The organism is Larkinella insperata (genome assembly GCF_026248825.1).
GTDB classification, from domain to species: Bacteria; Bacteroidota; Bacteroidia; order Cytophagales; family Spirosomataceae; genus Larkinella; species Larkinella insperata.
On sequence record NZ_CP110973.1, the window covers coordinates 5887060 to 6002402 of the forward strand.

Here is a 115343-nt window from a genome sequence, read left to right on the forward strand (position 1 = left end):
AGTTGCTGAACCGTCCGGCCATACCCATCATAAATAACCACCGGAAGATTCCGGGGCCTTTTGCCCGTTACCTTTAAGCGGAAAGATTCCGTGAAGGGGTTGGGAAAACTACGAATCTGCAACTCCTCAACCTTGGCAGTGCCCTCTGTACCCAGGCGGCTTTCGGGATGATAATTGACCACCTTGAGATTAATCGTCAAGGGTGTAGCAGCAACACCCTGGCCATCGGGTTCAGAATAAATGGTGCCGGTCAGCGTATAATTACCAACCTTGGGCAGCCAGGGATTGTAATTTCCTTCGGCATCCCCAAACAGCGCGTAGGGGGCCTGGTTTTCCGTCTGCCTCCGGTTTTGCGGTCCGCTCAGCTGCATGACGACCGACCCAACCGCAGATAGCCCCGTGTTGGCCCGGATGTTGAATTTCTGCTCGCCCACCCAATACAGGTTAAGCTCATCCGTGGACCGGAGTTGAATGATTTCCTCGTCGGTGTCGGCGTCAATCAGGCTGAAGCTCATCAGCGTCGGTTGATCAACGAATGAAAAGGCCAGCGTTAGCGGTTGTCCGGCACCACCGGTGGCTCCTGCCCCGCTGTAAGCCGTTGCCGTCAGGCTATAGCTGCCCACGGTAGGTGTCCAGGGTCGGTAGTTTCTATCGTCATCCCCAAACAGAGCATAGGGAGACTGATTCTCTGTCTGAGTACGGCTTTGGTCTCCGCTCAGCTTCAAAACCACCGACCCAACCACATAGGGCCAGGTATTGGCCCGTATATTGAGCTTATTAGTGGGCAAGGTCGCCAGATTGACCACCTCCCCCGCCTTAAGTAGCTTAATTTCCTGATTGGTTTCGGCATTCATTAAACTAAAGCTGACCACCGTCAGCGGAGTGGTTGGCACCACCACTTTACGAATGCGGTAATTGACCGGATCGGCAATGTAGACATTTCCCTGGGGATCGACGGCCAACCCTTCAGGCAGCGCCAGGCTAGCCTCCGTGGCCGGTCCGCCATCGCCCCCGTAGGCATAAACGCCGTTGCCCGCCAGTGTGCTGATGATCCCCTCTTTATCGACCCGGCGAATGCGGTTGGAATTGCCGTCGGCAATGTAGAGGTTACCCTGAGCATCGGTGGTGATGCCCTCCGGATTAGACAGGTTGGCATCAGTAGCCAGCATCCCATCGCCGTTATAGCCACCGCCCCCATTTCCAGCAATGGTATGAATGATGCCGTTGGGGTTACTTTCCGAATGCGGTTATTCTCCGCATCGGCAATCAAAAGATTTCCCTGCAAGTCCAACGTCACCCGGGTAGGCAGTGCAATTTGAGCCTGAATAGCCACGCCACCGTCACCACTGAAGCCCCGGCTGCCAGTACCCACAACGGTAGTGATAACGCCATCAGGGGTTACCTTTCGAATGCGGAAGTTATCCGTATCGGCAATAAAGATGTTGCCTTTCGAATCGACCGCATAAAAACAGGGAACTAGGGTGTTTTTTACCTTTATTTCACCCCACCTCCCTAAAAAGCAAATAACCCGCTCAGGTTGAGCGGGTTATGCTAGAGCCTTGCAGAGGGAGAGGGATTTACCCCGTATCGTTTAAGTTACTGAAATTGACCACATTAGCCGCTTGGGCTAATTGGGTGCCACCTACTTTACCATTTCGTGCCCAAAAAAATAGGGGCGTTAACCACCTATTTACATTGAACCAGTTCTGCCTCAATTGTCGGCATGAAGTATGGATAAAGCGGTCGAATGGCGCCACCCTCAAGCTTTCCCAGTAGACCTAGTAAAGCGTTAATCTGATTATCCTTTGCTTCCAGTTGTCGGTCTTTTGTTTCCAACTGCTTTTCCATCGTCATTTTAAATTGATGGAACTCAGAGACCAACCGAGAAATCACCCCTTCTCCAAAACTAGCCTCTTCAACAGTTCGGTTTTGCGCAACTAAATCCATACCACCACTAAACTCTTCTCCAAAATAGTTAGGTTCTACATTAAGAACCTGAGCTAATGCCAGCAATTGACTAGGCTTAACTTTATCACGCCTAACCATCTTATAAAAGCCCGTTTCCGTCATTCCTAGCGATTCCGCAACTGATTTTACTGTCTTTAACGGAGAGTCTATATCTCTTACCCTCCGCTTAACTTTTTCTAGTCTATCTTCCATAGAAAAAAAATAGTTATGTAAAACTTGACTGATACAACTCAATAGTTTAGTATTGCATTACGAAAATTCGTAATAGACATTACGAAATAACGTATCGACTAACGTAAAAGCAAGTTTTACTATGCCAACGGCAAAAAAAATTTCACATTCTAAAAATGCGCTCTGGGATATATATGCAGATGCAGACCCAGTCGTGCGCACCAGGATTCAACTGGATTTGAAGGAAGTCGCGCTGTTCCGCCACTGGTACGAGACAGCATCTAAGGGAGGCTACGACTTAACGAAAGCGAAGGCCCCGCTCCGGGATATCTTCCTAAAACACATGCCTGAAACGGCCAAAATATTCGGCATTACCCTCTCACCTCAAGCTGCATGAATTATGGCTATTCAAGTAAAAATGGTCGCCGAATACGCGAAACAACAGCTAGAGGTAGATGGCATTATGATGGTCACCATCGAGCGCGAGATCGACGTAATCTGTTTCGGCGGTTGCGACATCGGAGTTAACCTGCAAACCAAAATTGCAGCAGTTCACAAACTAATGCTGGAAACCAATGAAGAATGCCAGCAGTTGGGCCTGCCCGAACCGTGGCCGGGTATTTCCAAAATTGTCCATCCAATCAAAACTTTCCCTTCAACCTCTCAATCCGATGAATCAATCGAAACCCATTCATAGCTGGGACTGGCTAAACATCCGCGTCTGGTCCGGAGTGTTGCTCTCTGCCGCCGGTACCGCCTGGCTTCTTTATTCACTTTTCACCTTTTTATTCTTCAACTAACATGGTTTCACCAAACCTCGAATCGCGCAAATCGGAGATTACCTTCTTAATGAAGAAGTATCAGGAAGTACTGGTCAGACTTATCAAGTTGCGGGACTACGTCGCCCAGTATGATAATAAACTAGCCACCATCGCTATTATGCCTCACGGACGGCCGGACGATACGGTTAAAATGCTGGCGTTTTTTATGTCAGCGAAACCAAGCCTGCCTGCTTTCGATCCAAACACACCCTCTTTTCTTCATATACTGACGGATGATCTGCTGCCGCACCTAGTGGATGAAATGATTGATCATTACGAAAGGCTAATCGAGAGTCAGCAAGACGTTCTAAGGGAGGTGCTGGCGATGCAGGACAGTCCTGAACCGGTTTTTGACTGGCAAACCTCTACCACCTCCGCAGAAAACGCCCCACCGGTCGTCAATTTTCTAATCAATGAACTCAAAGCGCTGCCAACGGCGACGGTCTACGTAAGAGTAAAGCGCCAGTCAGGATTTGAGAACTGGGAAGTGAAAATGGACGCTCATACGAACATCACCATTCACCCCAAAAGGTATCCGGCTTTCTCTTACAGCAGGAGACCCTCGACAGCGGAACGCAGAGCTGAACACGTTTTCACCTATTCCTGTCCAATTGCATGACGTTCGAAATCTGGGGACAAATCATCGTCGTCCTCTGTACCATCTCTCTGTTCATCTTGAATTACCGCAACAACAAGCGTGATAAACAATGAGCTATAACCAGCTCCTGCTTTGCTACTTCCAGCAGCAACCGTTCGTCTCGCTGATCTCCAGCGACGATTTCAAGAGCCAGGCTGAGGGCCTGATGAATTTCCAAGTATTCTTGATGGCTTTCATCCTGGATCTACGCCAGTGCATCGATGGCCCGCTTCTAGGGGATGATATTCTGCGCAACCAGCTCGGCTTTCAGATGTCCCAGGCCCAGACGATTCTGATAATGATTAAAACCGAGTTTAACGAGCTAACTGCAATACCAAAATGAATGTCACAGAAATTCTTGAAGAATACGCCGACAACGCCCTGGCTGGCTGGACACTAGGCGAATTGATGGGGGGCGATGTGGTCCTGAGAGAACGCCACGAAGAACTGCAGGCGAAAGTCCCCAAAACCGACCTCGAGTATGAGGAAATGTCCCAGATCACGACTGTCCTGGATCATATGGCCACCATTTATGAAGACCTAAGTCCCTGGATGCAGGAAGAATCTACTTACTAGTTAATTAATTCATTTTCACCCTTTTATTTATTCTACAATGAATGTAAATGTAATCTTTCGCAGCCTGGCATTGACGCCAGCTCGTAAAAATCGCAACCAGTACCGTCAACTTGCCGTAACTTTTGATAATTCGGCGGATCTCGACTGTCTCAATCGGTTACTCAATCACCAGGTAATTGGCACTTTCGCCGGCGATCCACCGCCGGCGGGATTTAGCCGCACCGAGATTATTGCCCTATCGGTTTTTGTTCCCGATCAGCCGGCTAACCTGGTGAGCACGATTGATCCGCTTAGCGACCTGGCTCGCTACATCCGGCTCCAGCTCCAGCAGCAACGCAATACAGAATGCCGGCTCCATCCGGACATTGAACCACGCCAGCTCATTGATGCGCTGGGTCGTCTGCTGCTGACAATGGGTGAGCCATCCAAAATTGTATTTAAACTCGGCAATTAGCCGGGATGACCATTTAACCGGCCGTCCCGACCCCGGGGCGGCCACAACGAACAAGAAGGCATGACCCCAACAAATAAAGATACCCTGGCAAGTAGAAAAGCCGCCTTCGCCAATAGCAGTGGCCTGGTTTATGAGTGGGCAAAAACAGAAGATAACGCAGAAACGGTCAAGCTCGTCGCCCAGGCCATCGATGATGCCATCGACCTGATCAGCGCCCTGGAAGTTAAAGCCGATACCCCACGCCACCAGCACCAGCACGGTCCCACAAACAACCACTACGATCGAAAGGAAATCCAGTCAAACGTATACGTGGCTAATCAGACTTCGTATAACGTCAACGGTCACGCCCTGGAAAACAGCGTGCACGTGGAGGTGGGGCGTGACCTGTTTTACAAACTCAGCAAGGATCTGATCATTAGTAGTTCGGGGCACATGGTGATCCGGCCCGAATCAAAAAAACTTCTTACTGCGGTCGGAGAAATCGACCTGAGCGATACGGAGCTGTCGCGCCTGCAGTCATTCCTTAAAACTGACTTCGGCGTATGAGAGTGTATCAACCTTTTGGTGAGCGAGATCCAAAACCTAACCCGGTTAACCCCAGCGCCTACGCGTCGGTACTGGCTGAAGATGATCTGGAAACAGAAGCCATTAAACGGCGCAAAGGCCACGTTTTCCCCCTCGATGTCTTTCCCGAACACATCAAACCCTTAATCGCCGTCCTGGTCGATAAAATGCAGGGTGAGCGGGCCTTTATCGGCATGTCGCTGTTGCAGGCTGCCAGCACCGCGATTGGCTCGGCCCTTCGTGCCCGGATGGGTGACTGGGAGGTTTGTCTTTCGATGTGGGGTTGCTCGGTGGGGATCAGCTCCTCGGGAAAGTCGATGATCCAGGGCGTTTTACTTCGCCCCCTCAACAAGATCCAGGACGATTACAACGAGCAGTACTTCGACAAGCTCAAGGAACAGGAACGGGAATATGCCATCAAGGTGAAGTCTAAGAAAAATCCGCTTAAGGAAGACGAACCCGACGCTGTTGAAGAGACCTTTTTCTTTGGCAGTAATAGCGAGCCAGTCAAACAGAAAGTGGTCATGTTCGAGGATATCACCTTCGAGGCCCTGATTAAGGACGTGCTGCAGCACAATTACAAGGGCGTAACCCGCTACGCTGATGAGCTGCTGAAGTGGATCGATGACATGGACCGTTACAAAACCGGGAAATCGGAGGCCTCCTTTTGGACAGCAAGCTGGTCACCCTCCTCCTCTTTCACGATGCGCCGGGCCGGCGGGAAACTGACGTATATCCGTAAGCACCACCTGGTGGCCAGCGTAATGGGATCAACGCAGCCCGATGTAATCTACCGCTTTTACGAGCAGAACCGCCTGGCGACCGGCTACATTTTCAGGATGCTGTGGGCGTTTGCCGAAACCGATCGGGTAATTTCTCCGGACTTGTCCTATCGCATCCCGGAGGAGCTGCTGGAGGGCTATAACCGGATGATCCAACGGATGTACCACGAGCTGCCGATGAACTACGAGACCGACGAGCCGCACGTGTCCAAGGTCAGCCGACCGGGCATTCTACGGTTTCAGGAATGGCAGGACAAACACACGATGGCCATCAACCGGATGGATAACCTCACCGATAAGAACGTCAAAGCCGGGATCTTCGGGAAGATCAAAGAATACGGCCTGCGCATTGCCCTGATTCTGAAAGTGATGGATATGTGCCACAGCCACCCTAAACTAAAACCCGACACGATCGAGGACGAGTACATCTACCGGGCGCTGAAGGTTTGCGACTACTTTATGCACTCTGGTTATGAAGCCTACCAGACGGCCAAAAGCAAGGTCTTGATTCCGCCCAACGTGTTGGAGTTTGCCGCCCTGTTGAAGGGTTTCCAGTACAACCAGAAAGCTCTGGCCGATCACCTGGGCATTACCAAGCAGTCGGTTAACGAAAAGCTCAAGCGGTATATGGATAAGTATCCGGCCGCTTTCCAAGCTAAAAATTCATAGAACCCTGACTTCCTGACCGTTTTTAGTCCTATTTTTTTGCTAAGTGTCTGATAAATAGACAGATAAGTGGTCAGGGCCGGTCAGGATTTTAGTGTTTATAACTCACGTAAGTAATTGATAATCAAAGGTAGGATGTCAGGTATAGTGCCCTGACCGACCCTGACCGAAAGTAAGGACGGGTCAGGGTGTTCAACCTGACGACTCACTACTGATTATCAGCAAGTTAATCAAGTCAAAAACAGAAAAATCCTGACTTGCCCTGACCAAGAGCAGATTTGATTATCAGCGAGTTACGTTAAAAATAGGATTAAAAGCGGTCAGGAAGTCAGGACACCACTAAAACTCACTTTTAGCGATGCCAGTCAACTACAAAGACTACCATCCCATGTGGAAGCGGATCAGCCGGTTTGTCCGACTGATCAGGGCGAAAAACAAATGTGAGCAGTGCGGGGCACCGCACCTGGAGACCATCGCCAGGGCCAAAGACGGCACGTATATGAATATCGATGGTGAGGTATTTAACGAAGAAACCGGGGAGTATTTGGGCATGGCCCGGGGGAGCGAATACATGGAAGACCGTTTTGTCAAAATCGTGCTGACGGTAGCGCACCTGGATCACGATCCGAAGAACAACGACCTGGTGAATTTAAAAGCGCTCTGCCAGCGCTGCCACCTGGCGCACGACCGGAAGGATAATAACCTTCGCAGGAAGTACGGCAAGAATTACCGAGTCTGGAATCTATTCACGCAAAATTCTTAACGCTTTATAACCATGTTACGCAGAGTAGAGCACCATGAAAAAGTCCGCGTCCGAGCTGGCACCGGCATCGAGCATCTGGAGAAGCACCTGGTCACAACCTGGACGCTTTTCGGCCTTCCCGTTTACATCTATCACAAAGTTTTAACGACTAATTTTTAATGTATGACCTCTCAAGAAATTATTGACCGACTGGAAGCTGAAGGCATTTCTAATGCACAAATTATTGAAGACGGTTTCCCTGAATGGGTAGGCAAGGTTGTGGATAAGCGTTACGAGCATCGTAATGAAACAGAGGATGAATTCGAGAATGAGACGCAAGTTTATCACTTAGTAGACCACAACGTGTTCCTAATGATCGATGGGACAAAGGAGAATGGCCAATGGAACTATTGGGGCCTTAGAGAATGCCGACAAGTCAGCGTAATTGAGTACGTATAACTTCGTGATGTACCACTTCTAATTCTCTACCTAAAATGGCTATCACCAAAGCACAAATCATCCAAAATTTCGGCAAGCCGGTCAGTGTTGACTTGTCCGTAGGGACTGCCCTCGGCACCATCTACCGTCTTAACCAACAGTAGATCGAGGGCTACCTGAACAGTGAGCAGCAGCAGGCATACATCGTGCTTACCGGGGACGATCCGGAGAAGCCCACCCCTTTTCCCCTGGACGCTATCACCCTGCAATAACTCGCTGTTTTATGCCACTCTACATTCTAACTACCGACAGAAAATTTACAGATTCTCCCGAGGCTGGCGACCAATTTTGCCTGTGCAGTAGATGTGGTGATGTGATTGGGGAGAACACCCTGCCGATCCGGCTCTGGCCCAATAAGATCTCGGAATTCCGGTATCATCCCAGGTGCTTGGGATTAACCGAGGCGAAAGTTAATCCGGAAGATTTTTACGACGCGCCATTTATCCAATTACAGCCCGCGCTTTAGTTTTAACAGAAAGGTCCGGCGTTACAACGCCGGACCTTTTTTGTTATGATTCTTTAGGAAGATCTATGCCTTTCACTGCATAGGCTTCATCTCTAAGGGCTTTTACAGCAGAAAGCAAATCTAAAGCCTCGTCCAAAAGTGTCCTGCGATTTTCTAAAGTAACCTCGGAAGGTCTCACATTGAGGAGTCTCCGGTACACTTCCTCATACTTTTTATCCATATAACCTCTATTCACCAATGCGGTGAATAGATCCCCGGCATACTTCATGTCTGTATCTACAGTCCTTTCACCTTCATCATTAACCCACTTAATGATTCTGGGAACCTCCATTGCTCCCCTAATCTGACGATCAACAATTTCTTCTGCCTCTTGAATAATGTCCCTAATTTTATAGCTATAGTAGCCACATACCATGACCTTGTAGGATTCAAAAATTTCTTGGTAACTCATTGCAGAAAGATTTAATGGTGAACTGCCAAGATAGATAATATAGTGACAGATGAAATTTCAAACTTCGTAAGCGGCAAATATCAATTATGTGCTGCGTTCTCGACTACAGATTGCAGTCAGTTAAGTCCAGACTAAACCTATAAACAAAATCACCCGCTTGGATACCAGGCGGGTGATTTTATTATTCTACAATGAGATGTATATCTCTGCCGCAAAGCTACCGAAATCTAACATTTAACTAGCTAACAGGTCCATTTTTAGCAAAATCAAGCCTATGATCATCAATCAGCAATGTTTTGTCTGATAATTGTTACTAACTGAGCATATTTACCCCGTAAATGTACTTATCTTTATGGTGCTCAGTTCCTTGTCAATTTCTGGCCTTGATACTCATCTGGTCGCCTGATGTCCTGTTTTTCGCGGCAAACTGGGCTGAATTTTGCCAACGCAATAGACCGTAACTTGTATTAATTGTACATGCCGCCTTATGTAACGACCGACATCCGGGTTTTTCCGCTCGTGCGGAAATTCCTGTGCTTTCACTTCCCAACTGCTCCTTTCCTCATTGGTGCAGAAATCAATGGGACGTTCACCAACTCGTTCAGCGCCTATTTGTGGGCCTGTCTGGACCGCTACCCCCGCAAGGAAGAACCCAAAGCCTACATGCGTTTAACCGATACCATGACGGTGGGAACAAAGCGCTGGATGGCCGCACACGGCTTCGGCTCCAGTCTCTCTCCCGAGAAGGTAGTTTCCTTTAACCAGTTCGTTAAAAAGACTTTTCTGGAACAGATGGTCCACGAAACGGCCGTGCGCGAATCCTACGGCGGCTTCGTTTCGGAATCAATCGAAAATTTCCTCAAACGTTACGACCTGGATGAGTCGGAAATGTCGCTGGAAACCGCCATTCGCTACTACACCCGCAACCGGCCGGCCTGGCTGAAAACCGCCAAACCGGTACGCCAACGCCCGGGAGCAACCTCTAAAATTCTTTCGATGCCGGTAACGCCGGACATCGCACTGGTCGCCTGATGTCCTGTTTTTCGGGGGGCTTGTAGGCGACTTTTGTGCCTAATATGTCTCTAAACCGAACAGGAAAATGGAACCCCGGTGGAGGACGCTGGATCGAGATCGTCCCGGCTGTCGCCCTTGCTTCGTATACGATATCATCGGTAGCCAGCGCCCCCACCGTTGTTCTTTCTCCTTCCTGGAGCTTTACCCGGATCTACTGCACGCCAGGCACGCTCCAGTACCGTGAATCCAAAAAAAACACCGATAACGGCTTTCTCCATGATCTAGAAATCAAGGGCTTTTCGCCCGACGACTCCCCCGACAAACGCGCCCAGATTGAAAATCTCGCGCAGTATCAAACGTTTTTGGTTCGCTTCCAGGACACCGCCGGGCTGACCCGTTTAGCCGGCACGAAGATCGAACCCCTCCTCCTCGAATTTGAGCTATCGACCGATAGCGATGTCCCCGGCTCCCGGGGCTATAACCTTTCCTTCTCGGGCACTCTCACCGCCCCTGCCGCGTATGAATGACCGTTTTTCGATCGCGCTTTCTGAATTAACATCCGGCCCCTGGCTCATCGACGCCCAGGCTGGACAATTGGCGTTTCAGACGCTTCTGGAGCACGGTGCACCGGTTGACTCTGTGGCCCGGCCAGCCGACCGGAAAATGGGCTTTGTACCCCTGGAAGCAATCGAGCTGCCGGAGGAAATGATGGCCACGCTCAGTTTAAGCGAAACGCCCCAGGGTGCCGGCATTTTGGTACTGGAGTACGAAGGGCTGCTGTATAATCACACGTCCCGCTGGATCGAGGCTGAACTGAAATGGGCCGGCCGTATTCCTGAAATCCTGGCCGTCGTCTTAAAAGTAAACGGCCCCGGCGGCCTGGAGCACGCAGCCTACCGGGTGGGCGATGCGATTGACAACCTGGACAAACCGGTTGTCTTTTACTGCGACCATGGTGTGGCGGGTTCTGCCTGGTACCTGGTGGCGATCCACTGCGCCCAGATTATTGCTTCCCGGCCGACTGACGAAATCGGCTCCATTGGTGTTTACACCTCCTTCCGCGATAACAGCGCCCAACTGCAGGCGATGGGCATTAAGGAAGAGGACATTTACGCCGACCAATCCAAAGAGAAAAATTACGAATACCGCCAGGCCAAGAAGGGCAACTTCAAGCCGATGCAGGCCCTGATGACCCGCAAGGCTCAGCGGTTTATCGATGATGTTACTAGCCGCCGTCCTGGGGTGAAAGCCACGGACGCCGGCGACCCCACAGCCGGCGGTCTCTTCACCGCCGACATCGCTCTGGAAATGGGCCTGATCAATTCGATCGGCAACCTCAGCGACTTAATGGCCACTACGCTCACCCTGCTGGCCGATTCTTCTCCCTCAACCAATCCCCCCTCCGATTCCATGTTTGGATACCTGAAGCTGGCCGCCCTGATGGCGGTCAAGGGTGTAACTGCTGAACAGATTACGCCCGAACAAATCGACGCTATCAATGCCGAGCTGACGGCTGCTGGCTTTACTGGACTGGCCGTTGTCAGTCAGGCACAATTCGACGCTGCCGTCGCCTCCTCCAACCAACTCACGCCGGTTCAAACGCAGCTCACGGCCGCGACGAAAGAGCTGGCCACGTTGCGTAGCCAGGTCTCCACGCTGACGACCGAAAAAACGCAATTAGCGGCCAAAGTGGCCGAACTCGGTGAGCAGCCAGGCGAAACGCCCAGCAACCCCACCCGCACCACAACGGAAACCATTCCGAGCACCGAAGGCCAGCTCACGGCCGAACAAGTGGTTGCTGGCCTGGCTCACAACAAATCCCTGGACAACAACCCACTTTTCCCCTACTAATCCACCCGGGCTCAACCCTTCGCCTTTCCCACCTCCTAGTCCCCAGTAAACAACAAATCCAATGCAAATCGCTGACATTGTCACCGAGTACGGTGCGTATTACCAAAACCAAGGGCAGAACCTGAGCCGTCTCCACCAGGTTGCCCGCGTTCCTTTTGAGACAGAATCCGCCTTAACGCCGGTCATCACGGATGACACGGTCTGGACGGCCGCCAAATCCACGATTTCGCGCCTGGTACAACCGTTCCAGAAGAAGTTTACACCACTGGGCCAGGCTGAGTTCAAACCGGTAAAAATCGAGATGCAGCACATGAAAGCTGACTCGGAAGAGGCTCCGGATGACCTGGAGGCTACCTGGCTCGGCTTTTTGGCGAGTGGTAACTTAAAACGCTCTGAGTGGCCTTACATCCGCTATTACCTGGAGTCGTTGTTCTTTCCAAAAATCCAGGAGGATCTGGAATTGAACGAGATTTTTAAAGGCGTCCACGCTGCTCCTGCCGATGGCACCCCGGGTGCGATCTCCACGTCGATGGACGGTCTGAAGAAAATCTTCGCTGGCCACATCACCGCCGGCCGGATTACCCCGATCACAATGGGCGTTATTCCAACTGATCCGGAGGAGTTTGTTGATTACGTTGAAGACTTCGGCGATTTGATCGACAAACGCTACTGGAACGGAGCGATGCAGCTCAACATGGCCCAGGATCTGCAGCGCCGGTTCGAACGGGGCCAGCGGAAGAAGTACGGCAAAAACACGGTCGACAACGCCCAGGATCTGATCGTAAAATCGACTAACCTAACGGTGAAAGGTTTGCCAAGCCACAACGGATCAGGCCGCATCTGGTGTACGCCGAAGGGCAACGCCGTCCTGTTGAAAAAGAAAACCCAAAACCAGAAACTGGTCGATATCCAAACGGTGGATCGTCTGGTGAAATTCTTAACCGACTGGTGGATGGGTACGGGCTTCATCATCCCGGAAATCGTTTTCTGCAACGACCAGGCATAAGCAGCCCCTTTAAACTCCCCTTTGATACCTCAAACCCGCTGACTATAAGCTACGAAGCCGAATGGAACTCGCCATTCGGCTTGTGCTGAAAGCGCCCCACCAACATGGCAAAAGACCAAGAAAAAGAAGTGACCGTCGAGTCGCTTCAGGCCGAACTGGCCGAAAAAAAGGCCGAAATCCTGGAGGCCACTACCATCATCGAAGCCCAGGGCAAAACCATCACTGAGCTGGAAGCGAAAGTCGCCAGCCTTGAGAAAAGCCCGGCCCAATTTCCGGTGATTACCGTCGGCGGAAAACGCTACGAAGTCCAGGTCAAATCTTTCCAATTAGGAAAAGAAGTCATTACCGTTGACGAGCTGCTGGCTGACGAAGAGCTGCAGCACAAAGCGGTTGAGAAAGGCTTCGGATTCCTCGTCGAAATCGCTGAATAATCATGGCAGGAACCTACAATTCAATCAAATCAACTCCTGCCGTCAGCTTGCAGGGTGGTCTTAAGCAGAAGATTTATATTGCTGCTTATGACGACTTCGAAACGATCGAGATGCCGGACAAAGCTGCTGCCAACGTGGCCGATCGGTTTAAGATCAAAGAGCCACACACGTTCAAGGCAGGAAAGGGCTTTGTCGAAATTTACATTACCAAAAACACCGGTTTTGTAAAGTTCTCGCCGATCGGTGGCCCGGATCGTCACAGCTTCAACGCCGAGGGCGAATTCTACCACCCGGGCGAAGGTGATGAAATCGTCGCTTTTGGCAACCAGGCCATCCACGACCGGTTTATCATCCTGGCTCCCCTGCCAGGCAGCGATGAGCTGATCCAGATCGGTTCGGATGAATTCCAGGTGGAGCTGACGCCGTCTTACGACACCACCAAGAACGGTGACGATGGTCGGGGCTGGCCGTTTACCTTCAGCTCCTACATGCCGTATTTGATCAAATACACGGCATCGACGATTCCGCTGAAACCCGTCACCCCCTAACCCAATTATGAATAAATCAACGAAAAAGCCGGCCGCTCGTGAGCTGCCGGCTTTGCCTTATCAACTTGTTGGCGTGCCTGCCCACGTTACGCACGTGTTTGTTCCGGCCACTAACCGCAGCTATGTGTTAGCGGATCTCACCGCCGGCCAGTGTGAGCAGCTCGTCCGGGTGGGCTGGCCCCACATTGAACGCATCGAGCCTAAGCCGGTCGCCTGATGTCCTGTTTTTCGGGTCACCGTCAGACGACTTTTGTAACCAATCTTTTGGTTAAATCTTTTCAAAATCAGAATAGCGACTGGGTTTCCTAGTCGCTATTTTTTTTATGAACCTACCTGATCTGATTCGTGCCTGGCTAAAGAATCCCCAGGACTACGTCGCCGGCCTGCAGCTCCTGGAAGCCACCGGATCGCTTAGCAGCCTAAACCTCCGCATTCTATCCCGGGGCGCTGACTCCTTCACCCGGCCCCGGCTGTTCGAGCTGCTGCAGACCTGGCTGGCCGGCCAGGTACCGGCCCCGGCTCCGGTCTCAGCTCCCCCTCCGGCGAGCGTCGACGCGACCGGTTTGATTGCGCCCCTCCAGCAGCAGATCTACCGCCTGATGGATGAGCGCACCGAACTGAAAGCCCGGCTTCGCTACCGTATGTACGATGTCGAGGCTGAGGCTGAAGAGGACCGCCGGATCTGGGCACTGCGCATTCTGGCCATCATCCGGGAAGTTGACGAACTGTACAGCCGGATTGATTTTGCCCAGGAGAATGGCTACCTGCCCAGCGATAAAGATCCCGAGGAGACCAGGGACGACCGCCTGAGCCTGATGAACGTGCGCACGTATATCAGCCGGTACCGGAAGAAACTCAAACAGGCTACGAGTGATCAGGAGAAGGATTCGTGTATGCAACTGCTCCAGCATTACGAAGCCGAAAGGAAACGATTGGAGCAATTAATCTAACTCACCACCGTGTAATTGAACTGAGCAACATGATTTTAACACGCATGGGGAACAAACGGGCCATTGCGGCCAGGATTCAATCCTATTTCCCCGAACACGACCTATACCTCGAACCGTTTTTCGGTGCCGGCGGTATGTTTTTTTCCAAACCCAAGGTAAAGTACAATGTTGTCAACGACGCCGATGAGGAGGTTTATAACCTGTTTCACGTTGTGCAGCACCAACTGGCCGAGCTGGAGGCTTTCTGGCGCATGGCCCCCCAACACGACAAACTTTTCCAGCACTGGAAAACCCATTCGGAAACCGACCCCGTACTGAAAGCCGCCCGGTTTCTCTACCTCAGCAATTACGGCTTTATGGGTAGGCCCACCAGCATGAAGATGGGCATCGACAACACGAAATTCACGACGTACAACCGTTTACCAGCGTGCGCCCAGGCCCTGGAAGATGTCATCTTTGCCTCGACCGACTTCCGTAAATTCTTCAAACAATTTGCCCTCCCGGCCCGACTCACCCGGGCGTTTTGCTACGCTGATCCCCCGTATCTCGATACCGACAACACCTACGCCGGCGGTAAGCGCTCGACCTGGACCAAACAGGACCTGGTCGATCTGCTCGATGCCCTGGAGTCGCGCCAGATCCCGTTCGCCATGTCTGAATTTGATCACCCCTTTGTCTTGGCTGAAGCCAGCCGGCGGGGGCTATTTGTGCATGAAATCGGAGAACGGCGCAACCTCAGCAACCGCCGGATGGAAATCCTGCTAACCAACTATGAAAAGCGAGAATGAACGCTTTGAAGATGCGTTCGATGCCATTCTGAAATGGTACAAATCAGACGGCGAAACACCGCTGTCGGCTTCCCTGGAGGGGAGACGGCAGCGGTGGATTGCTGCCCGCGAGTGGATGGTGGCCATTCGGCCCCTCACCGATTCCGAAACGGTGAAATACCTGGTCTCAACCTACCAGGTATCTGAGCCGCAAGCCTGGCGTGACATTCGTGACACCAAACGGTTTTTTGCGACGATGGAGGCTACCAATAAGGAATTTGAAAAGGTGATGCTCATCGCCCAGATCAAAAGCCTCCGAACGACGGCGCTCTTTAACGGAGATCTGAAGACGGCCGCTAAATGTGACGACAACCTCATCAAGCTAAACCACTTCGATCAGCCCCAAGATACTGACCAGGCTCCCCGCCAGATCAAAGTATCGATCGACTTTAACCCGGCGCGAATTGGCGCCAAGCCAATCCCGAACCTGGAGGCTAAAGTGGCCGCCTACATCGGCGAGAAAGCAAAACGGGAGCTGATGATTGAAGACGTTGATTTTGAACCCGTAAACGAGAAGGACGATGACCAAAGCGCTCAGCAAGATCAACCCTAGCCTGGTGCACGTCAACCAATCCGATGACGTCGATGGCGTACTATCCGAACAGGAGATCCGGGAGCTGCACTTCAATTACCTGCAGCTCATTGCCCTGCTGATCCGGGCACAGTACACCACCTGCGTGGCCGGCCGGGGAACCGGGAAAAGTGAGGGCGTGCTGGCGCCCTACGTGCATGACCTGGTGAATGAAATGCCCCGGGGCAGCTTTGTTTGCGTGGGAACCACGTACATCCAGCTCCTGGACCGCACGTTGCCGGCGCTCTGGAACGGGCTGCAGCGCATGGGCTACCAGCGCGACGTGGACTACTGGGTCCGGCGTTTTCCCGATAAGAAGTTTAAACTCGATCTACCCCACAACTGCCCCCTCGACCCGCAGCACTCCATTTTCATCCGGAACGGCAATACTGTTTCGGTTTTGCGGCTCGTGGGCCAGGACCGCCCCGGGACCGCGAACGGTTTGAGCGTTAACGCCATTTTTGGGGATGAAGCCAAGTTCCTCAACAAAGAGAAACTAGACAGTGAGGTAATGGCCATTAACCGGGGTGAAAATGAGCGATTTGGGCACTCTGCGCTGCACCATTCCACGATGTTTACCACCGACATGCCGACCACGAAGTCGAGCCGGTGGATCTTGGACGCGGAGAAGGAGTGCAACAAACCCCACCACCAGGAGGCCATCAAACTGATCCTGGCGGTTCAACTGGAGATTTACAAGGAAAAGCAGAAATTGGCCAAGCGCCCGGGCAATGTTTCGGCCCAACTGCGTATCAAAAAATACGAGGGGATGCTCAGAGAGCTACGCGTCGGCCTGGTGCATTTTGCCGAGGCCAGTAGCTTCGCTAATATTCACGCCCTGGGCTTTCAGTATTTCAAAACCCTGTTCCGGACGCTTCGGCCGAGCTACTGGAAAGCCAACGTTTTGAACATTCGGGTGAAAGGCGTGCAAGACGGCTTTTACCCCCACCTGCGCGATGAGCTGCACTATTACGACTCGGTTGACTATGGCTTCGTTGACAATCATTTTGGCGAAAAAGGCTTCAATGATTGCCGCAAGGATGCCGATATCGACCACGACCAGCCGTTAACGATCGGAATGGACTACGGTTCAAGTTTTAACTGTATGGTGGTGGGTCAACGAGTAGGCCGGGAGGTACGCTATCTGAAGATCTTCTATGCACCTGGTGAGAAGAAGATCCAGAGCGTTGTGCAGGAGTTTTGCGACTACTACCGGTATTTCTACAAAAAGCGGGTTAAGTACGTGTTTAACCACACCGCCATTGGTACGGATGGTAAGTCGGATGTAACCTATGCTGATGAGGTCATCAAAGTGCTCAAAGACAATGGCTGGCACGTTACTGAAATCTATACGGGCCAAACTGAATCCCACATGGGGCGTTACCTGGCCTGGGGCGTGGCGCTGAGCGAAGAGGATGACCGTTTTCCCCGCCAGCGCTTCAACCGCGAAAACACCCACGTCATGGTCGATGCCATGCATGATGCCGGCACCAAGGATGGCGGTCGGGATGGTTTCAAAAAGGACAAGACCGATGAGGGCAAGAAAGAGATAGACCAGTCCACCACCACGCACTTAACCGATGCCTGCGATGAGGTATTCTGGCAGCTCACAGTTGAGGAGACGGGGCTAAAGGATATGCTACCAATGGCAACGAACTAAACTAATCATCCAATTGTCCGACCCATCTATCTATAGGTACGAATTTTATGTAGAAGAACATCGATTTTCTGCAGTAGTTGATCAACCTTACTTCGCCATACTATTCTATCCTTGTTGATTTGATCTACCTTTCCCATTTGAGTATCAACCTTCGCCTTCAGCAGAATGGCACGCTTAGTCGTATCTTTCATGTCCAACACTTTATCTACTAATGCTTCTTGGTAGGCTAATTCTATTTCTTTCAGGTGATGCCCTATTTGCTCGCCATCAAGAGCCTCCAGAGGCAATTTAATGCGACTGCCGTCAGAATCAACAAGTATGGCAGAATAAATGGGTCGACCATTAGCAATGAAATTAGAAATAATATCTAAACTTGACTCCAAAGAAGGTGTAAGAACTGTGAAGGTATTCAGATCTTTAAATTTGATTTGTGTCACCATAATAAAAGGCAAGAAGTTGAGCCTTCTTACAAAACAAGCAACGTGAATAATCTCATTATTTAGTTGTATCAAACAAGGCAACGGTCCCGTTTTTAGCCCGCAATACCCGGCGGGCTTTTTTTGTGCCCCATTCATATACTGCGGGCCTTTGAGACGGTGCAATTGCACCTCAGCTTAGTGCGTGGCGGGGTTCGCTTTCCCATAAAAAAGGCTTAAAATCAATTTTTCAAAAATTTAGCCTTGTTTTCAGGCACTTAACCCCAAAACGTTGATAATTCCGCTCAAATTCTGCCCTCTTTTTTTACTCCGAAAAGCGGGGTGCAATTCCGGTAACTATCAGCCACTTACGGGGCAGTACTCGGCCTGTCCAAAAATCCGGAATCACGGCGAAAAATCGACTAAAATTTCGGAATTGCACTTCCCTTTTCGCCCCCTGATTTTAAAATTCTGATTTCCGCCCGGGCCGGTGCCTGGTCGCCTGATGTCCTGTTTTTCGGGGCTGGATCGGTGCAATTTGCGCACCTTCTCTAACGCCAGTCCCATGCGGAATCAACCTCTGCGAATGCTGTCGTGGAAAGAATGTCTGGCCATTCTGGAAGCGACCGATGCGAGAGGGGTCCCCAAACCCTTCTCCATCTTTTTTTGTACGGCCGATCAGCAAAAGCAGACCGGCGGCCAGATCATCCACTACGAAAAAGCCGTCTGGCACGTCAAAAACGGCCGGATCAACAAAGGCCAGTCGGCCATTAAGGCTACCGTAAAACCCCGCCAGGGCGCTTCCAAGTGGACGCGCAACATTCGGGCCGTCGACTCCGACCAGATCCGCCGGCTGAACATCCACCTTATCCTCGAAATAAACGGCCAGCCCGTCAAATAATGAATCCAATTCATCTAAATGATACTGGATCGGTCGCCTACCTGCCCACCGTCCACGCCGTTGTGAACCTGCCCGGCGTGGGTACGGCCGGCCCCAACGGTCAGGCCCCGGTCGCCCTGGGGGCCAGCCCCACCGAACCGGTTCGGCGTCGGGAGCTGCAGCCCGGCGACGATCACATCGCCTACTGGGGCGATGGCAACGACTTTCCTCAGCAAATCATCAAGCTGGCCAGTAAAAACACCATCATCCCCACCACACTCAGCAAAAAAGCGGCCCTCTGGATCGGTGGCGGGGTGTACGCTTCGGCCGATGAGGAAGACGAAACCCCGGTAAAGGACCCGGAAATTCGGCGTTTTCTCAACGATATCACCACCAAACGGTATTTGCTGGAGACGGCCCTGGACATCAACTGGTTTGCCAACTCGTTTCCCGAGTTTATCCTGTCAAAAAACCGGGAGAAAGTGGTGCAATTGCACTCGAATGAAGCCGCTTATTGCCGCTTCGGCCGGATGAATGAGCAGACCGGGGAGATCGATAAGCTGTATCTAAACGCCAACTGGGAGGGGGCTTCGGCTGCTGATCCCCAGACGATCGTTATCCCGGCCATCAATCCCTACTCCTGGGACCGCGTCGAGAAGGTCCGCAAGGGAAAAGCCTACAAATACAGCTACCCGCTGAGCTTCCCCAGCCCGGGCCGTTCCTACTACCAATTAGCCAACTGGGACAGCGCCCGCTCCAGTGGATGGCTCGAAGTGCTCGACGCCATCCCTCAGTTCAAGAAGTTTTCCATGCAGAACCAGATGCAGATTAAATATCACATCGAGGTTCCATCGGATTACTGGCCCCAGGTGTACGGCGACCGGTGGGAACAGGGCAGTATTGAAGCCCGAACGGCCATCCGGGACGAGTTTTTGAAGGCGCTGATGGACAAACTTTCCAATGTTCAGAACGCCAACAAGGGTATTTTAACCGAGACCTGGATCGACCGGGGTTCCAAAAATGAAGTCGGGATTAAGATCAACGTCCTCGACGACAAGCACAAAGAAGGCAAATACAACGAAGATTATACCGAGGGGCTGGCCAACCTGTACTATGCCCTGGATTTTGACCCGACGCTGGGCGGTTTTGCCGGGATGGGTCCGAGAAGTGGCGGAAGTGATAAAAGGGAAGCCTTCTGGATCTTTATATCGGGCTGTAAGCCCTGGCGCGATCGGATACTCGAACCGCTCGAATTTACGGCCCAGTATAACGGCTGGAAGAAAAAGTATCCGGAGCTGACCTTCCGCTTCCGCGACACCTTCTTAACGACCTTGGATACAGGAAAATCCACGGCCACCTCCAACACGGCCACTACGGCCACCGGCGAGTCTAAACCCCCGAAAAAAACCGATGAAGCTGCTGATAAGTGATGCCCAAAGCCTTAAAAAAGTGGTGCCCGTCAATGCTGATCTGACCTTCAGCGAGATCGAGCCGTACATCCACAGCGCCCAGCTCTTTGTGGCCCGGTTCACCGGGGAGCTGCTGATTGCCAACCTGGCGGATGTGGTGGCGAATGGTAATGAATTGAACGCACAACAGCAGGCCCTGCTCGACCGGCTGGCCCGGCCGGTCGGCAACCTGGCTGGTTTAAAATACGCCAACGTCAAAACGGGCCAGCTCACCGATACGGGCGTGATGCGCACGGCCGGCGCGGGCCAGGCCGACGCCTTCGAGTGGCAAGTGGAGCGCATGGCCAGCCAGCTCAACGCCGAAGCCTGGGACGGTCTGGAAGATCTGCTTCGTTTTCTGGAAGATAAAAAGGAGGATTATCCGGACTACCTGGCGTCGGATCAGTACCAGTATCAGTCCGGCCTACTGATCAAAGATGCTCAGACCTTCTCAAAGCACTATTTTATTGCCGACAGCCGCTTAACGTACTGGTCCCTGCAGTCTTGCCTGGTTAAAGCCGAAGACCGCGTAAAACGGCTTTTAGGCAGTCGTTTCAATTACCTGTCCAGTGGAGGTGAACTTTCCACCAACCAAAAGGAGCAGCTCCGTCTGGCTCAGGACGCGATCGCTTATCTGACGATGGTCCGGGCGGTGCAGGAACGCATCGTTAACATCACCGATCAGGGCGTGCAGGTCAACTCCATTGCCAACTACATCCGCCAGCAGCGCCCGGCCTCGACCGAGCAGATCAAAATGATGCTGGAGTATTTAAACACCCAGGTTTCTGAAACCCTGGCCGACCTTTCCGAACTGCTCCCCCCGCCTACTGATCCGCCCAAATCCAACGGGGGCGTGCGCGGGGATGCCATTGTCTCCTTCTTCTGATGAAATTTCTCGAAAACGCATTGACCTGGCTGGCCAAACACACCACCGGGGAAGCCCTGCTGATCATCCTGATCTCTTTAATGGGCGGTTATAATGGGGCTACAAAAGACCCTACTATTAAGGGCTGGCAGCGCTGGGTCAACGTGATCGCTGGGGGGATCACCGCCATCCTCAGTGGTTTTGCTCTCTCTGAAGCGGGTCAACCAATTTGGATGACATCACTTTCCGCGTATCTGATCGGTAATATTGGCAATACAGTTGTCAACGGTTTGATCAACTGGATTCGCCAGTGGGAAGCTAACCCGACAAAATTTATCCGCCAGGTTATTGCCCTGGCTCGTCAACTCCTGCAGCTGCTGAAAGACTGGTTCTTAATCAACAACCAACCTCCGAAATGAAAAATAAAAGCCAGAGGTGTAAAAGAAGAATGGATGAGCCTGAAGTCCGTAAAGTAGATGCAAAAACATTTCTAGCTGCAGTAAAGCCAGTTGAGCCTATTCGCATTAAAGGATATATCTGCTTATTCTGATTCCGGCTTCAGAAACCTGGTCGCCTGATGTCCTGTTTTTGCCCCCCACGACGGTGGAATTTTGTGTCATCATTCACAAGATTCCACCGTCGCTTTTATGAAGTTTTTCCGATTCCTCTGCCGATGCGTTCAGATTGTAACGGCCCTTACCCTCTTTTTCTTCGCGTTTGTGGTACTCATTTCTATGGGGCTGTTTTACCTGCTGCAAAAGATCATTTATGGCCTAATAATCCTAAGAGGCAAGCATTACAGGGTTCTGAGGATAAAAGTTAAAAACAGAAAATTTCTTCTGGCCCTCGCAAATTTAATCCTCCACTTATACGCCAGGGACCATGTTAGCCATTGACCTGCTGAACGCCCTGCCCTCCCTGATCACGCTGTATCTGATCCTGGAATCCTGGTATCTGACGGTTAAATATGCCGTCCGCCATTTCTTCCGCCGGCTACGGGCCAGCCAGGCGGAAACCCCTTCACCACTGCCTAGGCAGTATTCACCTCAACCAAAAAGTAAACCCCGTAAAATGTCGTCGAAAGAAATGCGTCACGCCCGCAAGCTCCGCCAAACCCGTTTTTCTCACTCCGCCAAATTTCGCCGGTGGGCCAGCATGGACATGCGCTACCAGCAGATTAAGAAAAAGCACGGTTTAAACTTTACCCTGGCTGAAAAATGAAGTTTGCCGACTATCATCTGTTAGGGTTCCAGTTCTCCGAGGAGGAAACGAATTACGCTTACATCGGTTCGGGTGGTGGGTTCAAAGGCTCATTTACCCAGGGTATCCGGGATGTTTACCTGGAGAACGGTATCGTGCCGGCCGCTGAATTCGGGATCTCCGTCAACGCCCTGGATGGCGCCATGCAGGCCATGAACAAACGGGCGGTCAATCGCCAGCTCTGGAAAGCCATCGAAGAGTCTGGCCCGGCCAGCATCACCGTGCCCCTGCTGCTGAAAGCGGATATGAAGTCGCCAGACATGGGTGCGATCCGGGAAGCACTTTTGCCCGAGTCGCTGACCACCATTCTGTTCCGGCTAGCTACTCCAAAGGGTAAAAAGCGACTGGGCGAAGACATCAAAAAGCGCTTCGCTAAGATCAAATCCGTGGCCTCCAACAAACCACTTTTGGATCTGCTTGCTCAGCACGTGCGGATTAAAGATTTCGTCCGGCCATTTTACTGCGGGGCCGTCTCGTTAACGGACGGAAAATACTACCTGCTGGGTCCGGAAGATTTCGACGATGACTACGAGCTGGCCAAGTTTATCTGCGCCAGTGCGACAATGCCCATCGTCTGGGAACCGATCGCTTCCGTCCGCTTAAAAGACGGCCGCATCCTGACCAACCTGGTCGACGGTGGTCTGTGGGATAACTCTCCGTTGTCGGCTTACATTGATTTTGTGAACAGCCGGCCCAAGTCGGAAAAATGGCACGCCATCATCGCTAATTGCGGATGCGGCTTTACGGGCACCGTAGGCACCGATCTGAACATCGCCCAGATTGCCACCCGATCGCTGCTCGATGTTGCCCTAGCGGCCATTTTTGAGGGCGACGTGGCCCGATTCCTCCAGGTCAATCACCTGGTGAAACAATCCCCGGTCGAGCTGCTCTCTGAAAACGGTAAACCCTACCGGCATTTTGATTACACGCTGATTCAGCCAATGGCCGACGAGCTGGGCGACACGCTGGACACGTCGCCGGAAATCCTCCAAAAGCGGTACGCCTACGGCCGCGAATACGCCCTGGACGCCATCATCAAATGAGAACCATCACCCACATCGTCGTGCACTGCACGGCGACCAATCCCAATGCCACCGTCGCCTCGATCCTTCGGTACTGGAAAACCGTGCTGGGTTGGAAATATCCCGGTTACCATCACATCATTAAGGCGGACGGCACCGTCGAGCACCTGTTGTCCGAGGAACTGGTCTCAAATGGTGTGGCGGGTCACAATGCGCACTCTGTGCACCTTTCCTACGTGGGCGGCATCGACGCCCAGGGCAATCCCCACGACACGCGCACACTTGATCAGCAACTTGTGATGCTGAGCATGCTGAGGAAACTCAAAGCCAAATATCCCAAAGCGACCATCTGTGGCCACCGGGATTTTCCTGGCGTGAAAAAAGCCTGCCCCTCCTTCGACGTTCGGGCCTGGCTGAAAGAAGAAGCCCCCGAACTACTCTAAAAATGCACACCGTCAAATTCACCATCGATGGCCAGCCGGCTCAGCTCACTGGCCCCAATACCTGGGAAGAAGTAACGCCCAAACAGTGGCTGCAGTGGGTGCGCTGGCAGATGGGATTTGGCGGTGCTGACAGTGCTATTTTTTTACTGCTGCAGCTTTGGTACGGTTTTACGCCGGCCATGATCCGGCGGTTTTCGGAAGATCAGAAAGTGCAGCTGCTGGCCCTGTTGGACTGGTCCAACTCACGCCCATCGCGCTGGATGCTTCCGAATTTCAGAACGCGCTTGGGACGGCAGTACGTCGGCCCGGGTGATCAGCTCCAGCACCTCAGCTTCGGCGAGTTCATCTTTGCCGAAGCAGCCCGGAGCCGCTACTTAGACACCAACATCCGGGCTGATCTGGTCGAGTTGACGGCCGTTTTATACCGGGCCTCCGCCTGGCCCTGGCAGAAGAAAATTGATGGGGCCCGCACGGCGTTTGACCGCTCCACCCTCGACTCAGCCTGCAAAGCCCTGGACAAATTGCCCGACGCGATTCACCAGGCGACGCTGATCAACTACCTGGGCTGCGTCGACGTGCTGCCGACCCAGTTCCCGAACCTGTTTGAACCTCCCAAAAAAACCTCCACCGAATCCGGCGGCACCTGGCTGGATGTCGGTTTGAATCTAGCCCGGCAAAGCTCCGTTTTCGGCACTTATCACCAGTTAGAGAGCACCAACTTATACCTGGTGCTCTCGACGCTGGACACCATGCAACGCGAAGCCAAGGAGCTGGAGGCTAAAGCTCAACAATCCCAATGATCAATTTAGAAGAGTTTTACGAGGCATACGGAAAAAGCCTGGCCACGCGCCTGGCCGCGATCGGTTATACTGAAGCGAACGGCCGGTTTGTTTTCGTTGACGATGTCGAGAACCCGGCGGAGCTGGTGAGTAAAGCGGTTTCCAAATTCCCCCAGGGCGTTAACGTGCTGATCTGGGAAACCTTCGTCGAGCAGCTCGGGGATGGGGGCCGCGACAACTACAACACCCGCATTCAGGGCACCCTGGCGGTCGTCAGAAAGGACGGTACCGACAATGTATCCCGTAAATTGTCCATCCGGACGGCCCGGGCGACCGCCTTGAAAGTGATCGCTCTGATGCGCCAGGACGGCCTCGACGGGGAGCTGGAGAGCCAGGGTATTGTGCCCCAGTTTAATCACGACGGCGAGAAATTCATTATTTCCGGGGGCTGGGCCGGCTACGGGTTTACCTTCGACTGGCTGGTTCCCCTTAACATGCAGCTTTCCGACGACGACCTGGTCTAACCGCTATGGTCGTCTGATGTCCTGTTTTCCCGCGCCCGTTCGCCGGAATTTTGGCCTGTTATGGCCATTACTGTTCTCCAATCCCCCGATCCCATCGCGCTCACCAAAGGTGGTCGCCTGCAGTATATTTTCTCCGGAAATGGACGGCTGGTGAATACGGGCGTGCTGGCCGTGAATTTCATCTTTCTGGCGGGAGCGGTGGTTCCCGGCCAAACCTTTACCCTGTCCTGGAAGGGCAAAACCCTGAAAATGGTGGCCCGGGCCAACCCCGTCCACCCCTACGAATTTCCGGCTGGTGACGGCTCGAACGCCTACATCGCCAGTATCCTCCCGTATTTCCGCGATTATTTCCCGATTGAATCCGACTTTGTTGTCGAAGCGATGCTGGCCGAGGGTCTGTTTCATGGCCTGACGTTTACGGCTCGCAAGCCTGGCCCCGAATATAACTTTGCGGCCGTCGGTGGCGCTCCTGCCTTTTACGCCATCGCGAACGGAACCCCGGGCGTGGCCCCCACCTACCGCAACCGCTACAGCGTTTACGTGGAGGTGCACTGCCAGCGCGACGCTGATCCGGATTATGCCATGATCTATTCGGGGGCGCTGGAGCTAAACGAGCAGGGCCGCGCCGAGTTCGATCTTTCCACCACCCTTCATTCCCACCTTTCCCCCGATCTGCCCCACTGGCGCACGGCCGTTGCCAAGCCGGCGGAAAATTCCGCAGCGAGCTACTACATCCGCTACGCCGAAGCCTGGGGCGAACCCCTGGAGCCGGCCCGGATCACCAAACTGGAACCCCTGCGGGTTTACTGGGGCGGAATGCCCTACGAGCAGCAGGGCCGTTTGCAGCTCGACAAACTGGTCATGCCATCGGACGACGATGCGGCCCAGGACAAACTGCTCAGAAACGGCCCGGCCCTTCGTTACGTGCGGCCGGATGAGTGCCAGTATTTGACCTACCTGAATTTGCGCGAAGACCGCCTGCAGGTGGGTCTTTCCATTGCCGTGACCCTCGACAACGGCCAGAAAGCCTCGTACAACAACCGCGTGCCGGCCCTGGATATCGCCCAAAACGAAAAGGTAATTTTTCCGGCCGGTCTGCCCCAATTAAAACTGCCGATTGCGCAAGGCCGCCAGGTGCGGGAATACACCCTCCGGATCGTTCACGAGGGCGGCTTTCTGTCCCAGCCCTACCGGTTTGTGGTCAACCAGCAATACCAGCCGCACGTGCGGTATTTTGCGTTTATCAGCTCCCTGGGCGCTCCCGACACGATGAGCACCTTCGGGAAGGGCAGCTCGGAGCTGGCGCTGTTTCGGGAAGAAGCCGAGCGGGTTTTACCTCAGCATTACGAATTAAGCGACGGCCAGTTCGTCGAGTACAATACCGGCTACCAGCAGCAGTTTGAAGTAGCGACCGGCTGGCGGAGCCAGTCCGAGCTGCGCCAGTTGAACGACTTCTACCGGGCCGACCGGCGCTGGCTGCTGCTGGCGGATCGGGAGCTGCCCATTGGGGTTACCGCCAAATCCATCAAGCAGGCCAAGGACGGCGACACGGCTTTTGCCCATAAGTTTGATTACGTTTTTCTTTTTAAAGACGAGTTTTACTTCGATACCGAGGAGGGTGATCCCCTGCCTCCACTGAATTTCCGCCCCGCCGGCTCGGTGACGATCACCCCCGTTACCACCACCTCCAATTACGACCGCACGGTTCCCGATGTCGTCCGCAACATCAAACCCGACGATATCACCAACTGGAACGAAGCGGCCTCCCGCCCTGATCCCTCAGCCGCCGGCTATCTGACTCAGCAGAGTGCGGCTCCCCTGTTTTCCCCCCTCAAGCACACCCACACCTGGAACGAGATCCAGGGCAAGCCGGATCTGGAGGGGATGTTCGTGCCCCAGGACATCGAGGTCATCATGCCCAATCACCCAGTGGGCAGCGAGCTGGAGCTGGAGCTGGAAATGAACAACCGCCGGTTCTCGATCGGCGACGTGCTGCTGGGCCGCAATGTCATCTTCTCCCGCTTTCAGTAAACAACCACCTAATGAATAAAAAAGTAATTATCACCAAGCCGACCGGCAACTGGCTGTTTGGATTTCGGGCCGATGGCGCGGACCGCTCCTCCAGCAAGACCCGCACGGTCGACGGCGATGGGCTACCCTTCGAGGAATTCAAGGAGTACACCCTCTACCAATGGCGTCCGGACGATCCGGTGAGCCAGGTGTTTAACCAGCGCACGTTTACCTTCCGCAGCACTGACAACGGGAGCTGCTGCAAGTCGATGCCCTGCACCTCGCTGGAGGGCTACTACACTAGCCTGGGCTGGTATACCAAAAACATGCCGATCGCCAGCTCTCCGGAGGATTACACCCACCACGTCGTGGGCAAAATCCAGAACGGTGTGTTTATGCCGATGGCCCTGCCCAAGGAGCTGCTGCAGGGCAGTACCGGCGGAGGCCAGCTCCCGATTCCGCCGAGCATTGGCGTGCCCCCCCTGACCTTTACGGTCGGTGTGCCGTTTTCTTACACACTGCTGCCCTGGACGGGCGCTTCGGAGTACGAAGTCAAGGATCTGCCGGCGGGCTTTAGCTTCAACGCCAGCACCCGGGTCATTTCCGGTACCGGCACCACTTCGGGCCAGTACAACGTTGTGGTCGTGGGCATTTCCCCGGCCGGCCTGCGCAACTCCATCACCACCTCGATGACCGGCCAGGAAGCTCCGGTTTCGACGTATTTCGATGAGGTCTCCTTTACTCGGGATGGATCAAGCCTGGTCTGGACCTTCAAGGGCGAAGCCGGCCTGGAGGGCGCGAAGATCAAGATGGGCCTGCAGGGCTCCGGTTTTGACAATGCCGCCTACGTCGACCTGGTCAAAGTAGCCGAGAAGACTTACCAGTATACCTACCTGAACGTTTCGGACGGCGATTATTTCGCCCGCGTGCAGGTGGGTGAGGGGTTCCGCCAGGGCGGTTTTGTGCTGGATCAGCCGGGCCAGAAAGGCCGGATCTACCCGGGCCAGACCAACCTGTTAACCGAAGCCGGCACCACGATCGTGGCCAGCTCGGGCAGTGGCCTGGTCAGCATCAACGACCTGGTGCTCGACAACGAGTTCAGCATGCCGAGCAGCGCTCAGCCGGTGATCCGCGCTAACTTCACCCGGGCGCGGGTGAAAATGGCCTACATTTATACCAATTACCCAGCTGATTTTGCCAACGCCTGGGTAATTGTAGGCGACAACCTGGCAGCGGCCGGCGGGGATCTGCAAACCAACCTCAACCGCTCCGGTGTAAAGAAAGTGCAGATCGGGGCCAACCTCACCTCACCGATCGCCATCGACCTGGGCGATCACTTCGGGTCCTCGGCCGTCCTGCAGGCTCCCGACACCCGGGCGCTGCGCCTGTCCGAATGGCAATTGGTCGGCGACCGCCCGGCGGAAAATCACCCGCCCGTCATTGCCACCATTCCGGACATCGTGCGCACGGAGGGTCAGTCGCTGGATTATGTGCTGAAGAATTTTGTCTCCGACGTCGACGGCGATGCCTTCACCCTGAAGCTGACGATGGCCGGCGGAACGGGTCTGCCCGCCTGGCTAACATTTGACGGAACCAGCCTCAAAGCCACGGCCCTGCCCTGGGAGGGTGGTAGCCTGGTGACGCTCTACGAATACAACCTGGTCCTGACGGCCACCGATGAGCACGGATCGTCCACGTCCCTGGGCCTGAAGCTGAAGATCCAGCGCGTGGGCACGCTCTCCAGTCTGATCTCGTCCAGTGCGCAGTACGATTTTCTCAGCTCCGAAAAGCGCCTGGTCATCGGGGCCACCGTGAAGGATGCGGGTCCGATGCTCGTGGATCTGCAGGGTAACGGGTTTGTGTACGGCGGCTCGGGCAAAAAAGTGATGCCCAACGGCACCCGGGATGATTTTCCCGCCGGTACCAACAAGCTCCTGAACGCCAAATCGCCGGAAGGCTTCTCCAACGTACAGCCCGGGGAATACACGGTGATCTACCAGGAATTTGAAGGAGGACCGGAGATCCGCCGGGCGTTGACGGTTCCGGCCGAAAACATGGGGCCGAAGGAAATCTACAAAGCGGCCGATACGGGAACGCCCACCACGCCCACCAACCCGAATAACCCCACCCCGACGCCCCAACCGGCGATCGTTTCTATCTCGCACACGATTGACAGCAACGGCAAACCGGTGGTCAATACCGTCACGCAGAACGTCACGACGAGCGTGGAAGTGGCCCTGGTGCAGATCAACGGGGGCGGCTGGAACCAAACCGGCTTCGGAGCCGCTGCCGGCGTCAACGGCAGCAAAACCAATTACCAGCGGGCCTACACCCAGGCCGCGCCGGCCGGCTCCTACCGCTACGATGTCAAGATCACCGGTACCGACATCGTGCAGTCCGGAACATTTACGATTGGAGCCACCGCCACGGATTACTTCATGCAAATCGACTGGAGTAACGGCGGGGTGGGCTACCTCAACATTCGCGCCCAGGTGGTCACCCAGACCGGGGTCGAGCTGAAGTGGGCCAACGAAGAGAACTGGCGCACGCTCAACTATTTTGAGAATGCCAGCAAGCCCCTGCCGGGGGCCAAGGTGTACGTGCTGGGGGATTACATCCCCGTCGCCACCAGCGAGCGCACGCTGCAGTTCCGCAAAACGGGCACCACCCAGGTGATCAACGTGACCGTTCCGGCCGGAACGGCGACCGATGATGGCCAGTGGCATTCGATCTGGTCGCAGGCCAGCCTTTTGCAGCGCCTGGGCTACACCTACGATCCCAACAACGATTCGATGTATTTGTACGTCGAGCCGAAGGCGGGTAAAACGCTCCAGGTGCTGCTCGAAGCCGACAACCTGCACCTGATCCCTTCGGAAAACGGCGTCAACTACGGCGAGATCCTGCCCAACCGCGACTCGGGCATCTGGAAAACCGGGGTCTGGTACGATCTGATTGGCGACAGCAGCCAGGTGGGTTACAGCTTCCGCCGGCGGTTCGAGAGGGGGTCCGGCTCGGGTGTGGCCGAGGTGGCCCACAAATTAAAAGTCCGGGAGAAAAACACCGAGTCGCCGGTGCAGACGATCATCTTCACCCCCGAATCGTCCCAGGACAGCGTCAAGGTGCTGCCGATCGCCGGAAGCACGGAACAAGACGGCGGGACGACGACCCCCACGCCGGTCGTTGGGACCAAAATCATGGTGCTCGGCGATTCGATCACGACCGATTCGCGCTGGCGAATTGCCTTAAGCCAGGGCCTGACAGCCGCCGGCCAGGCCGTAACGTTCGTGGGCAGCCAGGGAGCGGGTAACGCGGCCGATCCGCGTCACGAAGGCCACCCGGGCTACAAAATCAGTCAGATTACGGACGGGGTGGCCGGCTGGATCAACGCGGCCAATCCGGACATGATCCTGCTGATGATCGGGACCAACAACGTCAACGATGGGGGCTACAACATGGCCAATGTGGCGCAGGATCTGGGAGCGCTGCTCGATAAGATTTACGCCACCAAGTCCAACGTGAAGTTATTGGTCTCCAACGTGCCGCCCCGGGACGAGTTTTTCGCCCAGCAGCGCGTCAACACGCTCAACGAGCAGATCCCGGCGGTCGTGGCTTCCCGGAAGGCCCACGGCCGGTACCTGGAGTATGTGGGTGCAGCCTCTTCGCTGACGACGGCCGACCTGTCGGATAAAACCCACCTGAACGATTCGGGCAACGCCAAGCTGGGAGCCGCCTGGTCGCAGGGTATCCAGGTGCTCAGCGCCGGAACCCCCACCACCAGCCCCAACGCCTCGGCCCGGCTGGCTCCGGTGCGGGACGTGTACGCGGTGTATCACTACGTGAGCTACGAGGGGGAAATGACCGAGCGCAAGCAGCAGCTCTCGATCGGTTTTGATGAGGGCCTGCTGACGGGGGTTAAGCTGACGCTCACCTACGCGACGTGGAAAAACCCGGCCAGCCGGGCGGCTTTCATCAACCTGTACACCTGGATTACGGTCGTCAAGCGCAAAAAATGCGCGATTCATTTCGACATGAAGTTCGAAAAGAATCACCCGATGCCGGCCAGCGTGGGCGAGTCCACTTCGGAGCTGTACACCAACGGCAACTCCACCGAGCAGTATTATTTCACGCCGTCGTTTAGTCAAAATGACGGATTTACCGCCTGGCGGCTTAACGGCGACACCACCAACTGGAACCCCAACACGCCCAAGCGCATCCTCTACGACGAGCTGGTGGTTCCCGCCATCCAGGTGCTGGAGGCCATTGCGCCGATCTGGTTTTTAGCCCAGGGCAGAACGCACACCGGCGAGGGCGGCTACAACAGCCGGGTAGATTCACTGTCGGATGCCAAATTCGGCGGCAACGAAGATTCGGAAAAAGCGGCCTTCAAAGCCTGGCTGTACGTTTTGGGCGGAGGAACCATCCAGGGCGTCCGCAACCTGCTGGGCAACCAGTCGCTGACCGATGCCGACCTGACTTTCCTCGTCCCCAGTCGGGGCAGTTGGGACGCCTTCTGGAGCACGCTCAAAGGCGGTGGCCTGCGCCAGGCGTGGTTTGAGTTTAGAAGCCGGCGCGTCGAGCAGGACCAGAAAATGTTCGAATGGTACTGTAGATCGACCAACCCCAACATTCCTGTCGCCTTCGAGGCCGGCACGTTTGCGGGTAACCAGGCGAATATCAACGGCACCACCGAGACGCTGACCATCGCTTCAACGGCTGACATCGTCAAGGAAAACCCCACCTGGTCGGATAACTGGGGCCTGAAAGCGGACGTCGGACGCGGCCTAAAAATCCGGTTTACGGGCGATGCGGACGGTTCGTTGTGGGACGATATCCTGCAGCTCTGGCGTCGGGGTTACGGCATTCCGGGCAGTCTCTCGCACAACGACATCGCCATGATGATGCTGCAGCTGCTGCAGGGCAATGGCTACGTGGGCGTGTTTGGGGACATCAACCTGTTTTATCCCGCCCTGCGCATTCTCAAAGCCCGGGGCATCATCGGGTCGGATTTCGTCACGATTTACAACACATCGACGATCACGTATTCATCCGAAGAATACCGCGACCCCTACTCCTACAAAAACCTCAACGCCTGGAAAGCCCCAGGTACCAACTGTGTCCAAGTCAATTCTCCCTGGCCCCTAGCCGCTTAGAAAATGTTTTCAGCACCTAACATCCTCGAATATGACGGAAACCGCCTGGCTCAGTACGAGTTCAGTGCGCGTTTCCGGTTCCGGAACAAAATCACCGGCGAGCCGATCAACGTTTCGGCCTGGGGACTGCAGCTCCGGGCGACCTCGGAATCCGGCTCCCCTTCCTTCTCCTACCTCATGGCCACGATGCTGCAGTCGACCGGCCCGGGCACCAACGACGAGCTGATCTGCCTGGCGCAAACCCCGCGCCTGGCGGGTCTGACCGATGGCTCCGACGCCGACAACCGCACCTTCATTCTGTGGCTCAGCCGGGCCGGGTCGGTGGGCCGCAAACTGCTCGCCCGGGTGCGGATGAACATCGACCCCACGCCGGACGGTGATGTCTACCGAAACGGCCCGCTGGACCCCGAAGTCTTCGTCCTGGAGATCGATCTGGGCACGGGCGAATACCAGGGCCAGCTCGCCGACCCCACGGCCATTTACGACGGTCTGTATCAGATGGTCACCGGCCGGCAGAAAACCGACCAGGCCACGGATTTCAACCAGATGGCGAACCTGCCCAACCCGATGGAATCGGTCCTCTTCACCATCGCCGAACCCACGGTCATTGATGGCGAAACCTTCCTCCCCGGCCGCTACTGGAAAAATTCTGACGGGACCATCGACCGTGCCCTCACCGAACGCGTGTACCCTAATAACCAAGCATGAAAAAGCTCCTTTTAATTTTCTCCGTGCTGGCGGCAACGCTCACCGCCAGTGCTCAGTCCACCATCCGGAAGGGTGTCAACTCCCCGCCCCTGGCGGCCCCCAAAAACGACACGACCATCCGCGAGATGGTTTACGAGGTCAACCCCACCGACCCCACCAAATCGGGTCTGCACCTGATCCGCAAGGGCAAACCCAACCAGCAGGTTTCGATTGCCCCCCAGGGCATGCCGGCGCTGCTGACGGATATCTTAAAAACAAAGCTGCCGATTTTCGTCAGCGACTTCGGCGGTGGCCCGGGCCGGACGGGTGCCCAGAACAAAGCGGCCCTGATTGCTGCGGCTGCCCGCTCCAAGGTGGTCGGATCGAAAGTCGTTATTCTGCCCATCGGCCGCATGCCGGTCGATAACTGGGACATGGCCGGGGGCGTCAGCGTCGACTCGGTGGAATTCCGGGGCTGGGGCCAGGGCAAAACTGTCCTCTTGCAAACGGCCGCGACCACCGGCGACGCCATTTTCAACCTCAAGCAGGTGCGGGGCGTGACGATCCGCGAGATGACCCTCGACGGGACGGCTGGTAACAAGCCTACGGGTTTGATCCGGATCAACGGTTCGGGCAACCTGGTGGAGCGCGTCGAGCTGGTGAACGGGAACTCCTTCTCCTATACGGTATCCGGCCGGTATAGCAACGGGGTGACCTTTGTGCCCGGTTTGACCCAGCACAACCAGGGCCGGCACTTAACGGTGCGGGGCCAGAAGTATTACCACTCGACGGGTGGAAATGGGGCCGTTTTAGCGGCTGACTCGGCGGTGTATACGACCATCGACGACGTGCTGGTGGAGGACTGTTTCTTAGGCGAAACGGGCGATTATTTCGGCGTTGACCACGCGGTGTTCACCACGCTAAAAAACATCAAAGCCATCCGCAACGGGGCGGTGAAAAACTCCGGCTCGGGTCTGCACCTGGAAGGCGGGGAGGCTTACGACAATATGTACACCACGGTCGAAAACTTCCTGGCGGTGGGCCATACGATCGGCGTCAGCGTCTCGGAAAACAGCCGTCTGACGATGGTCGGCCAGAACACAATCCGGGATAGCCGCCAGGCGATCCGGGCCTACTCGGTGTACCGGCCGTCGTTTGAAAACATCGACATTATCAACTGCGGTGCGCCTGATCTGATGTCGAGTTTGACCGATGGGGTGGTGTTAAACTCTAAATCCGGGCGGTACAAAAACCTGCGGTTTATCGGCACCCAGGCGAACCTGGCCTTCAGCAACTACAACGGCGATCCCACCCAGTCGGTCTCTGAGCCGGTCGAGCTGATCGACTGCGTATTTGACCGGAAGGTTTCGGCCTCTTCGACGAACGTCGGCTCCTACTTTATGAACCTGGAGCGCTGCCGGCTGGATAACACGAGCCTCGAATGGTACAACAACGTGGGCCTGCGCCTGACGGCCACCAACTGTTTCTTCAACAACTCGGTGGCGGTGGGTGCCCGGACGATGTACGCCCGTTTCTCTGGCGGTGCGTTCTACACGACCGACAACACTAAAAACGCCATTACGCTGAACCTGGACAACTTCAACACCAGCATCGACAACATGCGGGTGGAGGGGTATAACGCCATCGGTGACCCCGGCAAATTGACCATCGGCTACGGCATGAAGCCGGTGGGCCTGACGGTGATGCCTGCCCTACCCGAGACGGGCTACCTCAACGGGCTGAACGGCAAGCTGGACCGCACCGGCGGCACCATGACGGGCAACCTGGTGGTGACCAACCCGGGCGCGGATGTCTACGTGCTGGCCGACCGCTTCCGCACGGCAAACGGTCTTTCCATCCAGGGCCAGGGTGGCCTGGCCGGCTACGGCTACCGCTCGGAGAGCCGGGAGATCCGGGATAACTCCAGCCTGGCCGGAACAATCACCCCGTTCAGTGTTAACCACTCGTTTCAGCCGCCCACCTTCTCGGCGACCAACCCGGGCCAGGTGATTGACAAGGCGATCAACTTCTTTATCGGGGGAGCGCCCTCACCGGGCAACAACGTGACGTTTAACAACGCCTACGCGCTGTACGTCCTGTTAGGAAAGTCGTACCTAGGCGGTACCGTTGATTTTGCCAATATCCCCACCGTGAACGGCGTACCCATCACCTCGTCCGGCGGTTCGGGCACGGTCGTTTCTGGCAACGCCTCCGACCTGGTTACGGGGAAGGTCAACGACGGCCTGCTGACGGATAACGTCGTGCTGAAAAACCAGCCGGCCAACATCACCAACCTGTACAACTTCGGAATGCAGCCCACCATCAACGGCGTGGGCGTGCTCTCCGGAGCGGCCGGTACCGCAACTCAGTACCGCAAAGCTGATGGCACGGTGGGCACCTTCCTGGTCGATGTGCGGGGCGGTATTTCGGCCACCGGCGACGGGTTGGGTTTCAACTCGGGCAATGGTCAGTTTTCGCTCAGCTTCGACACGGCCCCCACCGCCAGCAGCACCAAGCTGCTCCGGTCGGGTACCCTGTTTAACGCCTTTGCGGCTAAACTCGATGCGGCCGCTGCTTCACCGTTTGCCCTGAGCCTGATGGATGACGCCAACGCGGCCCAAGCCCGGGCGACGCTGGGCGTGGGAACGGGGTCAACCTTGAACAAAGCCTCCACGCTCGCCGATACGCTGGCCACCAATCTGCTCGACGCTCAGCAAACGAACCGGCTGATCGACGACAAGATTGCCAAAATGCCCCTGGACATGGAGCTGTACCTGGATTCGGCCCAGTTTGAAGGCAATATCTTTCAGCAGAATAACGCCCCCCGGATTAAGGAGTCGTTTTTAACCAAGCTGAAGCAATCGATTTTAACCTCGGTGGAGTCGCTTCTCAATGCGATGAAGCCCGTCGCCCGGCGGCCGGAGCACATCCAGATCCAGCGGGACTATTACGGCAGCCCCAAGATTGCCGAGAACATTCCGCACTACCTGCTCAACGCCGGCACGGCGATCCGCTCGGACACGATTTACTTCGCCCTGCTGCCGATCACCAAAGTCGATACGGCCGATGGTATGGGTACCTACCTCAGCCAGGTGGGTAACTTCCAAACCTTGAGCGGCCGGGAAAACCGGGGAGCCCTGTTCAAATTCAGCGCCGATCGGACGACCCTGACCCGGGTAGCCCAGACGGATACGGCCGCGGCCATGTTCCGGGGCGGAACGACAGAGTATCGAAAAACGGCGTTTCAGTCGCGCACGATCCTGCAACCGGGCCTCTATGCAGTGGCGGTTCTGCACTCCTACACCGGCACGGTCTCCTCGGGAAACCGGGCGCAGTTCCGCGTCATAACGGCCGGTACCGCCGCCACCAACCGGGTCGATGCCCTGGGCATGTCCCTGTTTTATACCAAGCCCGGTACCTCGATTGCCGCTTCTTACACACTCAGCGAATTGGTCGCTGATCCCACCCGGTGGAATAGTTCGCTCTATCTAAGCCCCAACCCGTAACGATGAGAAAGTTTCTTTTGCTTTTAGGGCTGCTTTATACGCAGCTTTCGGTTGCCCAGATCGGGTATAAAATGACTGGCGCTATCAAACAAGGCCAGCGTAATGTGACCATTGTCAGCGGCCCGGGCAGTGCGACCGTCGTCGGTGACTTCGATGCGTCGCTGCCCGGAACGATTAACCAGGCCAACACCAGCGTGGCCGGGGAGCTGCCGGTTTCCAACGGTCAGAACGGTCTGCACATTTTCGACTACACGAAAGTGGCTAAGCCCGGCGAGTTTGTGCACATCCACGGCCAGTTTGACACGACGGCCACCGCGCACTTCTACGTGAACGGGGGCACCCGGTTTTCCCAGTTGCTGCCGCCGGTGGGCTACGTAAAAAATAAAAACAACCTGACCGTCCAGATCCCGGTCATGACGCCCCTGGGCGAGTACAAGCTGTTTATAAAGGACGGCTCGGGCCGCTCGGAATTCGTGTGCATCAACCAGGCGGAGGGCTGGGGCATGGACTCCAAGGTGATTTACGCCGGCACCAAGTTTATGATCACCGGCGACAACCTGACGCTGGGTGACCGGCGGCCGACGCTCCGGCTTCGGGACGTGGTTTCGGGCAGCTACCTGCCCGCTACGTTTGTTGCGGCCCGGTCGAACCGCGCGGCCACCAACTGGAAAATGCCGCTGGGCGTCACGGTTGGCCGGACGTATGAGCTGTGGGTCAGCAATGGCTACAGTGCCGAAACGAAAATGGCGCAAACCGTTAGTGCTGTCACGGCTCCGGCGAGGGACTATTTCGACATCGGAACCGGCTGGGCGGCTTATTTCCCCAAATCGCTCTACGACAACGTCTATAACCTGAAAACCGACAGCCGACTAACGACGAAAGCGACGGGTGACGGGGTTGCCAACGAACGCTCGGCCTTCCTGGAAGCGATGGCCGATGGGGCGGCTGATGGGGGCGCGGTGCTTGACTTAGGGGAAGGGACCTTCAATTTGACCACCTCCAGCTCAAACATAAACCTGAACGTACCCGATGGGATTGTCTTTCGGGGCGCGGGCCGGGGCCGAACCACGATCCTCTACAGCGCGGCCAGCGCCACCCAGTATTTTCTCTCCATTGCGAGTGGGGACGCCCGGGTGGGCTTTGTGGGCATCACCTTTAAAAACACCGACACCGGGGCCAGTGACCTGACGTTCTCCGACATCGAGGGCGACAACATCTTTTTTAATGACTGTGATATTCAGCTCGGCCTGGGCCGGACGATGGAAGTCAACGGCGCGGAGCACTTTGCGTTTATCCGCTCGCGGGTGGGCCAGAGTGGATCGAACGGTATACGCGGCCCCTTCCGGCTGTTTGAAACTTCCAAAGCCGTTGTGCGGGATTCCGAGATTCCCGTCACCCAGAGCTGGAGCACCTACAACTGCCGGGAGCTGTTTATCTATCGCAATGTGGTAATGCGGGACATCGCCAAGCCGAAGATCGACAACGTTATTTACCACTCGCTGACGCTGGATTTCTGCTGGAATAGCTACATCGGCGAGAACGAATTTCCGATGATCAACGGGCCGAGCCGGAAATCGGATGGATCACTGTTTCAGGACGACGGCGAAACGATCATCTGCGAGGCCGGCGGGGCCAAATATCCCAACGGGGACACCGGTACCATCACCAGCGCCACCGCCACGGTGCTGACGGTCAATTCCCGCTCGGGAGCCACTTCGTTTACGACTGACGTTACGGAGGACACCTGGCTGCAAATCACCTACGGCAAGGGGGAAGGGCAATTGGTGCGGGCCGTTTCCCGAACCGCCAATACCATTACGCTGGCCGAACCGCTGAAAGTGATTCCCGATGGTACTTCGGGCTATGCGACCTTGCCGCTGGGATTGAAAAATGTGAATTTTTACAACAACAACTTTTCCAACCAGCAGCGGGCGTACTTCATCTATTTTGCCCCCTACTCGAACGTAAGGATCTACGGCGGTCTGATTAAAAATTCGCAGGGTGTGGCCATTGTCCAGATCCAGCGGTATACCGACAACCTGACAACCAAGCCTAAGTACACGCCGGGCCGGAACCTGGTGGTCGAGGACGTGGAGGTCGACGGATCGACCGATGCGGTAAATGATGGTGTGATCGGGCTGCGCTGTAATCAGGAGAAAATTCCCGATACCTGGGGACCCCAGGCGCTGAACTCCACGTTTCGCCGGTGCAGCCTGAAAAACTCCGCGCCGACTCGCTTCGCGGAAAAAACGGCGATTGACCCGTTCCAGCCCTCGATCTACGCCCACCAGCAGTACAACCGGGCGTCCGGTGCCCATTTCAATTTCAATTCACCGGCCAAGGTAGTCCTGAACACCTCCTTTGAGAGCTGCTCGGTGCAGGACAATGTCAGCCCCTCGTTTCAACTATCCTCCGGCGTGGCCAATACGGTGATTGCCTACCCGATTTACATCAATTCTCCCGTCTACCAGGCCAGCCAGGATATCAAGCCGGATCTCTCATCGGGCGTAGGAGGCACCATTGGAAGCACCAACACCGTCGTGGTGACCGCGCCGAATAACTAATCCATGATTCAAATCCGCAACCAGCAGGGCGAATACCTTCACCTCAGCCCAGGGCAGCGCCTGACCATCGAGCAGGCGTCTACCCTGCTGATTGACGATGAGAAGACGCCCGGCTCCTTCTCCTACCCGATCCGTTTTCCCCTGGATGATCATAACCAGCGCTTTTTAGGATACGCTTACCGGCCGGACGTGCTCAACGTTAAAATGGAGCTGCCGGTGCAGGTAAACCTGCAGGGCCATTTGTACCGGCGGTGCACCATGCGCTACCGAATCAGCGATATGGTGGGCGATGGGTACCTGGTGATTGATTCGGGGGAAGTAGCCGATCGGCTGAAGAAAACCACGCTGGCCGAGCTGCTGCCGGCGGAAATGCCCTTCGGGATGAACCTGCCCTTTGTGCGTCAGGAGTTGGGCACGTGGATGCAATACTACGCCAGCCAGGCCCCGGGCCTGGAGCCGTTTACGTTCTTTCCAATCCGGGCGGACGGTTTCATGGACGACATCAAGGAGTTCAACAGCGAGAAGATGCCCGGCTACGTGCAGCGCTTTTACCTCAACAGCTTCGGCCGATCGGGCTTCCGGACGGATTCGCCAGGCAACTACGGCCTGCACGCGGTGCCCCAGTTTTACCTGGTCTACATCTTAAAGCAGATCATGGCCGGCCTGGGCTACCAACTGGAGGGCGACTGGATCGAAGATCCCGAGACCCAGCGCCTGGTGGTGATGAACAACACGGCGATGGTGGCCAACATCAAAACCGGCGCAGTGTACAAGGTTAACCCCGGGCTGTCGGTACCGGAAATGACCGCCGGCGATTTCTTAAAAGCCGTCTGCCAGCGGTTTGGCCTGATCGTGCTTTACGACGCCAACTCCAGCTGCGCCCGGATTCGCACGTTTACCAGTATTCTAAAAAGCAATATTGTCGATCTGTCCACTTACCAGCTCCAGGGCTACAGTGTGGAGGGGGCCGAGCAGCAGGGCTACAGCGTGCGGGATTTCATCGACGAAAAGGACCGCCTGTTTGCAAACACCCGCGTCACGCCCAAAATCGTGGGGACGGGCAAAACCGACGTGCAGCTCCGCGCGGGCGCTCCGAAGATGATCCGGGAGGCCAACGAGTTTATAAACGGCGGGATCTGGCGCACGCCCTACACCGGTGATCCGGGCAACCTGCTCGATATAATTTACAACGGCTCGAGTCGTTATCTCAAAGACGGCAAGCGCCCCAACCTGCCGTCCCTGCGGTTTGTCAGCTATAGAGGAATGCAGCCCGATTTTGTGGGCAACCTCTACCCCCAGGCGCTTTCGGATGGCCTGGATTCGCTGCTGGCCCGGGTGGGTCCGGCGACGGAATTCGATGGGCAGTTCGGCCTCTGGGAGCAGCGCTTAAAGCGGTATTATTTTTTCCGCAACAATTCCCGCAAAATCACGGCAAACCTGCTGTTGCCCGTTTCTGAATTAAGCCGGCTAAAACTTGATGAGCGGGTGGGCCTGCGCCTGGAGAGTAACATCCTGGCCGGCTACCTCATCCAGAAATTAACGTTCGAAGCGGGCAGCAGCAGCCAGGTGAAAGTGCGCCTGGAGATGCAGACGCTCCCGCCACTGCCCGAGAGCACCGACTCGCTGGGCTACGTGGAGGAGGAAACCGCACTCTGGATTCGCCTGGAGATTCAGGAAGGGGCCGCGACCTCGGTCGATACCGGCAGCTCCACGACGACCCAGACCGTCGCTCAGATCGTGGTGTATTTCTTCAAGGACCGGGCCGCTACCATCCCGGCCAACGTCACCGGCCAGCCGATCAATTTCTACATCGAGACCACCTCACAGATCGGCGGCTATACCTCCAACGTCCTGACGGCCACCGTTACCGGCAACGGCTCGGCGGTCGCCTTTAAGGATGTGATCACCTACCGGCATACTACCGACAACCGCTCCGGCGAAGTGCTCGAGGACGAAACCGTCACGTATTCGCTCGAACTCGGCCCGGGTTACAATCCTTTGTCATGAATTATAGTGATCTGGACATCAACGCAAAAATTAACCTGAAAGCCGCCCTTCGGGCCTGGGCGAAGTATTCGGTTGATCACTTCCAGGACGAGCTGGATAAAAAGGTATACCGGAGTAAGGTGCTCACCCGTAAAAAAGGGGGTCGCGATAGCAAAGGGCGGTTTACCTCCGCTCCTCCCCGCCGTTCCGGAGCCCTGCGCAAATCCTGGTGGACGTCCGTCCAGGGCGACCGCGTCACCCTTCTATTTCTGCAGTACGGCCGCTACGTCGATATGGGCGTGGGCAAGGGCGTCAGTCACACGGATCGGGTGGTCAGCCGCCTGATCCGCGATGACGCCCCGGGCCGGCGCAGAAAGCCCTGGTATAGTAAACGCAAAGGCTACGAGATCCGACGCCTGCGCGAAATTCTCACCCAAATGCACGTTTCGATCCCCGTCGACGCGATCGAAAACGCCCTCACTTTCTCCGTAAACTTATCCGTCTAGCCACCTCATGGCCAACCAGAACGAACGAGCCGTTATCGACTTAGTCATTAATGGCAAACAGTCCGAAACCACCCTGAAAGAAGTAGCCACCGCGGCCGTCAATGCTCGCAAAGAGCTGAACAAAATGCGGGAAAGCGACAACCCACAGGCGTATGCCGCCAAAGTTGCCCAGGTCAAAGCCCTCAACCAGGCGATGGCCGACCACAACGAGAAGCTGCGGGCGACGCGCAAAGCCACCGACGACTGGGGGCTGAGCTGGAAAAGCATTGCCCAGGGCGTGCTCGGGGGAAATGCCCTGACGGCTGGTTTCAATATGCTGTTGTCAGTCGGTCCCAAAGTGCTCGACCAGGGCATGAAGATCAAGGACAGTTTTGCCGACATTGGCAAGGCCACCGGGCTATCGGACGGGGAGGTTAAAAAGCTCAATGAGAGTCTGAAACAGATCAACACCCGCACGGCCACCGAGGAGCTGCGCAACATTGCGGTGGTGGGTGGCCAGCTCGGGGTGACCAATGATCAGCTGCTGGGCTTTGTGGAAAACGCCGACAAAGCCGTCGTCGCCCTGGGCGATGAATTCAGTGGTGGCGTTGAGGAGGTTTCCAAGTCGATCGGTGGGATGGCAAAGCTATTCAAGGAAACCAAGGACATGGACATCGGGCCGGCCATCAACAACATCGGTAGCGCCCTCAACGAACTGGGAGCCGCCGGATCAGCGACCGCTCCGGTGGTGGCCGAGTTCACGACTCGCATGGGGCAGCTCGGCGATCTATCCCCCCAGATCAGCGAGACGATGGGCCTGGGTGCCGCCCTGCAGGAGCTGGGCCTGAGTGCTGAAATTGGTGCTGGCGGTTTATCGAATATTTTGTTAACCGCGGCTAAAGACACCGCTACGTTTGCTAAGCAGCTCGGTCTGTCGGAGCAGGCCATGAAGGAGCTGATCAACACCAACCCCAACGAATTTTTACTGAAACTAGCCGAGTCGCTGAAGAACCTGCCGGCGGATCAGCAGGCCAAGGCCCTCGACGCCCTGGGCATCAAATCCCAGGAGGCTACGAAGGTAATGTCGCTCTTAGCCAACCAGACCGATATGGTCCGCCAGAAGCAGGAGCTGGCCAGCAAGGCAATGGCCGAGGGCACCAGTTTGACCAATGAGTTCAATAAAAAGAATTTTGACCTGGCGGTTAATTTAAAGCGCATCCGGGAGTGGGTAGATAATCTTTTGCAGGGCGACGGCATTCAGGGCCTGGCGGCTGCTTTTGTGGAAGCGACCACCCGAGTACTGGGCCTGACGACGGCCAGCGAAGCGGCCACGAAAGAATTTAACCGGCAGAAATCGGAGGTTGAAAACCTAGAAAAAACGTTGCCTGGCCTGGCCAAACGCCACGACGAGCTGAAAAGCAAATCCAAGTTGAATAAAGAAGAGCAGGAGGAACTGAAAAAGGTGGTGGCCCAGATCGCCGAGACCGTTCCCTCAGCCGTCACCGAGTGGGATGAATACGGCCGGGCGCTGGGCGTCAACACCCAGAAAGCCCGGGAATTTATCAAGACGCAGCGCGCGCTGCTGGAGTATCAAAACCGTGATGCAATCGAGGAATCAGAGTCGGAACTGGAGCGGCTCGAACGTCGGCAGAAAACCCTCCAGGCGAAGCTAAAATCCGGGAAGGAGAGCTACACTACCACCGGCGGCATTGTCGAGTCGACGATGACCAACGAGCAGATCGCCGGCTACGTCAAAGATTTAACCAAGGTGTCCGCCGAAGCGGATAACGTCCGGGCGCGGCTCAAGGGTTTGAAAGGTGAAATGCTGGAGACAGCGGCCGCTCCTGCTCCGGGTGCTGGAAAGCCCACACCTGGCCAGCCCAAAACCGGCACCTCAACCTTGGAAACCAAAGAGCAGGAATCAGCCCGGAAGTCTAAAATCAAAGCCGCCGAAAAAGCCGAAGACGATCTGGAGAAAATGTTGGCCACCGCCCGGGCGAAACACGAAGAATCCCTGCACAACGAGTTCGGCAAAGAGCAGCTGCTGTTTGGGCAGAAATATTCGAAAATGTACGAGCTGGCCAAGGGCAATAAGGACCAGATGGCCCAGATTACCGAGCTGATGTACAAGGAGCTGGCCGACATTGAGGCCCGCGAGGCTGAGCGCCAAAAGGTCAAGCGCGAGGCTGAAATGAAAGCCAAAGTCAAGGCGTCGGAAGAAGCCCTGGAGCTGGTGATGGAGAATAAAAAATCCGAACTGGCCCTGGACGTGGCGGGTAAAAAAGTAACGGCCGAGGATGCCAAGACCCGGGAGCTGGAGCTGGAGCAGACTTACCTGGAGGCCAAGCGCCTGCTGTATGAGGGCTATTACCAGCAGCTTGAAGCCCTCGGGTTTACCGATAAGGAAAAACAGACGGCCATCGCCGAAGAAAAAAAGGCCAACCTGGCCAAGATCGACCAGGACATTGCTCAGTCCACGACGGACCAGACGCTGAGCCGAATGGATGCGGCCGAATCCTACAAACAGAAAACGCTGGAGGTTAACACCTACGTCAAGGAGGCCGAGTTTGACCTGGTGGCCGCCAAACGCGAAGCAGCCGCCCAGGGCCTGGCCATCCTGTCGAGTTTCTTCAAAGAATCTTCCGGGATTCAAAAAGCCTTGTTTGTAGCGGAGAAGGCGTTTGCGATCGGCGGGATTATCGTGTCACTCCAGAAGCAACTGGCCGCAATCAGCCTGGCCGCTGCTGAGCAGGCCGCGCAGGCCAGCGCAATCCCGATTGTGGGGCCGGCCCTGGCGGCAGCCGCCAAAGCGGCCGGAATTAAAAATGCCCTGGCCGCAAAGGTGCAGGCGGGGATGAGCATCGCCACCATCGCCGGGCAAACCATCCAGGGCGTGGCCATGAAAGCGGCCGGGGGTTTTACCGACGTGGAGACGATGTACGGCAACCCTTCCGGCTTCGTCGATGGGCCTACCCTGTTTGCCCAGGGCAAACGGTCATTCGTCGCTGGGGAGGCCGGCCGGGAATTTGTGATCAGCAATCCGGCCCTCCGGACGCCGGCCATCGCCAATATTGCGGGAATCCTAGACACGGTGCAGAAAACCGGGAATTTCGGAGCCGCCGGCAGCATGATGGCCGGCGCGATGGGTGGCCCGAGCACTGAAATGCTGGGAGCCATTCTAGCCGAGCTGCAGGCTAACCGGCGGGAGCTGCAACAGGTTCGCCAGGTGACCCAGGAGGCCGGTGCACGGCCGGTGGCGTTTAACTTCCACCAGTTCGAGGACACGCAAGCCTTTCTGGCCCAGATCCGCGAGGAAACCACGTATTAATATAGTAGCTTTGCAGTGCTCAAGTTCAAAAATGCATAGGTGCCAGCATCGCCAACTCCGGAGGGCGGTGCTGTGCGCCGGTGCCTATATTATAATGATATAGGCGGAACCTATGTGTAAGGAACTTGAGCGACCGGCCGCCAGCACCGCCCCTTTTCTTTCCGACCATACCACCATATTTTAGCCCCCGATCTTAACTAGGTCGAGGGTTATTTTTTATACTGTTCAGAAAATCGCCTTTACCCTCCAGAAACTGTACACATTTTTTTGAACAGCTTCTTTGAACAGGTATCTTTAATACTGCCGACCGGTTTTGGTGACCTCGTTAATGTTCAGGAAACCGGTCCTTTTATTAAACGTTATTACAATTCATAAAATATGGCTGTTCATTCAGAATCACTATTCCATTTTACTCGAAGCATTGATGGTCTACTCGGAATACTCAGAAATGGATTTTACCCCTACTATTGCCCAGAAGTGCATGTATGGCAGGAAGATCCATTCAAAGTTTTACAATGTGCCGCACATCCTATGGTCTGTTTTTGTGATATTCCCTTATCGCAAATCTCAATACATCAGCAAACATATGGTACGTATGGCATAGGTATGTCAAAAGCCTGGCGACGGTATTTCAATTTAAATCCAGTTATTTATTGTCAACAGGATGCGTTTGTACATGAAGCTATTGGAGATATTATGCCCATGTATAGACAGCTAGAAAAAGCTGGCTTAGACAATAATAAGATTAAGAAATGGGGCCTAAAGGATGATGTAGCTTTCGTGATGGGTTTTGCAAAATTACTACAATTACCAAGTCTTGTTAAATTGATTGAAGGTCCTGTATTTATTAAGGAAAGAAACGATTGGGACACCAAGTTGACACCGTTTTATAGAGAAAGGGAATGGAGAATTGTACCCGACTTTCGTCTAGTGCATGGGATCTTAGATACTGTAGTGGACATCTCGACCTATTCTGACCCAATTAAAAGAAACAAGATCAACAAAAAGGCTGAGAAATTTTCTTTGTCAGTCTTCGTTAGAAATTGGTCTGATATACAGTATATTATATTAAGTAAAGACGCTGAAGTACCGGATTTTATTAAAGAATTTACAATAATTTGTAAAGATAAAGGGCTTACGAATGACCAAATACAAATTTTACTTACTAGGGTGAAAACGTCAGAAAGAATACAACTAGATTATTAGGCGAATATCATGAAAATTGGCTACGCCCGGGTTTCGACCCTCGACCAGAATCTTACCCTACAGATCGATGCCCTTCAAAAAGTCGGCTGTGAAAAAATCTTCCAAGAAAAAATAAGTGGCTCCAAAGTCCAACGCCCCCAGCTCGACAAAATGCTCGAGCACGTCCGGGCCGGTGATACCGTTGTCGTTTGGAAACTGGATCGGCTCGGCCGGAGCCTACAGCACCTGATCGAATTGGTGGGCAATCTGGAAAAGAAGGACGCCGGCCTGATCAGCCTGAACGACCCGGTCGATACCACCACTGCTCAAGGTAGACTCGTATTCCGAATCTTCGCCAGCTTGGCCGAGTTCGAGCGGGAGCTGATTCGTGAGCGCACACTGGCCGGCGTTGCTGCAGCCAAAGCGAAAGGGGTCATTCTGGGTCGGCCAGAGGGATTATCAGCCGACGCTAAGAAGCAGGCCCGGGTTGTAGAGTCACTTCACAAAGATGGAGTATCTGTCGCGGAGGTTGCCCGGCAGCTAAAAATCAGTCGTACCACCGTCTATTCATATCTTAAGCATCGAGGAATTGAATATTAGGCTTTATGAAAATTACTCCCCTACCCTCACACCCACCCCGGGGCTTTGCCAACTGGACAAGGCTTTACGAAGATGTTATTAAAATATTGCGACCAGGGGAAGAAACCTTTATACTACATGAAATGCCCGATCCAGCCTTAAAGCGGCAAAAATTATTGGTCACTATTCACCCAACCTTGCATTACTTGGCGGATTTAAAGGAAAAAGTTTTTAAGGAACTATGGCAACACCGTCTCAGCGTGGAGGATGTAAACACCTTGACCACGGTTGGACGGCGATTTCACGAAAACCGGTTTGCTACCTCATCAGACGATTCCACCACCTGGCCCACTGATAAGGCCGTCAAAGATTTTTATAGTTTACTGGAGCGGCTCAATATCCAGTGGCGAGAGGATCAGCTAAAAGAGAAATAAAATTCTGGCCATTCCTATATATTTGCCATTACGAAAATTCGTAATTATGAAACACGTATTTATACTTCTGTTTATTTCGATTCCTTTTCTCAGTGCAGCCCAGTGTAAACTGACTACTACAAAAGACCCCTTCACCAAGGTGGAGACTAAACTAGGTTATGTCGATAATCGCATGGTCCATATAGTTAGTTTGGCCACTTCTAGCAAAGGTGATACAACCCTTAGTGTTGCATTTTTAGGTAATGCGTCCTACGTAGCCGATACTGCAAGCCGGGTTATGGTCCTGCTGTCGGATGAAACAGTTATGGAGCTTCCCAATAGAACGTACTACCAGACTGCAAACGGCCCTTTAGCAGTAAACGGAATTCTAAAAACTGATCAACTCAAAAAATTGGTATCCACGCCAATTAAGCAGATCCGTTTAACTGGTGTTGAAATGAATGCAGCGAAGATGGTTAACGGCTATGATATAGATATTCACGCCACCAAATACAAAAAGCTTCAAGAGATAGCAGGGTGCTTTTTCAAATAAAAGTTCTGTACCTAGCAAATTGAGAAAGTACTTAAATACCTTTCCCTAAACACTTGTAATTAGAAAGCAATAGATCATAAATCATCCATGTTAATTTATTGTGTCATTTCTTTACTATCATAATATAATTTATATAACAAATGATTAGCCACATTGATGTCGAAAGTCCAGAGATTTTATTTGAAAATCATTTCAATGAATCTAGCAACAAAAGGATATTATTTTCAGGAGAATTTGGATGCGGAAAAACATATTTCTTAAATCACTTTTTTGAAGCTAGGAAAGAAAATATAAATACATTTTGGCTATCACCTGTCAAGTATTCTATAGGTCAAAATGAAGATATTATAGAATATATTAAAATAAATATTGCTTTACAGTTATTAAAAAGGCCTGAAATATTGCCAATTGTTAAAGAAAAATATGATGAAGATCTTTTTATATTTGAATATATTAAAAACAAACCACTAGAAATAGTAAAACTCTTAGTATCCTGTGTGGAGGCATTAGGAGTTACTACTGGCCCGGTAGAAAAGGTTCTTGATACATTGAAAAATTATGGTGAATATTCAGAAAAATTAAAAGATAATTTACAAAATGAAGAGCAAAGCATAACTAAATATCTTAAGCAAATTGTCAATATAAAAGGCTCTATATTCGAAGATGATATAATTTCCCAATCTATTCGTGCAATATTGCATCGATGCAAAGCTGAAAACAGACAAAATATCTTAATAATTGATGATTTTGACCGTTTAGACCCAGAACACATTTTCAGAATTCTAAATATTTTAAGCGTTCATAATGATTACTTTGAAACTAATAATAAATTTGATTTTGACAAAATTATTATTGTGTGTGACTATCACAATATAAGAAAAATATATCAGTATAAGTACGGACCTGAAGTAGACTACAAGGGATATATAAATAAATTTTATTCCAATGATATTTTTCACTTTACCAATGAAGGGGCAATATCATATTATTGTGAGAATCAGTTAGCAGACGTTTTAAGTTTTAAACACGACGCTTGTAAGAAGACATTAGGGTTATTGCTCTCACAATTTGTAAAGCACAAAATCATTACAATGAGACAAATTGTAAAGCAGAATATAGGAATAAGCTTTAAAAGCTTCTCTTTCGGACCCTATACCTGTACGATACCCTCAGGGTGGTTTATGGATCCACCGGGAGATTTTTTCAAACGAACAAATGTATATTCATTTGAACCTTCAAAAGTTCAATTTTTCTTCCAAACGAATGATTTTCCCTTTTTACAAATAATAAAATCTTTAACAATAATTTTTGGAAGTTATGACAATTTAATGGAGGCAATTGATAGGATAAAAAAAGAATCAGCACCTATTGATCCTCCAACCACAATTATTTTAATTAAAGCGATAATGCCTCTTTACCATCTAATTTGCAATGACCAAAATCATAATGATTTAGTATATAGGATTGAGGCTGACCCACGTGGTAATGGAAAGTGGATCGGGTTTCCAACAAACAATTTTCTATCCTTAGATTATATAGTACCTACCGGCTGGAACAACAGAAATCCTTATGACCCGAGCTTGAGCTACTTTCATAATATAATTGATGAATTGAATAAATGGGGGTCTGCTGAAGAAAGTACAGCGTCAGATTACAAGATTTTATTTCATCAGTTAGAAACTATATTAGATTTTCTCAATAAGAAAAATTTCCTACACCCACTAGGCATATCTTAAGTATAAAGCAGAGAATATTCTCTGCTTTATACTTAGCTGTCATTCTACCTTATCTTCATTTTTTTATTGAAGTTTTTTCTAACTCGTGGATCACCCGGCGCTCATCCGGACGACCGTACACCTCTAGCCCTTTGCTGGACTTTCTCCCGAGTAGCACCATCACCGCGTCGGTGGTCAGGTGCAGTTCATTGAAACACCAGTCCGTAAACGTTTTACATCCAGCTTTTGAAGATAGCTCTGGAGGCAAGTCCAGAGCTGCCGCCACCAGCTTCAGTAGATCATTAAATTTAGATAGTGGCCGGATCGGGAGATGCTCCCACCCCCCGTACTTCTCGACGATCTGTTTTACTTCGTTAAACTGAGGAACTCGAGCAGCTACCTTGGTTTTGATACGTTTTTTAATCAACCAGGGCTTCCCGTCGATTCCTTGCTGGAGCGCAGTTTTGTGCTCCTTTACAAAGTCCTCCAGATCGCCGTAATGATAGCCAGTTCGGCAGAGGATTACCATGATGTCAGCGGTCTGTTGCAGTTTGCTGTTTTTAAATTTGTGTCGGCTGAGCTGCCCAAATTGCTCCGGAGTCAAAAAGACCGGATCGCCGTACTCGGCTCCTTTCACCCTATGCCCTTCGAGTGGGTTGGTGTCGATCAGTTTTTTGAGTCTGGCCCACGTCAGCACGTTTTTAATCGTCTGGCTGTGCTTGGAAATGTAGCTGTCGGAGTGCCCCTTCTGTGTGGCATTGACCTGCACTTGTGCCATCCACGAGCGGTACTTTTTTAGCCAGGCTAAATCGAAATCTTCCGCCGGCAGATCCAGAGCTTTTTTAGCAATCAAAAAATCGATCACTTTTTTGCGAACGTTGTTGTACACCGTTACGCTGCTACCATTTAGATTGCGCTCTCGGTCCTCTTTACAATCTTTAATGTACAGATCGAAGATGCTAGTCATCGAAAGGGATTGCTGGCCATTAAGATGCAGTCGTTTGATTTTGCCGGCTGTAATCTTTTCTTTCTTCCTGAATAGATCGTTGAAAATTGCCGACAGGTGGGATTTTAAGATGAGCAACTGCTCATTTTTAAAGTGAGAATGTGGATCATTGTCCAGGACTCGTTCACTGGTGGCATCCCAGTCGTTGTACCAAATGGTAATTCCTGTTGAACCAATGTCCTGCCGTTCCCCGTTCACGGAGATCCGACAATAAATTTGGGCATAACCCTTCTTTTTGCTTTTGTGTCGCCAAAAGCTCACTTCCATACGCACTAAGTTCATTAAAGCACTCAAATGTTTGGTTGAGTGCATGTTCATACGATAATTATACCTACATGTAGCGGAGAGAGTGCCACCAGACGATTATGGTGCCACCAGAAGTACCTGGCGAATTGTCAGACATGTGTTAATAGGCGGGAAAGCAGGAAAGACAAGGCACAAAAAAAACCCTGACGGGTTTCGACGTCAGGGCACACGGTCAATTTACAGACACTTTGCAGAGGGAGAGGGATTCGAACCCCCGGACCTGTTACAGTCAACAGTTTTCAAGACTGCCGCGATCGACCACTCCGCCATCCCTCTATTGGTCACTTATTGTGGGTGCAAAAGTAAGAGACTTTTTGATTCTTGTCAATACTCCAGCAAATTTTCCTCAATTTTTTCGTTTCCATCCCCTAACTTGCCACCACACAAACCGCCGGACCCAACCCCATCTCAACCGTTATGTGGCAGGAACAAAACAACCAGCTCACCCGAACCTTCGAGTTTCGGGACTTCAGCGAAGCCTTCGCGTTCATGACCCGCGTGGCCCTCATCGCCGAAAAAATGGACCATCACCCCACCTGGACCAACACTTACAACAAAGTCTGGTGCCGGCTCAGTACCCACGACGCGGGCGATACAGTCACGGAGAAAGATCGGAAACTGGCGGATGCGATTGACCAGTTGCTGGGTGAAGGATGAACGATGAATCACTAGCCGCACCAGCCAACCGCCGGGCAGCCCCGTCATCCTTTATCACGTCTAATTCATCATTCAACCCATGAAGCTTTACCTCGTACCCACCCCCATCGGCAACCTGGACGATATTACGCTGCGGGCGGTGAATGTGCTGAAGTCGGTGGACGGTATTCTGGCGGAAGATACCCGCACGTCGGGCATCCTGCTGAAACACCTCGAGATCAGCAAACCACTCCACAGTTACCATATTTTTAACGAGCACCAGACTGTTCAGCGCATCATTGCCCAACTGAAAGCGGGCAAAACCCTGGCGCTGGTGTCGGATGCCGGTACGCCCGCCATCTCCGACCCCGGTTTTCTGTTGGTGCGCGAGTGCCTCAAAAACGAGATTCCGGTGGAATGCCTGCCCGGGGCTACGGCTTTTGTGCCCGCGCTGGTCAATTCGGGTCTGCCCGCCGACCGCTTTACGTTTGAGGGGTTTCTGCCCCACAAGAAAGGCCGCCAGACCCGCCTGACCGAACTGGCCGGGGAAGAACGGACCATGATTTTCTACGAATCGCCCCACCGGCTGCTGAAAACCCTGACGCAGTTTGGCGAGGTCTTCGGCCCCGACCGGCCCGCCAGCGTCTCACGCGAGCTCACCAAATTATTTGAAGAAACGGTTCGCGGTTCAATCCAGGAAATAATTGCGTACTTTGCCGAAAAAACGATCAAAGGTGAAATTGTCATTGTTGTTCAGGGCAAATAAAAAAGGACTCGCCCGGGCGGTTTTCCTGCTTCACTGTCTCGTAATCAGTGTCTGTTCTTCCGTCGCCCAAACGCTGTCTCCCCAGGCCAAAATCAGCCTGATCACCATAGCACCGGGCGATGAGGTTTATACGTCGTTCGGGCACACGGCTTTGTGGGTCAGCGATCCGATGTACGGCATCGATAAGGTCTACAACTACGGCACGTTTGCTTCCTACACGGACAATTACTACATAAAATTTCTTCAGGGCACCTTGCCCTACTACGTATCGGTGTATCCGATGCCCAACCAGCTTTATGCGTCGCAGCTGGAAAACCGCAGCGTGAAGGAGCAGATCCTGAACCTGTCGGATGCGCAGAAGCAACGGCTGTATACCATGCTGGAAACCAACGCGCGACCCGAAAACCGGGAATACCGGTACCGGTTCTACTACGACAATTGTGCCACCCGCCCGCGCGACATGCTCGTCAAAGCCTGTGGCGACAGCCTGCGGTTTGTGAACGTGGTTGATTCCACCAAGTCGTACCGCGACTGGATGAACGAATACCTAACCACCCAGCCCTGGGCGCGGATGGGCATGAACCTCGGCATCGGCTACCCAGCCGACAGGACGGCATCGTCCTGGGAGGCCATGTACCTGCCCGACAATGTGTTTGAAGAAGTACAACGCGCCCAGCTCAAAACGCCCCAGGGCCAGGATACCCCCCTGGTCGCCAACAGTCTGTTTCTGTTCCGGGCCGTTACCATCGAAGAAACCAGCGCGTTTCTGTTGTACCTGGTTTCGCCGGATTTCGTCTTTGCCGTCCTGCTGGTGGTGGTTTTCCTGATTACCCGTCGGCAGCAGAAACGGCGGACGCGGGGCTTCTGGCTCGACCGCTGGCTGTTCGGATTCTCGGGCGTCTGGGGCTGGTTGTTGATTTTCCTGTGGTTCTTCACCGACCACGGCGTAACGACCTGGAACCCGGCGGTGCTGTTTCTGATGCCGCTGCACATGCCGCTCATTTTCTGGGTAACGCGCCAGGCCAGCCCGAAAGCCGTCCGTACCTATTTTCTGCTGACGATTGTGGGGCTGGTGGCCTTCTTTTTATACGCCTTTTATCAGGATTACCTCTACGGATTCAACTTTTTTCTGCTGACGTTACTGTACCGCGCGTTTTACCAGTACCGTTTTGCTTCCACCCAAACCGAAAAATTAACGTATGCCAGGTCGTGATCTTCAATTGGTTGAAATTAGTGAGCAGATAACGAAAATTGCCCGGCAGACCGGCGATTTCATCCGGCAGCAAAGCCGTTCGTTCACGCGGGAACAGATTGAGTACAAGGGCTATAACAACCTGGTTTCGTACGTCGACAAGGAAGCCGAAAAACAACTCGTTGAGGCTCTGCACAACCTGCTGCCAGAAGTCGGTTTCATCACGGAGGAAGGTACAACGGGCCAGATTGCCGACCGCTCAGCCCTGAACTGGATCATTGACCCGCTCGACGGTACGGCCAACTTCATGCACAAACTGCCCGTTTTTTCGGTCAGCATTGGTCTGGCCGAAGGCAAAACGCCGATTGCCGGGGTGGTGTACGACATCATGCGCGACGAGTGTTTTCACGCCAGCGCGGGCGGGGGTGCCTGGTGTACGGGTTCCAGCGGAACTGCCGAACGCATCCGGGTTTCGCCCGCTACGCAGCTTCAGGAAAGCATGGTGGCCACGGGCTTTCCGTACGCGAGCATGGACCGTATCGAACGGTATCTGGCTATTCTGGCGTCGCTCATGCTGCGTACCCACGGCCTGCGCCGGATGGGTTCGGCGGCCATCGACCTGTCGTACGTAGCCTGCGGACGGTTTGAAGCGTATTATGAATTCAACCTCAACTGCTGGGACATGGCCGCCGGGGTGCTGCTGGTGCGCGAAGCGGGCGGTATTGTAACCGACTTCAACGGCGGGGACGACTTCCTGTTCCGGGGCGACATCCTGGCCGGTTGCGGCATGCAGCCCGAATTGCTGGCCATTATCGAACAGTACTGGAACAACGAAGGCCCGCTGCCGATACCGCCACCGGTCATTTCATGATCCCGATTGTTTTTATCCATTCCGGTTACAATGCTTACCTGGAGTACAGCCTGCGCCAGAGTCGGCTTTCCAATCCGGAATCGACGGTTTTTCTTCTGGGCGACGATGCCAACCAGCACCGGTTCCCGTTTGTCGCCCACGTTTCAATTACCACCTTAAATTCGGCAAAGTCCGCGGATTTCAGGCACCATTACGTCCACCTATCGACCAACCCCGAGTGGTATGAACTGATCTGTTTCATGCGCTGGTTTTACCTGCTGACGTTCATGGAACAACGGCGGCTGGACGAGGTGTTTGTGGCCGATTCGGATATCATGCTGTACAAGAACCTGGATCAGTACGCGGCCTGGAAAAACCGGTCGCCGAACCAGCAGTCAGCCTTTTGCATTGCCGAAAGTGAGCCGATGGGGCCGTTTAGCTGGATCGCTTCGGCCCATTCGTCGTTCTGGACCCGGCCGGGCATTGCCGATTTTTGTGAATATCTTCTGGAGATGTATCAAATCCCGGAACGGCGGGCACGGCTGGAAGAAAAGTGGCAGGTTCACCAGGAAACCGGCTCAATGGGCGGAGTGTCCGACATGGCGCTGCTCTATCTCTACGAGGCCGACCGCAGGGGCCGGGTGATCAACCTGCTGCAACCATCCGGTGCCTCCGGCCAGCCGCTGCGGGAAGTGTTCGATGTAAACATCGGTATTCCCGACAATCAGGTTGACGGCGAATTTGAGTTGGGGCCCCGTTCGCTTAAAAAAGTCCGCTGGGAGCCGCCGAATTACGTCGCGTATAACCGGGTTCTGGGCGAAAATTGTATCTTTAACACCCTCCATTTTCAGGGCCTGAGCAAACGGTATATGCACCGGTACTACCAGGGAACCGATCTGCGGCTTCACCAGTTGGGCCAGGAAGCGAGCTATACCCTTTCGCCTTTGCTGAAACCGTTATACCGCCTGAAGGATGGGTTAAAACGTACTTTAAACCACTAACCTGATGCACGATCTGCAACCGCTTCAATACCCGATTGGCCCCTTTACAGCCGCGGCCAGCTATACACTCGAACAGACAAAGGAACACCTTGCCGCCATCGCCGTCTTTCCGCACAACCTGACCGAACTGGTGGGTAAGTGGGGCGACGACCGGCTCGATACGCCTTACCGGCCCGGCGGCTGGACGGTCCGGCAGCTGGTCCACCACGTAGCCGACAGCCACATGAATGCCTATATCCGGACCAAGCTGGCCCTGACGGAATCCGTGCCGACCGTGAAACCTTACGACGAAAACGCCTGGTCTCAACTGCCGGACTACACCCTTTCGGTTGCGCCCTCGCTGGTTATCCTGAGCAACATGCACCAGCGCTGGGTAACCGTCCTGGACGCCCTGACGGAAGAGCAGTTTCAGCGGCCTTATTTTCACCCGGAAAGTCAGAAACAGGTACCCCTTGCCGAAGCCCTGGCCAATTACGCCTGGCACGGCGAACACCATTACCAGCACATCTACCAGCTCGCCCTCCGGAACCAATGGGTCTAATTAAAAGTTAAAAATGAAAAGTTAAAAGTAATGGCTCCGCCGGAGGAATGCGCCAGCCTGTTTTTAACTTTTCATTTTTAATTGTTAACTTTTTATGGTTCAGGAACTGATTATTGGACTGCTCTTTGTTGCCGCGCTGGCGTATCTGGGCTGGCGCACCTGGAAGAGTCTGTTTCGAAAAAAAGCCGGTTGTGAGAAGGGATGCGGTTGCGCCACGGATGCAAAAGCAGCGTCGGCCAACAAATCAGGGCGGTTACCAGTTTAATTGAAATGGTAACACTATTCCTGTCCCAACCAACATGCGAGAAGAGAGTGAGCAAAACCGTCTCCCTTATTTTCTGATCTGTACCGCCTTTTTTGCCTTCATGCTGGCGGGTGTATTTGCCTGTAAACGGGTGGATCCTAAACCACCTTCTGCCCAGAATTTTGACGACTCCCTGACGGCCGATAGTTCCTACGTCAGCGCGCCCATCCTATTTGAAATTTCCGAACTCGAAGAAAAAATTAACCGGGCGCTTGGCGTCGTCCTGGTCCAGAACGCAACGATCAAAAACGGTATTGCCCGCCCCCTGAACCTGCGCATCGAGCGTTCGGGTCCCATTCGGCTGGCGTTCGACGGACAGCGGCTGGCCTTTAGCGCATCGCTTCGCATCTGGCTGAGCAACCCGTTCCGGCTTAGTGTGCAAGACACCTCCGACCGCGTATACAGCGCCCTCCATGTCCAGTTTCGCAGCCCGCTGGTGGTGCGCGACGACTGGCGTATGCAGACCAACGTCGAACTGGAAAATTACCGCTGGATTACCGAACCCCAAATTCGGATGCTGGGAATTAAGGTTCCGGTGACCAACCTGGCCGACCAGATTCTGCAAAAGCGCGAAAACGGCATCGAGAACGCCATCGACCGGGCCATTTTCAACGAACTTCGGCTCGACCGCGAAGTGACCAAGATCTGGCAGAGCATCCAGAAACCGTTGTTGATCAATCGCAACTTTCAGGAGGTCTGGCTACGGCCCAAACCGTTTGCCGTGCTGGTAGGACCGATTCGTGGCAACCCGACAGAACTCGTGATTCCGATGCGTATTAAGCTCAAAATGGAATCGCTGTTTGGCCCCAAGCCCACTTACGCCCTGAATTTGCCACTGCCCCGGCTCCAGAAAGTGGCTTCGCTCCCTATGAATTCCCACGTCAGCCTGCTGAGCCGCGTGCCTTACAGCCAGCTTAGTACGGTTCTGAACGCCTACGTTTCCGGCGCCAAACTCGACGTGATCAATCATTTGATCAACGTTAAAAAAATCAGCGTGTACGGGGGTGAACACGCCCTGATTGTGCAAGCTGACATCAAGGGGGCGCTTGGCGGTACGTTGTATTTCCGGGGACGGCCCACCTTTGATACCGTCCGGAAGGAGCTGGTGATGCAAAACCTCGACTATGATATTCAAACGGAACAATCCCTGGCGAAGGTGGCCGACTGGATGCTGCACGACACCCTGAAAGACACGCTGCAATCGACCCTGCGCGTGCCGCTGGAAGAGCATTTTACGCTGCTACCGAACAAAATTGAATCCGCTTTTGCGCGGGCGAAAGTGGGCAAAAAAGCACGCATTGATATTCCCAAGTTTCAGTTAAGTCCCAAAGCCATTGCCGTCCGGCCCGACGGTTTGCAGATTTTGCTGCACGCCGACGCAGCCATGAAATTGGAAGTGGTTAAATTGTAGCGCATTCGTTTAATCCGAAACCGCGATTCAGAGAATGATTTGAACTCATTCCATCTTTCGCGCTTTCGCCCTTCGTGTTGATGAAAACAGAAAAAAGAGAACCGGAGCAGTACGTCGATTTAGGCCATTCCGAGCTGGAAAACCACCTCAAAACACAGGCCGCCCTGTACGAAAAACGGCTCAAGGAAGGAACGGCCGCCAATAAGGTAGCCGCGTTTTTTGCCACCAACCTCCTAGGCTTTGCCTACCATTACCTCAAAAGCCGGTTTGGTCCCAAGGCCGCCTATCAGTTTTACCCCAGCAACGGCGACGACGGTATTTACCCCATGCACACTTACAGTGATACCGTGACCCTGGCGCTGGTATCCGATTGGGCCACCGACACGCGGGAATCCGACCAGATCGGTTATCTGATCCGCGATCACGATCCGGACTATACGATCCACCTCGGCGATGTGTACTTCGTCGGCACACCCGAGGAAATCGCGACCAACTTCACCGATCCGGACGCGTCGTGGCACTTTGGCAAGCACGGTAGCCTGGCCCTGTCGGGCAACCACGAGATGTACTCCAACGGAACGGCTTTTTTCAAGAAGCTCCTGCCCGCCATGAAAATCCGGAAAGGCCCTCAGATAGCCACGCAGCAGGCGGGTTTCTTTTGCCTGGAAAATGAACACTGGCGGATTATTGGCCTCGATACAGGTTACAACTCAACCAACCGGCCCTTGCTGGAAGTGCTGTTCAAACCCGACTGCAACCTGCGCGATGAGCACCTTAACTGGCTGACGGAAGTTGTAAAGCTAAACGACCCGAACGACAAACGCGGCATTATTTTTCTGAGTCATCACCCCTATTTTTCGTCCTTCCGCGATGATCACCCGGTGGTGGGGCGGCAATTGAAAAAGGCGTTTGGGGCAGCCGAACGGCCGGTTTTGTGGTTCTGGGGGCACGAACACCGGCTTTCTTTTTACAACAAATACGGCTTTTCGGACGGCATTCAGGCCTGGGGGCGCTGCGTGGGCCACGGCGGGATGCCCGTCGAAACCAACCCACCCGACCGCGGCCACTTGGGACAACTGCTGTTCTACGACCAGCGGATTCGCGAGCGCATTCGCCGTCGGGACGTGGGTTACAACGGTTTTGCCCTGCTTTCGATCCAGGGACCGGCCATCGACATCAAGTATATTGACCAGAACAACCACACCGTTATCGCCGAACGCTGGACCGTAGACCCGATGGGTACACTGTCCTCGGAAATCCTGGAAGTACACCCGGAAGTGACGAAATATGAATGACAAGTGAAGAGTGAAAAAGTGAAAAGTTATGGGTGACGATTTTTGGGCTATACCCTAACTCATCATTCATAACGCTTCCCTCGTGCCTCCCCCGGGCTTCCAGCGCCACAGATAGCGGGAGGCCAGGGAGCGATGGGGGCGCCAGGCTCCGGCGATTTCGTGCAGCCGTTTGTAGAGCGGCCGCCCGGTTTCGGTCAGCCCGTAGGCCAAAACCATCTTCTGGCGAATCACCAGATCGTCGATCGGAAAAACGTCGGGGCGGTCCAGCACAAACATCAGCAGCATTTCGACCGTCCAGCGGCCTACGCCCTTGATCGGCAGCAGGTACTGCACAATTTCCTCATCGGTCATGGGGTCCAGGTGGGCGTTGGTCATCGGGTTTTGCAGCGCAAATTCGGCCACACTTTGCAGATACCGCCCCTTCTGCCCCGAAAGCCCGGCCGTGCGCAGTTCCTCGGGCGTTTTGGCCAGGAGTTGTTCCGGATGCGGATAGCCGTCGGGAAACAACGCCAGAAAACGAGCGAAGATGGAGTCGGCGGCTTTTACGGAAATTTGCTGGGAAACAATGCTCTCCAGCAGCGCCAGGTAAATCCGGTTTCTGGCCGGATCTTCGACATATTCAAAGGCAATTTTAGGCGCGGGCGTAGACTCAATAATCTGTTTCAGGATCGCGTCCTTGGAGAGGTGCTGAATTGGCATGGGCAACGTTCTGGCTGTTCATTCGTCTCACCTAAAGATCGGCAGGAATACGCATTTCTGCACGCTTTCGCTTTTATAATTCCCTCCCCTATTTCAGCAAAAACGAGTTCCCTTTTTCATTTCCCAAATTTGACACTTCATAGCAAAGTTGTTACGCTTCAACGAGTTGCGAATTGAATTCATGAATGAAAGGATGACATTTTTGTTTCAGTTGGGCTACCTAACCGCCCGGCCACCAAGTCTGTAACACGTATCCACACCATCATTCTACACAACTCATTCATGAAAAAAGTCCTGAAAATTATCGGCTTTGGGCTGGGCGGCCTTGTGCTTTTGCTGGCCGGATTCTGCGCTTACGTCGTCGCCGTGGGTGTACCCACCTACGACCCTCCTACGATTCCCGAAGTGACGGTTGAACGAACGCCGGCCCGCGTTGCCCGTGGGGAGGTAATCGCCCAGATTCAGTGCATGGCCTGCCACGCCGACAGCGAAAACCGGCTGACGGGCAAGCACTTGGCCGAAGCACCCTCTCTTTTTGGCAAACTCTATTCGAAAAACATTACGCAGGACCAGGAAAAAGGAATCGGTAGCTGGACCGACGGCGAACTGATGTACTTCCTGCGCACCGGCGTTCGGCGCGATGGCACGTATGCCCCCATTATGCCGCAGTACCCAAACATGGCCGACGAAGACCTCAAGTCGGTGGTTGCCTGGCTGCGGTCCGATCGTTTCCCGGTACAACCCACCAGGCAGGAAGCGCCCCCAACCGAACTGAGCTTCGTGTCGCTGTTGCTGACCCATACGCTGATGAAACCGCTTGCCTATTCGCCCGAACCGATCGCCCTGCCCGACAGCACCGATCCGGTGGCACTGGGCCGCTACACCGCCGACGCCATTGGCGACTGTTACGGTTGTCATTCCGGCGACATGATCGACCAAAGCAAAACGCACCCGGAAAAAAGTAAGGGCTATTACGGCGGTGGCATCGAAATGAAAGACGAAGCCGGAAAAACCGTGGTAACCGCCAACCTGACGTTTGATGAGCAGACCGGCATTGCCAAAAAATACACAAAAGAGCAGTTTATCCGGGTCGTCAAGCTCGGCGTCCGGCCCGATGGCTCGATTTTGAGGCAGCCCATGTTTCCACGCCCCATGCTGTCGGACCATGAAGCAGGTGCTATTTACGAGTACCTGAAAACCGTTCCGAAAATCCACCACGACATCGCAAAAAAGAGCGCCGACGTGCAACTGGCGGAAAGATGACAAACGGGTAGCCCGGCGGCTTTCAAACCGGCAGTCGGGTGACCCAAAACGCCTGCCGGTATTTTTCCCGCAAACAATGGGCGCAGGGCCAGAATCCGAGCAGAACGGCTTCCTGCTCGAATTGAAAAAAGACCCGGTTTTTCCGCAGCATCCGTTTCCCGGACCCACAGGGTGCCGTAGAGTTGCCAGGCTGCATGGCCACCCCACACCAGGGTTCCGGTTTTCATCAGCCGGAAAAGCGCCCTCTTTCCTGAATCATCATCGGGAAAATCGGTGTGCCGAATCACTGCGCGTCGTGAAAAATGATGCCAAGGGTGTAGCGGGTTCCGGAATGAACGGTACTGACACCGTGTTTCATCGCGACCCGGAAATAGCCTTTCGTTCCCTTCTGTGGCCGAAACTGCGTCGTGAAGATCAGCACATCGCCCTGCCCGGGCGTCAATACCGTGGCTTTCGACTGCGCCCGGGGAACCTGCTCCGTCAAGACAAACTCCCCGCCCGTATAATCAATACCCGGTTTGTTCAGGAAAACAACGGCCTGCAAGGGAAAATAGACCTCACCGTACAAATCCTGGTGCAGCGTGTTGTAACCACCGACACCGTACCTTAGCAACAACGGCGTAGCCAGTAGCTGGCCGTTCTCCCGGCATGTTTGTAAAAAGTCCGCGTGTGTAGCCGGGTACGTTATGGCACGGTTCAGGTTTTTCATCCATTGATTGGCCACTGGGTGAAGCTCCTCGTACAAGCCGGTGCGCAGCGTTTGCAGGAAACCGGGCAAGGGATAATTAAAGTACTTGTATTCGCCTTGACCAAAGCGGTAACGCTCCATCGAAATCGTTTTCTGGAAATGCCGGGGTTCAGCATACAGCGCCATGAGCTGCTGACACGCGGCCCGGTCCACCAGCCCGTTGAGCTGGGCAAATCCACGCTCGACGAGCGAGGCCCGCACGGCTTTCCAATCCAGTTGATCGGTGTTCATACGGTTCTATTGAGAAGATATAAGGGGAGAGATAGGGAGCGAGTTGGCCAACTCCTTCCCTTTGGCCGTGGTGGATCAATGCTCCCGGCAGGCCGCTTCCCAGCCGAGCAGGGCCACTTTCCGGGTTGCTCCCCAGCGGTAATTACCAAATAATCCGGTTTTTCGGATCACGCGGTGGCAGGGAATCAGGTATCCCACCGGATTGGACCCGATGGCCGTTCCCACCGCCCGCGACGCCGAGGGCATTCCGATGGCCGCGGCAATCTGGTCGTAGCTCACCACCTGCCCCTCGGGAATCCGCAGCAGGGCTTCCCAGACTTTCAATTGAAACGGTGACGCCTTTACGGCAATCCGCAACGGCTGGCGGGCGGTCCGGGTAAAAATCTGGTGGGCCAGCGGCCGGAGCGAATCAGCATCCCGGATTAGCCGGGCGTCGGACCAGTCGGTGGCAAAACGGGCCGTCATGCGGGCTTGATCGGTGGCTTCCGCTTCGTCCAGAAATTCAAGTTTGCAAATTTTATCGCCGATAGCCCCCAATAGATACGGACCAAACGGACTTTCGAAAACCGCGTATTGGATCGTGACGCCCCCGCCCCCCTGCTTAAACTGGCCCGGGGTCATGCCTTCAAGTACCACAAACAGATCGTGAAGCCGTCCCGTGCTGGAGAGTCCGGCTCCGTCGGCAACCTCGGCCAGCGTCAGGCCACGGCGTAGCCGCTCCTTGGCAAAGGCGAGGGTCAGATACTGCAAAAACTTCTTGGGGCTTACCCCCGCCCAGTCGGAAAACAACCGCTGGAAATGGTATTCGCTCAGGTTGGCGCGATCGGCCACCTCGGCCAGCGATGGTTGTTGCCGGAAGTTTTCGGTTAGAAATTCAATCGACCGGGCAATTTGCTGGTAGGTAGGATGGGTTTCCGTTGCGTTCATGGCTTTTGTCGTTTGCATGGAACAAAGGTACCCCGCGCAACCCGCTCCAAAAACCCGATTCTTGCGCTGTTTCCCGGTTATTGTTTAACAAACCGTCGGGTGTACACCTGATGCTCACTGCGGAACCGGATGAGGTAGATGCCCTGAGCCAGCGTCGACACATCCAACTCGTGCTGCTTTCCGGATTCCAGCTGCCGGGTTTGCAGCGTCTGGCCCGCGGTTGTGACGACCTGGACTGATATAGTCGACTGAGGAAGCGCGGGGACGCTGACAGTCAGCAGCTTATCCACGACCGGACTGGGGTAAATCTTGGCCATATCCGGCCGGCTTTTACCCAGAATGTTGTCCAGTTCGCTGTAAAACCGGTTTTTGGTCATCTCCTTATCCGACGCGGTAATGCGGCCCGTAATGCTCTTGTTCTCCTGCAATACATACGTTCCGCAGCCGTTCAGCAAATAATCGCCGTTCCGCTCATTCTCGTAGTAGGCGTTCTCAATCCGTTGCAGAATCAGCACCAGCTTATCGCCTTTTTTAAAGCCATGGGTGTACAACCGGCACATAAACCCCGGGTCGCCCCAGACGCGGAGTACCGATTTCTCTTCGCTTCCGTTCAGGACCTCCAAGACTTTTACATCCATGCCGTGTGCTTCGTGGTCGCGAACCTCCGCCCGCACCATCAGCGTACCGGGTGTCCAGGCGGCTTTTTCGGCGATGGTCAGAAAAGCACCGCCATCCGTGCAGCTACAGGCTCGGGCACTGGTAGCCCCGCCCAGCCATCCAATCATCAGTAGTCCAATCAGTAGTCCTCGTAACATAAAAAATACGTTTTTTGATAGGACTCCTGGAAGAGCGGATTCGTTGGAATGAGTCAATAAAAACAAACCCCCAGCGTGCAGTCCGGGGGTTTGTTTTGTTATTTCACGCCGATCAGGGCGCCATTTTTAATCTCTTCCACGACCGACGGATCGAGCAGCGTCGAGGTGTCGCCCAGGTTGGAAGTTTCGCCCTCGGCAATTTTGCGCAGAATCCGACGCATGATCTTTCCGGAACGGGTTTTGGGCAAGCCGCTGACAAACTGAATCTTATCGGGTTTGGCAATCGGCCCAATAATCCGGCTGACGGTGGCCAGAATGTCACGCTTCATCAGATCGCCGTCTTCGTGCGTAACCGTGCTTTCGGCAATCACGTAGGCGTAAATGCCCTGGCCTTTGATGTCGTGCGGATAACCCACTACTGCGCTCTCGACCACGCCCGTGTGCATGTTGATGGCGTTTTCAACTTCGGCGGTTCCGATCCGGTGGCCCGATACGTTCAGAACGTCGTCGACCCGGCCCGTGATGCGGTAATACCCGTCTTCGTCGCGCAGACAGCCATCACCCGTGAAATACAGGTTCTTGTAGGTACTGAAATACGTTTGACGGCACCGTTCGTGGTCGCCGTAGGTCGTGCGGATGATGCCCGGCCACGGGAATTTAATGCACAGGTTTCCGCTCACGCCATTGCCCTCGATTTCCTGCCCGTTTTCGTCCACCAATACCGGCTGAACACCCGGCAAAGGCAGCGTTGCGTACGTCGGTTTGGTTTTCGTTAGACCGGCAATCGGTGAAATCAGAATACCGCCCGTTTCGGTCTGCCACCAGGTGTCAACAATCGGACAACGGTTTTTTCCAATGTGATCGTCGTACCAGTGCCAGGCTTCTTCGTTGATCGGCTCACCCACCGAACCCAGCACTTTCAGCGAACTCAGGTCGTGGTTTTCCACTTTTTCCAGGCCGAAGCTCATCAGCGAGCGGATGGCCGTCGGGGCGGTGTATAGAATATCTACCTTGTATTTATCGACAATATCCCAGAACCGTCCGCAATCCGGCCAGGTCGGAACACCCTCAAACAACAGGCTGGTCGCTCCGCAGGCCAGCGGTCCGTAAACGATGTAGCTGTGACCGGTAATCCAGCCGATGTCAGCCGTACAGAAATGGACCTGACCCGGTTCGTACTGAAATACGTTCTGGAACGTGTAAGCGGCATAAATCATGTACCCTCCGCAGGTGTGCACCACGCCCTTGGGCTTGCCCGTCGAGCCGGAGGTGTACAGGATGAAGAGCATGTCTTCGGAATCCATTTCTTCGGCGGGGCACTCGGCCGTCACCAGCTTCAGTTCCTGCTCCATCCACACATCCCGGCCCTTGATCATCGAAACCGGTGTGCGCGTCCGCGTCAGGACAATCACCTTTTCCACGCTCGGACACTGCACGAGGGCGTCATCGACGGTTTCCTTCATCGGAATTTCCTTGTTGCCCCGGTAAGCGCCATCGGACGTGATGACCAGGCGGCACTGGGCGTCGTTGATCCGGTCGGCGATGGAACGGGCCGAAAAACCGCCAAACACGACCGAGTGAATGGCTCCAATGCGGGCGCAGGCCAGCACCGCAATCGCCAGTTCAGGAACCATCGGCAGGTAAATACAAACCCGGTCGCCTTTGCCAACACCGTTGCGTTTGAGCACATTGGCCATCCGGCAAACCTGATCGTGCAGCATGCGATAGGTGAGCGTAACCCCGGCTTCGTTCGGGTCGTTGGGCTCCCAGATGATGGCGGGTTGATCCCCCCGCTCGGCCAGATGCCGGTCGAGGCAATTCTCGGTGATATTCAGTTTGCCACCGGCAAACCACTGAACGTTGGGTTCTTCAAAATTCCACTGGAGGGTTTTCTTCCACGGCTTGCGCCACTGAAAATTCTGGGCAATTTCGGCCCAAAAGCCTTCGGGGTCCTCAACACTATAGCGGTAGGCCTCCTGATATTCGTCAAAGGTTCGGATTCGAAAATTCATTGTATTGAGAAACTATAGTTCAGGCCGCTAAACTACGATTATTTGTTTTATACCGTATTTTTTTGGACGGAAAACGGCCAAAAACAACGGAAAACGGTAACTCCCGCAGAACTAACGAACCTTTTTCTTAGTCATTTTTGTCGTATTCTCCCTGCCAAGCATACCGGCCAAACAAGGCCAGTCCGATGGTGATCGGCAGGAAGATGACAACAATCACGAGCCAGAAAACATAGTCTTCCGCCGTGGCAGTTGCCGACGTAAGTCGCCGAATGGTTTCATAGGGCAATCCAAGCGTCAGGGCAATTCCGGCCAGCATCCAGAGCAGACCGAGTGTTTTTTTCAGTGCGTTCATGTCCGGCTTAGTCTTCTACGGTTTTATACTGTTTTTTGTCAATGTACAGGGCGCCAATTACCAGGCAAACCGCGGCAATCCCGATTGGGTACCAAAGCCCCTGTAAATACGCATCGATTGAACCCGTTTTCTTCGCCGTTTCCACCAGACTCGTCGCAATAAACGGTGTCAGCCCGCCAAAAACCCCGTTGCCGATGTGGTAGGGCAGCGACATAGACGTGTACCGAATCCGGGCCGGAAATAATTCTACCAGAAAAGCCGCAATCGGGCCGTAGACCATCGTTACGTACAGAACCTGCGCCAGAACCAGAACCGTCATGAGCCAGAAGGCTTCATTGCCCAACGTCACTTCCTTGACTACGGCGGTCGATGCCGAACCGGCCTGGGGCTGGATTTCCCGGTACACCGTTCCGTCGTCGAAGTAACGGACGGTTGAGTTGGTGGTTTTGAATTCGCTGGTTCCCTCGATGCGTTCCTGCTTGGTTTCGATGCTCCGGCGGAAGGTTAATTCGAATTTCTGCTCGGGATCGGCCAGGCTGTACATGGCGCGGTAAATCGGCCGGTAGGTCAGGACGCCCAGAAACATTCCGGCCAGCATGATGTTCCGGCGGCCGATTTTGTCGGACAACCCGCCGAAAATCACGAAAAATGGGGTGGCGACCAGCAGCGCCAGAGCAATGATGTAGTTCGACTGAGCGAACTCGACGTTACAGATTTTCTGAATAAATGACAGCGCGTAGAATTGACCGGTGTACCAGATCACCCCCTGCCCCGCCGTGGCCCCGAACAGGGCCAGCAACACCATTTTCAGGTTGGCTTTTCTGCCGAAACTTTCCTTCAGAGGATTGGTCGAAATCTTGCCTTCTTCCTTAATTTTTTGAAAAATAGGTGACTCCGACATGCGCAGCCGGATGTAAATGGAAACCCCGACCAGAAAAGCCGATAACAGAAACGGCACCCGCCAGCCCCAGGTATTAAAAACGTCGGTTCCCAGCGTCTGCCGGGTTAGCAGAATCACGCCCAGCGAAACGAATAACCCCAGCGTGGCCGTCGTCTGGATGAAACTCGTGAAGTAGCCCCGTTTGCCGTCGGGCGAATGCTCGGCGACGTAGGTAGCGGCCCCGCCGTATTCACCACCCAGCGCCAGCCCCTGAACCAGCCGGAGCAACAACACCAGGGCCGGTGCCAGCATCCCGATGGATTCGTAGCCCGGCACGCAGCCAATCAGAAAGGTTGAGCCCCCCATCAGCACGAGCGTGAGCAGAAAGGTATATTTCCGGCCCACCAGATCGCCCAGCCGACCGAACACCAGCGCTCCGAACGGCCGCACAATGAAACCGGCGGCAAACGTAGCCAGTGTCGATAAAAACCCGGCGGTGGGATTGTCTTTGGGGAAAAACTGAGCGGAAAGAATGGTGGCTAAACTGCCAAAAATGTAAAAGTCGTACCATTCAATGAGGGTTCCGACGGAAGAAGCGGTGATAACCCGCCAGACACCGTTGGCTTCGGTGGTGGCGCGTGACACGGGTTTGGTAGTCATGTACTGTATAGGGTTTTGGAATACGCCATAAAAAAGCAACATAAACGGCTTTTTTCCTACACCCTTGAAGAATGAAGAGTCAAGAATGAAGAGTTAGGAGTTGGCTGGCGCTGCGCGCTAACCGCCAGGCGGCCTCGTTGTACCCCCTTAACTCCTAACTCTTCATTCTTAACTCTTCACTCATTTTTCCGTCAACAGCCGGATGTCGGTGGTCAGGGCTCTCGACAGCCCGTCTTCAGCTCCCAGTTCCTTCACCAGATCGACAGCGGCCTGGTCTTCCGACGATAAGTCGACAATCTTTTTCAGTTGCCCGTTGTGCATATTGAATACCCAGCCGTGAATCCAGAGCTCCTGCTTGCGGTTCCAGGCTTCCTGGATAATTGAGGTATGGCCCAGGTTGTATACCTGCTCCCGGGTGCTGAGTTCTACCAGGCGGTTGAAACGATCGTGTTCGTCGGGGATGGCCTTCAGCTCCGGCGCATATTTCTGCTTGACGATCTGGATATTTTGCAACCAGTTGTCAATCAGGCCGTATCGCTTGTCGAGCAGGGCGGCCTTGACCCCACCGCACTCGTAGTGTCCGCAGACAATGATGTGCCGGACTTTCAGCACTTCAACCGCATACTGCAGAACGCTCAGCAGGTTCAGGTCCGAGGAAATGACCTGATTGGCGATATTCCGGTGAACAAACATCTCGCCCGGCATGGTACCCGTAATTTCTTCGGCCGACACCCGGCTGTCGGAACAGCCGATCCAAAGAAACTGCGGTTTTTGATCGGCCGCCAGGTCCTCGAAATAATGTTCGTTCAGTTCCAGCTTGTCAAGCGCCCAGGCTTTATTCGCTAATAACATCTTCTCGTGTGCGTGCATGGCGTAGGCTCCTTTTTTTTAATGATACATTTTTCAGCTCATACTTAATACCCTGCGAATGAGCAGTTTCCCGGAAATCCTGCAAAATATTGTAAATATCGTGATCAATAAACGACGCGTACGTCCCATCGACCAGTACCTGATCCCCCGGCTGCAAATCACGCAGGGTCTGCTTCAGTTGCGGTTTGACCAGAAAATACAAGTCTTTCTGGAATTTGATCAGCACCTTATTGCCATCCCGTACCACGCGGAAAGCCGCCTGGAAGTTGGTAAACAGCACAAACAGAATACCGACCACCAGACCGATGCCGATCCCGATCAGCAAATCCGTGAACACAATGCCAAGAACGGTGACAATAAACGGGATAAACTGGTATACCCCTTCGTTATAGGTTTTTTTAAAAATTTCCGGTTTGGCCAGCTTATAGCCCACGGTAATCAGCAGAGCCGCCAGACACGATAGCGGAATCAGGTTCAGCAGCGGAGCACCCAGAAACACCGCCACCAGCAGAAACAGGCCGTGCGTAATGGATGAAACCCTTGTTTTGCTACCCCCGTACACGTTGGCCGATGTCCGGACGATCACCGAGGTAACGGGCAGCCCACCAATCAACCCCGAAATCATGTTGCCAATGCCCTGCGCCACCATTTCCTGATCGGGCGACGAAACGCGTTTTTGCGGATCCAGTTTGTCGGCAGCCTCCAGATTCAGCAGGGTTTCCAGGCTGGCCACAATGGCGATGGTGATGGCCGTAACGTACACTTTCGGATTTGTTAAGGCCCCAAAATCCGGAAAGTAGAAAACGGAGAAAATCCCTTTGTCCGGCTCGATCTTCGGAATCTGCACCATGTGCTGATGAGCCGACGTACCCAGGTACCAGTCCGGTTTAATAACCCGAAAAAGCTCATTCAGGCCGATGCCTAAAAGTACGACGACCAGCGCACCGGGAAAGTTCTTGAAAAAGGCAATCCCTTTCTTCGATCCTTTCTCCCAGAAAAACAGGAGCAGAAAGGATGCCAGACTGATGATGACCGCGCCGGTGCTGGCGGTAACCACAGCCCGGTAAATCTCCGAGAGGGTGTTCTCCCCATCGGCCAGTTGCTGAAACTCAAACTCGCCCTCAAAATCATTATCACGCCCCAGCGCGTGCGGAATCTGCTTTAGAATAATCACCAGACCAATGGCAACCAGGAGACCGCGGATAACGCTGTCGGGAAAATATCCGCTAAATTTACCTGCCTTTAACAGACCCAGCACAAACTGAATGATACCGGCCATAATCACCGCCGTTAGAAACACTTCAAACGCACCCAGGTTGTTGATACTGTCGGCCACGATCACGGCCAGACCCGCAGCCGGTCCGCTCACACTGACATCTGAACCTGATAACAACCCAATTACCAAACCACCGATCATGCCCGCGACTAGTCCGGAGAATAACGGCGCACCCGACGCCAGCGCGATGCCCAGGCAAAGTGGCAAAGCAACCAAAAAAACGGATAAACCCGCTGGCAAATCGGATCGAAAGGTTGCTAGGGAATACTTTGATAGCGTCTTTAGGGGACTAAAGATTTCCATAGAAAAATTAAATTAAAGAAGTAAAACTTTGTGTGATAGGAGTAAATCAAATTTACAACTGCAAAATCGGGAAAATTTTTAACCAATTTTTAATCTTCGTAAAATTTCTAGAAATTATTAGATGAATGATATTTTTGACTTTAACCGAGCAACGATTTATCCAAGAAAATTCGAACGCTGATCCGCATACGTTACTCTTGCGCCAGACGGATTCAAACAACGTGCGGGTCAAGGTAGTTGCGGCTCAATTGGTGTCCCGGCAAAAAGCTCGGTTCAAATTGCCAAACTGGTATGCCAATCCGGAACTGGTGTTTCCCCCCGCCCTGTCGGTTGAGCAGGCGTCGTCGGAGCGGACGGCAGCTTACAAGGCTTCTCTTCTGAACCCAGGCGGTGCAAAACCAGCGCTGGTTGTTGATCTAACGGGCGGTATGGGCGTCGATGCACTGGCTTTTTCCCAACAGGCCGATCGCGTTATTTACGTTGAACAGCAAACCGATCTGGCGGAACTGGCGGCCCATAATCTGCCCAAACTGGGCGGCACCAACATTGATTTTCCGCACCAGACCGAACCGGGCATCCCGGCCGACCGCTTTTTGGCCCAATTTACGGGACCGGCCGACTGGCTGTACCTGGACCCGGCCCGGCGCGACCGTCAGGGTGGCAAGGTGGTCCGGCTGGAAGATTGCGAGCCCAACGTGCTGGACTGGTACCGACCCACCCACCCGACCGGCTGGCGACAAAAGGCCACTTCGGTGCTCTTGAAAACCTCCCCGCTGATTGACATTGAAACGGTTATGAGGCAACTTCCGGACGTGGCTGCCGTTCATGTGGTGTCGGTCGATAATGAATGCAAAGAAGTCCTGTTTGTTTTAACGGCAAATGCGGGTCCGGACGTTACCCTACAAACGGTCAATCTTCGTTCTACGGGTGCGGATGAATTCTTTGCCTTTCGCCGGACGGAAGAGCGAACAGCGGAAGTCTCGTTTCACGATCCGATGCGTTACTTATACGAACCCAATCCGTCTTTACTCAAAGCGGGCGCCTTCCGCATCGTGGCCGAACGGCTGGGTTTGTGTAAACTGGCCCCGAATAGCCATCTGTACACCAGCAACGAACTGGTACCCGACTTCCCGGGTCGCTCGTTTGAGGTGTTGGGCAGTTGCAAACCGGATCGGAAAGAAGTGCAGTCTTTTTTACCGGAACACAAAGCGAACCTGAGTGTCCGGAACTTCCCGGAAGCCACTGAAACTCTGCGCAAAAAGCTGGGAATTGCCACCGGCGGTGACCTGTATCTGTTTGCAACGACGCTTTTTGATAACAAGAAACGAATATTAATTACAAGAAAACCCATTCATCCATCGTTACTTTCATGAAAAGGTCACCATTTCACTCGTTCTTATCCGTCTTGTATTGCTCATGCCTGCTTAGCCTGACCGCAGGATTTTCTCCGGTTCAGGCCCAGACGGTATCATCGTCTTCGCAGAACGTCGACAAGGCGTCACTGCCCGGACTTAGCCTCGAAGTCCCCATCGAAGGGAAATTCGTTGAAAAGGAATGGGAGACCTTGGTGAAATCGTACGGCAAAGTGGCGACGGGCCGCAACGGTATTTATAAAATACCATCGGCCAACATTCCGGTTCTTTCATCCGAGCCGCTGAATGTCGCCAGCAAGGTTGCCGCGGAAAAGAACAAGGCAACGATTTTCATGGCCGTCGATCAGGGTAATGGCAATTATGTCGCCCCGGGCAACGGGATGTACAGTGAGGTAGAAGCGTTGCTGAAGAATTTTGCCGAACGCACCCGGATCAACTACAACATCAAGCTGGCCAACGATTCGTACGTTGAAGCCCAGAAAAAGCAGGACCGGCTGACGAAACAGAGCGAGAAGCTTGTGCGCGATATTGAACGGAATAAAAAAGAAAAAGAGAACCTGACAAAGCGGCTGGAGGAAAACGCCCGCGAACTGGAACAGTTACAGCGTGACACGGAAACCAACAAAACCGATTTGAGTAGCTCGGGTAAAGACTTGGAAACTAAGAAACAGGCGCTGGAAGAAGCCAAATCGAAGTTTCCTAAATAACCTAAAAGGGATGAGCGGCAGACAACCTCCATCTGTCGATGCTCATTCTGCCAAAAGAAATAAAGTGGGTAATAGCGTTTACCAACTTTGAAGATCCCTGTGAGAGCGGTTTGTGGGGACAGATGAGGCCCGTCAGTCGGATTCCGGCTGGCGGGCTTTTCTTTTATTCCCGGTAGAACACCCGCTTCACCCGCTCGCTGACACCCGTCAGAATTTCATACGGGATCGTCCCGATGCGGCTGGCCAGATCCGTAATGGAAACCTGGGGCCCAAACAGCATAGCTTCGTCCCCTTCCTGCGCCGGAGCCTCCGTCACATCAATCATGGTCATGTCCATGCAAACACTGCCCACCGTCGGGCAAAGCACCCCGTTGACCCAAACCTGCCCAACCCCGTTACCCAGTCGGCGGTCGTAGCCGTCGGCATACCCGATGGCCAGGGTGGCGATGCGGGCGTCGTGGGTTAACACACCCCGCCGGCTGTAGCCCACGGTTTCTCCGGCTTTTAGTTCTTTGATCTGGCTGATGACGGTTTTCAGCGTGCCAATGGGTTGTACCTGCAGCGGTTCCAGCCGGCTCGACTCCACCCCGTAGAGGCCAATGCCAAGCCGAACCATGTCCAGTTTAAATTCCGGCAACCGCACGATACCGGCCGAATTAAGCAGATGCCGCAGCGGTCGGTAGCCCAACTCCTGCTCCAGTTTGGCCGCTCCCTCGATCAGCAGCCGGTGTTGCTCCAGGGAGAAAGCCGTATGTTCCGCTTCGTCGGACCCGACCAGGTGACTGAAAACCGATGCCACGCGCAACACCGGATTTTCCTTCAGCCGTTGGCCCAGCGCTGCCACTTCGTCCGGTAAAAAGCCCAGTCGGTGCATTCCGGTATCCAGCTTGAGGTGGATGGGCGGAAGGTCCATCGCCGGTTTCTCCTGCTTCAGAAACTGCAGCCATTCGGCCAGAATTCGGAAACTATAAATTTCAGGCTCCAGGTGGTAATCAATCAGTTGCCGAAACGCCTGCGGGGAGGGATTCATCACCATGATCGGCAGGCGAATCCCATTCTCTCGGAGTGCTACCCCCTCGTCGGCGTAGGCCACGGCCAGGTAATCGACCCGGTGGTACTGAAGCAGGCTGGCGACCTCGGCGCTTCCGCTTCCGTAGGCAAACGCCTTGACCATCACCATAATCCGAGTCTGGGCGCCTACCCGGTTGCGGTAGAAATTCAGGTTGTGCGTCAGCGCATCGAGGTTGATTTCCAGAATCGTTCGGTGCGATTTCTGGACGAAACGATTGATAACGCTTTCAAACGAAAACCGCCGGGCCCCTTTCACCAAGATTACCGAGTCCATCAGTCCGTTCAGATAACCCGATTGCAGCAATTCCTGGGTGGTTGCATAAAACCGGCTGGGTACCGTAAATACGGATTGAAACCGGCTGATTTCGGTTCCGACCCCGACCAGTTGATTGACGGCTTTTTCGGCCACCATCCGGGCTATGGCCGGGTAAAGATCGTCGGCGCTCATGCCGGTTTCGAGCAAATCCGACAGGACCAGCACCTTCTGGCGGGCGGCATCCTGCTGGTTCAGGAAATCGAGCGCAATCGACAAACCCGCCAGGTCGTTGTTGTAGGTGTCGTCGATCAGCAGGTTGCGGTGAATGCCTTCCTTTAACTCCAGCCGCATCGACACCGGCCGCAGCCGGGCGAAGCGATCCTGCAAAACGGCTTCGTCGGCAACGCCCAGCACCAGCGAAGCCAGCAGCACGTGCGTCGCGTTTTCGAGTGAAGCCGAATCCGAAAACGGCAGCCGGATGGGGTATTCTTTTCCATCCCATTGCAGCCTAATCAGGGTTCCGCTGGCGTGATTGGTAAATGAAACGACCACTTCAGCGGGTTCCTCGGTCGACCAGCTGATCAGGCGAATGGCGGGGTTGACGGCTTTGAGCAGCAGGTGCGTTTCTTCGTCAATTTCCGCGTATGATTTCCGGTAAATCAGCGTATCCGACTGCCGGAACAGGCGCAGTTTTTCAGCCACTTTCTGCTTCTGCGACCGGAACCCCTCGTTGTGCGCCGAGCCGATGTTGGTAAAAATGCCGACCGTCGGATTGATGATCGTCTGGAGGGCCTGCATCTCAGCCGGTTTGGAAATCCCGGCTTCAAAAATCCCTAGCGTGTGCTGTTCGTTCAGCGGCCAGACTGACAACGGAACGCCCACTTGCGAATTGTAACTTTTCGGGCTTTTCTGGATTCGAAAATCGGGGGAAAGAACCTGCGCCAGCCATTCCTTCACAATAGTTTTGCCGTTGCTGCCCGTGATGCCCACCACCGGAATGTCAAACTGAGAGCGGTGCCGGGCGGCCCACTCCTGCAGGGTTTTCAGGCTACTGCCCACTTCCCACACCCGGGCGTCGGGCCATTGCGCCAGTTGGTGCCGGAGTTCGGGCGTCAGGGCCGCCGTTTCGACCACAAACTGCCGAACGTTTTTGCGGTAGAGTTCCGGGATAAACCGGTGACCGTCGTGGTGCTCACCCTGAATGGCAAAAAAAACAGCTTTGGCCGCTCCACCCGGCGTCGGTGACAGCAATTGCCGACTGTCGGTCAGCGGATAAACGTCCGACGTATTAATGTCAAATTCCTGAATTGTCATAAACCCGTATGCTTAAAACCACCTTCGCCGTCGGAAGTAAATGATCATCAGAACCGTCAGAACCGCCATGATACCCAACACGACAAAATAACCGTTGCGGGTGTGCAGTTCCGGCATGTTGTCAAAATTCATTCCGTAAACGCCCACGATAAAGGTTAGGGGCATAAAAATAGCGGAAAAAATTGTGAGTGTTTTCATGACCGAGTTCATCCGGTTGCTGAGCGTCGAAAGATAGACATCAAGCAGCCCCGTGGCCAGTTCGCGGTACGAGTCGATGCTGTCCAGCACCTGCACAACGTGATCGTAGAGGTCGCGCAGAAACGGGATGGTGGTGGGCCGAATCAGCTCGCTTTCTTCCAGCAACAGGCGGCTCAGCATTTCGCGCACGGGCCAGACGGCCTTGCGCATCAGGGTCAATTCGCGTTTCAGGGTATACAGATGAGTCAGCGTGTCCTGCCCGGCCTTCTGCCGGATGATGCTGTCTTCCAGCACTTCCAGCTTCTCCCCAATGGTATCAAGCACCACAAAGTAATGGTCAACGACCAAATCCATCAGAGCGTAGAGAAGGTAATCCGAACCGTTGCGCCGGGTTTTACCCGCCGACGCCTGAATGCGGTCGAGAACCGGCTGAAACAGGTCTGCCCGGCGTTCTTCCTGAAAGGAAATCAGGTAGTTTTTACCCAGCACAAAACTGAGGTGTTCACTGTCCAGTTCCTCGCTCGCGGGTTTGAAGTAGAGCATCTTCAGCGTCGCAAACAGGTAAGAACCGTCGTACTCCTCTACTTTCGGTTTCTGCTGGGAATTCATCACATCTTCGAGCAGCAGCGGATGCAACTTATACTGCTGCCCAATCCGCTCAACCACCCTAGGCTCGTGAATACCGTCCACATCCAGCCAGGACACCCTGTCGGATGTTGCGTCCGGTCGGCTGCACGAAGCCAGTCGTCTAATGTCTTCGACGGTGTAATTCGCTTCGTTGTAATCGATCCGGCGAATTTTGGTTTTGTAATCAATATCCTGACCCACATAGATCAGGGTTCCGGGTGAGGCCCCTACCTTTTTCTCCGAATGTTTATACCGGCGTCTGCTCATAAACGTACTCACGGGCTACGTAGGCTCCCCGTGTTGATTTTGAAACGGCAGATTGAAAATTAAGTCCGTACAAAATGACAATACGGACTAAAATCTGCCCGGCCTACGTGGCCTACACGTACCGATTGGCCAATATGTGTCAGTAATTTTCTTCCGCGTGGTAGACCAGCACCGGTACGTCGGAGTTCAATACCATGCGCTTCGTCAGGCTCGGATTCAGTAATTTACTCAGAAAATCCCGTTCACGAGTTGCCATCACCAGCAAATCGACCTGATTGGTTTGCGTGTATTTCGTCAGGCCCTCAACCACATTGTCGGCATCAACGGTGTCCTCCACCAACCGCCCCTGCCCAAATTCCGACTCAATCTGCGCCCAATACTGGCTGTCTTCGCGAACATTCGGCTGATTAACCGCCTTAATTTTGACCAGCCGCAGGTTGGACTGAAACGTACGGGCGAGTTGCACAACCGGTCGTAAAATGTGATTTTCGTCGAATTCCAGTTGGGTGGCGTAGGCGATATTCTGCAAGCGAACCGGAACGCTTTGGCTGTGATCGAGCGTGGGAACTACCAGCACCGGGCAATGAGCCGTCATGGCCACATCGGCCGCCGAACTTCCCGCCAGCCAGTCAAAAAAGGAGTCGATGTGGCTTCGGCCCATCACAATCAGGTCCGGTTTCAGCTCGTCGGCTACGTCCACAATTTCGCTGTCAATGGAACCAACCCGGCTTTCGATGCGGGTTTTGAATCCCTCCCGTTCCAGCTGATCGGCAATTTCCTGTAGATTTAATTCCCCGACGTCTTCCATCTCCTGCACGGCCATCATCCCCACACCAACTTCGCCAGTTGGTAACGTAGAATCCGGAATATAGGGCTGGGTGACATGCGCGAGTGTTATCATTGTTTCCTGACCGCCCTGGCTATAATGTTTGGCCAGAAATTTTGCCCAGGCGAGGGCCAGTTCAGAAGTGCCAGTAAAGTCCGTGGGAACCAGTATGTTTTTCATTTTGCGAGGGATTAGTGATTCTATAGTAACAAAAAAACAAGGAGTCCTTCCCGAAAACCTTGTTAATTCTTTATTATGAACACTTTTGGATGGAAACGGAAGCTGTAACGCGGAGTTGAGCGTAGATAAAAAGAGAGATGCGGAGGTACTTCGCTATATCCCTTTATAATTCCGCTCAACTCCGCGAGAGCCCTTTTATAATAACTCAATGGGCATCCAGCCAATTGACACCCACGCCAATTCCGGTTTCCATCTTCACGGCCAGTGGAATTGCGTTTGCCATCAGGTGCGATACGTTCTCCCGCAACAGATCCAGCTCGTCCTTGTGCGCATCAAAAACCAATTCGTCATGAACCGTCAGGATCATGCGGGATTTCAGGCGGTTTTCCCGGATGAATTCGTCGATTTTGATCATTGCAATTTTGATCATATCGGCCGCCGACCCCTGTATCGGTGCGTTAATGGCGTTGCGCTCCGCAAAACTCCGGTCGGTCATGTTGCGCGAGTTGATGTCGCGCAGGTACCGGCGCCGGCCCAGGATGGTTTCGGCGTATTCGAGTTTCCGCGCCTTTTCGATGGATTGATCCATGTACTGTTTGATGGCGGGAAAACCGGCGAAGTATTCCTGAATGATCTCGGCCGCTTCCTTGCGCGGAATCCGCAGCCGCCGGGCCAGGCCAAACGCCGAAATACCGTAAATAATCCCAAAGTTGACCATTTTAGCTTTCCGGCGCATGTCGGAATCCACCTGATCCAGTGGCACTTTAAATACCTTGCTGGCGGTCTGGGTGTGAATATCGATTCCGTTGTTAAACGCATCGAGCATGGTCTGGTCCCCGCTGAAAGCCGCCATAATCCGCAGTTCGATCTGCGAGTAATCCGCCGACATAATCAAAAACTCATCGCTGTGGGGCACAAACGCTTTCCGGATCTCGCGGCCCCGTGGCGTCCGGATCGGGATATTTTGCAGGTTTGGGTTGGTTGAACTCAACCGGCCCGTTGCCGCCACCGCCTGGTTGAACGAGGTGTGAATGCGGCCATCGCGCGGACTGATCAGCAGCGGCAGCGCGTCGACGTAAGTATTCTTCAGCTTTACTAACTCCCGGTAATCCAGAATCTTGCGAGCAATTTCATGATCGGCTTCCAGCTCGGTCAGCACCTCCTCGCCCGTTGCGTATTGCCCGGTTTTGGTTTTCTTTGCTTTGTTATCCAGCTTCAGTTTATCAAACAGAACTTCACCCAGCTGCTTCGGCGAACCAATGTTGAACGGCCCGCCCGCCAGTTCGTAAATCTCACTCTGCACCTGCCGCATATCGGTTTCCAGCGTGGCCGAGAGTTCGTTCAGGGCGTTTACGTCTACCTTTACCCCGCCCAGTTCCATTTCGCTCAGCACGCGCACCAGCGGCATTTCCACCTCGTCAAACAGTTTGGTCAGCTGGTTTTTCTCCAGCATCGGCGCAAACGTATCTTTCAGTTGCAGCGTAATATCCGCATCTTCCCCGGCGTATTCAACCACCTTTTGGACTTCCACATCGCGCATCGACAACTGTTTCGGGCCTTTTTTCCCGATCAGCGTTTCGATGGAAACGGGGTCGTAGTTCAGGTGGGTCATTGCCATGATGTCCATGTTATGCCGCTGCTCCGGTTCAATCAGGTAGTGGGCCACCATGGTATCGAACAGTTTGCCCTGTACCTCAACGCCGTATTTTTTCAGCATCAGCATGTCGTACTTGAGGTTCTGGCCCACTTTAATGATAGCCGGATTCTCAAATACGCTCCGGAACTCTTCAACAATGGCCTGCGCTCCTTCCCGGTCGGCCGGTACGGGTACATAAAAAGCTTCCCCCTTGCGGTAGGCAAACGACAGGCCCACCAGATCGGCTTCCACCGGATCGGTCGAGGTGGTTTCGGAGTCAAAACAGAGGGTCTCCTGCTGGTTCAAATAATACACCAGGCTCTGCCGTAGTTCGGGCGTATCGACCAGCCGGTAATCGTGCACCACCGAATAGATGGTCCGCCGGGGCTCGTGTTTGCGCTCGTCGGGTTCGGTTTCGGTCCAATCCGGCTGCATCTCCGCCGTATTGGCCACGACCGCCGGTCGGGCGTTTTTCTCAAAAGCCGTTATGGCATCGGTACGGGCAGGCTGCGTTTCATCCACGAAGGGCAGATCAGACGTCCCGGACGGTTTTTCGGCACTCGGCAGAGCGGCCGGTGCCAGAACGGTTTCTTCGTCGAACAAGCCCATCTGACCTTTGGCGGCCGGTCGGGGTACCACCGGAAACGGAATGGGGTCCGCTTCATCATCGCCCACCAGCCGACGGCGCAGTTGGCGGAATTCAAGCTCGTCCAGCAGGGCAGATAGTTTCGGCTTATCCGGATCGGTATGAAGCAGGGCGGTTTCGTTAAAATCAAGGGGCACATCCAGGTGGATCGTCGCCAGTTGTTTCGAGAGCAGGCCCTGCTGCGCAAACTGTACGACGTTCTCTTTCAGCTTGCCTTTCAGCTTATCGGCATTGGCAATCAGATTCTCAACCGTTCCGAATTCAGCCACGAGTTTCTGGGCGGTTTTCTCGCCCACCCCCGGAATCCCCGGAATGTTATCGACCGAATCGCCCATCAGCCCCAGCATATCGGTCACCTGACTGATTTCCTGAATCTGCCAGCGGTCCAGCACTTCTTTAACGCCCAGTTTTTCGGCGGCTTTGCCCATGAAAGCCGGACGGTATACGTAAATATGTTCTTCCACCAGTTGGCCGTAATCCTTATCCGGGGTCATCATAAATACCTCAAAGTCGGCTTTGGCGGCCCGTTTAGCGAGGGTTCCGATGATGTCGTCCGCTTCGTAACCATCCAGGATCAGGATGGGAATGTTCATGGCCTCCACCAGCTTTTTCACGTACGGAATGGCAATACTGATGTCTTCGGGCATGGCCTGCCGATTGGCCTTGTAGTCGACGAATGTGTCGTGCCGGAAGGTTTTTTTGCTGCTATCGAACGCAACGCCGATGTGGGTCGGTTTTTCTTTCTGAAGAATTTCCAGCAGCGCGTTCGTAAAACCGAAAACGCAACTGGTGTTCAATCCCCGCGAGTTGATCCGGGGTGACTTGCTGAAGGCAAAATGGGCGCGGTAGATCAGAGCCAGCGCGTCCAGTAAAAAGAGTTTCTTCTGTGGTTTTGTCATTGAGTGCAGAATAACGGACGAGGCCGTCAAGAAACACAAATCCCGTCAATTGTACAACTTGATAACAACCTTCATGCGGGTTCTGGTTTCGGTTTTGGCCCGCTTTCCGCAAAAAAACCGCCCGGCCAGCCGGGCGGTTTTTAACCACGTACTTACATTGCTCCTGTTGATTCGCACCCGGTCTGGTTTTCGATTCCGGCGGTTCGGCCGCGGGTTCGATCCGGTCAGGAATTTCACTCCGATACGTGTTACAACTCCCGAACCCAGATGTTGCGGAAGCTGATCGGCTCGCTGGGGTCACCGTGCGCCTGGAGCTTAATCGGGGCGGCATCGTATTTTTTGTACTGCGGCTGTCCGATATAAACCGTTTCACCTTTTAGCTCGAAGTTGTTCTGAACCACGGCTCCGTTGTGAATGACCGTTACATGGGCGGGCGTCTGCACCGAACCGTCAGCATTGAAGGTCGGGGCTGTCCAGATTACGTCGTACACCTGCCATTCACCCGGTTTTTTGCTGGCATTCGCCAACGGCATGCCTTGTTTATAGATGCTACCGGCCTGACCGTTCGAGTAGGTTTTGTTTTCGTACGAGTCCAGCACCTGCAACTCGTAACCGGCATCACCACCACCCGTCGACGCCAGGAAAATACCGCTGTTACCGCGGCTCTGCCCCGTCAGCGTAATTTTTTCCGGAATTTTCCACTCGATGTGGAGCTGGTAATTCTTGAACGAGCGCTTGGTTTCGATGTTGCCGACAGCTTTGTTGACGGTCAGCAAACCATTTTTCACCGTCCACTGGGCAGGCGATTTGTCTTTCACCGATACCCACTGATCCAGGTTTTTACCGTCGAACAGAATGATGGCGTCGGAGGGCGCATCCAACGGCGTTTTGCCCGGCGTGACCACTTTGGGTACCGGGTTCCAGACTTCGGTATCTTCCGGTTTTGCTTTGGGCTGCTGAGCAGCGCTGGCGGTCGCCGAACCACCCTGTTTGGTGAAGGTACCGGTTAATTCCGTACCGTTGTAATCGACGGATAAATACAGCTTTTCACCTTCTACCCGGCCTTTGATCGGAAGCTTATTGCCCTGATACTCGGTCACAAACGAAAATTCGTTGCCGTTTACTTTTCCATCATTAATGGGAAGATCGCCGTCGTTGTTACCGATGGTTCCGGTTAGTTTATCACCTTCCGCCTTCAGGTTCAGCGTCAATGCGTAATCGTCGCCAATTTTTCCGGTCCATTTTCCATCAATCGGACCGGCCAATAGAGTTGTGATGCCCAAAAAGGCAATAAAAATCGAAGTGAAGAGGGATTTCTTCATAGGTTTTGTTGGGATTTGTTGGGTAATTTTCTGATTAAAAATCCTTGAACTGCTCGTACATTTCTTTCAGTTTCGGATCACGCTCGCTCAGGCGAATGTCCTTGCGCATGGATTTGACGCCCTCAATGTCCTGCAGCAGACCGAGCACCTGGTAAGCGCCAAACCGCACAAAATAAGCCGGGCTGGTGCGGGCCATCACCTCCAGCATTGGAATGGCCTGCCGCTGCATATCGGCCCCGGAGCGGATGAGGTATTTACCAAAAACCTGCAGGAAGTTATACAGGTCCTGCGGTTTCATCGTGTTCATCTTGTTGATGAACCAGTTGTAGCGGCTGGTATCAGGAGAACTGGCGTAGTGGTTGGCAACGGCCGTCACGATCTCCCCGTTCGGCACGTTCTCAAACCGGGAGGCTATTTCGCTGGCGTCGCCGGGTTTCGACATCAGGTACGAATCCAGCGCCGACGATACCACCGCGTACGAGGTGTCGTTCAGGGCCTCCCGGAACAACGGATCGTTGACGTTATCGGCGTACGATGCCAGCGTGTTGATGGCTTCCTGCCGCACCAGCGATTTGGCATCGTTGCGGGCTTTGCTCTGTACAATCCGCTCCACTTCCGTAAATTCCTGCCCGTCGTACTCCGCAAAATTGCCGGTGGCCACCTGCCGGATGCGCCAGAATTTGTCGTTCATGGCGTCCATCATCATGTGCCGGACCGTCGAGTCGATCAGGTTGCTTTTGTCTTCCAGCCGCGTAATCGATTCGTATTTGTCCAGGTAATTATCGGTATGGTAAAACTGGAAGACCAGCTCCGGTTTGTTTTTTTCCTGATCTACCGTGCCCACAATCCGGTGGTCGGCGTCAAAAAGGACCAGATCCGGGCGTTGTTCGACCTGGAAATTCAACACCTGTTTGGCTTTATCAACCACCACGTCGTAGCTTTTTTTCTGGCCTTTCACCCAGATATCGACTTTCACCGGCAGTCGGTAAATCGGCGTGCGGGTCGAATCCTGCTGTTGCAGAACCGTAAGCTGTACCCCACCCTGCCGGTATTCTTTGTCCACTTTGATCACGGCGTGGCCAGGTTTGAGAAACCACTGGTTGAAGAACCAGTTCAGGTCCTGGCCGGTCACGTCCTCAAACGCTTCACGCAGGTCGCTCAACTCGGCGGTTTTGAAGCGGTGGCGTTTCAGATAGACCGCCAGGGATTCAAAAAAGGCATCGTCACCCACGGTTTTCCGCAGCAGGTGCAGCACCCGCCCCCCTTTGGCGTACGAATGGCTGTCGAACATCTGCTCCCGGTCGGTGTAATGATACCGGATGAGCGGTTCCTGCTTGGTTTCGGCTTCGGCGATGTACTGGTTGAGATCGTCCAGACCGTGCATGTCGGCCGAGTAAACGCCCTCTTTGTGTTCGCGCCAGAGGTACTCGGCGTAGGTGGCAAAGGCTTCGTTCAGCGGCAGGTTGGCCCAGGATTCGGCGGTTGTCAAATTGCCAAACCAGTGGTGCGCCAGTTCGTGAGCAATCACATCGTCGGAGTTACCGTCCACCAGTTGCCGCTCGTCCATCTGCACGGTTTCGCCGTGAACCGTCGCCGTGGTGTTTTCCATCGCCCCGGTCACGAAATCCCGCACGGCAATCTGGCTGTATTTTTCCCAGACGTATGGAACACCAAATTTTTTCTCGAAAAACTCGACCATCTCCGGCGTCCGGCCAAAAATGGCGCGGGCCGAACTTTCGTAAGCCGGTTCAACATAATAGCTCACCTCCAGCGCTCCCCGGCTGGGTGTCGCGGGTAGCGAGTCCTTCACGTAGGCAAACTCACCGACGGCCACCATTGCCAGGTAAGGCGCGTGGGGCAGCGTTTGCCGCCAGTAGTCGGTGCGCGAGCTGTCGGGGTTGAGGGTCGCCGAAATTAGTTTCCCATTGGAGAGCGTCCGGTACTTGTTGTCGACGGTGAGGAAGATTTCCTGCGTCATCTTCTCGTTCGGCGTGTCGATCGTCGGAAACCAGCAGGAATTGGCTTCGGTTTCGCCCTGCGTCCAGATCTGGCGGGGTTTGCCCGGTTCGGCACCGTCGTGGTTGATAAAATACAATCCTTTGTCCTGCGAAATGGCCGCGCTGCCGCCCATAGGCCGTTCGTTTGGTTTTGCCGTGTAGGCAATCTGAATGTCGAAGGTATCGGCGCGGGTGTAGGTCCGGGGCAGCAGGATGTGAATCTTCTGACGATCGTTGTAGGTATAGTTCAGGGTGTCAAATACCGTTTCGCCGGTTTTGAGCGTATCGAGCAGAAACACGCCTTTGATGTCGAAGCCTTTGGCATCAACATCGAGCGTATTCTGGGGATAAAAATGCGGTTTGAACCGGAGTTGGGCCTTGCCGTGCACCCACTGGCGCACCCAGTCAAAACGCAGATCGAGCCGGGTGTGGATCAAATCGTGTGGCAGCGTGCGGCTCGGGTTGTAGGGGCCGTTGGTAGACGAGGCAGGGTTTTTTTTGTCGGCATCGGCCGAACGACTGGTTTGCCCCAGCGCCCAGTTGCTGCTGATTAAAAGAAGTAGGAAGAGAACGCTATTTGGGAGAGGTTTAAACATACTAGTAATCACTTAGCCTTGTTCACAACGACGCAATTCGTTTTTTAGTAAGTTGTTTTTCTTCTTTACTGTACACTATCAACGGCTTTGGATACGGCGGCCGCTTTTCTGGCCGGAAACCAGGACACCAGGATGGTTACACTAATGACAATGAGCGTAGTAATAATCAAATCGTTTGCCTGTAATTTTACCGGATACGCGTCGATCAGCGAGCTTTCAATGCCCATTGATACAAACCCAAACCGTTGCTGCAGCAGGCACAGCGCAATGCCGAGCACCAACCCGACAATGGCTCCGATGAAAGCCACAATGGACCCTTCAAACAGAAAAATCCGCCGGACCAGCGAAGGAGATGCGCCCATGGCGTACAAAATGGCGACGTCGTCTTTCTTCTCGATTGCCAGCATCGACAGCGAAAAAAAGATGTTGATCGACGCCACCAGCACCAGAAATGCCAGCGTAACGGTAACAAATAATTTCTCGACACGAATGGCCCGGAACAAATCGGGATTCAAATCATCCCGATCCTTGATTTCTACCGTACCACCCAGTTGCTGCTGCAGCGTTTTTTTCAGCCGGTCGATATCCACACCGGCTTTCACCTGCAATTCCAGCGAAGATAGCTGATTTTGTTGATAGCCAACCAATTCGCGCACCACGTTTAACGGCGCCAGCACGTAATCGTTGAAATTATCCTCAATAAAGAACACCCCCGACACCGCAAACTCTCCCCGGTTAAACGCATCTGCCGACAAAACCGTATAGGATTTACGGTTCTGCGGATACCAGAGCTCCAATGGAGTCAGCAAGTCTTCAATCGAAATCAAAAGGGCATTCCGTACCCCTTCGGCCACCAGGGCGTAGTTGACCCCGTCTTCCTGAAGCCGTAACTTCCCTTCTACCAGCGCCGTGTCGAGTTGCCGCCGTTGCAGGTACGAGTTATCAATTCCCTTCAATTTGACCACGGTTTGACCATCGCGGTAACGGGCTAGGGCGTTGTCTTCAATCACCTGCGTAACCAGATTGACCTGCCCCGTTTTCTGAATGGTCTGCAACAGGCCGGGCGTCACCGTCAGGCGCTTGCCTTGTGCGGGTGAAATGGTCAGGTCGGCTTCGAAGGTTTTGAAAATCATGCGGTTCAATTCCTCCATGCCGTTGAATACCGACAAGACAACCACCAACGCCATTGTGCCTACGCCCACGCCGAGCATCGACACCAGCGAAATCAGGTTGATGAAACTGCGCTTGCGTTTCGAGAAAAAATACCGCCGGGCAATCCAGAGAGGGAGGTTCATGGGATGGAAAGTGCCTTATTCCTCATCATCCTCTTCCGGGGCAGGCGGAATATCCAGGTTAGCAAAAAGAGCATCCATTTTAGCCGCGTATTCGGCCGTATCGTCGAGGAAAAAGTGCAGTTCCGGGATGATCCGGAGCTGGTGACGAACCCGGTCAGCGAGTTGCTGGCGGATCGAGCGGCCCCTTTCCTTGATCATATCCAGAAGCATTTCCTTATTGGGAGTAGCCAGAAAGCTCAGGTACACCCGCGCAATGCTCAGGTCGGGCGACACACGTACGTTCGTCACGGTGATGAACGCCCCGTTGAACAGGTGCCGGCTATCGCGCTGAAAGATTTCGCTCAGATCTTTCTGCAGTAACCTCGCTACTTTCTGTTGTCGTTTCGATTCCATTTTAAAAAAATTAATGCATAATGAATACTTACATAGATCCGGATTCATTGTTCGGATGCAGGGATTCATTATTACTTCGTGGGGCCACCCGTGCAGCCCGCCATCCTTCGTTGACTCCCGCAAATATCCGCCTTTTATTCGACTTCTTTCATTGAAAGCGCTAATTTCGTCGTTCCATTTGAGGATATTTACGGTAAAACAACTAATCACTTGTTAAGTTTTTTTCGGGTTAACTCCACTCTTCAGATTGTCGGCCTGCTGCTGTTGCTCGGTTTAATTCGTCTGCCGTTTCTGCTGTCTCCGCCCCCCCTGCTGATTCCGGAACTGAACTGGATGCTGGTGGGTGAGCAAATGAATAACGGGAATCTGCTTTACCGCGACATCTGGGACAGTGTCAGTCCGCTGTCGGCCCTGGTCTACTGGCTGCTCGATCTGGCATTTGGGCGGTCGCACCTGGCCTACCACGTGGCCGGTACGGCCGTGGCGGCTTTTCAGGTGTTTTATTTCAACTGGGTGATGAACGTGCGCGACATTTACCCTGACCGCAACTGGATTCCGGGCCTGATTTACGCCCTGTTTCTGAACATGTCATTTGACTGCAGTACCCTGTCTCCGACGCTGCTCTCCACGACTTTTCTGCTGCTGGCCTTCGGTACGCTTGTCAAACAGATGGACCGCCGGGGCGCCACCGACGAAGTTTTTGAAGTCGGCTTCTACATCAGCCTGTCGGCCCTGTTTTACCTACCGTCGGCTCTGTTTATCATTTGGGCGCTGATGTCGCTGCTGCTTTATACGGGCGCCAGTTTCCGCCAGCACTCCCTGCTGATTTTCGGGTTCGCTTTCCCGATTCTGCTGACGGTTTTGTATTATTATCTGGCCGATAGTCTCGACGATTTCAACCGCAACCTGCTGTCGTCTGTGTTTCGGGTTCGGCAGTACGATCTGACGGACTTTCAGACGCTGGCGGCCTCGTTGTTCCTCCCTTTCGCGATGGGCACGCTGGGGCTGCTGAGCCTATTTCGGCAAACGACGCGGTACGTCAACTTTCAGCAACGGTGTCAGCAAATCATGATGATCTGGGGGCTAACGGCGTTGGTGTCGGTTGGCTTGATGCCTTTTCTGGCCCCGATGCTGTTTATCATTTTCGTACCGGCGCTGGCTTTCTTTGCCGCTTACTATTTTCAGGGAATTCGCCGGGAGTTTGTGGCGGAACTGATTTTTACGGGTGTTTTTGCGTTTACCCTGCTCATTCTTTACCAGGGCGCGCTGCCGCTGGTGCGGAACTGGGAATTGGGCCGGCTCAGTGCGTTGCAGGTTAAAACATCGCCCATCGACCGGCTCATTCAAAAGCAGAAAATTCTGGTAATCGGCGAAGACATCAGCGCCTACCGGAACAACCAGGTCGCCACGCCTTACCTGAACTGGGACCTGGCCAAGTATGATTTACGGAGTCTGGACAATTACGAAAACGTCATCAGCGTGTACGACCACCTGCGCAAAGACCCGCCCCGTTACATCATCGACAAGGAGAACGTTATTAAAAAGCTTTTTCTGCGCGCACCCTCCCTGGCGGCTTCGTACGAAAAAACCGAACAGGACGGCATTTACCGCCGGAAGGAAGAAGCCCTTAGCAACTGATTTTACCGACGCGCTTTTCGTGCCGCCCGCCTTCGAAGTCGGTCGTTAAAAACCGTTTGACACACTCCAGCGCTTCTTCCGCCGAAATGTAGCGCTCCGGGAGGCAGAGGACGTTGGCATTGTTGTGTTGCCGGGCCAGTTCAGCCAGTTCGGGAAGCCAGCAAAGAGCGGCCCGGATGCCCTGGTGTTTGTTGGCCGTGATGGCTACCCCGTTGCCGCTGCCGCAAACCAGAACTCCCCAATCGAATTGTTTGGCTTCCACGGCCATTGCTACCGGGTGCGCAAAATCCGGGTAATCGGCGGAGGTTTCCGAGTAGGTACCGAAGTCTTTCGTTAGGTAGCCTTCTTTTTCCAGCCAGGCCACAATTTCCTGTTTATACGCAAAGCCGGCATGATCGGCGCCAACAGCAACAGAGGGTTTCATAGGATTTCCGTAGTAAATGAAACTAAAAATTGAATATTGCGTTATTATGTTCCGGTTCAACTCTAAAACCGCTGCCGGGTTAATTAACTCGCCAGTTCTCCGGACCCAAACGAGTCTGGAATTCCTGACAAATTAAGCAATCAATTACGCAGCATTTATGCTGTTCTAAACAGAAATTTCGCAAAAACCGCTGGAGGATACCCGTTTATTGCCGGCAAATAGATCACAAACACTCCCACCATCAGCGAGTTAAACGGCTCACAGATTTTGAAGGCTGCGCTGCATACCGCCTTTTAAATTTCGTAACCGCCCTAACTCCTAGAGATACATTAGTTATATGGACGCAGAAAAAACCGTACAGCGGTCGGAAACACAGGATGTTTCCCAAATCAAAAAAGATCTACCCAAACGCGACGAATTACTCCTTACCCCGGACGAACAACGCATCAAGGAAGCGTTTCAGGACCGAAACTGGAGCGAAATAAAAATTGCCGACTCCTGGGTTATTTTCAAGGTAATGGCCGAATTTGTTGAAGGCTTCGACAAACTGGCCAAAATCGGACCCTGCGTGTCGATTTTCGGATCGGCCCGGACCAAACCCGACAATCCGTATTACCAGATGGCCGAAGAAATTGCGGCTAAACTCGTGAAGCACGGCTACGGCGTCATCACCGGCGGAGGACCCGGCATCATGGAAGCCGGTAACAAAGGCGCTTTCGAACAGGGCGGAAAATCCGTCGGCTTGAACATCCACCTCCCCTTTGAGCAGGAAAGCAATATTTACATCGATCCAGACAAGAACATCAACTTCGATTTCTTCTTTGTCCGGAAGGTTATGTTCGTGAAATATGCGCAGGGGTTCATTGTGCTGCCGGGCGGCTTTGGCACGCTCGACGAACTGTTCGAATCGCTCACGCTGATTCAGACGAAAAAAATCGCCCGCTTTCCCATCGTGCTGGTAGGAACAACGTTCTGGAAGGGCCTGGTCGATTGGATCGAAGAAGTCATGCTCGGGCAGGAAGGCAACATCAGCCCCGGCGACATGAAATTGATTTCGCTGGTCGATACGGCGGAAGATGCCGTAAAAGCCATCGATGATTTCTACATGAAGTACTTGCTGAAACCGAATTTCTAAAATTCCAGGTACGGTTTTAGTCGTTCGATGGTTTTGGCATCGAGCACCCGGATTGTGCGCAGTGACTCGGGCGAGACAAACGGCCCGTGCTGCGCCCGGTAGTTTACAATAATTTCCGCCTGTCGTTTCGACAGGTAGACGTGGCGGTCGAGTTCTTCGGCGGTGGCGGTGTTGATCGCCAGTTTTTTAACCGGCGATAGAACCCGACCGTATTTGTTCAGCTCTTCCAGGGCCAGCGAATCCAGCCCGAACACTTCGGCATACTGATCCGCCGAGACAAACCCGCCCAGACCGTCGCGAAACTTGATGATTCGCCCCGCCAGTTTGGAGCCAATTCCCCGCAGTTTTATCAAATCAGTGGTATCGGCGGTGTTGATGTCGAACGGTTGCAGAACCGGTTTCGCCAACCGTTCACCCGAATAAGTCGGTCTGCCGGACGGATAGGGTTTATCACCCAAGTCCTTCTTGCGGGCATACCGCTCGCGGTGCTCGTACGGTTTATCCGCCCGGCTTTCAGCGGCAAGCTGGATGTACGGTTCGAGCTCAGCGTAAAACTCCGGTGAGAAGTCGTAGATTTTCAGCAAATCTTCTTTCTGGCGAAACCGTCCGCCCTTGGAACGGTACCGGACAATGCGTTCGGCCAGCCAGCGGGGCGCGCCCAGTCGCTGCCAGCTTCCGGCATCAATAGCATTGGGGTTGAAGGCAAACCGTTCGGCTTTTTCCGACGCAACGGCGGGTTCGTAGCGGCCCGGCCGGTTGGCATCCCGGTCTTCCGAAACGGTTTTGTCGACCTCCAGCAGGGCAACCAGGCTATCGAGCTGTCGCCGGTCGGCTTCGGAGGTATCCGGAACCTGGTCCGGCACAAACAGGCGGTAGGCCACTGGCAGTAGCAACAGCAAACCCGTGAACAACAGCAGCACAAACATTCCCCGGGCTTCCTGCTGCGACACGCCGAAATAATCCCGGAGCAGCGCTACGACTTTCTTCATACCAGAAACCAGAGTTTCCTTCAATAAATGGTGTGGATAAATTCCCCGATACTGATTTTTAGACGATTAAATTCCGGAAAGGTCACCGTGCTCGTTCTAAATTGCAGGACGGGCAAAAACGGGCCTTCCGAACAATTCAACCCATTGTGAGTTTCTGTACAGTACGATAACTACCGCCGAACTTCCGCAATTTTAGTCCAACACCGCTATGGCGTTTATTGATTATTACCAGGTCCTCGGCCTCGACAAAAGCGCTTCGACAGAAGACATTAAAAAAGCGTATCGAAAGCTGGCCCGGAAATACCATCCGGACCTGAATCCCAACGACAAAGAAGCCAACACGAAGTTTCAGCAGATCAACGAAGCCAATGAGGTTCTGAGCGATCCTGAGAAACGAAAAAAATACGACCAGTACGGCGAGAACTGGCGCCAGGCCGAGCAGTTTGAACAGGCCCGCCAGTCGGGGCAATACGCCAATACGGACGGCGGGCAACGGTACGCGGGCGATCCGTATTCAAGCAGCGATTTCTCCAGCTTCTTTGAGTCGTTTTTCGGGGAACAACCCCGGGGCGGGCGACAAACTTCCTTCCGGGGGCAGGATTACACGGCCGAACTGCACATCAGCTTGCAGGAAGCCTACCAGACGCACCAGCACACGCTGACCGTCAACGGCAAAAACATTCGGATTACCGTCCCGGCCGGGATTGCCGATGGGCAGGTGATCAAACTCAAAGGCCAGGGCGGCCCCGGTGCCAACGACGGACCGAACGGCGATTTGTACATTACGTTCGTGATTGCCGACGATCCGACCTTCAAGCGGCTCAACGACGACCTGTACCTGACGGTTGACCTGGATTTGTATACGGCGGTGCTGGGCGGAGACATAACGATCGACACCCTGAGCGGCAAAGTCAAGCTGAAGGTGAGTCCCGAAACCCAGAACAACACGAAAGTTCGGTTGAAAGGTAAAGGTTTTCCGGTGTACAAACAGGACGGAAAATTCGGGGACCTGTACGTGACCTATTCGGTTAAAATCCCAACCGGACTCAGCGACAAACAAAAGGAATTGTTCAAAGAATTATCCCAACTATAAACATAAAGGTATGCAATCGGAGGAGGTGATTCTTGTGGAAGATTACTGCCAGAAATACACAATTGACCAAACATTCGTGCTTTCCCTGGCCGATTACGGACTCATTGAATTGGTGTTGGTAGAGGAGCGACAATGCATCCCGTTTCATCAGTTACCAACCGTCGAGAAATTCAGTAACCTGCATTACGACCTAAATATTAATCTGGACGGCCTGGATGTAATCAGCCACCTGTTGCAGCGAATTGAAGCCATGCAGGAAGAAATCCGGCAGCTGAAAAGCGAACTGGCAACGCTTCAGTAAACCGTGTTCTGGGAACTTCCATGCTGGTATCGGAGCTGACTGCGTTTCTTACGTCATTTTTCAACACCGTTCGCTATCCGCCCGACGAACAGGGCGGTGTGTATGAGCGGCCCAATGCTGCCGCTTCGGACCGGCCGCTTCATCGCTTGGGGCTGGCGCTCGAACCGGGGCCGGATCTGCCAGCGTGGCTGCACGAAAACCGCATTGACGCGCTCTGGCTCCACCGCCCCTGGCAACTTGATCCGTCGGTTTTACCGCCTGACTTTCCGGTTTTGTTTCATCACCTGCCCTTTGATGAGCACCTGACGATTGGCTACAATCACCCACTGGCGGATGCGCTGGGAATGTCGTGGACGGCTACCCGCATTCCGGAAGTTCTGGGCACCAAACAGGCACCCGGCTTTCCGGTTCGCCCCATCGGCATGATCGGACCGGTTGTAGAGCTTGATTTTACCGGCTGGTGCCACCGGATTGCGGAACAGTTTGGCGGCTACGACGAAGCGAAAGCGGGCCACCAAAATCGCCCGGAACGGATTGCCGTTGTCGGGGCTATGAACGATGCGCTGGTGCGGGAAGCGGCTGCGCGGGGGGCCGGCCTGTACGTGACCGGGCAATACCGCAAAAGCGCGCAGAAAGCCGTTGATGAAACCGGCATGGCCGTACTGGCCGTCGGCCACCGGCGTAGCGAGGAATGGGGCCTGCGGATGCTGGCGGAAATACTCCGAAACCACGGATTCGTTGCCTTAGTGACACCGTAACCCACGAACGGGATCTTTGTAAGCTATCTTCCTGTGAGCGATTGGCCTAAAAAGATAAAAATTTTGTCAGGCGATGGTCTAATCTGTATTTTTGCGGCATCATGGAAGAAGCAAAACCAAAGCCGGCTCCGGCCACCTCGCTGCAAGACATTATTTCCCACGCCAAAGAATACGGTTTCGTGTTCCCGTCCAGTGAAATTTACGACGGGTTACAGGCCGTTTACGACTACGGTCAGAACGGTGTGGAATTAAAAAATAACCTCAAGACGGTCTGGTGGAAAGCCATGACCCAGGTCCACGAAAACGTGGTGGGCATCGATGCCGCCATTTTCATGCACCCGCTGACGTGGAAAGCATCGGGACACGTTGATTCGTTCAACGATCCGATGATCGACAATAAAGATTCTAAAAAACGCTACCGCGCCGACCAGTTACTCGAACTGAAAGCCGAAGAATACGCGGCCAACGGACAAGCCGACAAAGGCCATGAACTGCTGGTTGAAATGGGCCGTTTGCTCGACGCGGGCGACCTCAACGGTGTTCGGGAGCTGATCATCAGCGAGGGCATTGTGGATCCGATTTCCAAAACCGCCAACTGGACCGAAGTCCGGCAGTTTAACCTGATGTTCTCGACGCAGGTAGGCTCCGTGGCCGAAGACGCCAGCCTGATTTACCTACGGCCCGAAACCGCACAGGGCATTTTTGTCAACTTCCTGAACGTGCAGAAAACCGGCCGGATGAAGATTCCGTTCGGAATTGCCCAGATCGGTAAAGCGTTTCGCAACGAAATCGTGGCCCGGCAGTTTACGTTCCGGATGCGCGAGTTTGAGCAGATGGAAATGCAATTTTTCGTTCGCCCCGGCACCGAAATGGAATGGTACGAAAAGTGGCGCGATACCCGGCTGAACTTCCACAAAGCCGTGGGACTGCCCGCCGAAAAGCTAAAATTCCACATTCACGAAAAGCTGGCGCACTACGCCAACGCAGCCGTCGATATTGAGTACCAGTTTCCGTTTGGGTTCCGCGAAATCGAGGGCATCCACTCCCGCACGGATTTTGACCTGAAAAGCCACCAGGAACTGAGCCGCAAAAAGCAGCAGTACTTCGACAACGACCTCGACGAAAACGGCAAACCGTACGGCAATTACATTCCGTACGTGGTCGAAACGTCCGTCGGCGCCGACCGGCTTTTTCTGGCCGTATTCTGCAACGCTTACACGGAAGAAGTGGTGGGCGAAGGCGAAAACCAGAAAACCCGTACGTACCTCAAACTGCACCCGGCGCTGGCCCCGGTGAAAGCCGCTGTCTTCCCTTTAATGCGTAGAGATGGTCTGCCGGAAAAGGCGCAGGAAATTGTGAAGCAATTGCGCAGCGAATTCCGGGTGATTTACGAAGAGCGCGACGCCATCGGCAAACGCTATACCCGCCAGGATTTGATCGGTACGCCGTTCTGCATCGCCGTCGACTACCAGACGCTGGAAGACAATACCGTCACGATCCGCTACCGCGATACCACCGAGCAGGTCCGCGTTCCCATCAGCGAACTGAAAAGCCGCATTGGCCAGGAAGTTTCCATCGAGCGGATTCTGGAGAACTTGTAGTCAAGCAAAACCGTAGTCGGTCATCAGCCGAACGGTTGACGATTCTATTTTCCAATTCATTAAATCGGAGCCGGTCGGCTCCGATTTTTTATTTTCGTGTCACCCTGTCCATCACAACAGATTGAGCAGTTTTTTAGTGAACACGCCATTTTTCGTTACAAGCTGAAAAATGACTAACCCGTTTGGGGCCGGTGAAAGATGGAGTAGATAACGATTGTCACCCAGCGTTTCAACCCGATGCTGGATTGACCGTCCGGCGGGTGTCAGTACCCGAAAGTGGGGAGACGGTTCGCCGGTTTCGACGCAAATACCGTGAAACGATGCAAAATAGACCTTCAGGTATGCGTCAGCAGGTTTAAACTCAACCGCAATTGGTTTCGAATTTTCAAACTGCCCATCGTAATCGACCTGGTGCAAGCGGTAATAGTTCATACCGGGTTGCGGATTTTCGTCCGTGAAGGTATAAAACTGCCGAGCCTGACTGGTGCCAACGGCGGGTTGCTGGCCAATCCGTTCGAACTCCAGCGCATCCGTGCTGCGCTCTAGGTCAAATCGCTCACTGTTTTCTTCAGAAGCCGTCTCCCAGTTTAACACAACGTTATTCTCCCGAACCTGTCCCTGAAAAGAAACTAACCGCACGGGTAACGGAGCCGCTTCCCACGAAAGATCGCCGATGGTAACCCCTTGCGTACCGGGATTAGCAATTACATTAGGACCGTTGCAATACTGAATGACAACCTGGGTGACCAAACCGCTGAACAGAACGGTATTCACCGGCGCCACGTTGTTGTTCGTACCGGTAATGACGTTGCCGACTACGGTATTGGCCCCCGCTACCGAAGCAGCACCGATGGCGGGTGTGACAGCCGCGGCACCATTCTGACCAGTGATGATCACCTGATCGACGTAATTGTAAGCCCCGTTCCCGCCGGTTGCCAAAGCGCCCCGGTCTACATCACGAACTAAAAACGAAAGATTGCTGATGCCGGGCGAGAATGTAATGGTGGTGGTGATGCAATGGGTGTTGCTGGTAAAATTCATATTCTGGCCCAGCCCATTGGCGTTATGTGCCGGCTGATTGGCCTGAAATCCCGTTGTGGTTCCGGTGATAACCACCGAGACGTTGGTTGCCGGAGAACCTATTGTGGTGTAGCTTTTTGATAGAGAACCGGATGTCCAGCCGCCACCGGTGGTAGCAAAGTCCAGATCTTGCGCCCGTAGGTTTGCCATTCCAAGGAAAGCAAGCGTGGTCGCCAACAGAAAATTGCGCATACCTTTCAAATTTATTTGTACGTGCAATATAAATATTCGAATTCAATTCCCTGCCGGCTTTGGACGCGTTGTGAAGAATTTAATTTGAATGATCGCGAACAATAGCGGTAAGGTAACTCTTTACAAAGCACTGGCTACAACGTAAACTATGCTGATTCGGATTCATACGCGGGTTGAACAACCCATGCACCGGGTTTGGGAGGGCTTCACACGGCACTTATTCAACCAACTGAGTCCGCCGTTTCCACCCGTGAAAGTCGTCCGGTTTGATGGCTGTCGAAAAGGGGATACAGTGCATTTGCAGCTGAATTTTCTGCTGTTTAAACAGGATTGGATCAGCAGGATTACCGGGCAGGAGGAAACGGATCAGGAGATTTACTTTATCGATCAAGGTACCCGATTACCGTTTTTTCTGGTTTACTGGCACCACAAACACCGTCTTATTGGCGAGGGAAACCACACCCGAATCGCCGACGAGGTGACGTTTCGGACGCCCACGCGACTGACGGATTTTCTACTGTACCCCATTATGTACGGCTTATTTGCGTACCGAAAACCGATCTACAAGCGGTATTTCAGCAGTTAAGACCCTAGTCCAAACTCTGCCAAAGCCCGGGGAAAATTGCTGCCTTCATGCCCGGAACGGCTTAATTTCACCAGCGCAAACCGCTGCATGACATCCAGTTGCATCCACTGCGCCACCGTTAAAGGCGGACAATTCCATTCGGCCGCTTTCTGTTGCACTTCGTCGGGCACTCGCCCCAACTCCTCCCAACTGGCATCCACCGGCGGTAACTCGCTGACGGTTTTCTGGCAGCGTTTAGCCACACAGTCGATGAGGCAATGCCGGTATTGCGCAATTTCGGATTCCGTATAACAGGGCCGCACCGCCAATTCGCGCTTTTCCAAGGCGCTCAATTTGACCCACTCGGGCAGTTTCAGCTTGAGGCCGCACGTGTCAAGCTTATACCGCACAATCATCGGAATACACCGAAACGTATCGACAAAATCGTTCTCAAAGGCAAAAAAGACAGTTTCGACGGCTTGCGGCTTCATAATTTAAACGAGTTGAAAGAGACAAGGGGCAAATAAGTGCTATCCGGATGGTTAATCAGCTTTGATCAGCGGAAGTACCACCTCCACCATCTCGCTTTTCGGCGCATCACAAGTGGGACAGCTGTAGTTAGCGGATAATGCTTCAAACGGAACTCCGGCCGGAATACCGCTGCGCTCATCGCCGTACTGCGGATTGTACACGGTAAAACAGTATGGGCACTGGTGCACCCAATTTTCCGCGTCGACGACCAACTCGGCCGATTCTGCTTCCAGCCGCACGGTTTTCCCATTTTCCTGCGACCGTCGGTTGTTAAACTTCCGGCACAGGCGGTCGATCTGGTGGGGCACAAAGGCTTTCAGCAACCCTTTCTCAAACCGGAAATAGGTGCGGCTATTGGGGTTAAAGTTTTCAGTAAAATAGAGATCGTAAACACTAAACAAATGAAGATGACCTATTCTCAACAGCGGTCGTTTACGAATCAGGATGGAGCCGAACACCTCGGATTTGGGCCGCGTCTGCACACCAAAACAAAGCCCGAATGTGCGCGTATCGTGTTTGCCAAAATACCGGATAATGTCGTTTTTCAGCCCAAGTCCTTCGTCGTTGTGGTCTTCGGTTTGCCAGGCGAGTTCATTAGCCGCGTGACGAACATTGATGTTATGCTTGCCCAGCACGTACGACCATAATGAACGATCTTTTTCCTCAATCCCTTTCACAATCAGCGATTTCCACGGCGTTACGCAGATTTCACCGATGCGGGTTTTTAGGCATAACGCACAGACATCCACCAGAAAATCAATCGAAAATTGTTCGTCCCTCCGGTACAGTCCCAGCCACGACCGTTGTCCATACCGGTTGAATCCTTCGTAATAAGGCAGCGAAAATTCCGGCAACTCAACCTCCTGCGTTGCGGGCTGCGTAATGAACGCTTGCCGGTGCGTAACCAGCGCGTACAGCGTTTCTTCATCCATCGACGCCCCTGCGTTCCAGCCCTCCAGCAGGGCCGTTTCAACGGCTTTGGCCAGCCGCCCCAGATCGTTGGTATAAATCAAATCCGGCCAGCGAAACACGGTATTGCTCTGCTTCGGGCGGACGTACAGATACCAGAAGTGCGGCTCAGGCGAAGCGATGAAGTTTAGATTACCCGTAAAAAATGGCGTAAAGCTCTGATTCGAATCCGACAGGTTAACCTTCAGGCGGGGCGGCTCCTCAAATTGATCCAACACCGTGTGGTACTCACTTTCCCGCAGCCACGCTCCCGTCCTAAACACGTCTTCCCCGCAATACGAACTGATGATATTGGGATACCGCTCCGAATTCAACTCATACCGCACCGGCAACTGTTTCAACTCTTTTTCCAGCGCCCGCATATCTTCGTAATGTACCGTCATCAACAACTGCTGACGCGCCCCGAACCGAACCTGCCGAACGTTGGCGCTGCGAGCCGCCGTCAACACCTGCTGCAACGCACCGGGCGAAACGATCCCCGCCGGGATGTTGATTTTCAAGGTATAATAGTCACGCATGGTCAGTTATGAGTTAAGAGTTATGAATTAAGAGTTGGCTGATGCATTCTAGTTAACTGGTAATTTTTACCTCATAACTCTTAACGTTTAATTCTTCACGCCCCAAAAGGATGCTGCGCACTTCCGGGCGGCAGGAGCCGCAGCCGGTGCCCGCACCGGTTTTTTGGCAGAGTTGCTGGAAGTCGGTGCAGCCATCCGCGATGGCGCGTTCGAGATTGCCCTGGCCAACGCTGTTGCAAGAGCAGACCAGCTTGCCCTCCACGGGGTCGACGGACTTGCTTGCCCGGAGCAGTTGCAGCCGCTTTTCGGACAGTTCAAGTCCGTTGGCAATCAGGTTTTGAAACTCCCGGAACTCGTTCTTATCGCCAACCAGGATAGCTCCCACCAGCTTATCGCCGTGAACAATGCATTTTTTGTAGTACCGTTTCGCCTTGTCGATAAAGACAATTTCTTCGTACTCAGCGTGGCCCGACAATCCGGCGTTAGCGGGTACTTCGGGCAAACCGATGCTGCACAGATGCAGGCCTTCCATTTTCAGAATATTCATCGAAAGGCTACCGCGATACGGCTTGGACACATCGCCAGCCAGGAATCGGGCAGCCACCTCGGCCTGTTGTTCGGCGGCCAGCGTAATGCCCCACATCTGACCGTTCCACTGCGCCAGCTCACCCGCGGCAAAAATGTCCGGGTCCGATGTTTGCAGATAATCGTTGACCACCACGCCCCGGTTGCATTCCAGCCCGGCTTCGCGCGCCAGTTCGATGTTTGGTTCGGTTCCAATGGCCAGCACCACCACCTGACACGGCAGTTTTAGCCCCGATTTTAACTGAATTCCTTCCACCTGCTGCGTTCCGGCAAACGTCTGAACTTCCTCGTTAAAATAGACGTCAATACCCCGGTCTTTGAGCTCCAGGTTGAGTAATTCACTGGCCAATGGATCGAGTTGGCGCTCCATAAACCGTCCCGCCCGCTGGATAACCGTCACGCGGACAGCTATCTGACGCAGCGAAGCAGCCAGCTCAAGGCCCAATAAACCGCCCCCGACAATGACCGCGTGCGGCTCGGCTCCGTCCGGTCCGTGCTTCAGAAAGGGCATCAGTGAATCCGCATCCAGCCGCGACCTCATGTTGAAAATGCCCGGTAGACGGGGTACGCCTTTGGGCATAAAGGCACGGCTGCCGGTACCGAGCAGTAATTTGTCGTACGGGTGTTCCTGCCCGTTGCTGTCGGTCAGTATTTTAGCTTTCCGGTCGATATGGACAATGCTGACGCCTTTATGCACAACAATCCGGTTTTCCGCAAATTGCTCTTCGCGCAGCTTCACGAGTTGTTCCCAGGACTGCGCTCCGCTGATGTAATCAGGCAGCAACACCCGGTTGTAGAAGGGATAAATCTCTTTGGAGAAAACGTGAATTTCGTCCTCCGTTTCCAACGCCCGGTAGGCATTGATAAAGCCCAATCCCGCCGAACCGGCCCCGATAATGACAATTTTTTCCGCTGGCTTCCGATAAGGTTTCACCTCGACCGCCGTAAACTTAAAATCGGGTTCCTTCGACCGGGGATCAACCAACGCGTTGGTTAAATTATTGGCTCGTACCTGATTGTTGTTCAATATTTTGCCCCAGTGCATGGGCATAAAACAAAGCCCCGGACGAACGTCCTCGGTCAATTGGGCTTTCACCCGAACCTCGCCCCGTCGGCCCTGCACCAAAACCAGTTGGCCTTCACGAATGCCGCGGATTCTGGCATCGTTAGGGTGAATTTGCAAAAGGGGTTCCGGAATATGCTGGCCTAGTTTCGCCACCCGACCGGTTTTGGTCATGGTGTGCCATTGGTCCCGGATTCGGCCCGTGGTCAGCACGAGCGGAAAATCCTCATCCGTCGGCTCCGACGCATTCCCATCCGGAACTGCGTGAATCTGCGCCCGACCATTTGCCGTGTAAAACCGATGATCGGCGAAAAGTCGCTTCGTTCCCACACCGTTTTCCTTTGATTGCTCCGGAAACGGCCATTGCACCGTGCGGTGTTTTTTCAATAATTCATAGCTAACACCGGTAACGTCAATATTTGTACCGGCGGTGATGCGGGTGTATTCCTGATACACCTCAGACGCACAGGTATAGTTGAACGATTCGCCAAAGCCCATTTTCTGCGCAAACCGCCAGATAATTTCGGCATCCGGCAACGCTTCGCCCGGTGCGTCGAGGACTTTGGGCAAATAAGAAATCCGGCGCTCGGCGTTGGTCATGGTGCCTTCCTTTTCGAGCCAGGCGGCAGCGGGTAGCACCACATCGGCAAAAGCGACCGTATCGGCCCGGCTTGAAACATCCTGCACCACCACAAACCGCGCTTTTTTCAGGGCTTTCTCAACGGCATTGGCATCCGGCATACTCACCATTGGATTCGTGTTGATGATCCAGATGGCTTTTAATTCGTCCTTCGCCAGTGCCTCAAACATTTCGGTGGCTGTCAGCCCCGGTTTGGGGGCAATGTTGACCGGTCCCTGCCAGAACGCTTCGACTTCCGCGCGGTGGGTGGCGTTGGTCACCTCCCGGTGCGCGGGTAAACTAGTGGCCAAACCGCCTACTTCCCGACCGCCCATTGCGTTGGGTTGGCCCGTCAGCGAAAACGGACCGTTGCCGGGTGTTCCAATTTTTCCCGTAATCAGGTGTAAATTGATGAGTGACAGATTCTTGTTGACACCCACCACCGACTGATTCAGGCCCATCGTCCAGAGCGACAAAAAACCGTTGGCACGCCCAATCCACGCAGCCGCCTGCTGAATGGCTTCGGCCTCGACTCCGCAGAGATCAGCCGCTTCTTCCACCGTTCGCTGCATCACCTGCTCGCGGTAGGCGGCAAAACCGTCCGTGTGGTCCAGCACAAAATCAGCATCAACAAAGCCGTTTTCGATCAGCAGGCGACCAATGGCATTGTTCAGCACAATGTCGGTGCCGGGCCGAATTGGCAGGTGAAGATCCGACGAGCGGGCCGTATCCGTCCGGCGGGGATCTACGCAGATGATTTTGACGTGCGGGTTAGCGGTCTTGTGCGCTTCGATGCGACGCCAGAGAATGGGATGACACCAGGCCGGATTGGCGCCCTGCACGAAGAAAACATCGGCCTCTTCAATGTCGTCATAGCAGACGGGTACGGAATCCTCACCCAGCGAAAGCTTATAACCGACCACCGCCGAACTCATGCAAAGCCGGGAGTTCGTGTCGATGTTGTTGGAGCCAATAAACCCTTTAATGAGCTTGTTAACCAGGTAATATTCTTCCGTCAGGCACTGCCCCGACACGTAAAACGCCACAGAATCAGGGCCGTATTTTTGAATGAATGTCTTGAAAATGGCTGCGGTCCGTTCCAGAGCTGTATCCCAGCCAACCCGTTGCAACGGCATCGACCGCCCAAACCGCATCTGCGGATACAGTAATCGATCTGACCCATCCATCACCGTATAGTGCAGATTCATCCCCTTCGAACAAAGCATTCCGCGATTAGACGGATGTTCTTTGTCGCCCTCAACCGTCAGTCGGCCATTCGGCTCCTGTTTGACCACGATTCCGCAGCCAACTCCGCAGTAACAACAGGTAGTTTGATGAGTCATTTTTAGTGATGAGTTATGAGTGAAGAATAAAGAGTTATAAACAGGCGGAGCAACTCATACTTCTTAACCCTTCATTCTTAATTCCTTTTACGCTGTTTGCAACTTTGCCTCAGCAGGTTGAGCAACGGTAGTCTTACCAAAGTTGACCAGAAACAGCAGCAGCCCGGTGATGGCAACGATGCCCCCGATGTACAGAAAGGCTTCGCCATAGCTGATCGTCTGCGATTTGAAGAGAAAGCCCATCAACATTCCGCCGATGTTGCCGCCCGCCCCGACTACGCCGGAAATTACCCCGACCGCTTTGGGATTGACAAAGGGCACGATAGCGTAGGTACCACCGTTGGCCATTTTCAGGAATAGCGCGAACGTAATCATGGAAAGAATGGCCATCGGCAGGTTTCCGGCATTGGCAAAGAGCATAATGCCCAGCCCTTCCAGCAGCAGCATAGTGGCCAACAGAACGCCTTTGCCGCGCATTCCGTAGTTGGCCCCTACTTTGTCGGCCACAATCCCGCCCAGCGCCCGGGCAAAAATGTTCATGAAACCGAACAGCATGGCCCAGAAGCCCGCTTCGGTTTCCTGCATGTGGAAATTATCAAAGAAATAAAGCGAAGCCACCCCATCGAAGGTGATTTCCATGCCAAAGCAGCAAGCATATGCCAGCGCCAGCGCCCACACCCGGATATCAGCGCACGCTTTCCCGAAACTAACCTTCTCCCCTTTATCCGCCGTGCGCCGAATCTCCTCGTAGTTTCCGTTGGGTGTGTCTTTTGTAAATCGGTAATAAATAAATGCCATGATGAGCATCATCACACCCGGTACAATCATCGCCAGCCGCCAGGCTTCTGGTTTTGTGTAGCCGAAACCGATGATGGTGGCCATAATCAGGGGCATGGCTAACTGGGTAATGCCCCCGCCGAGGTTCCCCCAACCGCCCGCAACGGCGTTGGCCGTGCCTTTGATTTTGGGCGCAAACATCATCGACGTGTGGAACTGGGTAATCACAAACGACGCCCCAATCACGCCAATAGCCAGCCGGAATAGCAGGAAGGTGGTGTAATCGTGGGCCAGACCAACCAGCATGACCGGAAACGCCCCCAGCACCAGCAAAGCCGTGTAGGTTTTCCGTGGCCCCCAGGTATCGCAAAGACGACCGATAATCAGCCGGGCAAAAATGGTGGCCGAAACGGCAGCAATTATCGTGTTGCCTACTTCGGGTTTGGTCAGGCCCAGATCGGCGCGAATGGCGGGCATCAGCGGAGCCAACCCAAACCAGCCGAAAAAGCAGACAAAGAACGTCATCCAGGTGATGTGAAACGTCCGCATTTGAATACCGCTAAAACTGAATACGGGCAGCGTTTCCAACGGTTTATTAGCACGTGAGTTCATCTTGGTTCAAGCTTTTTAGTTAGCGAAAAAATCAGGGCGAATGTTGATCATCAGGTAGGCCCAGGTTCCCAGCTTAGCTTTCTGGTTCATGGTGCCTTGTTTGGTGTATTCCAGCGTGTTGGTGCCGCTCATCAGCGCGTAACCCGCTTCCAGGGTCGTAAATTTGTTCAGGCCGTACGTTGCCGTGAAGTCGTATTCCAGACCCAGTCTGGAATCCAGCACAGCACCCGCCGGAGCGTCCGGCATTTTGTTATAGGTGGTGGCTGCCAGGGCGAAATAGTGTACATCCAGGGCGGTGGCTAGCCGTTTCCCGGCGTATTTAAACTTCAAAAAGGCGTCTTTCAGCCCACCAACCGGCGAGCCTGTACCGACGTAGAAATAATCCATGTAGCCCCAGTGCTTGTGGGGTGTCCCATACAGCGGATCGAACCGGCCCGTTTCGCCCGGCCTGGCGTGGGCAGCGTTCGTTCCGGAAAGGACTTCGTAACCGGGTGTGACACTCAGCAACCCTTTCTGGAACGTAACGTTCGCTCCGTAGTGATAGGCATTGCGGATACGCAGGCCGTCGCGATCACGGCCAGTTTGCCCATAGCCAAACGCCTGCCACAGAATCTGCCCGGTTTTGATACCCGAAATTTCCCGTTGGCCCGTGAGCATGGCCCCGTAAGTAAGTCGGGAGTTTACGCCAGAAACATCATAACGGCGTCCGTATACGTAACCCGTTGTAACGCTGCCCAGCGAGTCGATGCGGTATTTCGAAAAATCATCTTTGAAGACCAGCGCCGAGAATTTGGTCCGGCCAAATGCGGGGCTGTTAAACTGACGCATAAGATACGCCATTTGAAACGCTTTGAACTGCTGGTTCTGACCATTCGTGCTGACGGCGCTAGCCACCACCGGCGCTCCGCCTTTTCCGACGGTTGGTAAAAAACCAGCCGGAACTGGCAGCGAAACGTTCTGGGTCGACAAGGCCGACGTTGGAGCGTTGGCGGGCGTATAACCCGTTCCGGTCACGCCAAACGCATCCGTATTTTGATTAAAGCCGACGCCTACATCCAACGCCCAGCCGTGGTGCTGCGCTTTCAGTAAGGCGGCATCGAACCGGCGCCCCTGCTGAAGCCAGTCGAGATTACCCAGTAGCCGCACGTCATCATAAACCAGCTCCTGCCGACCTAGTTTGAGTGATAATCGGTCAATAGGTCTGAATTTCAGGGTACTATCCGCCCGGTTGATCAGCGTCAAATCGGCCCAGGCTTCGTGGATCATTAACCGGTTCCCGTCGGCGGCACTGATGGTGGAGGCATCCTGGCCCCACACCCGCACGTCCTGTACGGCTACGTTAACGTGCACCCGGCTTCCTTTGTAGCCGAACATGAGCCGGGTACGCTGCGACGTAAATGCAGCCGTGCGGCTGTCTTTGGGCGTTAGATTGCCGTAGCCGTCACGCAATTCCGTCCGCGTGCGAAGCTGACCAACCAACGAAATCTGCGCCCGGAGTTGGGTATGGAGAAGCGTCAGCAGAAAGCATACGAGAGCCATCCGCCTGAAGTAGAAATTCATGGCATAAGTGGGTTGAAAGAAAAGCGCGGCCAGCGCAAAAACAGTCGAATTCCCGGAATGGGCGTAGTCGGCAACAGCCTGTGAAGACGAATCTTGGAATTACTTACTGGATACAAATGGTCGGCAGCTCCCGAAGGACGGCAGCAGCGGAATTTGCTTTACGTCTGTTTTTTCATTTTCTTTGAACCGTTTGTGTTTTACATAGACGAACCCGTTAAGCCGATCCAAAGGTGCCCCCACACCGGATCGGCTTTTTTAGTTATACCGCCACCGACAGCCCCCGCAGGCACTCCACCAGATAGGCCGGATGCAACGTAACGACTTCGCCGATGACCAGCACAGCCGGCGCCCCCACGCCCTGCTCTGCTACCAAATGCGGCATTTTCCAGACCTGACCTACCACACACTGCTCATTAAGCCGGGTTCCGTTCTGCACGACGGCCATCGGCATGTGGCCCCGTCCGGCCTGGCAGTATAAGGCGCAGATTTCGGCCAGTTTATTCATGCCCATCAGCACCACCACCGTAGCTTTTGACTGGACCGCCAGCCGCAAATCGTCGGACAGTTCGCCGTGGCGTGTGGTGCCAGTGATGACCCAGAAACTTTCGCTGACCCCCCGGGCCGTTACCGGTATTCCCTGCGAGGCTGGAACCGCAATGCAGCTGGATACGCCCGGAACTACCTCGCAGGCAATGCCGTACTGCCGAACGTGTTCGTATTCCTCATACCCGCGTCCGAATACGTAGGAATCCCCCCCTTTCAGCCGAACGACGTGGCCGTGTTCCTGCGCCAGCCGCACAATCAGGTCATTGATGGCTTCCTGCGAAAACGACGCTTTACCGGCTCGTTTGCCCACGTACGTTTTCAGCGCGTGCTTCGGTGCAAAATCCAGTAAGCTGTCGTTAGCCAGATCGTCGTACAAGACGACGTCGGCTTGTTGAAGCGCCCTGATCCCTTTCAAGGTGATCAATTCGCCGTCACCGGGACCCGCCCCCACGAGTGTAAGTTTTGGCTGCATGGCTATAGTGTTTTAGATACCCGTTATAGTTAAAATCTACTATTCCTACTATTTGCAATTTTCCGAAATGTTGGTTCAAATTTAGGGTCAAAATTTTGAAAAACAAGTCAAATCAGTAAAAACAAGATTAAATTTTAGATCTTTCAGAATAAAAATATAGGAATTAGCGAAAAGTCAGTTTAAATTTGAAGCGTAGTATTCAAATACTAATTGGGGAATTTTGTTAGAATATTACAAAAAATAAACGGGTTTGTTTTATTACTATAGTTACTATTAACTATGAACACAGGCAAAATGCAGCGCGTCGTTGTGATTGGCAACGGCATGGTCGGCTACAAATTCTGCGAGAAACTGGTAGCCAAACAAAAAAATGGGCAGCAGTTCAGTCTGACGGTTTTCGGAGAAGAGCCGCGTGTTGCCTACGATCGCGTTCATCTGAGCGCGTATTTTGCGGGTAAAACTGCCGACGACCTGACGTTGGCGCCCGAAAGCTGGTACACCGAAAACGGGATTCCGCTTTACCTGACCGATCCGGTGGTGGACATTGACCGCCAGCGCCGGGAAGTTCGTTCGCATCACGGCGTTGTCGTACCGTACGATTATCTGGTGCTGGCCACTGGTTCCGGGGCGTTTGTGCCACCCGTGGCCGGAGTGGAAAAAGATGGCGTCTTTGTTTACCGCACCATTGAAGACCTGGACCTGATTCAATCGTACGCACGGAAAGCTCGTAAAGGGGCGGTAATGGGGGGCGGTTTGCTGGGTCTGGAAGCGGCCAAAGCCCTGCTCGACCTTGGCCTGGAAGAAGCCCACGTCATTGAATTTGCCCCCCGGCTAATGCCCCGGCAAATCGACGATGCGGGTTCCGGCATTCTGCAACGCCAACTGGAATCGCTGGGCCTGAGCATTCACCTTTCTAAAAATACGCAGCAGATCACGGGCGAAGACACCATCCAGGGCATTCAGTTTGCCGACGGTAGCACGCTGGACGTTGATATGTTGATTATTTCCGCCGGGATTCGCCCGCGCGACGAGCTGGCCAAAGCGGCTGGCCTGAACACGCACCCACGCGGGGGCATTCTGGTCGATAATTTCCTGCAAACGTCTGACCCGGCGGTTTTTGCCATCGGCGAATGTGCCGTTGCTCACCACATGATTTACGGCCTGGTGGCTCCGGGTTACGACATGGCCGAAGTGGTGGCGGCCCGGTTGATGGGCGACGAAAAGGAGTTCAAGCCGTACGATATGTCGACCAAGCTGAAGCTGATCGGCACCGACGTTGGCAGCTTTGGCGATCCGTTTATCGGCGAACCCAATTGCCGCACCATTACCTACGAAAACAAGGCCAAAGGCATTTACAAGCGCATCAACATCGCGGCCGACGGCAAAACGTTGCTGGGCGGTATTCTGGTGGGTGATGCCGAGCAGTACAACATGCTGCTGCAAACCTGCAAGAACCAAACCATTTTGCCCCCCAATCCCGAAGACCTGATTCTGGGGTCGCGGGGTGGCGAAGAAGCGGGCGCAGCTACGTCCTTTGGGGGCGTCATGGGATTACCCGACGATGCACTGATCTGTTCCTGCGAAGCCATCACCAAAGCCCAGCTTTGCCACGAAATCGGCGAGAACGGGCATACCAGTATTGATGCGCTCAAGAAAGCGACCAAAGCCTGTACGGGTTGCGGAGGCTGTAACCCGCTGGTGAAAGACCTGATTCAGGGGGTGATGAAACAACAAGGCCATTACGTCCGGAACGTCCTCTGCGAACACCTCGACTACACCCGCCAGGAGTTGCTCGACCTGGTTAAAATCAACCAGTTGAAAACCTTTGACGAGGTGCTGGATCAATTTGGCAAGGGCGACGGCTGCGAGGTCTGCAAACCGGCGGTGGCTTCGCTGCTGGCCAGTTTGTGGAACGAAAACATTCTGGAACAGGGCCGCGCCACCATTCAGGATTCCAACGACCGGTTTCTGGCGAATATTCAGAAAGGCGGAACCTACTCCGTGGTTCCGCGCATTCCGGGCGGTGAGATTACGCCCGACAAACTGATCGTGATTGGTCAGGTGGCAAAAAAATACGGTTTGTACACCAAAATTACCGGTGGCCAGCGCATCGACCTTTTCGGCGCGCACGTTGGCGACCTGCCCCTGATTTGGGAAGAACTGATCAACGCCGGTTTTGAAAGCGGACACGCCTACGGGAAATCGTTGCGGACGGTGAAAAGCTGCGTGGGCAGCACCTGGTGCCGCTTCGGGGTGCAGGATTCGGTTTCGTTCGCCATCGAAGTAGAAGACCGTTACAAAGGCGTTCGCTCCCCGCACAAACTCAAATCCGGCGTATCGGGCTGCATCCGGGAATGTGCCGAAGCGCAGAGCAAGGACTTTGGCATCATTGCCACCGAAAAAGGCTGGAACCTGTACGTGGGCGGTAACGGCGGCTCCAAACCCCAACACGCCCAACTGCTGGCGTCGGACGTTGACAAGGAAACCTGCATTCGTTACATCGACCGTTTCCTGATGTTTTACATCAAAACCGCCGATCCGCTGACCCGCACGGCCACCTGGATGGCCAAAATGGAGGGCGGCATGACCTACCTGAAAGCCGTGGTGGTGGACGACGTGCTGGGCATTGGGGCCGATCTGGAACGCGAAATGCAACTGCTGGTCGATACCTTCAAGTGCGAATGGAAAGAAGTGGTCGACAACCCGGAACTCCGCAAACGGTTTACCCACTTTGTCAACGTCCCTGAACTGAAAGACCCGACCGTGGAGTTTGCCACCCTGCGCGATCAGAAACGGGCCAAAGAGTGGAAATAATCCGATTGCTCATCAGCGCCGTTTCCGTCCCCAGCTCCGGCCGGGGACGGGCCTAAAATCTTTGTTTTCACGCATCAACCGAATTATAATCATGGAAGCACTCATTGCTGATCAAGAACAAATGACGTGGTTTTTGGCCTGCCGCGTGGAGGATGTACCCGCCGATGGAGGGGCCTGCGTTCTGCTCAACGGCCACCAGATTGCCATTTACAACTTTGCCCGCCGGAACGAATGGTTTGCTACGGACAACGAATGCCCCCACCGCCAGCAAATGGCCCTGTCGCGCGGAATGATCGGCAGCCAGGGCGACGAACCCAAGGTGGCCTGTCCGTTCCACAAAAAAACGTTTTCGCTCCGCAGCGGCCAGTGCCTCAACGACGAAAGCTACCAGATTACCACCTTCCCGGTCAAAGTAACCGACGGAATGGTGTATATTGGGCTGGAATAAGCGAAAATGACCCAACTCGATCAGCAGGTTGCCCGCCGGTTAACCCGGTTTTACGTACTCGCGCTCACGGTGATCGCCGTGTTGTCGCTGAGCGGCCTGCTGTTCATCCGGCGCACGCTGAGCGACCATTACGACGACAGCCGGGTGGTCAACGTGGCCGGTCGGCAACGGATGCTGAGCCAGCGCCTGACCAAACTGGCCCTATTGCGCACGACCGAAATCCCGGCCACCGACACGGCTTCGTTTGCCGCCCTGCTGAACACCTGGAACCAGAGCCACCGGCAGTTGCGCGACGGTATGCTGCGAATGGAAAAGGAGTACCTGGTCCGGAAAAGCCGCCGGATCGACCAGATGCTGACCCAGCTCGAACCAGTTTTTGAGTCCATGTACCGGAATCTGGTTCGGATCAATACCGCATCGACAACGCCGGAGCAGAAAAAAGCCGCGTTGCAGACCGTACTGCGGGCCGAGCCGCTGTTTCTGGAACAGATGAACGCCATTGTTTTCCGGTTTGACCAAGAAAGCTTCGAGCGGGTCCGGGCGCTCGAACAGATTGAGTGGGTGCTGACGGTAGCGACGCTGCTGATTCTGCTGATTGAGGGGCTGCTGATTTTCCGGCCGGTGGTCAACCACACGAAAGACGTGATTCGCAAACTAACCGAGTCGGATGAGGCTCTGCGCCAGTCGAATGCGCAACTCAATGTAGCCAATACCGACCTGGAAAACGCCAACCGGCAACTGGTTATTACGCAGCGCGAACTGCTGTGGGCCACCGAGGAAAAATACCGGCTGCAAATAGCGGAAGAAAACAGTCGCTCGGCGGGGTTGCTGGAAGGCCAGGAAGAAGAACGGCGCCGGTTTGCGCGTGAACTCCACGACGGGATTGGCCAGATGCTGACCGGCCTGAAACTGCACGCGGAAAAACTGAAAGCCGTGCCCTTTCCCGAACCCAAACACCGCGAACGGTTTGAAGAATTGTGCACCCTGATCTACGACGTGATTCAAACCACCCGGCAGACTTCGCACAACCTGATGCCGTCGGTGCTGAGCGATTTTGGACTGGGAGCGGCTTTGCAGTTGCTGGCCGAACAGACCACCCGCTCTTCGGGCATCCCGGTTAGCTACGAGGGCGAAACGGAGGGGAAACGCCTGACGCCCGCCCAGGAAATTGGCCTGTACCGGATTGCGCAGGAAGCCCTCAACAACGCCATTAAACACGCGGAAGCGCAGCAGATTACCATTAGCTGGCATCGCGACGGCACCCAAACGACGCTTACCGTAGAGGACGACGGCAAAGGGTTTACGCAAAAAGCAGGGCCGAAAAAAGACCGGCCACCCCTGCCAACCAACGGCCTGCGGAACATGCACACCCGGGCCCGGCTGCTGAATGGAGAACTGACGATCACGTCAAAACGTAAAAAAGGAACGAACGTCACGGTTTATTCAACTGATACCCGCAACGCATGACACCGATACGAATTATGGTTGCCGACGACCACTCGGTGGTCCGAAAAGGCGTCCGACTGTTGCTGGAAGATGAAGCTGATATTGAAATTGTCGGGGAAGCGCCCGACGGCGATGAGGCTATTGATCTGATCCCCGTGGTCAACCCCGATGTGCTTTTTCTGGACATCACCATGCCGCGCTTGTCGGGCATTGAAGCCCTGCAAATCATTACGCAGCAGTTTCCGGCTGTCCGGATTCTGATGTTCAGTATGCACAACAACAAGGATTACATCCTGAAATCGGTGCAGTACGGCGCGGCTGGTTATTTACAGAAAGACACCGACCGGGAGGAAATTCTGCGGGCCATTCGGGCCGTTGTGGGGGGCGATTTGTATTATCCGCCCAGTGCTTCCTCCATCATTATCCGGCACCTGATGCTGCCCACTGCCCCGGCGGCCAGCGATGAAACCAGCCCCGCACCGTCCTCAAAATCGTCGATCTGGAACAAGGTCAGTTCGCGCGAAGCCCAGATTCTGACCTGCCTGATTGAAGGGATGAGCAGCCAGGAGATTGCCAAACGGTTCGACATTAGTTCCAATACCGTGGCCAACCAGCGCGCCAGTATCCTGCGAAAAGCGGGTGTCAAAAATACCGTCGAGCTGATCCGGCTGGCCCTGAATGAGAAGCGGTCCGGCGGTACTGCCTGAAAACGAGCGGCCCCGACTGGAATGCCGGGGCCGCTCGTTTATAATTCTGCTAATCAGCCGTTAGTCTTTCACGACTTTAACCAGTTGTGACTGCTGACCGGTACTGGCGCGCAGAAAATAAACCCCTGCTCCCTGCTGCCGGACATTCATTTTCTGGCGTTGCCGCCCGCCCGTTGCCGAAACGGTGTGGTGCAAAACCGTCTGGCCGAGCACGTCGGTTAGCTGCAAACGGACCTCCTCTCCCGCCGGTGCCGTAAATTCTACTTCGAATACGTCCGAAACCGGATTTGGTAACACCTGAATTCTGAAAATTTCGGCATTTTCCGGCGTTGCCAGACGAGCCTCCGACGAGCCGGGTTCCGTTCCGTAAATCAGCTGGCCCTGGTAGTAAACCGTGACGCGGCTGTTTTCGGCAAAAGGGGCCGGTGCTTTGTACGAATAATCGTTGCTCAGGTTGAACGCCGTCCAGTTGGATTTTGCAATCCGGTACTGGATGTTACCGGTGTTACTGAGCGGATAGAGTGTACCAACCGCCGGATTGATGTTCAGTTCGAAATACGTATCCGCGCCGGCCCGCACGGGATCGACCGGAACAAACTGCCCCGTCAGGCTGGAGCTGCCCAGTTTGGCGTAATCGATCCAGTAATTCAGGCTGGCGTCACCGTCTTTCGTAAACCAGTAACGAACAGAAAGATCGCCGTATGCCAGGGGCACATTGCCTTCGTTGACCACCTTCAGGTAAGTACTGATCGAATTGGCGTTGGAACCGGAGCTTTTATTCTCCGTCAGCACTTTCACCGCAACCCGGGCCGGAACGGTTTCCGGCTCCACGCCCCAAATCAGGACACCGTTGCGGTAGAGCGTGACGCGGTCCGTGAGCGCGAAACTGGCGCCGGTGTTGTAAGAATAGTCGTCGGTTTCGTTTAAATCTGCCCAGTCTTTGTTGGCAAACCGAGACTGAATCGGCCCTGAGTTCCCCCCAGCCGCTAAATTCCCCGCCGACGCATCAAAACGGTATTCGATGTACCCGTTGGCCCCGGTCCGGGCCGGCGCATCCTGCCGGACATACGTAGCTTTTACCTTGTTGTTTCCCAACTGGGCGTAGTCGATGAACGTGTTGATACCGGCATAGTTTTCCGCCGTAAACCAGTAGCGAACCGTCAGCTCGCTGTACGGCACGGCAGTGGTTCCGTCGTTGATCAGTTTCAGATACGGCCTGATCTGGTTGTTGGTCGCGCCGTTGTCGGCGTTCTGGTACTGCACTTTGAGCTGCGCCAACTGCGAAAGATCGAAGCGGGCCAGCACCGGAACGTGGTCGGAAGTCGTGTTACCGAAATCGCTGATTGTTGTATACGGAGTGCCTACTCCCGCCGAACCGTTCACGTACGCCGGAGCCAGTTCGTTGGATACCAGGATGTGATCGATCACGTTGTCTGCCGTTAAGAACGTCCGGAATCCGTTGTCGCTGAGTACCTTGGTTACGCCGGTAAAACTATCCCGGTCGTCCACAAAAGGCTTATAGGTTGATTCGGTTGTCGGTACATTGGCCACGGTCTGGTCGAGATCGTCGTTGAAGTCACCAGCCAGGATCAGCAGGTCGTTCGGGTATTGGGCCTTAAGGGTATCATACAGAACCTGCACATCGTATTTCCGGCGGTCGTAGGCTTCCTGCGAGTTTGGCGCGCCCTCGTTGGCCTTGGCGTGAATGCCGATCACGTTCACCCGCTTGCTGACCCCGGCCACAGTTACATTAAATTTCCAGAGGTACGGATACCGTCCCGACGCCCAGAAATTATCCGCTTCCGTTGGGTAGTCCGCCAGATTTTCCACGCGTTCCATCAGCGGTTTTTGGGAAATCAGCGTGGCAACGTCCGATTTGTAGAGGATACAAACCCGTTGCGTATTGGCGGGTAAAGTCGGGCCGGGCGTCGCCGGGTTGGCTGGTATTTCGTGCCCGGGGTTGTTGGAAACAAACGGCGAACAATTGCCCTGGTAACCCGGCAACTGGGCCAGCAAGCTCGGCAGGGCATTTTCCGATGAAATTTCTTCCAGCACAACAAGGTCCGATTGCAGGTTTTTCAAGACCGCTGCCGCGTTGGTCACCTGTTGCGCTTCATTGGTCGGGCCATTGCCCGGGCTGCCCAGCCATTCGATGTTCCAGGCGGCCACGTCGAGCGTCAGATTTCGGTCGATAGTTTCACCCGCCGGGGCGTAGGGCGCGGCACCGGGCAGGTCCTCCGTGAAGCGCGGCAGCAATTGGTTGATGGTATTAAAACGACCGACCACCCCGGTAATCGGTGCGGCACCGGCGGGGTTGGTGTTGCCGGGAATGGTGGTGCCCCGATTAACCCGCAACTCCCGCGTACCGGTTGCGTCCTGAAGCTGAAAGTTGGCGTCCGGGGTCAGCACAAAAACCGGGTTCGGAGACGCTACCGGTGTGTTCGGGCGAATCACGGCGTTATTAACGGTAACCAGTTGGCCTTCAAAATCGGGCAGTTGGGCCGTCGTCACCACTTTGGGCGTCAGCGGGCCCTGCGAACCGAAGTTGGTGAACTGGACCGTGCCCGAAATCTGCTTGTTGCTATTGAACGCGCCGATTATTCCGGCGGTAATCTGCACCGAGTCGCCGATTTGAACGCCGTTGCGGAAGGCCGTACTAAAAACCGCAATACCGCCCGTCGGGTCCTGAATGTAGGCCACGTCGTTGAACTGGTTGCTCACCGTTACGCGTCCGGCAATTTTGCCACCGGGCAACGAAGAAACCGGCGTGTTGACGGGCTGGCTGCGGGCCAAGGCGATGCTGGCGATCGTGTTCGGGTCGAAAACCGTTCCGCTCACGGAGACGTCAGCCGATGCCGAGCCGCTGGCGTTGGTGATCGTTCCGCTGAAGGTTCCCTGCGCTGTTCCAGTCAGCCGGACGTTGATTGCCGTTGCCGCCACGGCGCTGTTCGCTACCGGCAGGGTCAGGGTAGTCGTGTAGGTGCTGCCGGTGCTGATTTCAAAACCGGCGGGGGCCTTGACGACGACATCGGCGGCCAGATTGCTCCCGGAAACCGTGTAAGACCGGGGCACCGAGGGTGTTCCTTCGGAAGTGGTTAAACCGGTCAGGGCCGTTGGGTTGATGCTTAAAACGGGAGTGGGCGTGCCTCCGCCCTGAATGGTCGCCGTTACGCTCAGGTCGTCAATCGCCAGTCCGTGATCGGCGCCGGCATTATCGGGGTCCGACCAGCGAAGCAGGATCTGCTCCCCGGCGGCAACGGGTGTTTCAAAGATAATAGTTCCGGAAATTGCCGTGCGGTTGGCGGGCAGATTACCGTCCAGCGCACTGGCTGTCGATACCGAAACCGGCCCGGTAAAATCCAGAGCTGGGGAAGCCGTAACCGGGGCATCAATCGCCAGGTTGTTGCCCGTCGCGTACCCAAACGTCAGAGAGTGGGCCGTGGCATTGGCCGTGCGCCATTGTTCGCCGGTATAACTGATTTGCAACGACGTGATCGCCCTGCCGGTGCTATTTGCCAGAACGAGGCCGTACAACACCGGGTTGGCCGAACCCGACGCCACCGATCCCAGTGCCCGCTCGGCCGTACTTGCCGCGCCAAAACTGTATAGGCCACCGGTGTTGCCGCTGCCGGTTCCGGCAATCAGGACGGCCCGGTTGCTCAGCCAGCCGGTGAGTGTCATATTATTCGCCCAGGCATTGGCCGTTCCGGCTGTTGCCAGACTGTTAAAGTCCTGGGTGTAGGTGAGTGAATTACTGGTTAACGAAACCTGAGCAACGGTTTTGAAGGCCGTCAGGAGCAGCAGTCCGAAGAGGAAATAAAGCCGGATGAAGTACAGTAAAGCGTTGTTTTTCATAGTCGTCGTCTATTTTCCCTTAAAATTAGACCGGGTTTCGGTAAGCTGCTGTTAACTTATTGTGAAATCCGACAACATCTTATTCTGTAGCCTTCTTCGTTCGTTCAAGCGGTTTTTAGGTATTTTCCAGCCAGACTTGTGCATTTCTGTGCTTATCCGGCCGGTTTGACCCGAATTCGTTTTTTTATCCTATTTTTGTTCTTGGTCGACCGGCTGCTGCCCCCGTTTACTCTTTATCCTTCATCTGAATGAAACTAAACATCACCACGAAAATTGTTATTGGCTTTGCGCTGGGCGTCCTTATTGGTCAGATTCTGCACAGTACCTCCGACCCCGAAACAGCCGCTTCGATTGGTGCCAAATTCCAAGTGGTCAGCAAAGTTTTTCTGAAACTGATCAAAATGATTGTCGGACCGCTGGTGTTCTCGACGCTCGTGGTCGGCATTGCCAAGCTGGGCGATTTTAAAGTGGTGGGCCGCATCGGCATCAAAACCCTCGGCTATTTTTATTTTGCCACCATCCTGTCGCTGCTCGTCGGGCTGGTTGTGGTGAATATTACGCGCCCCGGTACCATCCAGAGCTGGCCCCGGCCCGCATCGGGCACGAGTGTCGGTATTGAGGGCAAGAAACTAAGCAGTGTCGAAGATTTTATTCTGCATATCTTCCCCGACAGTGCGTTCCGGGCGCTGGCGGAAAATGAAATCCTGCAAATTGTCGTTTTCTCGCTCTTTTTCGGCATCGCGCTCGGGGCCATCGGTGAAAAAGGAAAAGGGCTGATGAAGGCCCTCGACGCGCTGAGCGAACTGGTTTTCAAAATGGTCGGCTACGTCATGCAACTGGCTCCGTACGCGGTTCTGGGCGCGATGACGGCCGTTGTAGCCGCCAAGGGCCTGGGCATTCTGGTTTCCTACGCGTACCTGCTGATCTGTTTCTACGGCGGTCTGCTGTTCTTTATCTTCGTGATTCTGGCCGGTATCTGCGCCTTTATGCGGATTCCGTTCTTTAAGTTGCTGGCCCAGATGAAAGAGTCGCTGCTGCTTTCGTTCAGTACGGCGAGTTCCGAAGCTTCGCTTCCCCAGCAGATCAAGGCCCTCGAAGATTTCGGTATTTCCCCCCGCATCATCGGTTTTGTCCTGCCGCTAGGCTATTCGTTTAACCTCGACGGTTCGATGATGTACATGACGTTTGCCACGGGCTTTCTGGCCCAGGCCTATGGGGTTACCCTCTCGCTGGAGCAGCAGGTCATCATGCTTCTGACCCTGATGGTGACCTCCAAAGGCATTGCGGGGGTTCCGCGGGCGTC

101 protein-coding genes, 1 tRNA gene and 1 pseudogene (2 of these 103 only partly in view) are annotated in these 115343 nt (G+C 54.0%); 68 read left to right on the top strand and 35 right to left on the bottom strand.

The features are described from left to right. From OQ371_RS23650 to OQ371_RS23655, 3 genes and pseudogenes are all read right to left on the bottom strand, one after another. Nucleotides 1–1169 carry the 5' portion of an NHL domain-containing protein gene (locus OQ371_RS23650; protein ID WP_265990831.1) on the bottom strand. It extends 121 nt beyond the left edge of the window, so 1169 of the gene's 1290 nt are visible here — the first part of the coding sequence; it begins with the start codon at nt 1167–1169; the stop codon falls past the left edge of the window. 74 nt (nt 1170–1243) lie between these two features. Further along, nucleotides 1244–1525: pseudogene (locus tag OQ371_RS26395) on the bottom strand (hypothetical protein); the annotation flags it as partial. A gap of 161 nt (nt 1526–1686) precedes the next feature. Continuing rightward, complete coding sequence (locus OQ371_RS23655) at nt 1687–2160, bottom strand: hypothetical protein (RefSeq protein WP_265990832.1); 474 nt, start codon at nt 2158–2160, stop codon at nt 1687–1689. Nucleotides 2161–2281: 121 nt separating this feature from the next. Here OQ371_RS23655 and OQ371_RS23660 point away from each other — a divergent pair, with 121 nt between their 5' ends. The 11 genes from OQ371_RS23660 to OQ371_RS23710 all read left to right on the top strand — a co-directional run bounded on the left by OQ371_RS23660 (nt 2282) and on the right by OQ371_RS23710 (nt 7840). Continuing rightward, on the top strand, nt 2282–2536 hold the full coding sequence (locus OQ371_RS23660) for a hypothetical protein (protein ID WP_265990833.1): 255 nt from the start codon (nt 2282–2284) through the stop codon (nt 2534–2536). 3 nt (nt 2537–2539) lie between these two features. Further along, nucleotides 2540–2836, top strand: a complete 297-nt coding sequence (locus OQ371_RS23665; protein WP_265990834.1) for a hypothetical protein — start codon at nt 2540–2542, stop codon at nt 2834–2836. A 104-nt stretch (nt 2837–2940) separates the two neighbouring features. Continuing rightward, a complete protein-coding gene (locus OQ371_RS23670) occupies nt 2941–3579 on the top strand; it encodes a hypothetical protein (RefSeq protein WP_265990835.1) in 639 nt (212 codons plus the stop codon). An 88-nt stretch (nt 3580–3667) separates the two neighbouring features. Beyond that, nucleotides 3668–3940: a hypothetical protein gene (locus tag OQ371_RS23675; protein ID WP_265990837.1), complete on the top strand. Its 273-nt coding sequence runs from the start codon at nt 3668–3670 to the stop codon at nt 3938–3940. Continuing rightward, complete coding sequence (locus tag OQ371_RS23680) at nt 3937–4173, top strand: hypothetical protein (RefSeq protein ID WP_265990838.1); 237 nt, start codon at nt 3937–3939, stop codon at nt 4171–4173. Before OQ371_RS23675 ends, OQ371_RS23680 begins: the two co-directional genes overlap by 4 nt. Nucleotides 4174–4210: 37 nt before the next feature. Then, nucleotides 4211–4627, top strand: coding sequence for a hypothetical protein (locus OQ371_RS23685; protein ID WP_265990839.1), 417 nt, complete (start codon nt 4211–4213; stop codon nt 4625–4627). Between the two features lie 60 nt (nt 4628–4687). Beyond that, nucleotides 4688–5173 (top strand): hypothetical protein, encoded by a 486-nt coding sequence (locus OQ371_RS23690; protein ID WP_265990840.1) that lies wholly within the window; start codon nt 4688–4690, stop codon nt 5171–5173. After that, nucleotides 5170–6642, top strand: coding sequence for a DUF3987 domain-containing protein (locus OQ371_RS23695; protein ID WP_265990841.1), 1473 nt, complete (start codon nt 5170–5172; stop codon nt 6640–6642). Before OQ371_RS23690 ends, OQ371_RS23695 begins: the two co-directional genes overlap by 4 nt. A 355-nt stretch (nt 6643–6997) precedes the next feature. Next, a complete protein-coding gene (locus tag OQ371_RS23700) occupies nt 6998–7402 on the top strand; it encodes a hypothetical protein (protein WP_265990842.1) in 405 nt (134 codons plus the stop codon). A 12-nt stretch (nt 7403–7414) separates the two neighbouring features. Further along, on the top strand, nt 7415–7561 hold the full coding sequence (locus OQ371_RS23705) for a hypothetical protein (protein WP_265990843.1): 147 nt from the start codon (nt 7415–7417) through the stop codon (nt 7559–7561). 3 nt (nt 7562–7564) lie between these two features. After that, a complete protein-coding gene (locus tag OQ371_RS23710; protein WP_265990844.1) occupies nt 7565–7840 on the top strand; it encodes a hypothetical protein in 276 nt (91 codons plus the stop codon). Nucleotides 7841–8388: 548 nt separating this feature from the next. Here OQ371_RS23710 and OQ371_RS23715 read toward each other — a convergent pair. Continuing rightward, nucleotides 8389–8796 carry a hypothetical protein gene (locus tag OQ371_RS23715; protein ID WP_265990845.1) on the bottom strand — a complete coding sequence of 136 codons (408 nt, stop codon included), beginning with the start codon at nt 8794–8796 and terminating at the stop codon, nt 8389–8391. A gap of 477 nt (nt 8797–9273) precedes the next feature. Between OQ371_RS23715 and OQ371_RS23720 the strand changes: the two genes are divergently transcribed. The 11 genes from OQ371_RS23720 (at nt 9274) to OQ371_RS23770 (ending at nt 17654) form a co-directional block, all read left to right on the top strand. Continuing rightward, nucleotides 9274–9828, top strand: coding sequence for a hypothetical protein (locus tag OQ371_RS23720; RefSeq protein ID WP_265990846.1), 555 nt, complete (start codon nt 9274–9276; stop codon nt 9826–9828). Nucleotides 9829–9872: 44 nt separating this feature from the next. Continuing rightward, the gene (locus OQ371_RS23725) at nt 9873–10337 is read left to right on the top strand and encodes a hypothetical protein (protein ID WP_265990848.1); all 465 of its coding nucleotides are present in this window, start codon (nt 9873–9875) and stop codon (nt 10335–10337) included. Then, entirely contained in the window at nt 10330–11661 is a 1332-nt protein-coding gene (locus OQ371_RS23730; RefSeq protein WP_265990850.1) for a S49 family peptidase, read from the top strand. Before OQ371_RS23725 ends, OQ371_RS23730 begins: the two co-directional genes overlap by 8 nt. Before the next feature lie 61 nt (nt 11662–11722). Then, nucleotides 11723–12667 (top strand): hypothetical protein, encoded by a 945-nt coding sequence (locus OQ371_RS23735; RefSeq protein WP_265990852.1) that lies wholly within the window; start codon nt 11723–11725, stop codon nt 12665–12667. A 104-nt stretch (nt 12668–12771) separates the two neighbouring features. Continuing rightward, entirely contained in the window at nt 12772–13098 is a 327-nt protein-coding gene (locus OQ371_RS23740) for a hypothetical protein (protein ID WP_265990853.1), read from the top strand. Between the two features lie 2 nt (nt 13099–13100). Further along, nucleotides 13101–13646 carry a hypothetical protein gene (locus OQ371_RS23745; RefSeq protein WP_265990855.1) on the top strand — a complete coding sequence of 182 codons (546 nt, stop codon included), beginning with the start codon at nt 13101–13103 and terminating at the stop codon, nt 13644–13646. 7 nt (nt 13647–13653) lie between these two features. Continuing rightward, a complete protein-coding gene (locus tag OQ371_RS23750; protein WP_265990856.1) occupies nt 13654–13863 on the top strand; it encodes a hypothetical protein in 210 nt (69 codons plus the stop codon). A gap of 106 nt (nt 13864–13969) precedes the next feature. After that, nucleotides 13970–14596, top strand: a complete 627-nt coding sequence (locus OQ371_RS23755; protein WP_265990858.1) for a hypothetical protein — start codon at nt 13970–13972, stop codon at nt 14594–14596. Between the two features lie 29 nt (nt 14597–14625). Next, nucleotides 14626–15384 (top strand): DNA adenine methylase, encoded by a 759-nt coding sequence (locus tag OQ371_RS23760; protein ID WP_265990860.1) that lies wholly within the window; start codon nt 14626–14628, stop codon nt 15382–15384. Further along, entirely contained in the window at nt 15368–15976 is a 609-nt protein-coding gene (locus OQ371_RS23765; protein WP_265990862.1) for a hypothetical protein, read from the top strand. The genes OQ371_RS23760 and OQ371_RS23765 overlap by 17 nt, the downstream gene beginning before the upstream one ends. Next, nucleotides 15945–17654, top strand: coding sequence for a hypothetical protein (locus tag OQ371_RS23770; RefSeq protein ID WP_265990864.1), 1710 nt, complete (start codon nt 15945–15947; stop codon nt 17652–17654). Before OQ371_RS23765 ends, OQ371_RS23770 begins: the two co-directional genes overlap by 32 nt. A 26-nt stretch (nt 17655–17680) precedes the next feature. Here the strand turns inward: OQ371_RS23770 and OQ371_RS23775 are convergent, their stop codons facing one another. Then, on the bottom strand, nt 17681–18229 hold the full coding sequence (locus tag OQ371_RS23775) for a hypothetical protein (protein ID WP_265990865.1): 549 nt from the start codon (nt 18227–18229) through the stop codon (nt 17681–17683). 406 nt (nt 18230–18635) lie between these two features. Between OQ371_RS23775 and OQ371_RS23780 the strand changes: the two genes are divergently transcribed. The 22 genes from OQ371_RS23780 (at nt 18636) to OQ371_RS23885 (ending at nt 49473) form a co-directional block, all read left to right on the top strand. Further along, nucleotides 18636–18971, top strand: coding sequence for a hypothetical protein (locus OQ371_RS23780; RefSeq protein WP_265990866.1), 336 nt, complete (start codon nt 18636–18638; stop codon nt 18969–18971). After that, on the top strand, nt 18971–20380 hold the full coding sequence (locus tag OQ371_RS23785; protein ID WP_265990867.1) for a hypothetical protein: 1410 nt from the start codon (nt 18971–18973) through the stop codon (nt 20378–20380). Before OQ371_RS23780 ends, OQ371_RS23785 begins: the two co-directional genes overlap by 1 nt. Then, a complete protein-coding gene (locus OQ371_RS23790) occupies nt 20361–21284 on the top strand; it encodes a DUF6712 family protein (RefSeq protein ID WP_265990869.1) in 924 nt (307 codons plus the stop codon). The genes OQ371_RS23785 and OQ371_RS23790 overlap by 20 nt, the downstream gene beginning before the upstream one ends. Beyond that, nucleotides 21284–21682, top strand: coding sequence for a hypothetical protein (locus tag OQ371_RS23795; RefSeq protein WP_265990871.1), 399 nt, complete (start codon nt 21284–21286; stop codon nt 21680–21682). The genes OQ371_RS23790 and OQ371_RS23795 overlap by 1 nt, the downstream gene beginning before the upstream one ends. Before the next feature lie 463 nt (nt 21683–22145). Continuing rightward, the gene (locus tag OQ371_RS23800) at nt 22146–22484 is read left to right on the top strand and encodes a hypothetical protein (RefSeq protein WP_265990873.1); all 339 of its coding nucleotides are present in this window, start codon (nt 22146–22148) and stop codon (nt 22482–22484) included. Further along, nucleotides 22481–23566 (top strand): patatin-like phospholipase family protein, encoded by a 1086-nt coding sequence (locus OQ371_RS23805; RefSeq protein WP_265990875.1) that lies wholly within the window; start codon nt 22481–22483, stop codon nt 23564–23566. Before OQ371_RS23800 ends, OQ371_RS23805 begins: the two co-directional genes overlap by 4 nt. Continuing rightward, nucleotides 23563–23988, top strand: coding sequence for an N-acetylmuramoyl-L-alanine amidase (locus tag OQ371_RS23810; RefSeq protein WP_265990876.1), 426 nt, complete (start codon nt 23563–23565; stop codon nt 23986–23988). Before OQ371_RS23805 ends, OQ371_RS23810 begins: the two co-directional genes overlap by 4 nt. Before the next feature lie 2 nt (nt 23989–23990). Further along, on the top strand, nt 23991–24788 hold the full coding sequence (locus OQ371_RS23815) for a hypothetical protein (RefSeq protein ID WP_265990878.1): 798 nt from the start codon (nt 23991–23993) through the stop codon (nt 24786–24788). Continuing rightward, entirely contained in the window at nt 24785–25291 is a 507-nt protein-coding gene (locus tag OQ371_RS23820; RefSeq protein WP_265990880.1) for a hypothetical protein, read from the top strand. Before OQ371_RS23815 ends, OQ371_RS23820 begins: the two co-directional genes overlap by 4 nt. Before the next feature lie 60 nt (nt 25292–25351). After that, nucleotides 25352–27322: a hypothetical protein gene (locus OQ371_RS23825; RefSeq protein ID WP_265990882.1), complete on the top strand. Its 1971-nt coding sequence runs from the start codon at nt 25352–25354 to the stop codon at nt 27320–27322. 11 nt (nt 27323–27333) lie between these two features. Continuing rightward, nucleotides 27334–32451, top strand: coding sequence for a putative Ig domain-containing protein (locus tag OQ371_RS23830; protein WP_265990883.1), 5118 nt, complete (start codon nt 27334–27336; stop codon nt 32449–32451). 3 nt (nt 32452–32454) lie between these two features. Continuing rightward, entirely contained in the window at nt 32455–33159 is a 705-nt protein-coding gene (locus tag OQ371_RS23835; RefSeq protein ID WP_265990884.1) for a hypothetical protein, read from the top strand. Further along, the gene (locus OQ371_RS23840) at nt 33156–36644 is read left to right on the top strand and encodes a hypothetical protein (RefSeq protein ID WP_265990885.1); all 3489 of its coding nucleotides are present in this window, start codon (nt 33156–33158) and stop codon (nt 36642–36644) included. The genes OQ371_RS23835 and OQ371_RS23840 overlap by 4 nt, the downstream gene beginning before the upstream one ends. Nucleotides 36645–36646: 2 nt before the next feature. Next, entirely contained in the window at nt 36647–39208 is a 2562-nt protein-coding gene (locus OQ371_RS23845; RefSeq protein WP_265990887.1) for a hypothetical protein, read from the top strand. A gap of 3 nt (nt 39209–39211) precedes the next feature. Then, nucleotides 39212–41215 carry a hypothetical protein gene (locus OQ371_RS23850; protein ID WP_265990890.1) on the top strand — a complete coding sequence of 668 codons (2004 nt, stop codon included), beginning with the start codon at nt 39212–39214 and terminating at the stop codon, nt 41213–41215. Next, nucleotides 41212–41700 (top strand): hypothetical protein, encoded by a 489-nt coding sequence (locus OQ371_RS23855; protein ID WP_265990891.1) that lies wholly within the window; start codon nt 41212–41214, stop codon nt 41698–41700. The genes OQ371_RS23850 and OQ371_RS23855 overlap by 4 nt, the downstream gene beginning before the upstream one ends. A 7-nt stretch (nt 41701–41707) precedes the next feature. After that, nucleotides 41708–45007, top strand: a complete 3300-nt coding sequence (locus OQ371_RS23860; protein ID WP_265990892.1) for a phage tail tape measure protein — start codon at nt 41708–41710, stop codon at nt 45005–45007. Between the two features lie 378 nt (nt 45008–45385). Next, a complete protein-coding gene (locus OQ371_RS23865; RefSeq protein WP_265990893.1) occupies nt 45386–46213 on the top strand; it encodes an abortive infection system antitoxin AbiGi family protein in 828 nt (275 codons plus the stop codon). Nucleotides 46214–46222: 9 nt separating this feature from the next. After that, nucleotides 46223–46792: a recombinase family protein gene (locus OQ371_RS23870; protein WP_265990895.1), complete on the top strand. Its 570-nt coding sequence runs from the start codon at nt 46223–46225 to the stop codon at nt 46790–46792. A gap of 5 nt (nt 46793–46797) precedes the next feature. Next, entirely contained in the window at nt 46798–47205 is a 408-nt protein-coding gene (locus tag OQ371_RS23875; RefSeq protein WP_265990896.1) for a hypothetical protein, read from the top strand. A gap of 46 nt (nt 47206–47251) precedes the next feature. Then, nucleotides 47252–47737 (top strand): hypothetical protein, encoded by a 486-nt coding sequence (locus OQ371_RS23880; RefSeq protein ID WP_265990897.1) that lies wholly within the window; start codon nt 47252–47254, stop codon nt 47735–47737. 140 nt (nt 47738–47877) lie between these two features. Continuing rightward, nucleotides 47878–49473, top strand: coding sequence for a P-loop NTPase fold protein (locus OQ371_RS23885; RefSeq protein WP_265990899.1), 1596 nt, complete (start codon nt 47878–47880; stop codon nt 49471–49473). Between the two features lie 55 nt (nt 49474–49528). Here the strand turns inward: OQ371_RS23885 and OQ371_RS23890 are convergent, their stop codons facing one another. Further along, entirely contained in the window at nt 49529–50776 is a 1248-nt protein-coding gene (locus OQ371_RS23890) for a site-specific integrase (RefSeq protein WP_265990900.1), read from the bottom strand. 179 nt (nt 50777–50955) lie between these two features. Next, nucleotides 50956–51040: transfer RNA gene (locus OQ371_RS23895), tRNA-Ser, on the bottom strand. Nucleotides 51041–51181: 141 nt separating this feature from the next. Here OQ371_RS23895 and OQ371_RS23900 point away from each other — a divergent pair. The 9 genes from OQ371_RS23900 (at nt 51182) to OQ371_RS23940 (ending at nt 58760) form a co-directional block, all read left to right on the top strand. After that, nucleotides 51182–51421 carry a 4a-hydroxytetrahydrobiopterin dehydratase gene (locus OQ371_RS23900; protein WP_265990901.1) on the top strand — a complete coding sequence of 80 codons (240 nt, stop codon included), beginning with the start codon at nt 51182–51184 and terminating at the stop codon, nt 51419–51421. A 79-nt stretch (nt 51422–51500) separates the two neighbouring features. Then, nucleotides 51501–52166, top strand: a complete 666-nt coding sequence (gene rsmI / locus OQ371_RS23905; RefSeq protein WP_265990903.1) for a 16S rRNA (cytidine(1402)-2'-O)-methyltransferase — start codon at nt 51501–51503, stop codon at nt 52164–52166. Beyond that, nucleotides 52135–53379, top strand: coding sequence for a lipoprotein N-acyltransferase Lnb domain-containing protein (locus OQ371_RS23910; protein WP_265990904.1), 1245 nt, complete (start codon nt 52135–52137; stop codon nt 53377–53379). Before rsmI ends, OQ371_RS23910 begins: the two co-directional genes overlap by 32 nt. Next, the gene (locus OQ371_RS23915; RefSeq protein ID WP_265990906.1) at nt 53366–54229 is read left to right on the top strand and encodes an inositol monophosphatase family protein; all 864 of its coding nucleotides are present in this window, start codon (nt 53366–53368) and stop codon (nt 54227–54229) included. The genes OQ371_RS23910 and OQ371_RS23915 overlap by 14 nt, the downstream gene beginning before the upstream one ends. After that, the gene (locus OQ371_RS23920; RefSeq protein WP_265990908.1) at nt 54226–55209 is read left to right on the top strand and encodes a hypothetical protein; all 984 of its coding nucleotides are present in this window, start codon (nt 54226–54228) and stop codon (nt 55207–55209) included. Before OQ371_RS23915 ends, OQ371_RS23920 begins: the two co-directional genes overlap by 4 nt. Nucleotides 55210–55213: 4 nt before the next feature. Continuing rightward, entirely contained in the window at nt 55214–55750 is a 537-nt protein-coding gene (locus tag OQ371_RS23925) for a YfiT family bacillithiol transferase (RefSeq protein ID WP_265990909.1), read from the top strand. Nucleotides 55751–55844: 94 nt separating this feature from the next. Beyond that, entirely contained in the window at nt 55845–56015 is a 171-nt protein-coding gene (locus tag OQ371_RS23930; protein ID WP_265990911.1) for a FeoB-associated Cys-rich membrane protein, read from the top strand. Nucleotides 56016–56049: 34 nt separating this feature from the next. After that, nucleotides 56050–57465, top strand: coding sequence for a DUF4403 family protein (locus OQ371_RS23935; RefSeq protein ID WP_265990913.1), 1416 nt, complete (start codon nt 56050–56052; stop codon nt 57463–57465). A gap of 80 nt (nt 57466–57545) precedes the next feature. Continuing rightward, a complete protein-coding gene (locus tag OQ371_RS23940; RefSeq protein ID WP_265990914.1) occupies nt 57546–58760 on the top strand; it encodes a metallophosphoesterase family protein in 1215 nt (404 codons plus the stop codon). Between the two features lie 66 nt (nt 58761–58826). Here OQ371_RS23940 and OQ371_RS23945 read toward each other — a convergent pair whose 3' ends face one another. Next, the gene (locus OQ371_RS23945) at nt 58827–59459 is read right to left on the bottom strand and encodes a DNA-3-methyladenine glycosylase family protein (RefSeq protein ID WP_265990916.1); all 633 of its coding nucleotides are present in this window, start codon (nt 59457–59459) and stop codon (nt 58827–58829) included. Nucleotides 59460–59741: 282 nt separating this feature from the next. Between OQ371_RS23945 and OQ371_RS23950 the strand changes: the two genes are divergently transcribed. Beyond that, on the top strand, nt 59742–60722 hold the full coding sequence (locus tag OQ371_RS23950; protein WP_265990917.1) for a c-type cytochrome: 981 nt from the start codon (nt 59742–59744) through the stop codon (nt 60720–60722). Between the two features lie 22 nt (nt 60723–60744). On the opposite strand, the gene OQ371_RS23955 is transcribed toward OQ371_RS23950, so the two are convergent. The 9 genes from OQ371_RS23955 to OQ371_RS23995 form a co-directional block, all read right to left on the bottom strand. After that, nucleotides 60745–60873, bottom strand: coding sequence for a hypothetical protein (locus tag OQ371_RS23955; RefSeq protein ID WP_265990919.1), 129 nt, complete (start codon nt 60871–60873; stop codon nt 60745–60747). Between the two features lie 132 nt (nt 60874–61005). Continuing rightward, nucleotides 61006–61701: a 2OG-Fe(II) oxygenase gene (locus OQ371_RS23960; protein WP_265990920.1), complete on the bottom strand. Its 696-nt coding sequence runs from the start codon at nt 61699–61701 to the stop codon at nt 61006–61008. Between the two features lie 75 nt (nt 61702–61776). Next, the gene (locus OQ371_RS23965) at nt 61777–62628 is read right to left on the bottom strand and encodes a methylated-DNA--[protein]-cysteine S-methyltransferase (RefSeq protein WP_265990921.1); all 852 of its coding nucleotides are present in this window, start codon (nt 62626–62628) and stop codon (nt 61777–61779) included. A 77-nt stretch (nt 62629–62705) separates the two neighbouring features. After that, nucleotides 62706–63443, bottom strand: a complete 738-nt coding sequence (locus tag OQ371_RS23970; RefSeq protein WP_265990922.1) for a T9SS type A sorting domain-containing protein — start codon at nt 63441–63443, stop codon at nt 62706–62708. 98 nt (nt 63444–63541) lie between these two features. Then, on the bottom strand, nt 63542–65455 hold the full coding sequence (gene acs, locus OQ371_RS23975) for an acetate--CoA ligase (protein WP_265990924.1): 1914 nt from the start codon (nt 65453–65455) through the stop codon (nt 63542–63544). A gap of 127 nt (nt 65456–65582) precedes the next feature. After that, nucleotides 65583–65807 (bottom strand): DUF6814 family protein, encoded by a 225-nt coding sequence (locus tag OQ371_RS23980; RefSeq protein ID WP_265990926.1) that lies wholly within the window; start codon nt 65805–65807, stop codon nt 65583–65585. A 7-nt stretch (nt 65808–65814) separates the two neighbouring features. After that, nucleotides 65815–67347, bottom strand: coding sequence for an MFS transporter (locus OQ371_RS23985; RefSeq protein WP_265990928.1), 1533 nt, complete (start codon nt 67345–67347; stop codon nt 65815–65817). A gap of 180 nt (nt 67348–67527) precedes the next feature. After that, entirely contained in the window at nt 67528–68217 is a 690-nt protein-coding gene (locus OQ371_RS23990; RefSeq protein ID WP_265990930.1) for a carbonic anhydrase, read from the bottom strand. Next, nucleotides 68183–69796 carry a SulP family inorganic anion transporter gene (locus tag OQ371_RS23995; protein WP_265990931.1) on the bottom strand — a complete coding sequence of 538 codons (1614 nt, stop codon included), beginning with the start codon at nt 69794–69796 and terminating at the stop codon, nt 68183–68185. Before OQ371_RS23995 ends, OQ371_RS23990 begins: the two co-directional genes overlap by 35 nt. A 278-nt stretch (nt 69797–70074) precedes the next feature. Between OQ371_RS23995 and OQ371_RS24000 the strand changes: the two genes are divergently transcribed. Together OQ371_RS24000 and OQ371_RS24005 are read left to right on the top strand one after the other, a co-directional pair. Further along, nucleotides 70075–71169: a THUMP-like domain-containing protein gene (locus OQ371_RS24000; protein WP_265990932.1), complete on the top strand. Its 1095-nt coding sequence runs from the start codon at nt 70075–70077 to the stop codon at nt 71167–71169. Beyond that, nucleotides 71166–71876 carry a polysaccharide deacetylase family protein gene (locus OQ371_RS24005; protein ID WP_265990933.1) on the top strand — a complete coding sequence of 237 codons (711 nt, stop codon included), beginning with the start codon at nt 71166–71168 and terminating at the stop codon, nt 71874–71876. Before OQ371_RS24000 ends, OQ371_RS24005 begins: the two co-directional genes overlap by 4 nt. Before the next feature lie 163 nt (nt 71877–72039). Here the strand turns inward: OQ371_RS24005 and OQ371_RS24010 are convergent, their stop codons facing one another. From OQ371_RS24010 to rbfA, 8 genes are all read right to left on the bottom strand, one after another. Further along, nucleotides 72040–74517: a bifunctional UDP-N-acetylmuramoyl-tripeptide:D-alanyl-D-alanine ligase/alanine racemase gene (locus OQ371_RS24010; RefSeq protein ID WP_265990935.1), complete on the bottom strand. Its 2478-nt coding sequence runs from the start codon at nt 74515–74517 to the stop codon at nt 72040–72042. A 12-nt stretch (nt 74518–74529) separates the two neighbouring features. Continuing rightward, nucleotides 74530–75609, bottom strand: a complete 1080-nt coding sequence (gene corA, locus OQ371_RS24015; RefSeq protein WP_265990936.1) for a magnesium/cobalt transporter CorA — start codon at nt 75607–75609, stop codon at nt 74530–74532. A gap of 139 nt (nt 75610–75748) precedes the next feature. Continuing rightward, nucleotides 75749–76615: a universal stress protein gene (locus tag OQ371_RS24020; RefSeq protein ID WP_265990938.1), complete on the bottom strand. Its 867-nt coding sequence runs from the start codon at nt 76613–76615 to the stop codon at nt 75749–75751. A 205-nt stretch (nt 76616–76820) separates the two neighbouring features. After that, nucleotides 76821–79796, bottom strand: a complete 2976-nt coding sequence (polA, locus tag OQ371_RS24025) for a DNA polymerase I (protein ID WP_265990939.1) — start codon at nt 79794–79796, stop codon at nt 76821–76823. Nucleotides 79797–80044: 248 nt separating this feature from the next. Beyond that, on the bottom strand, nt 80045–81118 hold the full coding sequence (locus OQ371_RS24030; RefSeq protein WP_265990940.1) for a 3-keto-disaccharide hydrolase: 1074 nt from the start codon (nt 81116–81118) through the stop codon (nt 80045–80047). Nucleotides 81119–81152: 34 nt separating this feature from the next. After that, on the bottom strand, nt 81153–83711 hold the full coding sequence (locus OQ371_RS24035; RefSeq protein WP_265990941.1) for a M1 family metallopeptidase: 2559 nt from the start codon (nt 83709–83711) through the stop codon (nt 81153–81155). 65 nt (nt 83712–83776) lie between these two features. Then, nucleotides 83777–85006: an ABC transporter permease gene (locus OQ371_RS24040; RefSeq protein ID WP_265990942.1), complete on the bottom strand. Its 1230-nt coding sequence runs from the start codon at nt 85004–85006 to the stop codon at nt 83777–83779. Nucleotides 85007–85021: 15 nt separating this feature from the next. Further along, a complete protein-coding gene (rbfA, locus tag OQ371_RS24045; RefSeq protein ID WP_265990943.1) occupies nt 85022–85399 on the bottom strand; it encodes a 30S ribosome-binding factor RbfA in 378 nt (125 codons plus the stop codon). Between the two features lie 210 nt (nt 85400–85609). Between rbfA and OQ371_RS24050 the strand changes: the two genes are divergently transcribed. After that, entirely contained in the window at nt 85610–87037 is a 1428-nt protein-coding gene (locus OQ371_RS24050) for a DUF6427 family protein (protein ID WP_265990944.1), read from the top strand. On the opposite strand, the gene rpiB is transcribed toward OQ371_RS24050, so the two are convergent. After that, nucleotides 87027–87461 carry a ribose 5-phosphate isomerase B gene (rpiB, locus tag OQ371_RS24055; protein ID WP_265990945.1) on the bottom strand — a complete coding sequence of 145 codons (435 nt, stop codon included), beginning with the start codon at nt 87459–87461 and terminating at the stop codon, nt 87027–87029. The genes OQ371_RS24050 and rpiB overlap by 11 nt on opposite strands. A gap of 337 nt (nt 87462–87798) precedes the next feature. Here rpiB and OQ371_RS24060 point away from each other — a divergent pair, with 337 nt between their 5' ends. Next, nucleotides 87799–88596, top strand: coding sequence for an LOG family protein (locus OQ371_RS24060; RefSeq protein ID WP_265990947.1), 798 nt, complete (start codon nt 87799–87801; stop codon nt 88594–88596). Here the strand turns inward: OQ371_RS24060 and OQ371_RS24065 are convergent. Continuing rightward, nucleotides 88593–89585, bottom strand: coding sequence for a ComEA family DNA-binding protein (locus OQ371_RS24065; RefSeq protein WP_265990949.1), 993 nt, complete (start codon nt 89583–89585; stop codon nt 88593–88595). The two genes, OQ371_RS24060 and OQ371_RS24065, sit on opposite strands and share 4 nt — an antisense overlap. Before the next feature lie 208 nt (nt 89586–89793). Between OQ371_RS24065 and OQ371_RS24070 the strand changes: the two genes are divergently transcribed. The 4 genes from OQ371_RS24070 to OQ371_RS24085 all read left to right on the top strand — a co-directional run bounded on the left by OQ371_RS24070 (nt 89794) and on the right by OQ371_RS24085 (nt 93338). Beyond that, entirely contained in the window at nt 89794–90678 is an 885-nt protein-coding gene (locus OQ371_RS24070; RefSeq protein ID WP_265990950.1) for a DnaJ C-terminal domain-containing protein, read from the top strand. Between the two features lie 10 nt (nt 90679–90688). Then, entirely contained in the window at nt 90689–90979 is a 291-nt protein-coding gene (locus OQ371_RS24075) for a chaperone modulator CbpM (RefSeq protein ID WP_265990952.1), read from the top strand. Nucleotides 90980–90999: 20 nt separating this feature from the next. Further along, nucleotides 91000–91737, top strand: a complete 738-nt coding sequence (locus OQ371_RS24080) for a Nif3-like dinuclear metal center hexameric protein (protein ID WP_265990954.1) — start codon at nt 91000–91002, stop codon at nt 91735–91737. A 101-nt stretch (nt 91738–91838) separates the two neighbouring features. Continuing rightward, the gene (locus tag OQ371_RS24085) at nt 91839–93338 is read left to right on the top strand and encodes a glycine--tRNA ligase (protein ID WP_265990955.1); all 1500 of its coding nucleotides are present in this window, start codon (nt 91839–91841) and stop codon (nt 93336–93338) included. 111 nt (nt 93339–93449) lie between these two features. Here the strand turns inward: OQ371_RS24085 and OQ371_RS24090 are convergent, their stop codons facing one another. Further along, nucleotides 93450–94568: a hypothetical protein gene (locus tag OQ371_RS24090; protein ID WP_265990957.1), complete on the bottom strand. Its 1119-nt coding sequence runs from the start codon at nt 94566–94568 to the stop codon at nt 93450–93452. Nucleotides 94569–94758: 190 nt separating this feature from the next. Here OQ371_RS24090 and OQ371_RS24095 point away from each other — a divergent pair, with 190 nt between their 5' ends. Then, a complete protein-coding gene (locus OQ371_RS24095; RefSeq protein ID WP_265990959.1) occupies nt 94759–95196 on the top strand; it encodes an SRPBCC family protein in 438 nt (145 codons plus the stop codon). Here OQ371_RS24095 and OQ371_RS24100 read toward each other — a convergent pair. From OQ371_RS24100 to cobA, 6 genes are all read right to left on the bottom strand, one after another. Continuing rightward, nucleotides 95193–95666 carry a nitrate reductase associated protein gene (locus OQ371_RS24100; protein ID WP_265990960.1) on the bottom strand — a complete coding sequence of 158 codons (474 nt, stop codon included), beginning with the start codon at nt 95664–95666 and terminating at the stop codon, nt 95193–95195. The genes OQ371_RS24095 and OQ371_RS24100 overlap by 4 nt on opposite strands. 51 nt (nt 95667–95717) lie before the next feature. Then, nucleotides 95718–97193 (bottom strand): rubredoxin, encoded by a 1476-nt coding sequence (locus tag OQ371_RS24105; protein WP_265990961.1) that lies wholly within the window; start codon nt 97191–97193, stop codon nt 95718–95720. Nucleotides 97194–97245: 52 nt separating this feature from the next. After that, nucleotides 97246–100803, bottom strand: a complete 3558-nt coding sequence (locus OQ371_RS24110; RefSeq protein WP_265990963.1) for a nitrate reductase — start codon at nt 100801–100803, stop codon at nt 97246–97248. 87 nt (nt 100804–100890) lie between these two features. Continuing rightward, nucleotides 100891–102192, bottom strand: a complete 1302-nt coding sequence (locus OQ371_RS24115; protein ID WP_265990965.1) for a NarK family nitrate/nitrite MFS transporter — start codon at nt 102190–102192, stop codon at nt 100891–100893. Nucleotides 102193–102207: 15 nt separating this feature from the next. Beyond that, nucleotides 102208–103752 carry an alginate export family protein gene (locus OQ371_RS24120; RefSeq protein ID WP_265990967.1) on the bottom strand — a complete coding sequence of 515 codons (1545 nt, stop codon included), beginning with the start codon at nt 103750–103752 and terminating at the stop codon, nt 102208–102210. A 259-nt stretch (nt 103753–104011) separates the two neighbouring features. Then, complete coding sequence (gene cobA, locus OQ371_RS24125) at nt 104012–104770, bottom strand: uroporphyrinogen-III C-methyltransferase (protein WP_265990969.1); 759 nt, start codon at nt 104768–104770, stop codon at nt 104012–104014. Nucleotides 104771–105049: 279 nt separating this feature from the next. On the opposite strand from cobA, the gene nirB reads away from it, so the two are divergent. From nirB to OQ371_RS24145, 4 genes are all read left to right on the top strand, one after another. Then, a complete protein-coding gene (gene nirB / locus OQ371_RS24130) occupies nt 105050–107584 on the top strand; it encodes a nitrite reductase large subunit NirB (protein WP_265990971.1) in 2535 nt (844 codons plus the stop codon). 91 nt (nt 107585–107675) lie between these two features. Further along, nucleotides 107676–108032, top strand: coding sequence for a nitrite reductase small subunit NirD (gene nirD / locus OQ371_RS24135; RefSeq protein ID WP_265990972.1), 357 nt, complete (start codon nt 107676–107678; stop codon nt 108030–108032). A gap of 6 nt (nt 108033–108038) precedes the next feature. Then, complete coding sequence (locus OQ371_RS24140; RefSeq protein ID WP_265990973.1) at nt 108039–109499, top strand: ATP-binding protein; 1461 nt, start codon at nt 108039–108041, stop codon at nt 109497–109499. Next, complete coding sequence (locus tag OQ371_RS24145; protein WP_265990974.1) at nt 109496–110185, top strand: response regulator transcription factor; 690 nt, start codon at nt 109496–109498, stop codon at nt 110183–110185. Before OQ371_RS24140 ends, OQ371_RS24145 begins: the two co-directional genes overlap by 4 nt. 60 nt (nt 110186–110245) lie before the next feature. Here the strand turns inward: OQ371_RS24145 and OQ371_RS24150 are convergent, their stop codons facing one another. Beyond that, nucleotides 110246–114040: a cellulose binding domain-containing protein gene (locus tag OQ371_RS24150; protein WP_265990975.1), complete on the bottom strand. Its 3795-nt coding sequence runs from the start codon at nt 114038–114040 to the stop codon at nt 110246–110248. Nucleotides 114041–114288: 248 nt separating this feature from the next. Here OQ371_RS24150 and OQ371_RS24155 point away from each other — a divergent pair, with 248 nt between their 5' ends. Next, nucleotides 114289–115343, top strand: the 5' portion of a protein-coding gene (locus OQ371_RS24155) for a dicarboxylate/amino acid:cation symporter (RefSeq protein WP_265990977.1). The gene runs 196 nt beyond the window's last position; 1055 of the gene's 1251 nt are visible here — the first part of the coding sequence; its start codon is at nt 114289–114291; the stop codon falls past the right edge of the window.

What these genes read in the sequence shown, in the direction of transcription:
- OQ371_RS23655 (WP_265990832.1), bottom strand. Translation starts at nt 2,160, where the DNA reads ATGGAAGATAGACTAGAAAAAGTTAAGCGGAGGGTAAGAGATATAGAC.
- OQ371_RS23660 (WP_265990833.1), top strand. Translation starts at nt 2,282, where the DNA reads ATGCCAACGGCAAAAAAAATTTCACATTCTAAAAATGCGCTCTGGGAT.
- OQ371_RS23665 (WP_265990834.1), top strand. Translation starts at nt 2,540, where the DNA reads ATGGCTATTCAAGTAAAAATGGTCGCCGAATACGCGAAACAACAGCTA.
- OQ371_RS23670 (WP_265990835.1), top strand. Translation starts at nt 2,941, where the DNA reads ATGGTTTCACCAAACCTCGAATCGCGCAAATCGGAGATTACCTTCTTA.
- OQ371_RS23675 (WP_265990837.1), top strand. Translation starts at nt 3,668, where the DNA reads ATGAGCTATAACCAGCTCCTGCTTTGCTACTTCCAGCAGCAACCGTTC.
- OQ371_RS23680 (WP_265990838.1), top strand. Translation starts at nt 3,937, where the DNA reads ATGAATGTCACAGAAATTCTTGAAGAATACGCCGACAACGCCCTGGCT.
- OQ371_RS23685 (WP_265990839.1), top strand. Translation starts at nt 4,211, where the DNA reads ATGAATGTAAATGTAATCTTTCGCAGCCTGGCATTGACGCCAGCTCGT.
- OQ371_RS23690 (WP_265990840.1), top strand. Translation starts at nt 4,688, where the DNA reads ATGACCCCAACAAATAAAGATACCCTGGCAAGTAGAAAAGCCGCCTTC.
- OQ371_RS23695 (WP_265990841.1), top strand. Translation starts at nt 5,170, where the DNA reads ATGAGAGTGTATCAACCTTTTGGTGAGCGAGATCCAAAACCTAACCCG.
- OQ371_RS23700 (WP_265990842.1), top strand. Translation starts at nt 6,998, where the DNA reads ATGCCAGTCAACTACAAAGACTACCATCCCATGTGGAAGCGGATCAGC.
- OQ371_RS23705 (WP_265990843.1), top strand. Translation starts at nt 7,415, where the DNA reads ATGTTACGCAGAGTAGAGCACCATGAAAAAGTCCGCGTCCGAGCTGGC.
- OQ371_RS23710 (WP_265990844.1), top strand. Translation starts at nt 7,565, where the DNA reads ATGACCTCTCAAGAAATTATTGACCGACTGGAAGCTGAAGGCATTTCT.
- OQ371_RS23715 (WP_265990845.1), bottom strand. Translation starts at nt 8,796, where the DNA reads ATGAGTTACCAAGAAATTTTTGAATCCTACAAGGTCATGGTATGTGGC.
- OQ371_RS23720 (WP_265990846.1), top strand. Translation starts at nt 9,274, where the DNA reads ATGCCGCCTTATGTAACGACCGACATCCGGGTTTTTCCGCTCGTGCGG.
- OQ371_RS23725 (WP_265990848.1), top strand. Translation starts at nt 9,873, where the DNA reads ATGTCTCTAAACCGAACAGGAAAATGGAACCCCGGTGGAGGACGCTGG.
- OQ371_RS23730 (WP_265990850.1), top strand. Translation starts at nt 10,330, where the DNA reads ATGAATGACCGTTTTTCGATCGCGCTTTCTGAATTAACATCCGGCCCC.
- OQ371_RS23735 (WP_265990852.1), top strand. Translation starts at nt 11,723, where the DNA reads ATGCAAATCGCTGACATTGTCACCGAGTACGGTGCGTATTACCAAAAC.
- OQ371_RS23740 (WP_265990853.1), top strand. Translation starts at nt 12,772, where the DNA reads ATGGCAAAAGACCAAGAAAAAGAAGTGACCGTCGAGTCGCTTCAGGCC.
- OQ371_RS23745 (WP_265990855.1), top strand. Translation starts at nt 13,101, where the DNA reads ATGGCAGGAACCTACAATTCAATCAAATCAACTCCTGCCGTCAGCTTG.
- OQ371_RS23750 (WP_265990856.1), top strand. Translation starts at nt 13,654, where the DNA reads ATGAATAAATCAACGAAAAAGCCGGCCGCTCGTGAGCTGCCGGCTTTG.
- OQ371_RS23755 (WP_265990858.1), top strand. Translation starts at nt 13,970, where the DNA reads ATGAACCTACCTGATCTGATTCGTGCCTGGCTAAAGAATCCCCAGGAC.
- OQ371_RS23760 (WP_265990860.1), top strand. Translation starts at nt 14,626, where the DNA reads ATGATTTTAACACGCATGGGGAACAAACGGGCCATTGCGGCCAGGATT.
- OQ371_RS23765 (WP_265990862.1), top strand. Translation starts at nt 15,368, where the DNA reads ATGAAAAGCGAGAATGAACGCTTTGAAGATGCGTTCGATGCCATTCTG.
- OQ371_RS23770 (WP_265990864.1), top strand. Translation starts at nt 15,945, where the DNA reads ATGACCAAAGCGCTCAGCAAGATCAACCCTAGCCTGGTGCACGTCAAC.
- OQ371_RS23775 (WP_265990865.1), bottom strand. Translation starts at nt 18,229, where the DNA reads ATGAATGGGGCACAAAAAAAGCCCGCCGGGTATTGCGGGCTAAAAACG.
- OQ371_RS23780 (WP_265990866.1), top strand. Translation starts at nt 18,636, where the DNA reads ATGCGGAATCAACCTCTGCGAATGCTGTCGTGGAAAGAATGTCTGGCC.
- OQ371_RS23785 (WP_265990867.1), top strand. Translation starts at nt 18,971, where the DNA reads ATGAATCCAATTCATCTAAATGATACTGGATCGGTCGCCTACCTGCCC.
- OQ371_RS23790 (WP_265990869.1), top strand. Translation starts at nt 20,361, where the DNA reads ATGAAGCTGCTGATAAGTGATGCCCAAAGCCTTAAAAAAGTGGTGCCC.
- OQ371_RS23795 (WP_265990871.1), top strand. Translation starts at nt 21,284, where the DNA reads ATGAAATTTCTCGAAAACGCATTGACCTGGCTGGCCAAACACACCACC.
- OQ371_RS23800 (WP_265990873.1), top strand. Translation starts at nt 22,146, where the DNA reads ATGTTAGCCATTGACCTGCTGAACGCCCTGCCCTCCCTGATCACGCTG.
- OQ371_RS23805 (WP_265990875.1), top strand. Translation starts at nt 22,481, where the DNA reads ATGAAGTTTGCCGACTATCATCTGTTAGGGTTCCAGTTCTCCGAGGAG.
- OQ371_RS23810 (WP_265990876.1), top strand. Translation starts at nt 23,563, where the DNA reads ATGAGAACCATCACCCACATCGTCGTGCACTGCACGGCGACCAATCCC.
- OQ371_RS23815 (WP_265990878.1), top strand. Translation starts at nt 23,991, where the DNA reads ATGCACACCGTCAAATTCACCATCGATGGCCAGCCGGCTCAGCTCACT.
- OQ371_RS23820 (WP_265990880.1), top strand. Translation starts at nt 24,785, where the DNA reads ATGATCAATTTAGAAGAGTTTTACGAGGCATACGGAAAAAGCCTGGCC.
- OQ371_RS23825 (WP_265990882.1), top strand. Translation starts at nt 25,352, where the DNA reads ATGGCCATTACTGTTCTCCAATCCCCCGATCCCATCGCGCTCACCAAA.
- OQ371_RS23830 (WP_265990883.1), top strand. Translation starts at nt 27,334, where the DNA reads ATGAATAAAAAAGTAATTATCACCAAGCCGACCGGCAACTGGCTGTTT.
- OQ371_RS23835 (WP_265990884.1), top strand. Translation starts at nt 32,455, where the DNA reads ATGTTTTCAGCACCTAACATCCTCGAATATGACGGAAACCGCCTGGCT.
- OQ371_RS23840 (WP_265990885.1), top strand. Translation starts at nt 33,156, where the DNA reads ATGAAAAAGCTCCTTTTAATTTTCTCCGTGCTGGCGGCAACGCTCACC.
- OQ371_RS23845 (WP_265990887.1), top strand. Translation starts at nt 36,647, where the DNA reads ATGAGAAAGTTTCTTTTGCTTTTAGGGCTGCTTTATACGCAGCTTTCG.
- OQ371_RS23850 (WP_265990890.1), top strand. Translation starts at nt 39,212, where the DNA reads ATGATTCAAATCCGCAACCAGCAGGGCGAATACCTTCACCTCAGCCCA.
- OQ371_RS23855 (WP_265990891.1), top strand. Translation starts at nt 41,212, where the DNA reads ATGAATTATAGTGATCTGGACATCAACGCAAAAATTAACCTGAAAGCC.
- OQ371_RS23860 (WP_265990892.1), top strand. Translation starts at nt 41,708, where the DNA reads ATGGCCAACCAGAACGAACGAGCCGTTATCGACTTAGTCATTAATGGC.
- OQ371_RS23865 (WP_265990893.1), top strand. Translation starts at nt 45,386, where the DNA reads ATGGCTGTTCATTCAGAATCACTATTCCATTTTACTCGAAGCATTGAT.
- OQ371_RS23870 (WP_265990895.1), top strand. Translation starts at nt 46,223, where the DNA reads ATGAAAATTGGCTACGCCCGGGTTTCGACCCTCGACCAGAATCTTACC.
- OQ371_RS23875 (WP_265990896.1), top strand. Translation starts at nt 46,798, where the DNA reads ATGAAAATTACTCCCCTACCCTCACACCCACCCCGGGGCTTTGCCAAC.
- OQ371_RS23880 (WP_265990897.1), top strand. Translation starts at nt 47,252, where the DNA reads ATGAAACACGTATTTATACTTCTGTTTATTTCGATTCCTTTTCTCAGT.
- OQ371_RS23885 (WP_265990899.1), top strand. Translation starts at nt 47,878, where the DNA reads ATGATTAGCCACATTGATGTCGAAAGTCCAGAGATTTTATTTGAAAAT.
- OQ371_RS23890 (WP_265990900.1), bottom strand. Translation starts at nt 50,776, where the DNA reads ATGAACATGCACTCAACCAAACATTTGAGTGCTTTAATGAACTTAGTG.
- OQ371_RS23900 (WP_265990901.1), top strand. Translation starts at nt 51,182, where the DNA reads ATGTGGCAGGAACAAAACAACCAGCTCACCCGAACCTTCGAGTTTCGG.
- rsmI (WP_265990903.1), top strand. Translation starts at nt 51,501, where the DNA reads ATGAAGCTTTACCTCGTACCCACCCCCATCGGCAACCTGGACGATATT.
- OQ371_RS23915 (WP_265990906.1), top strand. Translation starts at nt 53,366, where the DNA reads ATGCCAGGTCGTGATCTTCAATTGGTTGAAATTAGTGAGCAGATAACG.
- OQ371_RS23920 (WP_265990908.1), top strand. Translation starts at nt 54,226, where the DNA reads ATGATCCCGATTGTTTTTATCCATTCCGGTTACAATGCTTACCTGGAG.
- OQ371_RS23925 (WP_265990909.1), top strand. Translation starts at nt 55,214, where the DNA reads ATGCACGATCTGCAACCGCTTCAATACCCGATTGGCCCCTTTACAGCC.
- OQ371_RS23930 (WP_265990911.1), top strand. Translation starts at nt 55,845, where the DNA reads ATGGTTCAGGAACTGATTATTGGACTGCTCTTTGTTGCCGCGCTGGCG.
- OQ371_RS23935 (WP_265990913.1), top strand. Translation starts at nt 56,050, where the DNA reads ATGCGAGAAGAGAGTGAGCAAAACCGTCTCCCTTATTTTCTGATCTGT.
- OQ371_RS23940 (WP_265990914.1), top strand. Translation starts at nt 57,546, where the DNA reads ATGAAAACAGAAAAAAGAGAACCGGAGCAGTACGTCGATTTAGGCCAT.
- OQ371_RS23945 (WP_265990916.1), bottom strand. Translation starts at nt 59,459, where the DNA reads ATGCCAATTCAGCACCTCTCCAAGGACGCGATCCTGAAACAGATTATT.
- OQ371_RS23950 (WP_265990917.1), top strand. Translation starts at nt 59,742, where the DNA reads ATGAAAAAAGTCCTGAAAATTATCGGCTTTGGGCTGGGCGGCCTTGTG.
- OQ371_RS23955 (WP_265990919.1), bottom strand. Translation starts at nt 60,873, where the DNA reads ATGCTGCGGAAAAACCGGGTCTTTTTTCAATTCGAGCAGGAAGCCGTT.
- OQ371_RS23960 (WP_265990920.1), bottom strand. Translation starts at nt 61,701, where the DNA reads ATGAACACCGATCAACTGGATTGGAAAGCCGTGCGGGCCTCGCTCGTC.
- OQ371_RS23965 (WP_265990921.1), bottom strand. Translation starts at nt 62,628, where the DNA reads ATGAACGCAACGGAAACCCATCCTACCTACCAGCAAATTGCCCGGTCG.
- OQ371_RS23970 (WP_265990922.1), bottom strand. Translation starts at nt 63,443, where the DNA reads ATGTTACGAGGACTACTGATTGGACTACTGATGATTGGATGGCTGGGC.
- acs (WP_265990924.1), bottom strand. Translation starts at nt 65,455, where the DNA reads ATGAATTTTCGAATCCGAACCTTTGACGAATATCAGGAGGCCTACCGC.
- OQ371_RS23980 (WP_265990926.1), bottom strand. Translation starts at nt 65,807, where the DNA reads ATGAACGCACTGAAAAAAACACTCGGTCTGCTCTGGATGCTGGCCGGA.
- OQ371_RS23985 (WP_265990928.1), bottom strand. Translation starts at nt 67,347, where the DNA reads ATGACTACCAAACCCGTGTCACGCGCCACCACCGAAGCCAACGGTGTC.
- OQ371_RS23990 (WP_265990930.1), bottom strand. Translation starts at nt 68,217, where the DNA reads ATGCACGCACACGAGAAGATGTTATTAGCGAATAAAGCCTGGGCGCTT.
- OQ371_RS23995 (WP_265990931.1), bottom strand. Translation starts at nt 69,796, where the DNA reads ATGGAAATCTTTAGTCCCCTAAAGACGCTATCAAAGTATTCCCTAGCA.
- OQ371_RS24005 (WP_265990933.1), top strand. Translation starts at nt 71,166, where the DNA reads ATGAAAAGGTCACCATTTCACTCGTTCTTATCCGTCTTGTATTGCTCA.
- OQ371_RS24010 (WP_265990935.1), bottom strand. Translation starts at nt 74,517, where the DNA reads ATGACAATTCAGGAATTTGACATTAATACGTCGGACGTTTATCCGCTG.
- corA (WP_265990936.1), bottom strand. Translation starts at nt 75,609, where the DNA reads ATGAGCAGACGCCGGTATAAACATTCGGAGAAAAAGGTAGGGGCCTCA.
- OQ371_RS24020 (WP_265990938.1), bottom strand. Translation starts at nt 76,615, where the DNA reads ATGAAAAACATACTGGTTCCCACGGACTTTACTGGCACTTCTGAACTG.
- polA (WP_265990939.1), bottom strand. Translation starts at nt 79,796, where the DNA reads ATGACAAAACCACAGAAGAAACTCTTTTTACTGGACGCGCTGGCTCTG.
- OQ371_RS24030 (WP_265990940.1), bottom strand. Translation starts at nt 81,118, where the DNA reads ATGAAGAAATCCCTCTTCACTTCGATTTTTATTGCCTTTTTGGGCATC.
- OQ371_RS24035 (WP_265990941.1), bottom strand. Translation starts at nt 83,711, where the DNA reads ATGTTTAAACCTCTCCCAAATAGCGTTCTCTTCCTACTTCTTTTAATC.
- OQ371_RS24040 (WP_265990942.1), bottom strand. Translation starts at nt 85,006, where the DNA reads ATGAACCTCCCTCTCTGGATTGCCCGGCGGTATTTTTTCTCGAAACGC.
- rbfA (WP_265990943.1), bottom strand. Translation starts at nt 85,399, where the DNA reads ATGGAATCGAAACGACAACAGAAAGTAGCGAGGTTACTGCAGAAAGAT.
- rpiB (WP_265990945.1), bottom strand. Translation starts at nt 87,461, where the DNA reads ATGAAACCCTCTGTTGCTGTTGGCGCCGATCATGCCGGCTTTGCGTAT.
- OQ371_RS24060 (WP_265990947.1), top strand. Translation starts at nt 87,799, where the DNA reads ATGGACGCAGAAAAAACCGTACAGCGGTCGGAAACACAGGATGTTTCC.
- OQ371_RS24065 (WP_265990949.1), bottom strand. Translation starts at nt 89,585, where the DNA reads ATGAAGAAAGTCGTAGCGCTGCTCCGGGATTATTTCGGCGTGTCGCAG.
- OQ371_RS24070 (WP_265990950.1), top strand. Translation starts at nt 89,794, where the DNA reads ATGGCGTTTATTGATTATTACCAGGTCCTCGGCCTCGACAAAAGCGCT.
- OQ371_RS24075 (WP_265990952.1), top strand. Translation starts at nt 90,689, where the DNA reads ATGCAATCGGAGGAGGTGATTCTTGTGGAAGATTACTGCCAGAAATAC.
- OQ371_RS24080 (WP_265990954.1), top strand. Translation starts at nt 91,000, where the DNA reads ATGCTGGTATCGGAGCTGACTGCGTTTCTTACGTCATTTTTCAACACC.
- OQ371_RS24085 (WP_265990955.1), top strand. Translation starts at nt 91,839, where the DNA reads ATGGAAGAAGCAAAACCAAAGCCGGCTCCGGCCACCTCGCTGCAAGAC.
- OQ371_RS24090 (WP_265990957.1), bottom strand. Translation starts at nt 94,568, where the DNA reads ATGGCAAACCTACGGGCGCAAGATCTGGACTTTGCTACCACCGGTGGC.
- OQ371_RS24095 (WP_265990959.1), top strand. Translation starts at nt 94,759, where the DNA reads ATGCTGATTCGGATTCATACGCGGGTTGAACAACCCATGCACCGGGTT.
- OQ371_RS24100 (WP_265990960.1), bottom strand. Translation starts at nt 95,666, where the DNA reads ATGAAGCCGCAAGCCGTCGAAACTGTCTTTTTTGCCTTTGAGAACGAT.
- OQ371_RS24105 (WP_265990961.1), bottom strand. Translation starts at nt 97,193, where the DNA reads ATGCGTGACTATTATACCTTGAAAATCAACATCCCGGCGGGGATCGTT.
- OQ371_RS24110 (WP_265990963.1), bottom strand. Translation starts at nt 100,803, where the DNA reads ATGACTCATCAAACTACCTGTTGTTACTGCGGAGTTGGCTGCGGAATC.
- OQ371_RS24115 (WP_265990965.1), bottom strand. Translation starts at nt 102,192, where the DNA reads ATGAACTCACGTGCTAATAAACCGTTGGAAACGCTGCCCGTATTCAGT.
- OQ371_RS24120 (WP_265990967.1), bottom strand. Translation starts at nt 103,752, where the DNA reads ATGAATTTCTACTTCAGGCGGATGGCTCTCGTATGCTTTCTGCTGACG.
- cobA (WP_265990969.1), bottom strand. Translation starts at nt 104,770, where the DNA reads ATGCAGCCAAAACTTACACTCGTGGGGGCGGGTCCCGGTGACGGCGAA.
- nirB (WP_265990971.1), top strand. Translation starts at nt 105,050, where the DNA reads ATGAACACAGGCAAAATGCAGCGCGTCGTTGTGATTGGCAACGGCATG.
- nirD (WP_265990972.1), top strand. Translation starts at nt 107,676, where the DNA reads ATGGAAGCACTCATTGCTGATCAAGAACAAATGACGTGGTTTTTGGCC.
- OQ371_RS24140 (WP_265990973.1), top strand. Translation starts at nt 108,039, where the DNA reads ATGACCCAACTCGATCAGCAGGTTGCCCGCCGGTTAACCCGGTTTTAC.
- OQ371_RS24145 (WP_265990974.1), top strand. Translation starts at nt 109,496, where the DNA reads ATGACACCGATACGAATTATGGTTGCCGACGACCACTCGGTGGTCCGA.
- OQ371_RS24150 (WP_265990975.1), bottom strand. Translation starts at nt 114,040, where the DNA reads ATGAAAAACAACGCTTTACTGTACTTCATCCGGCTTTATTTCCTCTTC.